A 115343-nucleotide genomic window follows, 5' to 3' on the forward strand; every position below is an offset into this window, starting at 1 on the left:
CGCAGACGAGTGCGACCGAGCGGATCGAGAATCGCGAAACGGAACTGGCCCGGGCCGCCGGGTAGAAAACAGCCGCGTCACTGTGCCGCGACCTCGGTCCCGACGGTAGCGCCGAGGACGCGGCGCTTCCTGGGAAGCCCGTCGCAGCCGTCACACGTGCGCGGCGATCCGCCGATCGATCACCGACAGCGCGAACTCCGCCCAGCGAATGTTCTCCTGCTCGAAGGAGATTCCGCGTAGCAGCGTGAGGTAAGGGCCGACTCGCTCGGCCTCGGCCAGGTACGCCTGCTCACTGCGGCCGTCCAGCAACCGGGAACGCAGGCGTTCGTAGCGGGCCAGCTTCGACCTGGACCACTCCAGCTTGTCGGCCACCGCGGCGCGCACGGCAGGGGCGTCCTCGGCGTCCATGCCCTGTACCTTCACCATCATCTCGTCGCGGATGGCGGTCGGTTTGGCCGGCTTCTCGACGAATTCGTGCAACGCCGCCCGCCCGGCGGGGGTGATGGCGTGCAGGCGCTTGTTGGGCCTGCGCTCCTGCTGTACGACCCGGGTCTCGATGAGGCCATCGGCCGCCATGCGCTCCAGTTCCTTGTACAACTGCTGGGGCGTGGCCATCCAGAAGTTGGCCACCGAGGCGTCGAAGCTCTTGGCCAGGTCGTAGCCGGACGCCTCGCCTTCCAGCAGGGCGGCCAGCACCGCGTTGCGTAGCGCCATCTGCCCAGGCTACCACTCAAGAAGACTATTCAAATAGATGTCCTAAGATCTCTGGACACGGTCTAACTACCTCGATAATGTGCAAGTCACCTATTAAATTTTTTTAGTAGAAGAGGTGGGATATGCACCCATTCCGGGCAGCCGTGGAAGCTCGCGACGAGGCCGCCATCGAGGCGCTGCTGGCCGACAGCGTGGTGTTCACCAGTCCGGTGGCGTTCCAGCCGTACCCGGGCAAGGCCATCACCGCGGCCATCCTGCGCGCGGTGATCCGCGTGTTCGAGGACTTTCGCTATGTGCGCGAGATCGCCGATGTCAACGGTCGTGATCACGCGTTGGTGTTCGAGGCCACGGTCGACGGGAAGCGGCTGACCGGCTGCGACTTCCTGCACGTCGACGAGGACGGCAAGATCGATGACTTCATGGTCATGGTGCGTCCGCTGTCGGCGGCACAGGCACTCGCGGCGCGCATGGGCGACCAGTTCGAGCGCATCAAAGCCGAAGCCGCCGCGCAGCTCGCGCGGGAGGCGGGCGGGGCGTGAGCGACTACGACGTCATCGTCATCGGCGCGGGCAATGCCGGACTGACCGCCGCGGCGACTCTGCAACGCGCGGGCGCGCGAACCCTCCTGCTGGAGCGGCACAATATCCCCGGCGGCTGCGCGACCTCCTTCCGTCGCGGACGTTTCGAGTTCGAGGTCGCGCTGCACCAGCTGTCCGGCGTCGGCGTCGAGGGTCAGCCGATGTCGTTGCGGGAAGGGCTTTTCCAACAGCTCGGTATCGCCGACAAGCTGGAGTTCGTGCAGGAGCACGACATCTATCGTGCCGTGATCCCCGGTCGGCTGGATCTCACCCTGCCCGCGGACTGGGACGGTGCCGTCGACGCCATCGAGGCCGAGTTCCCCGGAAACCGCGACCGGGCCGCGAAATTCTTCGACCTGCTCCGGCAGGTGACCTTCTGGCAGATCGCCGCCATGCGGGGAATGCCGGTCGAGCAGATCGACCCGGTGCTGTTCGAGTACGGCTTGCGGCCGCTGAAGGACGTGCTCGACGAGTTCTTCGACGATGACCGCATCAAGGTCGCGCTGGGCATGTACTGGACCTATCTCGGGCAGCCGCCGTCGAAACTGCGGTTCCAGGATCTGGCGCTGACCTTGTTCGCCTACTTCGAGTTCAAGCCCTGGCATGTGCGCGGCGGGTCGCAGGCCATGTCCACCGCCGTTCTCGACGCCTTCCTCGCCGCCGGCGGCGACGTGCGGTTCAACACCGGCGTCGAAGCCGTTCTCACCGAGTCCGGGCGCGTCCTGGGTGTTCGGCTGGAAGACGGGTCGGAGATCACCGCTGCCGACGTGGTCTCCAACGCGTCGCTGCCGAGCACCTACGGCATGCTCGAAGGCATCGACGTCCCTGCCGCGGTCCGAAACGATCTGGCCACCAGGCGAATCGGTGTCTCCGGCTTCGTGCTGCACATGGGGCTGGACGCCACCCCCGCCGAACTCGGGTTCACCACCAGCACGACGTTCGTCAACATCGACGCCGACGACGACCGCACCTACCGTGCGTGGAAGTCGTTCGAGCCCGCACGGGGCATCTGCGTCAGCTCCTACGATGTCGCGCCGATCGGATTCGCGCCCGCCGGCGCCACGCACGTCAGCCTGATGACGTTGCAGTACGCCGACATCTGGAAGAACGTCGCTGCCTCCGAGTACGCGCGCACCAAGTTCGCCTACGCCGAAACCCTGCTCGACCTGTGCGAAACCATCACACCCGGCATCCGCGACGCCATCGAAGAGGTCGATGTCGCGACACCGTTGACGATGATGCGCTACCTCGGGCACCCGGGCGGCGCGATCTACGGCTATGACCAGGACGCCACCGAGGGCTGGCTGTTCCGCGACAGCGAACGCCGAACCCACGTCCCCGGGCTGCATCTGGCCGGTTCCTGGTCCGGCATCGGCGGATTCCAGCCCACCCTGGAGGCCGGTGCGCGCGTCGCCCGCCGCCTCCTGCGCTCCAAAGCCGCCTGACCGGAGGACAGACGTGAAACACCCACTCGCAGAGCGATTCGACGGGGCGGCGGAGATCCTCGCCGAGATCGATGCCCGTATCGCCGATACGCGCGACCACCTCTCCGAAACACGCGCCACCATCGACGCCTACCACCCCAAGCGACTGCGACTGGTGGTCACCGCGATCGTCGAGGAGACCGCCACCACCAAGACCCTCCGGCTCGAGCGTGCCGACCAGTCGGAGTTGCCGCCCTTCCTGGCGGGCCAGTACGTCAACGTCTTCGTCGACGGCACCAGCCGCCCGTACGCCATCTCCTCCAGCCCCGCCCGACTGACCCACTACGACCTCACCGTCCGCCGCGTCCCCGGCGGACGAGTCAGCAACCTGCTCATCGATACCGTCCGGATCGGGCAGGTGCTCACCACCACCGGCCCGATGGGCACTTTCCACCACAACCCGCTCTTCCACGGCGACGATGTGGTGTTCCTCGCGGGCGGTTCGGGCGTGGCCCCGGCCATGAGCATGATCCGGGAGATCGCCGACCGGGGCCTCGGCCGCACCTTCCACCTGATCTACGGCTCCCGTGACGACTCCGACATCATCTTCGGCGCGGAACTGGACGAGCTCGCCGCCGCGCACCCCGGCATCGACGTGGACCACGTCATCGCCGAACCCGCCGCAGGCTGGACCGGTGCCACCGGCTTCCTGACCGCGGGCACCATCGACCGGCTGGCGGGCGAACTCGGCGGCCGTATGGTCTACGTGTGCGGTCCGCAGGCGTTGTATCCCTACGCCCTCGAGCAACTCACGGCACTGGGCTACCCACGCAAACGTATTCGTTTCGAAGCCAACGGGGCGCCGAGTGACCCCACCGCCCAGTCACACTGGCCCGCCGGTGTCGATCCGGCGGAGGAGGTCACCGTCACCGTCGGCGCAACCACCTTCCGCACCCCGCGCAATCGGCCGCTACTGGACGCACTGGAGGACAACGGTATTCGTCCCGAGGCCGCCTGTCGTTCCGGCGAATGCAGCCTGTGCCGGGTGCGGATTCTGAAGGGCGAGGTGCACAACGCCGAAGAAGCGAAGCTACGGCTCTCCGACGCTCGATTCGATTACACCCATTCCTGCGTCGCCTACCCGATCACCGATGTGGAGCTGAGCCTGTGACCTACCGGACCTATGTCGCGCTCGGCGACAGTCAGACCGAAGGCGTCGGCGACGGCGACGATCGGACCGGCTTGCGCGGTTTGGCCGACCGGCTCGCCGGACGTCTCGCGCAAGCCGATCCCGACCTGCTCTATGCCAACCTCGCGGTTCGAGGCAAGCTCGCCCGGCAGATCCGGGCCGAACAACTCGATGCCGCCTTGGCGCTGCGCCCGGATCTCGCGACCGTGGTCGCCGGAGTCAACGACCTGCTGCGACCGGGATTCGACGCCGACGAGGTCGCCGGCCACTTGGACGCGATATTCGCCGCCCTCACCGCACAGGGCGCGGTCGTGGCGACGCTGACCTTCCCCGACCTCGCGCGCATCACCCCGCTCGCGCGCCCGCTCGGCGGTCGGGTCACCGCGCTCAACCAGCGCATCCGTGCGGCGGCGGCACGGTACGGCGTCGTCGTCGCCGAAACCGCTCACCACGCCGCCGTCACCGATCCCCGCCTGTGGAGTCTCGACCGGCTCCATGCCAACCCGCTGGGACATCAGCGCATCGCCGACGCCCTCGCGCACGCCCTGGGCCTGCCCGGCGCCGACGAGAGCTGGGCCGAACCCTTGTCGCCGCCGCTCCCCGCCCGCCCACCGCTGGCGGCGGTGATGACCGAACTGCGCTGGGCGACAACGTTTCTCGGGCCGTGGCTCGGTAGGAGACTCACCGGCCGCTCATCCGGTGACGGACGCACCGCAAAACGCCCGCACCTACTCCCGGTGCACAGCCGCACGGCGACCGCCGCGTCCACGGACCGGTCCCAGCCGTGATCACGGTCCCGTGGCGCGCTGTGCGCTCCGGTGGCCCCGCATCCGTATCGGCGCTCGCCGGTCGCCCAGCTCACCGCCGCGAGACGAGTGACGCTTACCTGGCAGGTAATCGATCCTGGTCGATCCACATGTCACGATCGGATCATGACCGCCTACGCCATAGCCCACCTGCAAGACGCCGCTCCGCACCCGGAGATCGCGGACTACATGGAGCGCCTTTCGGAGACCCTCGAACCCTACGGTGGCCACTACCTCGTGCACGCGACACCGCACGAGGTGAAGGAAGGCAGCTGGCCCGGCGCCGTGGTGATGCTCGGCTTCCCGGGGATCGCCGAGGCGCGGGCGTGGTGGGACTCGCCCGCATACCGGGAGATCGCGCCGCTGCGCACGCGGCACATCGAGGGTGACCTCATCCTGGTCGAAGGCGTTCCCCCTGGCTACGCCCCGACCGCAGCGGTAGAAGCGATCCGGGAGGCAGCGCTCGTCGCCGACCAGCTGTGACGTCCAGGGAGGTCGTCCCGCCTCCGCGCAACTAGCCGGTTCCCGCGCCGGGCAGACGCACGGTGAACGCGGTGCGGCCGGGTTCGCTGGCCACCGAGATGTCACCGCCGTGCGCCTTGACGACCGCCGCGACGATCGCCAGACCGAGACCGGTGCTGCCCGCCCGCCGCGAGCGCGACGAGTCGCCCCGTGCGAAACGCTGGAACACCGTCGGCTGCAAGGCTTCCGGGATTCCGGGGCCGTCGTCGGTCACCTGCAGCACGGCTCCTCCGTCGCCGTGGAATTCCAGCGAGGTCAGCACCGTTGTGCCGGGTCCGGTGTGGACCCGCGCGTTGGTCAGCAGGTTCGCCAGCACCTGATGCAGCCGGGCCGCGTCCCCGGTCGTCACCACCGGTTCGTCGGGCAGCTCCAGATCCCAGTGATGTTCCGGGCCCGCGATATGCGCGTCGCTCACCGCGTCCACCGTGAGCTGGGTCAGATCCACCGGCTCGTGCTCGAGCCCGCGTCCGGAATCCAACCGGGCGAGCAGCAGCATGTCCTCGACCAAACCCGTCATCCGCCGGGACTCGGACTCCACCCGGGCCATCGCATTGGCCACCTCGCCGGGCACCTCGGCTCGTTTGCGTTGCGCGAGTTCGGCATAGCCGCGAATGGCGGCCAGCGGGGTGCGCAGTTCGTGGCTGGCGTCGGCGAGGAATTGCCGGACGCGGGTCTCGCTGTCGTGGCGTGCCGACAACGCGCCCGTGATGTGATCGAGCATCCGGTTGACCGCCGCGCCGAGCTGTCCGACCTCGGTGCGCGGATCGGCGTCCGCGACCGGAACCCGCACCGGCAGCACGACCTCGCCGCGACGCAGTTCGAGTCCGGCCACCCGCGCGGCCGTCGCCGCGACCCGATCCAGCGGCGCGAGGGCGTGCCGGATCAGCCAGATACCGACCAGTGTCGCGACGATCGAGACGACCGCCGTGACGATCGCCAAGATCAACAGAACGCGCAACAGCGTCGCGTCGACGGCGGTCAACGGCAGACCGGTGACAACGACGTCGCCCGACCAAGTGATGTCCGCGACCACCCGATACCGGCCGTGCCCGCCGAGATCGACATCGACCGGCTTCCCGGTGGCCGCCACCGCGGCGAGTTGCTCCTGCGCGGCCCGCGACAACGATTCCTGCGTGCCGTCGGCCGCGTTGCGGCCCGCCTTGGTGACGCTTCCTCCGTGGACGATGGCGCCGATCATGTCGGGCTGGATGCCGCGCCGGTTGAGGAAGTCGGGTCCGGGCCCGGTGTTCGGCGGCGGTGGCGGGGGTGGAGGCAGCGGCGGCGCCTGCTCGCCGCTGGGGCGGGGTCCCAGGCTCGGGCCGCCGCCGACCTCGCCGAGCGAACGCTTCTGCACATCGATCAGTTCGGTGTCCAGTTGATGGACCAGGAACTGGCGCAGCGCGAATTCGGTCGCGGCGCCGATGCCCACGACCACGATCACCAGTAACAAGACCTGCCCGACCAGCAGGCGGGCCCGCAGCGACCAGCGCCGTGGCATCAGCACCCGGCGCGCCGCCTCAGCCTGCGGGCTTGAGGACATACCCGGCACCGCGCAGGGTGTGGATCATCGGCGCGCGTCCATTGTCGATCTTCTTGCGCAAGTAGGAGACATACAGCTCGACGATGTTGGACCGTCCGCCGAAGTCGTAACTCCACACCCGATCCAGAATCTGCGCTTTGCTCAATACCCGCTTCGGATTGCGCATGAAGAACCGGAGCAATTCGAACTCGGTGGAGGTCAGGACGATCATCTCGCCCGCACGGGTGACCTCGTGGCTGTCCTCGTCGAGCACGAGATCACCGACCACCAACTGCGCGTCGCTGTTCTCGGTGGCCACGCCGGTCCGGCGCAGGAGCGAGCGCAGCCGCAGCACCACCTCTTCGATGCTGAAGGGCTTGGTGACGTAGTCGTCGCCGCCCGCGGTCAGCCCGGCGATGCGGTCCTCGACCGAGTCCTTGGCGGTCAGCAGGAGCACCGGCAGGTCCGGGTGTTGCGCGCGCAGTTTGCCGAGTACCTCGAGCCCGGTCATGTCCGGCAGCATGACGTCGAGCACGACCACATCGGGGCGGGCCTCACGCGTCTTCCCGACGGCGGTCCGGCCGTCACCGGCGGTCGTGACCTCCCACCCCTCGTAGCGCAGCGCCATCGACATCATCTCGGCCAGAACTGGCTCGTCGTCGACCACCAGCACGGTGATGGGACTGCCGTCGGCGCGGCGCATGACAACTCGTTCGGCCGGCCCGTTCCCGGTGGTCGTCGCGGACATCGTTACACCTTGGCGACGAACGCTTGGGGTCCGCTGTGGCTCGGCTATGTGTTTGCTGTGAGGGCACGACCAGCGGAAACAGGCCCGTACGGCGGAGGCCCCGGTACCCGGTCCGGTCGGTTCACAGCCGGCGCACAGCTTCCGCCAACGAGGGACAAATGTTGAGGCTCAACGATTCTGGCGTCGGCCTCAGAGCAGTGGCCGATGGTTTCGGACCTGATCCGACAACAGGAGGAACGCAGATGAGTTTCCCATCGAAGCTGGCAATGAGCGCCGTGGCCGGTGCGCTCGCGCTCGGCGCCCTCGGCATAGGAGCCGGTGTGGCCAGCGCTGACGCGCCCCAGGGACAGGGACCGGTGCCCGGTCAGCAGTGCCCGCCTCCCGGTGACCACCAGGGTCCGCCGCCCGGTGACCACCAGGGTCCGCCGCCCGGTGACCACCAGGGTCCGCCGCCCGGCGACCGTCAGGGTCCGCCGCCCGGCGACCACCCGGACGGCCCGCCCCCGCAGTGCCAGCCCGGACAGTGACCCCTGCACCCGCAACACCTGAGCTGAACAACTGAACAAATCGAGCGCGGCGGTGGACCCGATGTCCACCGCCGCGCTTTCGCGTGCTACTGCGCAGCCCGTTTTTCACATTGGCCGCCAGAGCATCTCGATTCGGCGGATAATCCTGGTGTTGGTTCGCATTGGGGGGTCGATGACCGCAAGCAGAGACGATAGGTCCGGTCGCGAGTTGGGTGGGACTCGGTCGGATCTGTCGGGCAGCGCCGGAGATGTGGTGCAGGCCAGAGACATCGCCGGGGGAGTTCACTTCTACACTCCCGGCCGGGAGAGCGTCGGTAGTGAGGCCGTCCCCGTTCCGGCTCAGTTGCCCGCCGATGTTCGTGGGTTCGTCAACCGCGTCAGGGACATCGAGCAGATGGACGGCCTGCTCGAGCTCGGGGCGGGAAGGCCGGGATCGGCGCAGGTCTGCGTGCTGACCGGTACAGCGGGGGTCGGGAAGACCTCGCTTGCCGTGCATTGGGGGCATCGAGTCCGTACCCGGTTTCCCGACGGCCAGCTGTATGTCAACCTCCGCGGATACGATCCTGGTGAGCCGGTCACCGCCGGCCAAGCTTTGGAACGATTTCTGACCGCGTTAGGAGTCAGCCCGGCTGCGTTGCCACCGGATCAGGAGACGCGCAGCGCATTGTTTCGCTCGCTGCTGGCGCAGCGCAGAGCGCTGATCGTGCTCGACAACGCGGCTACGGTCAAACAGGTGCGTCCCTTGCTCCCCGGCGCTGGCCACTGCCTGACCTTGGTCACCAGCCGATCGCGGCTGTCGGGTCTGGTCGCCCGCGACGGCGCCCATCGACTCACCCTCGAACTCTTCGACAAACCCGCCGCTATCGAACTCCTCTACACAACTGTCGACGGATACCGTTCCGGTGACAGCGAACAAGACATCGCCGAACTCGCCCAACTGTGTGCCCGGCTCCCGCTCGCCCTGCGGATTGCCGCCGAACGCGCCGCGGTGCGGCCGCATATGCCGATGGGTGAGCTGATCGGCAACCTGCGAGACGAGTCGCACCTGTGGTCCGCGCTGTCGGCGGAGGACGACGAGGAGGCCGATGCGGTACGCACTGTCTTCGCCTGGTCGTACCGAGCATTACCGGCTGAGGTCGCCCGCATGTTCCGGTTGCTCGGATTGCATCCCGGCCCGGAGTTCTCGATTCATGCCGCCGCGGTCATAGCCGCTCTACCTGTCATCGAGGCGAGCCGACTATTGGACGCACTTGTCGGGGCGCATCTACTCGACCAAATCGGCCACGACCGCTACCAGTTCCATGATCTGTTACGTGCTTATGCGATGGACCAGGTCCGCCACGAGGACACGGCCGACGAGCGAGACGCCGCCATCGGGCGCGTCCTGGCATGGTATGTACACGCGATCGACAACTGCTTGAACAACCTAGCGATCCCCCTCGTCGAACCGGTCGAGGACATCCAGCTCGACGAGCCGCCGACCGGCGTCCCACAGCTGATATTCACCGACGCCGACGCAGCGTCGGCCTGGTTCGATGCCGAACGCGCGAATTTCGTAGCATGCGTGCGTTTGGCCGTCCGGACCGGGAACGACCAGGCGGCCTGGCAGATCCCGGCCTTGCTCAATGGACTGTTCCCGCTGATAAACGCCTTCGATGACTGGTTCCTCATCACGGAACTCGGGCTCGAAGCCGCGCGACGACTGAACGACACCGCAGCAGAAGCACTCCTCATGCAGTCGTTGACCATGGCATACCGGCAGATTCATCAGTTGGACAAGGCTGAAGCGACGGGCCGAGCGACGCTCGAATTGTTTCGGAGTGTCGGTCACCATCGGGGCGAAGCGCTCAGCTTGAACCTGCTCTCACTCATCAATGTCAACGCTCGGCGCCCGCATCTCGCGCACACCTATCTCAGCCAAGCGGAAATGCTGGCCAAACAGCACAACCACTCGGACATTATCGTTCTGGCGATGGCGAACCGACCGTGGATCTACATGAATTCGGGCCAACATCAGGAAGCGTACGATAGCGCGAGTTCCGTGCTCGAGCCAGTGCGCATATCGGGTCGAGCTACACATGAACTCGACGTGCTGATCATCCTCATGCGCGCCGCTCACAAATTGGGTCGATATGATGAGTCTGCTCGCTGGGCTGAGATAGTGCTCAGGAAGTCGCCAGCGAAAGTCGGTGAAGTGGTCGTCCTTATTTATTACGGCGATATGCAGAGGGATAGAGGTGACCTCGACGCGGCGCTGCTTACGTATCACCGTGCGGCGGTCCTCAGTCGGCAACTCGGCGACCGCAATCGAGAAGCGGAGGCGCTCGACGCTACCGGCACCGCCTACAGACTGCTCGGCCGGTGGGACGAAGCGGCGAGCTTCCATCTCGAGGCGATCGCGCTCTACCGCGGCATCCACAGCAAGTGGGGTACCGCGGTAGCGCTCGACCACCTCGCTCACGTGTCGGTCGACCTCGGCAAACCGGATGACGCGACGCGCTACTGGATCGAGGCATCGTCCCTGCTCGACGAATACGACGATTCCGCTGCGACGACCTTGCGTGACTCGATCGAATCATCTCTTCGGCGGTTCTCGCCACCTGATCAGGACTCAGGCGGGCCAGCCGACACATAGATCCCGGAACACGCAGCCGGATGCGCTACATCACTTAGCCTTGAAAGATGCAGGAGCGATAGATGGATCCGATTTCCTTGAGCGTTTTGCTCGCCTTGATCACACAAGCGGCGGCCGGCGAGGCCGGTAAGAGCGCCTGGAACGGGCTGGCGCGCTTGACCCGTCGTGCGTTCGGTGACGAACCCCGTGCGGATCGCGCACTACGGCGAGCGCAAGACGATCGCGACGGCGCGGTCGACCTGGCGGGGCATTTGATGAACAGTGCTGCTGCCGACCCGGTCCTCGCAGATCTCATTCGTACCTGGATCGATCACACTCAGCAAGCCGCTGCCGACGAGGCCGTGATCAACACGATCAGCGGGCAAGCCCAGATCCACGGCCACTCCGTACAAGCGCGCGATATCGGAAGCGTCCAGCTCGGCGGGCGTGACAACCCCTCTGTGTAGATCCTCACTTCGGTGCGGTCGGTAGCCGCTCGCATGTCGAACATCACGCGGCCGGGCGCTTTGTCGGCTGCCGCTCGTAGCTCGCTACCCGGGCGGGTATCAGTTGCTATCGGCAACTCCACCGGCCGGGCGTATCGGTCGATGATCTCGGCGTGGTCATGGAGCGGGCGGCACTCGCGCAACCGTCTGCGGCGTAGGTGGGTTCCCGCGTCCCCCTAGGGTTGTCACCGACGGCCCGGTCCGCTGAGAGGAGTTGCCGATGGACCCCGAACACTTCCTGCCGTTCCGCAAGAGCGCGGTGATCTCGCTGTGTGCCGAGGAACTCCCCGAGACCGAACGCGAGTCGTTCGTGGAGTTCGCGCGTCTGCTTTCGGCGTTGGTGCACAACGAGTTCCATGTGCGGGGTGAAGCGGTGCTCGATGCCTACCAGTTGGTCGATCCCGCCGAGGACGAACGGGCGATCCGTGTCGCTACACCCGAGGACCGGGACGCGGCGCGGGCTCGGGTGGAGGGTGAGCTGGTCGCGCTGGCCGAGTCGGCGGATTTCACGCGCATCGATGGCGCTGAGATCGAGCGCGCGTTCGCCGAGCATTCTTTGGTGAAGGTGCGGTTGGAGGTCGACGCGGAGGACATCGATACGGCGATGTTCTTCCGCCGCGGTGTCTCGCGGCGCACCGAACAGGTGCGGTGGCTGTTCGGTCTGCGGCGGCGCAGCGTCGAATTCACCAATTACGGGAAGGTTCTGGTGTACATCGCGTTCACCGAGCGCGCGGATGCGGTCGGAGATCGGCCCAACGGCGGTGTGCTGTTGAAATTGTTCCAGAACGTCCCGAGAAACGACCTGGAGATGCTGTATCCGAGCGTTCGCGTGCGGATGCGGCCGCTGGACAAGCTGCTGATCGGGGTGCCCGCGGTGGTTTCGGGAATCGTCGTCGTCGTCACCAAGCTGGTCGCCTCGCTGGGGCCGCTGCTGCTTCTGCTGGCGTTCTGGGTGGGGTTGCGTGAGGAATCCGTGCGGCTGGATCAGGCCACGCTGGTCACCCTCGGCGCCGGATCGGCGGCCTTCGGCGGTTATCTGGTGCGGCAGTTCTCCAAGTTCAAGAACCGCAAGATCAAGTTGATGAAGACGCTGTCGGAGCACCTCTATTTCCGCAATCTCGACAACGACGCCGGGGTGTTCCATCACCTGCTCGGCGCGACCGAGGAATCGGAGGTGAAGGAAGCCGTCCTGGCCTACCACTTCCTGCGCACCGCCGACCGGCCGCTCACCGCCACGGAACTCGATCGGCAGGTGGAGAACTGGTTCCGCGCACGGTGGGGGACGACCTTCGACTTCAAGATCCGCGACGGACTTCGCAGACTCCGGGAATGGGAACTGCTCATCGAGGACGAGCAGGGCACACTGGGCGCGGTCCCGCTGACCGAGGCGAAACAGCGTTTGGATCGCTATTGGGACAACCTTTTCCGTGGCGGACGACCGGCAGACAGCGGAGCGCACCAGGCAGCGATCGCACTCGGCTGAAGCGGGTGCCCCGGCCCCGACTTGCCGGCCCAGCGACCCGGTGCGACGCCCGCGGAATCGACGCCGAGCAGGCCGCTCGTCGAACCCGACGCAACCAAGGGCACGAGCCTGTGCGACTCGATGAGCAGAAGGCGTCGGCGGCGAGTGCGGTGACCTTCTTCGAATGTTCCGTGAACTGCGGCTGACGCGCACACGGGCCGATTCAGGAAACCGGTGGCCAACCGACCTGCACCGCTCAACCGTTGTTCACGGGCCGGCACGGTTGCCTGGATAACGTCGAGTCCGTCGACGCATCGGCGAAACCTACGGCAGGGGTTGCGATGGGCCACCACGGACTCTCGCGCAGGACCGCACTCTCCGCACTCACCGCACTGGCCGTACTCCCGGTAGACGGATTCGCGTTGCTCGCGACCGAGTCTCCGGGGATGACAGCTCGGGACCTCGAACTGATCACGGTGAGCGACCGGTCGGTGGCGGTCACCTGGACGACCGCCGCGATCGACCGGATCGGACGCAAGCGGCCGGTCGCTGCGGATACCGAACTCGCGCTCGGACCGGCGGATTCGTCCAAGCCGCTGCCGATCGTGTACTCCGACCCCACGCCTACCGCCTTCCATTACGTCGAAGTCACCGGGCTCGAACCCGGCAGGCTCTATCGCATGGAGGCCCGTTCCCCGGGGCGTGCGTGCGACATCGGGTTCGGCCGCGCGCTGGTGGTGGAACGACGACTACGGACACGAATTCCGCACTCTCACGCCGCCACCGGGACGGTTGCTGCGCACCATCGCGCTGGCCAACGACCTGCACTTCGGTGAGGAGGTGAGCGGTGAGATCGTGCCCGCGCTGCCCACCGGCGTCCGGCAGGAGCCCGGGATGGCCCCGTATCCGGCGCTGATGCTGGAGGCGCTGCTGAGCGATGTGCGCGAGCCGGATCGCGACGTCGACCACCTGGTGCTGGCGGGCGACCTCACCAACCGCGGCACCCCCACCGAATCGCGCGACCTGCGGCGCCGGCTCGACAAGTGGGGCGAACTCGGCCGAGACGTACTGGTGTGCCGGGGGAATCACGACCGGCCGAGGGTCGGGGCGGTCTGGCAGTCGGGGCTGCGCCTGCAGGGAACCGGGCATCACGACTGCTGGGGTCCGCAATTCCTGCCACGACAGCGGTTGTTCAGCTACGACCTCGACGGGCTACGAGTGATCGCACTGGACACCACGGATCTCGACGGCTCGGGTGGCCGCATCGACGCCGAGCAGATAGCGCGACTGCGCGGCGTGCTGCGCGACGAACCCGACCAGCCCACGCTGGTTTTCGGCCACCACCCGGTGACCAGGGAGTCGGGGATGACCAACCTCGGCGGCCCCGGGTTCGTGCTGAACCGGCACGACGCGGCTACCGTGCACCAGCTCTACGCGCGCTCTCCCGGCGTGTTCCTGCACCACAGCGGGCACACGCACCGCAATCGGCGCACCCGCCCGGACGCCGCGGTGCCGGTGGAGTTCCTGGAGGTGGCCTCGATCAAGGAGTACCCCGCCGGGTACTCGTTGCTGCGACTGTACGAGGGCGGGTACATGGTCACCTTCCACACCACCCGCACGGCTGCCGCCCGCCGGTGGAGCGCTCGCACCCGCGCACAACTGTTCGGCCTGCAGTCACGCTACAGTCTGGGCTCGCTCGCCGACCGGAACCATGTCGTGCGCCGCGACCTGTCCGGGATCACGCCGATACCTCGCCTCAGCACTGCGGCCGCTGGACGTCGGCATCGTGAATTGCGCAGCGCCGCACAGCGGTAAGCGCTCGACCGCAGGTGTTCGGAGGCTACCCGTCGGTCACCGCTTCTGCTCCGCCGCTCGGCGATCTACTGTCGATCGACCCGAGCCGGTGCGGTGGTGAGCCGCTTGCCGGTGCCGAGATCGAGACCGGTCCGTCACACCGACAAGCTGCGCCCCGGCCTCGCTGTCGTCGCTGGACAGCGGCACCCGCATCGATCGCCGCACCTGGCGCGAACTACTGGACTCGACGCTGCACACATCGCGACTTTCTCGAGCGCGTCTCCACGATGCGGGAGAGGACGACGACACCCAGTCGAGCGGAGTCAGGGCGGGCTGAGCTGCCTGCTCCGGTGCGCAGGCGAATCCCAAGGCTTCGACAGCGGCAGCCGAGCCGGGCAGCCCGCCGTATCGGCCGGACAGAACGGATCAATCCGGGCGTGGAGGGGGCTGCCCCGGCCCACAGCAGCGACGTGTTTCGGCCGAGGGCTTGACCTTGCCCCTGGGGCGGGGTTCGAGCATGGTGGCATGAACGAGATGACACAGAATTTGGCGGGATTCGTTGCGGCGTCGGCGGAGGAGTTGGGCGTACCCGGTGTGGCGGTCGGGGTGTCGACGGGCGGCCGAACAGACTTCGCGTGCCACGGGGTGACCAGCGTGGACAATCCGCTTGCGGTCGACCGGGACACGATGTTCGTGGTCGGATCGGTCAGCAAGACGTTCACGGCGACCGCGCTGCTGCGGCTGGTCGCCGATGGTCGGGTGGAGCTGGATGCGCCGGTGCGGCGATATGTCCCCGAATTCACCCCTACCGCCGCGGCCGCGGACGAGATCACCGTGTTGCGGCTGCTCAACCATACGGCCGGGCTGGAGTGGCGGATCGGTGCCGACACCGGTGAAGGAGACGACGCTCTGGCGCGGCACGCGGTGGAACTGGCCGAATCGCGGCTGATCGCGGAGCCGGGAGCGCGGCCGTCCTACAGCCAGGCGGGGTTCAACCTGGCCGGCCGGATCATCGAGAACGTCACCGGCTCCACCTTCGAACGGGCGGTCGCGTCGCTGTTGTTCGAACCGCTCGGGCTGACCCACAGCTGTTACGCGGTCAACGACGTCATGACCCGGCGGTTCGCGGTGGGGCACAACATCGACCTCAACGGTGTGCTCGCCGTCGCCGGACAGTGGAAGGACCAGCGCGCCGACAATCCCGGCGGAGGCGTGGCGACGTCTGTCCGCGATCTGCTGCGGTGGGCCCGGTTCCATCTCGGCGACGGCCGAACCGAGGGCGGCGAGCGCATCCTGCCCACCGAACTACTGCACCGGATGCGGGAGCAGACCGTGGAACTGCGCGGAAGCACACTGGGTGACGCGTTCGGCATCTGCTGGTTGCTGCGCGAGGTGGACGGTGTCGCGACCATCGGGCACGGCGGGTCGGGCAATGGTCAGTTCGCCGACCTGCTCATCGTGCCGGAGCGGGACTTCGCCGTGGCCGTGATGTCGAACGCGGGCCCGGACGCGGGGCTGGCGTTGAACCGAACCGTGGTGAAGTGGGTGCTCGAACACTACCTCGGCGTGGTCGAACGCGACCCGGAACCGCTGCCCTACGACGCGGCGCGAGCAGGGGACATCGTTGGGCGTTACGAGAACGAGATGATGCGGCTGACCCTCGACACCGACGGGGCAGCGTTGACGATCGAATGCGCCATCAAACCGGAGATCCGTGCCGCCGCGCACACCGACCTGCCGCCCGATCTGCCACCCGCTACCCTCGGCCTGCTGCCCGGCGACGCGGACGAGTACATCGTCACCGAAGGCGGGCTGCGAGGACAACGCGGGTACTTCACCAGGGACGACTCCGCCGCCGTGAGCGGAATCGATCTCGCCGGTCGATTGTTCGCCCGGGTGCGATGACGGCGACCTGCGCCACCGAAGGGAGACACGGATGATCACGATCGGGCAGCTCGCGCGGTATGCGGGCGTGACCATCAAGGCCGTGCGGGTCTATCACGAGCGCGGCCTGCTGCCCGAGCCGCCGCGCGACTCCTCCGGCTACCGCCGCTACCGCGCCGAGGACGCCATCGATCTGGTCAAGATCAGGACGCTGGTGCGATCGGGCGTGCCGCTGGCGCGGGTCAAGGAACTGCTGACCGCCAACTCCGACGAGTTCACGGCTGCCATCGCCGAGATCGACCGCATGCTCGCCGAACGCGCCGAGGAGATCCGCCGCACCCGTGAGCAGATCGCCGAGTTGGGTTCCGGCGATCGGCTGTTCGTGTCCACCGACGTCGCCGAGTATCTCGCGCGCCTGCGCGAACTCGGGGTGAGCGACCGGGCGGTCCGGATGGAGCGTGACATCTGGATCCTGCTGCAATCGGTCGCCCCGGAACAGGCGTCGGACTGGGCCGCCGACAAGCTCGACGCCATCGGCGATCCGCGATTCCGGGCCATCTACCTCGACTACGACGCGGCATTCGACTGGTCCCCCGACGACCCGCGCCTGGCGGACCTGGCCGACCGCACCCGACGGTGGATCACCGGCAGACGCACCGGTGCGGGCCGGACCACCCCGGCACTGGATCCGAAACTGATCCGCCTGGTGAACGAATCGGTCGGAATCACCTCGCCCGCTTGGGAACGGCTCACCCGGATCGCGCAGAAGGCCACCACTGATCGACAGTCGCGTTCATCGGCGGCCCCATAGGGACAGCGCCGAACAGGCAGTGCACAACTACTCGGCCGCCACTGGCGGGCAGTGAGCCGAGAGCCGTTGGCAATAGCATTGCGCTACAGCCAATTCCGGAGTGCGTTACTGTCCTGCGGACCCGTGCGCCGGCGATCCGGCTGCTCGGGCGGTCATGTCGTACTCCGGAATCGAGGCAAGCGAATGAACCACAAGCTCTGGTTGCTCGGACGGTCCGTCACTGTCGGTGCTCACATCATCGGCGAAAAAGTGTTCCGGCCGAAAGCCCGGAACGTCGAGGACGTCCCGGTGTCGGGGGAGACGCTGACCACACAGTGGCTGACGGCCGTCCTGTGCCGCGATGTCCCCGATGCCGAGGTGCTCTCGTTCGAAACCTCGAACGGCAGCCGCGGGACATCCACCCGCATCGCGATTCGCGTCGACTACAACGACGCGGGCGAGCAGGCCGGCTTGCCGACAGACCTCTTCGCGAAGACCACGACGGCCTTCTCCCAGCGCATCCTCCTCGGGGGAGGAAAGATGATCGACGGCGAAACCCGCTTCTTCCGCGACTTCCGCCCCCGGGTCGACATCGAGGCGCCGTTCGGTTACTGGGGCGCGGCCGATCCGGCGTCCTGGCGATCGATCGCCCTGATGGAAGACATCGCCTCGACCCGCGGTGCCCAGTTCGTCGAGCCGAACGCCCCGGTCGCCCGTGACCAGATGGAAGATCTGGTGCGCAATCTCGCTCGGCTGCACCGCACCTTCTGGAACCACCCGTCGATCTCCGACCTCAAGACCACGACCGAGGCGCTCGCGGCCTACCTCGCCGCCATCGACATGAAGAAGCGCTGCGAGGTCGGCCTGCGCCGCGCCGCGGAGGTGGTTCCGGAGGCGTTGCACGGCCGAGCGGACCGGCTGTGGGCCGGTGTCGAGCGGGCGATCGACAACGCGACGAACGAGCTTCCCCAGACCCTGCTGCACGGTGACCCGCACATCGGGCAGACCTATCGAACCTCCTCGGGGCGAATGGGGTTCGTCGACTGGCAAGTGGTGATGCGGGGCGGCTGGGCACACGACTTCGCCTATACCGTCAATTCGGGATGCGAACCCGAGGATCGGCGTGCTTGGGACCGCGAACTGTTGGCGGCGTATCTGGACGAACTCGGCGCTCTCGGGGGCCAGGCGCCGTCGTTCGACGACGCGTGGCTGGCCTACCGGCAACAGTCCATGTTCGCGTACGCGGCGTGGGCGTTCACCATCGGCAGGGCCGCGTATCAACCCAAGATGCAGCCGGTGGAAACATGCTTGACGTTGTTGAAGCGGATCACCACGGCGATCGACGATCATGATTCACTGCAGGCCCTCGGCGTCTGACACCGAGTTCGTCCACTGCCGGAAGTGGCGTCGCGGCCGGATCGATTCCGGCCGCGCAGCGAATCGGAAGACATTCTGCGAAGCTTGTTCTCGTCCGCGGTGAGGAGCACGGGCCACGCGCGCTATACCATCAACCGGTCCCGGCGCAGTCCCGGTGAGGTCGCTCCAGCGCAGTGTCGCGGTGTGGAGCGGTAGTTCAGCAGTTACGCAGTGCAACACCAACAGTTCGGAGTTCGCTCTTTGAGTACGCCGCAATCCCAGGCCCCGGTCCGGGCGTGCCCGGTCGCCCACGGCTCGCCGACCGATTCCGATGACCAGCGGGTGCCCATGTACTCGCCCGAGTTCGCCGCGGATCCACACCGCGTCTATCGCGAGATGCGCAGGCGCTACGGCTCTTTGGCACCGGTGGAGTTGGCGCCCGGTGTCCCGGCGACTTTGGTGGTCGGCTACAGCACCGCGGTGCGGATTCTCAATGACCCCGAGCACTTCCCCGCCGACCCGCGCGCCTGGCAGAAGAACATCCCCGCGGACTGCCCCATCCTTCCCCTGCTGGAGTGGCGGCCGATGGCCAGCCGAAGCGCCGGAACCGACTTCACCCGCTACCGAGGGGCGATCACCGCCAGTATCGATGAGGTCGACCTGTATGCCCTCCACACGGTGGTGGAGGGACTCGCCATCCCGCTGATCAACTCCTTCTGCGAAGACGGATCCGCCGAACTGATCCGCCAGTACGTGTTCCCGCTCGTCTTCCAAGCGGTGAACTATATGCTCGGCTGCCCGCCGGAGATCGGGGCGCAGGTCGCCGCCGGCACGGCCGCTCTCCTCGAGGGTGTCGACGCCGAGAAGGGCAATCAGATGCTCGGCGAGGCGCTGATGAGCCTGGTGACACTGAAACGTGCCGACCCCCAGCGCGACATCACCTCGGCGCTGCTGCGGCATTCCGCCCGGCTCGATGACGTGGAGGCGTCGCATCATGTGTCCCAGGTCTACGGCAGCGGGATCGAGTTCGAGCTGAACCTGATCACCAACACCCTGTTGCTGATCCTCACCGACGAGCGCTTCGGCGACAGCATCCTCGGCGGGAACCTGTCCTCCCGCGATGCCATCGACGAGGTCTTGTTCAACGACCCGCCACTGGCGAACCTGCTGATCACCTACCCGCGCCACCCGATCCTCATCGATGACGTCTGGCTGCCGGCGCACCAGCCCGTCGTCATCAGCATGGCCGCGTGCAACAACGACCCCGCGATCCGCACCGGCGACTTGACCGGCAACCGCTCCCACCTGGCCTGGGGCCTCGGCCCGCACGCCTGCCCCGCGCGCCCGCTGGCCTACCTGATCGCGCAAGAGGCCATCGACCAACTCCTCGACGCGCTGCCGGAGATCGAACTGAACCTGCCGAACCGAACACCCGACTGGCGACCAGGGCCCTTCCACCGGGCCCTGACCGAATTGCCGGTCACCTTCCCACCGACCTCCCCGCTGAACATCTGACAAGAACTCGCCGAGTTCCACCGCGGCCCCGCCGAGTGGTGGGGCCGCACGTCGGCGCCGTGATCATGAGCCGGAGCCGCCCTTCGATCAGGCGAAGTGAGACGGCCGGTGGGCAGCGCCCGGGGTGCGGTCGGCGGGGATGCCGGGGGAGACGTTGGGCACGGTGCCAGGAGTGAGGTTGGTCTGGCCGCTCGGAGTCGGAGTGGTCTGCGGGCCGCACATCACGTTGGAGCAGGTCGGTAGGTTGGGGTCCGGACCGGCCTGGGCCACGCCCGCCGTCAAGAGGCCCATGCCCAGCAGGGCGGGCGCCGCGGCGATCGCCAGAGCGCGGGCCGAGCGGCGGGTCGATCGGTGGTTCGTGGTCATACAGGGTGCTCCTTCGGGGCGGTGTCGCGGGGCGGTCCCGCTGTCGTTGTGACGCTGTCCAGCCTCATCGACACCGGACCGAGCCGAAAGGACACCCAGGGTGCACGGCAACGCACCCTCCACATGGTTCGAACCCACCAAGGTGAGGTTCGGCTCCGGCGGATTCGTCCGGACCGCCCGCCGGTCGTGCCCCTACGCCGGGCGTCGAGTCGGCGACCGACGCAAGGCCGTCGCCGACTTCCGCACGGATCAGATGCTGGACAGTTGCTCGCGCAGCACCGTGCGCAGTGCGACGGGCTCGCGTCCGAGCAAGGTGGCCAGTGTCGGGTCGACGGTGGCGAACTCGCCGACGCGGCTGGCGGCGAAGATGCCGACCAGCTGTTCCGCCGTCCGCGCGGGAACGCCTCGGCCCACCAACTGTTCCCGGAACTGGTCGTCGGATGTGGTGGTCCTCGTGATAGCGCTGCCCGTGATCTCGGTGGCGATACCGGCGATATCGTCGAAGGCGAGCGCTCGCGCCCCGGTGAGCGGCGGGGTGGGACCGTCGAAGCAGCCTTCGTCGGCCAGGATCGCGGCGGCGGCGTCGGCGAGGTCGGCGTGCGCGGTCCAGCTGACCGGCCCGTCCGCGGGGAGCGCCAGCAGGCCGGACTCGTCCGCGTGGCCGAGGAAGTGGGCCGCGCTGGCGGCGTAGAAGCCATTGCGGAGTGAGGTGAACGGCACGCCGCAGGCGCGCAGCGCGTCCTCGGTGGCGGCGTGATCGCGGCACGCCTGGAAGTGTGACGAGGGGCTGGCTCCCATCTGGCTGGTGTAGAGGATGCGACGGGCGCCGGCCGTGACGGCCGCTTCGATGGCGGCGCGATGCTGTTCGACGCATTCGTCGCCCATTTTGTCGACGGAGACGATGAGCACCTGAGTGGCGCCTTCGAAAGCCTCTGCGAGACCGGCGATATCGGTGAAGCTTCCCTGCCGGACCCGAACCCCTCGCTCGGCGAACGCCTGCGCCTTTCGCGGATCACGGACGCTGACGCCGACTCGGTTCGCCGGCACGCGCGTGAGCAGCCTCTCGACGATTTGACGCCCCAGCTGTCCGGTCGCTCCGGTCACGATGATCATGATGCACTCCCGTGGCTCGATCTGTTGTTTCCAATGGAATCAATCGAACGTTATCATCGATACTAACGATGGAACCAACGAAGCGGTATCGTTGATATATGACATCGCGCGCAGGCGGCAGTGACGACGCCACTACCGGCGATTCCGGCACCTCGATCCCGGGCCGTGAGCAGACCCGGCAGCGGGTCGTCGAGGCCGCCATCGACCTGCTGACGCGCGGGGGCCGCGACGCGGTCACCACTCGCGCGGTCGCTGATGCGGCGGGCTTGCAGCCGCCGGCCATCTACCGGCTGTTCGGCGACAAGGACGGGCTGCTCGACGCGGTGGCCGAGCACGGTTTCGCCGCGTTTCTCGCCACCAAGCATGTCGACCCCGACCCGCGCGACCCCATCGAGGACCTCAGAGCGGGCTGGGACGTCGCGGTCGAGTTCGGATTGGCCAATCCCGCGCTGTACACCTTGATGTACACCGAACCTGTCGGAAAGACCTCGGCCGCGTTCAAGGCCGGCATGGAGATCCTGATGGGCCGAATCCGGCGCCTGGCCGCCGGCGGCTGGCTGCGCGTCGACGAGGAACTCGCGGCCCAGATCATCCATGCCACGGCGCGCGGCGCAGTGCTCACCTGGTTGTCGCTGCCCGAAGAGCGGCGTAAGCCGGCCTTGTTGACCACATTGCGGGAGTCCATGGTGGCTGCCGTCACCAATCAGCAGCCGGCCGTGCAGGACGCGGGCCCGGCAGGCGCCGCCCGTGCGTTACGCGCCGTGTTGCCCGAGCAGACGACTCTCAGCAGCGCGGAGCAACAGCTACTGCGGGAGTGGCTGAACCGCCTTGCCGTCGACGGCTGACTGCTGCCCGCCGACGCCGTCGGAGGCAGCGGCACCGGGGTGGCGAGCCGCGGTCAGCCGCGCGAGCGCGGCCTCGGTGAAGACCGACAATCCGAGGTCGGGGTTGTATCCGTGTATTTCCTTGACGTCGAGGTCGGCCAGGAAATACAAGATCTCCCTCGAAACCACTTGCCCCGGGACCAGTATCGGGAAACCGGGCGGATATGGGACGACGAAGGTGGCGGATACCAGGGGTCTCCCCTTGGCGAGCCTGCGCCCGGCGTCGCCGAGCAGGACGTGTTCACGGTCGGACTCCGCGTACCCGGCGTAGAAGGCCGAGCGCATGTCACCGAAGGAAACGGCGCCGTCGGGACGGAAAGCGCTGTCGAACTCGCTGAAGTCGGGCAGGGCGGGCAGATCCTTGGTGATCTCGTCGATCCGGCGCTGTTGCAGCGCGCGATCGGCCTTGCCTGCCGCGCTCCGGTTGTTCTCGAAGTCGGCGGCCACCCGGCGCAGCACCTCGAGCAGGTGGTGCACGCTCGACCACGTGACGCCGATCGTGAAGATCAACAGCACACTGTTGATCGAGGTCTTGTTGATCTGGATGCCGAACCGATCCATCAGGATCTTCTCGCGGAAGTCGTACCCGTTCATGCCGGTCTTGCCAAGGAACAGGGTGACCCGCGTCGGGTCGAGCACGAACTGATCGGACCGCCACGCCTCGTTCCACTGGGCCAGGCCACCCAGTCTGACCTGTCGGTACGAGGTCACCTCGGAGGTGCGGAACTCGTCGGGCACCAGGTCGTCCTCGTCGAGAATGCGGAACCACTTGCCGATCAGCCGGTCCTTGCGGACGCGGTGCCGGAACACCAGCGCCATGTCGTAGACGTTGCGAACCAGCTGGAAGCCCTCGATGTCGACCTGCCTGCGCGCCAGATCCAACGACGCCAGGAGTTGCTGGTTCGGCGATGTCGAGGTGTGGGTCAGAAACGCCTCGGCGAACGTCTCGCGGGCGAGAGCTTTGAAATCCTGGTCCCGGATATGGATCATCGACGCCTGCCGGAGAGCGGACAGCGACTTGTGGGTGGAATGCGTCGCGTACACGCGTACCCGCGCGCGTTCGGGGTCGGGAAGCAGGCGGCGGTTGCTCCACTCGGCGCGGTCGACTCCCTGCATCGACGCGCGCCACTTGCGGTACTCCTCGGCATATCCGGGCGACGACAACATCGATTCGAGTTGCTCGGCGGCGACCATCGCGGTCCGCTGTCGCGCCCACGGTACCGCGGTCGCGAACGCGTACCACGCCTCGTCCCACAGGAAGCAGATGTCCGGCTTGATCGCGAGGACCTCTTCCATCACGCGCTGGGGGTTGTAGACGATGCCGTCGAACGTGCAGTTGGTCAGCAGCAGCATCCGCACCCGGTCCAGTTGTCCGGCCGCCTCGAGATCCAGCAGCGCCTTCTTGATGGTGTGCAGGGACACGGCTCCGTAGATCGCGTAGGGCTCGAGCGGGTAGGCGTCCAGGTACATCGGGTACGCCCCGGCCAGCACCAAGCCGTAATGGTGCGATTTATGGCAGTTGCGGTCGATCAGCACGATATCGCCCGGCCGGGTGAGGGCCTGCATGACGATCTTGTTCGCGGTGGATGTTCCGTTGGTGACGAAGTACGTCTGATCGGCACACCACGTCTCGGCGGCTTTGTCCATCGCCGCCCGGATCGTGCCGTGTGGATCCAGGAGTGAGTCCAGCCCGCCGGAGGTGGACGACGTCTCGGCCATGAAGATGTTGCGGCCGTAGAACTCGCCCATGTCCTGCAGCGACTTGGAGTTGAAGATGCTGGCGCCGCGCGCGACCGGAAGCGCGTGGAACTGGCCGACCGGCGCGGCCGCATAGGCACGCAGGGCGTCGAAGAACGGTGTGGCGAACCGGCTGCGGACGCCGGCGAGCACCGTGCTGTACAAGTCGGTGACGTCGTTGAGCCGATAGAACGTCCGATCGTAGACGTCCGACTCGTCCTCGGTCTCCGCGGCGATCGATTCGTCGGTCAGCAGGTACAGGTCGATGTGCGGCCGCAGTTTCCTGATCCACTCACCGCATTCGACCCAGTCGCGGGTGCGGTCGGTCACGACCACATCGTCGTTGGCGCCGAGCAACGCGGTCATCAACGGGACGCGGTCGGGAGAACGAAGCGGGAGGTCGTGCCGGATGATCGCCGCCTGGATCTCGCCGTTCAACGCGACGGCGGTGATCGCGTCCTCGATGCTCGTCACGACGAGCAACTCGAACCGCACATCCTCCGACGGGTCGCGCAACGCCCGGAGGCTCTCCGCCAGGCCTTCGGGAGCTTCGGGCGGGGAATCGTCGCCGAGCAGGACGGTGTAGAACTGCTGCTGCTTGGCTCGCGCCACGAGTTCCTGATCGGCCAACGGCGTCGATGCGTCGAACACGGCCGCGCGGTCGCCGTACTCGGAGAGCAGGCGCACGGCCAGCGACACTTCCTCGGTGAGCCGCATCGTTGCGAGATCGGCGAGATATTCGCGAAACGCCGCCAGTCTGGCCGGGCCCGGGTACAGCCAGTACCGCTCATAGGTGCCGAGGCGATCGAGGAGGCGCCGCACCCGGGCGGCTTCGTGGGTGGTGTCCAACCCGGCGCGATCGACATCGGCGAGCCGGCGGCACGCGTCGTCGAGCAGGTTCCAGGTGTCGATGCGCGAGTACGACGGGTTCGCTACCGCCGCCAGCGCGGAAACCGAAAGCCCTTTCGGGCGCTCGCCGTTTCGGTGCATGTCGTCAGTTCCGCCCCTCGATCGGTGGGCGAAGTGGTCTGCCGAACCCGGCAGATCATCCTGGAACATCCCTGCAAACATTGTGCCCCGCCGTAGATCGAATTCCTAGGTGGGTTCGAGAAGCCGTCGCGTCGGAACAAATGCCGCTCGCGATACTCCCGCGTCGGCGGAGCAGGTACCTACAATGACCGTGTGACGACTTTTCGTCGCGATAGCGAAGTCCAGCTCGGCCGGCACATCGGACGGATCGCCGCCCGGATGAACGAGCGAGTGACGGAAATCGGCACGATCATCCGGCGCAAACTCGAGGAAGAAATAGCCGAACTGCGCGAGGACACGCATTCCCGGGAACTTCTCGGCGCCAGCGTGGAAGCCAATGTCGAAACACTGTTGCAGGCCCTACGCCACGATATTCCCGTCGCGCGCGTCCAGGCGCCGACGGCGGCCACCGAATACGCCAAACGTCTGGCGCAGCACGGAGTTTCGCTCAATGCGCTGATTCGCGCCTACTGGGTGGGGCAGCGAAGGATGAGCGAACTGGTCTTCGCGGAAGTGCGCGCCGCCGACATCACGCCGCAGCAACGCGTCGACGTCCTGCAAACCATCACCACGACGCTTTTCAACTACATCGACTCGATCACCCGGCAGGTCGTCGCCGCCTACCAAGGTGAACGGGAGCAGTGGTTGGAGAATCAGAACAGCATCCGCGCACTCCAGGTCGGCGAAGTGCTGACCGAGACGAGCACCGTGGACATCGACGCGGCGACCGAGTCGATCCGCTACCCGCTGCGCTGGCAGCACCTCGCGCTGGTGCTGTGGTACCCGGAGCTGAGCGCCGACGGTGACGAACTGCCCCGGATGCAGCGGTTCGTGCGGGAGCTGGCTCGCGCGGCGGACACGTCGGCGCTGCCGCTGTTCGCCGCCGTGGATCGGGTCAGCGCTTGGGCCTGGTTGCCCTACCGATCGCTGCCCGCCGACCCGGTCGGCGCCGTTCGCAGGTTCGTCCGTGACCGCGCCGACGCCCCCTGCTTCGCGATCGGCACACCCGGCACCGGAGTCGAGGGTTTCCGCAGATCACACCGGCACGCCCAGGCCGCGCGCGCCGTCGCCCGCGCCCGTGGCGCGGAGGATCCGATGGTCTATTCGGCGACCGATCCGGGGCTGTCGGCCGCCGCGCTGCTGGGTGGTGACATGGCCGAAGCGCGGGACTGGGTGAGCGAGGTACTCGGCGATCTGGCCACCGACAACGACAACGACGAGCGGCTGCGGGAGACATTGCGGATCTTCCTGCGCACCGGATCGAGCTACAAGGCCGCGGCCGCGGAAATGAACCTGCACTTCAATTCCGTGAAGTACCGGGTAGCGCGAGCGATCGAGCGGCGGGGTCGACCGATAGACGACGACCGGCTCGAGGTCGAGATGGCGTTGCTGGTGTGCCAGTGGTACGGCGGCGCAGCGTTGCGCCGGGACCCGGCGTAACTCCTGTTGTAACCCCTGAAGCGAAGGAGCAAACAATGTCCACCATGCACTTCAAGGAGACGACGAACTCGACTCCGGAGCAGTTCGTCGCCGCGCTCACCGATTTCGGGCCCGGCCGTTCGCAGGTATTCGGCAACAGCGCCGACAAGTACCTCGAAGTGCACAACCAGGGCCGCCGTGAGGCCGACGTCACGGAAGGTTCGCACGGCATCTGGGAACGTCTGCACTACGACTGGTCGAACCCCGAGCGCGTCGTCATGACGACCACCGACTCGAACGTATGGGGCGGCCACTCCGGTCACACCTACACCTTCGAGCGCAGGCCAGACGGCAAGACCGATGTGGATGTCGTCATCGTGCGTGAGGGCAAGAACCTCAAGGGACGGGTCCTCGAAGTCGTGGTCGGGACCGTCGGCAAACGCGTCCTGCGACAGGCCCTCGACAAGACCGTCAAGGCCATCGAAACCCGCGACAACGGCGGGGGAACGGCGCAGCGCCCGTAACGGTGTGCCTGTCGCTCGGGTGGCGGAGCGCCTGCGGCTGCGCGATCCAGTCGAAAAATAGGTATACCCGTGGGTAGTTTGACCGTCGCCCGACGCGGCTTCTCGGGACAGGCTGGAGCACGACTTGCCAGCACCATCTCGGGGAGGCTCGTATGCACACGAACCAGGTGAAACGCATCTCGAATGTCGTCGGAGACGGCAGCGAACTGTGCGCGGACGACATGTTGATGATCTACCGCTGCGTGCGGTGCGCCAAGCTGCTCGCGCCGATCACGTCCGGGTGTTCGTCCTGCGGATCCGACGAGCTCGAGAGTGTGCCGTCGTCGGGTGCGGGTTCGGTCGTGTCGTGGCGGGTGGTGGATCGTGCCCCGACCGACCGGCGAGGCGGGTTGGTGCCGCTGACGATCGCCATCGTGGAACTCGACGAAGGCCCGTGGGTCTACACCTGCCTGGAAGGGGAGATCCCCGCGTCTGCGGACCGCTCGGTGCGCGTGCAATTCCAGCCCCATCCCAGGGAAGGCAGGTTCCCGGTCTTCGCGGTCAGCACCGATCCGCGAAATCCGTCGTGCCGATCCGTGCCCCATCTCTCCGCGCGGGAGTGATCGCGACGACATCGCGCGACAGCCCGTGCCCACGGCGGTAGGAGAGGCCTGCTGCGCGACCCGCCGTAGCCCTCCCGGCGATATCCTGGGGATACGTCATCGAGAGGTGTGCAGTGGTGTTGGCCACGGGGTTGGATGGGGTGAATCGGTGTAGTCGATGACCGATGCCGATCCATTCGCGACGCAACGCGATGCGTCCGGTTCGGTCGCGGCGGAGCTGGCGGCGGCCGGGTTCTCCGACGCCGTGGAGATCGGCCGGGGTGGGTTCGGCGCTGTGTATCGCTGCAGGCAGGCCTCGCTCGACCGGGTGGTGGCGGTCAAGGTGCTCACCGCCGATCTGGACGAGGACAACCGGGCACGGTTCTTCCGCGAGCAGCGGGCCGCGGGGAGGCTGACCGGGCATCCCAATATCGTGAACGTCCTGCACGCCGACGTCACCGACGCCGGTCGCCCTTACATCGTCATGCCGTACTATCCGCACGGCTCTCTGGACGCACGGATCCGCGGCGACGGGCCGCTGGGCCCCGAGGAAGTGCTGCGGCTCGGGGTGAAAATGGCCGGGGCGCTCGAGACGGCGCATCGCTTCGGGGTCCTGCATCGTGACGTCAAGCCCGGAAATGTTCTCTACACCGACTACGACGAGCCCACGCTGGCGGATTTCGGTATCGCTCATATCGGGGGCGGGTTCGTCACCGGTTCCGGCATCGTGACCGGAACGCCCGCGTTCACGGCTCCGGAAGTGATCGCCGGCGAGGCGGCCGGCCCTGCCGCGGACGTCTACGGCCTCGGCGCCACCTTGTTCGCCGCGATCACCGGCCATGCCGCTTTCGAACGCCGCGACGGCGAGCAGTTGGTGGCACAGTTCCTTCGCATCACCTCCGAACCGGTACCGAACCTGCGCGCGCACGGAATCCCCGACGACGTCAGCGCCGTCATCGAACACGCCATGGCCGCTGCCCCGGGCAACCGCCCTTCCGCCGCGGACTTGGGTGAGCAACTTCGCGCAGCTCAAACCCGGCACGGTTTCCCCGTCGATGTGATGGCCTTGTACACCCCGCTCTCAGGCGAGCCCGCGGCCGAGTCCGATCAGAAGTTTCCTTCGGCGGGGTCTCAGCAGCTTCGACTTGCGGGAGCCTCCTCGGGTTCTGGAAGACTTCCGCTGGAACTGACCAGCTTCATCGATCGACGAACCGAGCTGACGCGAGCGACGAACTCGTTGTCTACTTCGCGGTTGGTGACCCTGACCGGTATCGGAGGAGTGGGCAAGACGCGCCTGGCGGTGCAAGTCGCCACCACTACGCAACGCGATTTCGCCGACGGTGTCGTGTTCGTGGAGCTGGGGGAGCTGCGTGACGAATCGCTGCTGGTGAGCGTCGTCGCGAGCGCGCTGGAGTTGCAGGATCGGTCGGTGCGTCCGTTACGCGAGGTACTCGCCGAATTCCTCGCCGATCGGACACTGCTGCTCGTGCTGGACAATTGCGAGCAGCTGCTCGACGCGGTGGCCGAACTGGCCGAGTCGCTGCTTCGCGCGTGTCCTGGTTTGCGGATTCTCGCGACAAGCCGCGAGCCGATCGGCCTCGCGGGGGAAGCGGTCTTGCCGATCCATCCGCTGGAGGTCCCCGACCCGGATCGGCTGCCGAGGAACCCGACCCGCAACGACGCGATGAAGTTGTTCGGCGACCGGGCTGCCACCGCGGTGCCGGGGTTCGAGCTCACCGAGGGCAACCAACGAACCATCGCCCGGATCTGCCGGCAGCTGGACGGGCTGCCGTTGCCGATCGAGCTCGCGACGGCCTGGTTGCGCGTGATGTCGCCGGAGCAGATACTGCGACGCTTGACCGATCGGTTCGCCTTGCTCACCCGCGGCAGCAGGACCGCCCCGCCGCGGCAACAGACGTTGCGCATGTGCATCGACTGGAGCTACGACCTGTGTACACCGGTGCAGCAAGGAGTGTGGGCCCAGTTGTCGGTATTCGCAGGCAGCTTCGACCTCGAGGCCGCCCAATACGTCTGCGGAGATGATCTGGCAGCCGAGGACCTTTTGAATACTGTGGCGTTCCTCGTCGACAAGTCGATCCTCACCCGCGAAGAGTCGGGGAGCGTGGTGCGGTTTCGAATGCTGGACACCGTGCGCGACTACGGCCACGAAAAGGCGCAGCGAACCAGCGGATACCTCGAACTCTGCCGCCGCCACCGCGACTGGTGCCAACAGCTGGCGCTCGATGCGAATGCCGACTTGTTCAGTCCGCGAGATTTCGAGTGGGTCGGCCGATTGCGTCGGGAGGAGCGGAACATGCGGCAAGCGCTCGAATTCTGCGTATCCGACAGCCCCGAAGCCGGCATCCGGATCGCGAGCGCTCTGTTGCCCTTCAGGTTCTCCCACGGCTCTCTCGCCGAGGAGCGTCACTGGCTGGAGCGCCTGCTGGCCCGCCGCACCGGCCGAGCCACCGTCGACCAAGCCGCAGCGTTCTACGCCGCCTGCCTCATTGCCGCGATACAGGGCGACATCGCGGGGGTGACCGATCTGGTACGCGAAGGACACGCGCTGGTCGAGCAGACGACCGACCCGCTGATCCGCGCACACATCGACTTCACCGATGGACTTCTCGCACTGTTCAGTGGGAACCCTTCCGAAGCCCGCCCGTATGTCGAGAAAGCCCTTCAGGTGTATACCGAAAGAGGTGGTCCGCTCCTCTTCCGCGTCGACGCGTTGACCTTTCTCGGTCTCACACACGGACTGTGCGATGACACCGCGCGGGCCATCGAATATTACGAGCGCGCCCTCGCCATCACCGAAAAGTACGGAGGGACGATCTATCCCGCCTACGCGCTGTGGGCGCTGGGTGTCGCGTGGTGGCGCCGAGGCGAACCCGTGCGGGCGACTCGACTCGTCACGCAGGCATTGCGAGTGAGCTGGAGAGTCGACGACCGTACGAACATCAGCATGTGCCTGCAAGCCCTGGCGTGGATCGCCGCCGATCACGGGGATGCCGAGCGTGTGGTGGTACTGACCGCGGCCGCCGAAAAGATCGGCCGGTCCGTGGGCACTGCGCCGACACAGTTTTCACAGCTGCTCGCTTTTCAGGAAGAGTGCGAGCGCCGAACGCGAGCGGCTATCAGCGAGCAGGCCTACGCCGCTGCCCATCGGGAGGGCGCCGCGCTCGATTTCGATGCCGCGATCGCCTACGCCCTTGGCGAACAGTCCTCGCCCGCATCGAGGGACACCACTGGTCGCAAATTGACCAGACGCGAGCGTGAGGTCGCCGAACTGGTCGCCGAAGGTTTGACCAACCGGGAGATCGCCGCTCGCCTGGTGATCTCACCACGCACCGCACAGGGACATGTCGAGCACGTGCTGACCAAACTGGGTTTCACCTCGCGGACACAGGTCGCGGCCTGGATAGCGGCCTCACGCAACAGTTCGGAGGCATGAGCGACCGTGCGCCGTCGGCGGCTACGCTCGTCGCAATATCGGCATTGGAGGGAAGGCGTAATGGAGGATCTCGCCGCGCGATTCGAGGAGCTGGGTCGCCTGGTACCGATCCCCCACCCGTGGGACATAACGGAATACATCGCTCGGGTGGCAGAGTACCGAGGGCGCCCGATCACGTTGTGCCCCATCGATGTCGGGGCACTCTCGGGGAGCGGATGCGGCACCGGAAGTGGCCTGTGGATCGCACGGGAAGGTGACGACGTGATCATGTACGGGGCCGACACCGAATGGCATGCCGATCACATCATCGCCCACGAGGTCGGTCACATGCTGCTCGGCCACGGAGGGATCACGAGCGGCCCCGATGCTGCCGCGGCCGACCTGCCGTTGCGGGAATTGATGCCCTCGCTGTCGCTGGAAACCATCCGCAGCGTACTGCGCCGCCAGGACTACGGCAGCGAGCGCGAGCGCGCCGCCGAAACCTTCGCCGACCTGCTGCTGGTCGAAGCGATGCTGCCGAAACGGTCGGCGAGCCGATTCCGCTCGACGTTCTTCCGAAGCCGGCATCGATGAGATGACCTCCCCGATCCCGGGTCTGATCACCTGGCCCGTGCTGACAGTTCTCACGTCGGTGCTCGCCGGTCGGTGGTGGCTGTTGCGGGACAGCCTCGTCGACCGGCTCATCAACCGCGCGCTCGCCGCGGCTCTCGTCGAGCACCTGTTGCGTGAGGCATGGTTCGAACGGTCACTGGCCTGGCTGCTGCCCGGCGACGACAGCGACGTGGTGAACCTCGCTCGGCAGCTCTCCTTGGGAGCAACCGTGTTGGCCGTCTCGTACATCTACGGCATCGCCACGTTGTGGGCGGGCGCCGATCCCGCCCACACGTGGCGCAGGCAGCGGCGATATCACTTCGTCACGATCACCGTCACCACCGTCGTCCTGATCGCGGGGACGCCCGCGCGCCGCGCCGGCCAGTTGATCGACCAGGCCCTCGGCTGGCCAGCTGTCGTGGTCTGGATCGCGTTCTCCCTGCCGCTCGGCGCGACGGCCCTGCTCGTCGGCCGGGCGAGTGTGCGCGAGATGCGCGCCGCAGGCGAGGCCACCTGGCAGGAACGCGCGCTGTACGCAGTGGTGCTCTGTACCGCGCTGGGCATGGCGCTCGTAGCGGTCGTATACCCGGCCGAGGCCATCAGCGATGTCGTGACAGGCCGGCCGTCCTTCGATCCCGGGATGCACTGGAAAGCATGGAGCGGCTTCCTTCTCTCGGCCGTCGGCGCTCCCGCCGTGGTCACGGTGCCACTGATCAGCACCCTGCTCACCCGCTATGGATGGGACCGCACCGGCCGATACTGCCGCCGCCTGCAGCCGATGTGGGCCGACCTCACCGCAGCCGTACCCGAGATCGTCCTGGAGATGCGGGGCCGAACGGACCCGGCCATCCGTCTGCACCGCATGACGGTCGAGATCCGCGACAGCCTGCTCCATCTCGAGCGCTACAGCGCCGGCCCCGACGATCCCGCCGCCACCGGCGCTGACCCACATATCCATGCCCGCCGCCTCGCCGAGGCCATTGCCACCAAAGCCGCCGGGCACCCCCCGAAGGCGAGCCGATCCACGCCCCGGCGCCGAGTCCAACCGGGGGCACGGGACCTCACCGCGGAGCTGCGCCGGCTACTCGTACTCGCCGAGGCATGGTCAGACGTTCGCAGCCCGACGAAGTCGCGCCGCAATCGGCCGCGGCGCGCAACCTCGCACGAGCCTGACCGCGGACGGCTCGTCCGGTGGCGCGTGCTCCCAATTCGCCGTGCGTCCGATCACTGATCGACGTATGCGGCCATCCGTGCTCGAAATGCCGGTGGTGCGAACGTTTCCGCGTGGGCGCGGACGATGTGCGGGTCGTAGCGGGCGGTGTCGAAGTCGGCCATTGCCGCGGCCAGGCGGGTGACGACGTCCGGATCGGCGCCAGGAGCGATGTGTTCGCCGGTCGTGCCCGGTCGTACCGTGTCGAGCGCGCCGCCGGCGCCGATGGCGAGTACCGGGGTACCGCAGGCCATGGCTTCGACCGGGACGATGCCGAAGTCTTCCACGCCGGGCATGAGCAGGGCTCGGCAGCGTTGGTACATGTCCCGCAGGATGTCGGTAGAGGTGGCGCCCAGAAAAGTGGTCTCGGGTCCGGCGAGGGCTTCGAGCTGAGGCCGGAAGCGTCCGCCGCCCAGCACGACCAGCCGTACGCCGGCGAGTTGCGCGGCGCGTATGGCGAGATCGGCGCGTTTGTAGGGAACGAGGCGACCGGCGCAGAGAAAGAAGTCCTCCCGGGCACGTGTGGGATCGGGAGTGAAACGGTCGACATCAACGGGGGGATTGATCACGGTGGCGGTCAGGCCCCACCAGTCGTGGATCCGGTCGGCGACGGCGGTCGAGTTGGCGATCACCCGGGTCAGGCGCGGCGCCGCTCGCAGTTCGGTGCGGCGGGCCAGTGCGCCCAGGGCGCCGAGGGCGAACTGGCCGGCCCGTCCGCCGGTTTCACGAATGCGGAACTCTCGATCCCAAGCCCATCGCGCGGGGCTGTGTACATAGGCGATCACGGGCGCGTCGGTGGCCAATGCGGCCTGAGTGGCGAACGAGTGGTGGCTGACGACCACGGCGTCATAGCCCCGCAACGGCATACGACGCAGGGACCGGGGGACGAACGGCAGCAGGGGGGCGTGCCGGCCGCGGGTCATTGTGTGGGCGCGGGAAAGCCAGGTGTCGTGGACATGCCGGACGGGCGGGCGGATTCCGTCCGGCGTGACGATCGGGGCGTAGATGTCCGCGCCGGGCCAGGTGCGGGCGAACTCGCCCACGACGGCTTCGGATCCGCCGAATTCGGTGAACCGCTCGTGGACGATGGCGATGCGGGGTGTGGTCATCGAGATGTGCTCGTTTCGATCTGCCGCGGTGCGGCGGTGCGGCGAATCGCGGGAGCGACCGGTCGTCCGCGCAGCAGTCCGTCGACGGTGCCGCGTTCGAGGGCGGTCCGGTATACCTGGGCCGCGGCCGCGCAAGCCGACAGGGTGGCGGCGATCGCGTCGTGGTCGTGTGCCGCCGAGGTGACGAAGGATTGCCCGAGTACTCCGCGTTGGAGCAGTTCTTGCAGGAACAATGTGCGGAATGCCTGGCATGGGTTCCCGTGGGAATCAAGGGTTTCGAAGATCAGGCAGGAGGAGCGTCCGCGGACCCTGAGGTGGTCGCCGATGCCGAGTTCGGTTGCCAGCGCGGTGAAGCCGGTCGCCAGTGCGGCGCCGGCCGCTTCCATTCGGACGATCGGATCGCCGGTCCGGTAGGCCGCGGCGACCGCGCGGAAGGCCGCCAGCCCGCTGGTTTCCGGCCCGTGCGTGGTGGACAGCAGAAACACGCGGTCGGCAGCGGTGCGCAGGCCGCCACGTTCCAGGTACTCGCGTCGTCCGGCGAGCGCCGATATGGGGAATCCGTTACCCATGGCCTTGCCCCAGCAGGACAGGTCGGGAGTCACGCCGTAGACGGACTGTGCGCCGCCCGCGGCCCAGCGAAATCCGGTGATCATCTCGTCGAACACCAGCAGGGTGCCGTGCCGATCGCACAGGGCGCGTACCGCTTGGAGATAGCCGGGCTCGGGTTCCGCGGTCGCGGTGGCCGCCTCCATGACGACCGCTGCCACGGTGTCGCCCGCCAGGACCGCGGCGAGGGCGTCGACGTCGTTGTAGGGAAATCGGACGGTTTCGGCACCGACATGAGCGGAGATGCCTGCCGACATCGGTGTGGTCGCGATGAACCAGTCGTCGACCGAGAAGAACGGCTGCTCGCAGACGGCGATCCGCTCGCGACCGGTCACGGCCCGGGCCAGCCGGACCGCGGCGGTGGTGGCATCGGAGCCGTTCTTGGCGAACTTGACCATGTCCGCACCGGGAACCAGGTCCAGGAAGTCCTCGGCCGCAAGCAGTTCCAGCTCGGTCGGCCTGCTGAAGTTCACTCCGTCGGCGATCGTGGCGGTCACGGCATCCAGAACCGGTGCACAGGCATGGCCGAGGGTGACCGAACGCAGTCCCATCCCGTATTCGACGTACTGGTTGCCGTCGGCATCCCAGACTCGGCATCCGTTGCCGCGCACCAATATCGGCGCCATCTGCTCGGGGTATTGATCCGCTCCGCGGGCGTAGGTGTGCGCGCCGCCCGGCACCAGCTCGTGCAGCCGACGCTGCAGCGCGTTGCTGCGGGCGAACCCGTGGTGCGGTGGGAGGTCGGGGTGCAGAGTCATCTGGTGCTCCGTGTGCGGTGCGGGCAGGATACCGGCGGGAAGCCGGGATAGCAGAGCGGTGCCGGCGAAGTGCCGGACGGGGATACGCTCCGGCGTCGAGGGGGTCGCGCGACCGGCCTGAGGTGTCGGGATGCGTCGGGGCGCGCCCGGTCGCCGAACTCACGGGACCGGCGCGTCATCCTGGGGCAGCCGTTCCGGCCGGATGACTGTAGGCCCAGAGGTCGTGATCGCCGCGAGGTCCGAAGACATCGAGGTGCCCGCGCATCCGCCCCTCCTCGGCGAACCCGGCCGCGGCGGCCGCAGCCGCGGCGGCGACGTCGGATACGGGGATCGCGGTGGCAATGCGCAGGATTCCGAGCCGTTCGGTCGCATGGCGCACCAGCAGGCGGAGCACGCTTGCGCGGGTTTCCGGGCGGGCCGACGCGTCGGTCCAGACGCTGAGCCGGATGTTGCGATCGAACATGTCCAGCCCGTGCAGCCGGGCTTCCCCGACGAAGCGGCCGTCGTCGAGGATCGTCAGCGTCAGTCCTCGCCGGGAACGCAGGCCGGTCCTGGCTTCCGCGAGTTCGGCCAGCCAGTGGCGCAGGGAGTGCCGGCGCAGCCAGGCGGCCGGTGACATGTCCGGATCATGTGCCAGCGTCGCGCGGTTGCGGATACGTGCCGCGCGGCGCTGCCGGAAGTCGGAGACACGGCGTGACCGCACCAGCACCCCGCCGCGGTCATCGGAGTCGAAGAGGGCGATGGCGGCGCTGCCCTGCAACCACCTGAACGCCCGGCGAATTCGGGAGAGCTGGTACCGCAGACGCGCGGCTGCGATGCTCACGCGGGGCGGCCCGTGCGGGACGGCAGGGGCGGCGGGCAGTCGCGTCGTCATCGGGTGGAGGCGTTGCCGAGCCAGGTAGCTGGCGGTGAATCCGCGGTCGGGCCGATCGGCGCGGGTCACCGCCCACAGCTCGTGGTCGCGGCGTTCGCCACCGGCGTCGAAATAGGTGGTCATCCGGGCTTCGTACCGCAGGCCCGCCGTTGCCGCGGTCTTGGCCGCGGCGATGTTGCCGGGTGCGATCGGTGCGGTGATTCGCATGAGGCCGAGACTGTCGAAACCGAAGTCCGTCATCATGGTCAGGGCAAGGGCGCCGATACCGCCGCGCGCGACGGCGGAGCCGATCCAGATGCCGAGCTCGGCGCTGCTCGCCGCCGCGTCGATCGAGGCCAGTTCGACCTGTCCGGCGAACCGGCCGGCCACCTCGATGACCATGCTCACCCGCCGCCCTGCCTGTGCCCCGGCCCAGTTGTCGAGGCATTCGCGCACCCAGTGGCGGGCGGTGTGGCGGTCGGGCCAGTCCTGCTCCGAGCTGACCCAGTAGGGCTCCATGATCGCGCGGTCACGCAGGCGGATCCGCCGCCATTCGGTGAAGTCGTCGAAGCGCGGCGGCCGCAACCGCACCGCCGTCCCGAGAGGACCGGTGACGGTCGGCGGCGCTTCGATGCGGCGGTGCCAGGGTCGGGTCATCCGCCGGGACGCTTCCTGCCGAGCGCTACCGTGCCCAGCTTCCCGTCGTCGGAGACGGTGAGCCGCCAGTAGCCGCCGTCGGGCGCCTTGAGCACTGGACCGTTGTCGGCGTGCTCGCAGACCCAGGTTCCATCGGCGGTCACCGCGGCGCGGACGGCGCCGTCGCTGCTCTGTGCCTGGAACACGTCCGCGCCGTGCGGCCCCGCTTGGGACACCACGGTGCCGGTGAACCGCGGAGTGCGCATGCCCTTGCGGCCGATGACGGTCCAGCCCGCCGGAAACGTTTGGGCGGGAATGTCGTCGGTGATCCCCGAGATCAATCCGACCGCGGTGCCTTCCGGACAGCCGGCCGGATCCACGCGCACCGGGATGCCCGGCGGCTGCGACTCCGCGTCGAAGATCACGTTCGCCAGATACGGCTGTCGGCAGTAGTTCAGTTCGAGCCCGACCGAACGGGCCGCGACCTTGGCGTTGACCATGCCGAACTGCGCGGGCCCGCCGCGCCCGTTTTCGCCGACCGACACGGCGACGTCGGCTCCTTCGAACCACACGTTGGTCAGCCACCAGTCGTTGGCGGCGCCGTCGATCCGCAGGTGCCGATCGGTGGTGAGCGGGTTCTGGTCGGAGACGAATTCGACGTTGGTGAGTGCCAGCCCGGCGTTGTGGTCGTTGCCGGTGCCGAGGACGCCGGTGTGATTACTGGTGAACTTCGAGGAGGTGACGTAGTTCTGGATACAGGATGTGGTCAGTCCGATCCCGAAATTGTTGATGTCGCAGTTGATGAAGGCGGTGCCGCCGGTGTTGTCGCGCAACACGACCCCGCGCTGGTTCAGGTACCGCGGATGGTTGTCGCTGAGGTGGTTGCCGCGCAGTACCACCGCGTCGAAGGAGCAGCGGAAGCATTCCGACAGGTCGACCGCCGTCGAGCCGGGACCGGTGGTGTAGATGCCCAGCCTGGCGAAACGGACTCGGCTGCGCTTGCGCAGCCGCACCAGAGTGCCCTCGCCCGCGTAGACGATCGTGGTGACGTCGGCGCCGTCGCCGAGAATCGTGGCGTAGTCCGGCAGATCGGGCATCGACTCGACCCGGTAGTGCCCGGCGGGCAGGTAGAGCACCAGCGGCCCGTCCGGGTCCTTGGCCACGGCTGCGGCCAAAGCCTTGGTGTCGTCGGCGATACCGTCTCCCACGGCCCCGAAGTCCCGGACGTTGCGCGCCGCAGGCGCATCGGTGGTGGGGGACCGGAACTGCGGGTCCTCCGGCTCGGCGGTGGCGCAGGCGGCTGCGATCGGAAGTACCGCCGCCGCACCCAGAGTCGCGGCGAGCAAGCGGCGCCGCCGGAGAATGTCGTCGCTCATACCCTCAACCATCCCACCAGTCGGTCTGCCGTCGATCCGGGCGTGTGGTAGCCGACCACGCCGGTCGGCCCGGACGCGCCGAACGCGGTCAGGGCGGTACGCAGCTGCGGTTCGGTGAGTCTGCCGAGATCGGCGACGCCGAGGATGGCATCGGACAACGGCGCCACGGCGACCGCGTCGGCGGCATGGCCGACCGGTGCGGTCTCGATGACCACGCGGTAGTAGCGCTCGCGCAGATCGGCGATGAGATGGGCGAAGTGTTCCGAGGCGATCAGGTCGGAGGTGTCCGGCTCGATGTGCCCGATCGGCAGCACCGCGACCCCGGTCCCGCCCCAGTCCTCGGTGATCGCCCGGTCCAGCGGTACACCGCCGCGCAGCAGCGTCGTGAGGCCCGGACCGGGCACCGTGCCCGAGCTTCCGTCGCCGGTGGTGTCGGCGTCGACGAGGATCACCGGATGACCGGCATCGGCGAAGGCCAGCGCCAGGGTGTTCGCCACCTTCGAGTGTGATCGGTCGGTGAGGCTGGTGCATTCGATGATCTGGGCGCCCCGCAGGTGATTACGCAGTCGCCGGGCCGCCTCGGAGCTGGATTCTCCGTGGTCGAAGGCGGCGACCACCGGGACCGGCGCGACCTCGGCGAGGTCGCTACTGGTGCGAATACGCCGGTCGGTGCGTTCACGCAGAAACGCGGCCGCGAAGCCGAGCAGCAGTCCACCGAACAAGCCCATGGCGACGAACCGGCTCGTGCCGGGGCCGGACGGAGCGGCCGGTAACCGGGCACGGTCGACGACCGAGACGCGGGCGGCGGGAGCAGCGCCGGATTCGATGGACTCGAGACTGTCGACCAGAGCACGGAATTGGGCGACCGTGGCGTCGGTGAGATCACGCGCCCGCTGCGCGGTGGGCGCGGAGACCGCGATCTCCAGGATCGTGCTGGCGGGCGGCGACGAGGCGGTGATCCGGCCGCGGAACTCGTCCGGCGATTCCGTCAGCCCTTGGTCGTGGACGACCCGCTCGGCGACGGCGGCGCTGGTAGCCAGTTCGAGGTAGGACCGCACGCGCTGCTGGGCCGCCAAGCCGCCCTGGTAGGAGTCGTTGACCGAGGTGCCGGTGGCCATCGAGACGTACATGGTGCTGCTGGCCACGTATGTCACGGCGCGGGACGAGGCGTACCAGACGCCGGCCACCGTGACGGTCAGCGCGATGGCGGCGATCAGCACCCACCGCCGCCGGACGATGTGCCAGATATCGATCAAACCCATGAACTGCGACCTCATGTCCTCGTAACTGCTGAAGCGTGCGCCGGTGCCGGGAGCGGCGTCGGTCGGCGGCGGAATTCCGTGACGATCAGATGGACGAACCAGGCGAGCACGGCCGATTGGGCGAATTTGCCGAGATTCTCGAAGCTGCCGAGAATCCCGCGTTCGAACAGGGTGGAGGCGCCGGTGATCGCGAGCCCCAGCACCAGGACCGGGAAGAACCGCGAATACAGCGAGCGCTCCCACGCCAGCAGCAGCCCGAAGGTGAACACGACGGCGACGAGCACGCCGACCTGGCCGCCGAGCAGATAGCCTTCGTTCACGTTGCCCTCCGCGAGCGACACCGACACGGTGCTCATATCCACCGACGCGCCACGCACGTCGTTCGCCCAGGCCGTACCGGATTGGAGCTTCTCGATACCGAGTACCTGCGCCGGGATCAGGCTCAGGCTCGCGTGGTGGAGAACCTCGGCGGGCGACAGCCAGCCCCCCGGGCCGACGAAGTAGGCGTCGGTGGCGGCTTCGAGCAGGTCGAAGCGCCGCAGGATACTCAGGAACGGCCGGACGTTCTCCGGGTAGCGGGAGTCGACGACGGTGGCGTCGAGCGCGGCCGTGCCGGAGTTCTTGAACGACTGCAGCCAGCCGAATCCGGCGACGCCGAGCACGCCGATCAGCGCCACACCGATCGTGGTGCGCCGGTTCCAGCCGAGCATCGAGAACCGCACGGCCAGCGCGAGTGCGGCGGCGAGGATCGGTGTCTTGGACTGCACGGCCGACGACCAGTACAGCTCGCCCGCGAACAGCGCGCCGAGCACCAGCGTCGTGGTCTGCGGCCGGGCAGGCCGGAGGAAGACGATCATCCCGAGCGCCGAGATCCCTGCGAACGTGGCGACGAAGCTGAGCAGGGGGTTGCCGCTGCTGACCTCACCCGGCCGCGCCAAGCGATCCGGTGGCCACCGACGCCGCCCGACCCAACAGCCCGAGCGCGTAGAGCACGATCAGCGTCGGCATCACGCCGGGGTCTGCGATCGCGGCCGGGACGGTGCTCGGGGGGTGCCGCCGCCGCCAGAGCGCGTAACCGATCACCAGTAGCGCGTAACACCACAAGCCGAACACCACGTGGTCGAGCACCAGACCGATCCCGCGGTCGTATCCCAGTCCGGCCAGCCGGGGGTCGGAGACGTTGTCGCCGTAGTGCGGGTCGGGCCGCACCGCGAGCAGCACCAGCGGCCGCGCCACGTAGGACAGCGACCAGAACAGGGCTTGCGCGATGAAGAACACGCGGGCGATGCCGGGAACCCACAGCGCGGCCGCCGCAACCGTGACCAGTGCAGCCGCGACGGCGGCTATATCGGTGTAGGCGTTCAGTTCCCGGCCTCCGCGGCGAGGCCGACGATCTGCCGGGCGCGATCCACGTAACGATGCCCTGCGGCGGTGATCCGCCGGTGCCCGGCCGCCGCGACCTCGGCCGCCCGCTCCGGGTGGGCGGCCACCCAATCGAGAATCGAGACCAGTTCGTCGGTGCCGTCGAACAGGAAGCACTCGACGGTGTCGCGCAACAGTTCGGCGTGTTCGCCGGTGCGTTCACCCACGAACAATCCACCGGCCGCGGGCACCTCGAAGGTACGGCAGGTGTGGGTGTCGCGGTTGCCGGAGTTCAGCAGCACCAGATTGGCTGTCACCTCGGCGACCGCCGCCGAGTATCCGGAACCGTATACCGCGCCGCCGACGACGGCGCGGGTGGCGCGCAACTCGGGAACCCGGCGCCAGCCGGGGCCGCGGACCAGTAGGCGCGGTCCGTAGCGGCGTGCCAGCGACACCAGTTCGGCGCGTCGGTCGGGTCGGCACACTCCGATGAAACCGACCAGATAGTCACCAGCGCCTCGGCGCGCCGCCGGATGATGCCAGGCCGGGTCGTAAGCGCTGAGCACGAAGCCCGCGGCACGGGCGCCACGCGCCAGCAACTCCGGCACGTTGTGCTGTTTGGTGGTGACGATGAGGTCCCAGCCGGATTCGGCGGCCAGATAGGCATCGGTCAGGTTCTCGGGATTGGACACGTCGTCCGGGCTGTAGTGCACATGCGATGCGGCGGGCACGTCGAGCAGTCGCTGCTGGTCCAGATGGATTCCCTTGAACACGAACAGCATGTCGGGCCGGAACGTGGCAGCGTTTCGTTCGATCCTGGCGTGCACCCGTTCGACAGTGCGCGGGTCGCGTCGACCGGTCGCCTTCGCGTACACCCACGGCGGCGACAGCCTGGCCGGGAGGGTCACCGGTGTGGAGTCGATCACCAGCACGTCGTGGCCGGCCTGACGAAAGCCGTCGGCCAGCGAACGCGCGTTGCTGCCGAGCCAGTCGTCGCCGACGAACAGAATTCTCATGGTCGGATTTCCTTCCTGGGCACGATCGGCAGCGGCACGGTGTCGGCTTCGGCCCGGTCGCGGCGGGTCAGGAAGCGCACCCGCAGCAGATGCCAGGTGGCGACAGTGATTTCGGCCACCAGCAGGCCGTAGACCAGGGTGTGCACCGAGCGGGTCCGGATGGTCAGCACCAGGGCGCCTGCGGCGACGAGCGTCCCCAGCAGAGCGCCGATCAGGACACCGGTGGTGTCCTGGCGCACCGGCAGGATGGCCGTGGTGATGAAGGAGGTGACCGTCGTGGCGGGCAGAATCAGCACCTCGATCCGCAACAGGCCGGTGGACGCGGCGAATTCGGTACCGAAGACCAGCCGGATCAGCAGTGGCGCGGCCAGCCAGATGCCGACCGAAGCGAGTGCGGCGACGGCGACGGTCACGGCCAGCGCTTGCAGGCTGTGCCGCCAGAACCCGTGATCGTCGCCGCGCCGGGCCATCCGTGGCAGCAGCGCGAAGCCGATGGCGTCGAGCAGGGATTGGACCGCGCGCACCAGGCGGTCGCCTGCCGAGTACAGCCCGAGCGAGATGGCGTCGAGCACGGTCGAATACAGCGTCGCCGCGCCCTGACCGTAGCCGGTGACCAGCAACCGGGAGACGAACACCGGCACGCTGCGGCGCAGCACGACGCCGTAGTAGCGAGGACGAGCAGGCGACCCGTACCGGCGCCAGGCGTCCCACCATGTCAACGCCACGGTCGGCACGGAGGACAACAGTAGGCACAGCAGGGCGATGTGCGAGTTCGGCAGCTGCGGAAGCAAACCGACCAGCAGCCCGAGATAGCACAACCGGCCGATGGACTGATACGCGGTGGAGGTGCCGAATCGCCCCTCACCGATCAGCAGCCAGTCCTCCGACAGCGACCAGAAGCCACCGGCGAACAGCCCGAGCAGCACCATCAGCGCGGCTTCCGGCACGCGCACGGCCGCGGCCACGGCGAGCGCGACACCGAACAGCGTCGCCGTGGTGAGCCGGATGGCCAGATAGTCGCCGCGCAGCTGGTTGATCTCCCGCAACCGGGTGTCCTTGCGTGCGTTGATCTCCGGCACGCGGGCGGACAGGAACTGCGTGACGCCCAGATCCACGACGAGCGAGCCGATGAAGTAGGCCGACATGCCGATGGCGAGCAGACCGAGGCCGTGGGCGCCGAGCACCCGGGCGATCAGCGGCACGGTCACGACCGTGACGATGTACTGACCGTATCTGCCGAAACTCACCAGGGCGATGTCGCCGAGCACCTCGAACCGGCTCGGCTTGCTGTGCGCGCCACCGCCTCCCGGCCCGCGCGCCCCGTCGGCGCGCCGGTGCACCCCGCCCGGGGGCCGGGGCAGTTCGACCCGGGGGAAGACGTCGGTGGTCAGCGTGGCCAGGTAATCGGGTTCGGTCACGGCGGCGCCACCTCGTCGAGGAAGCGGGTGACCACCTGCGCCGTGGCGCGGATGTCGAAGTCGCGCGCGCGGTCGGCGCCCGCGGCGGCGATCCGGGCGCGTGCGGCCGGATCGCCGAGCAGTTCGGCGAGAGCCGTGGTGAGGGCGGCTTCGTCACCGGCGGGCACCAATCGGCCGGTACGTCCGTCGTCGATGATCTCGGCCGGCCCTCCGGGCACCGCCGCGATCACCGCGCAGCCCGCGGCCATACCCTCCACGACCACCTGCCCGAACGGCTCGGGAAGTACCGAGCAGTGGACGAGCACGTCGGCCTCGGCGAGGTACCGGTCGGGGTCGTCGACGTGACCGGTGAAGGTCACGGCCAGGCCGAGTTCGTCGGCGAGTCGTTCCAGGTACTGCCGGAACGGCTGTTCGTCGAAGAACGTCCCGCCGACGAGATACACCGCAGCAGGCCGGGTCGGCACCGCCGCCAAAGCTCGCAGGAACACGTCCTGGCCTTTCCAGGGGCTCAGCCGTCCCACGACGACCACCACCGCCTCGGCGGCCGCACGGCCGCGCGGCGGCGGCGGTACGGCGGGCAGGGCGACACCCGGATAGGCGACGGCCACCGGGATACGCGCGGGCAGCGTGGCACGGGTGCCGTGACTGTTGGCGAGCAGTCCCCGGCAGACCAGGGCGGCAAGCAGCCGGATGGTGATCGCCGGGAGCAAGCCGAAGTAGTCCCGGGAAACTCGGTCGTGGACCTGCCAGACGAGCGGCACCCGCGCGCGGCGGGCCGCCACCGCCCCCAGCACGAGCGCTTTGCTGCTCTCCGCGACCAATACCCGAGCGCCCAGCTCGCGGACCGCGCCTCCGACCGACCAGCCCAGCCGCAGCAGCGCGAGAAACCCGGTGACCAGCCGCAACGGACCGGATCCCGTGGTCATCGCCCGGCTGTCGAATCGGCCAGTCACGACGCGGGTTTCGATCCCAGCGTCGCGCGCGCGGGCCGGCACCGGGCCGTCCTCGGTGCACACCAGCGCCACTTCGGTGCCCTGCGTCCGCAGCGTGCGCAGCAGCCGCAGGGTGGCCAATTCGGCCCCGGAGGGCGCGGCGGTGTGGCCGAGGAAGACCGCGGGTCCGCTCATGCGAGCTCCCGGTACAGCGCCGCGTGGCGCCGCGCGGCGACCTGCCAGCTGAAAGTTTCCGCGTGGGCGCGGCATTGCGCCGGTGTGGGCCGACCGCCCGCGATCGCCGCGCTGATCCGAGCCGCGAGCGCGGTGGGGTCGTCGGGCGGCACGATCAGCGACGGATCCAGGCCCTGCACGGCGTCGGGCAAACCGCCGCACCGGGTGACCACCGGCGCTCGGCCCGCGGCGAGGGACTCGAGGGCGATCAGGCCGAATCCCTCCAGGGCTATGGTCGGCACCACGGTGAGCGCGGCGGAGGTGTAGCGGGCGGCCAGCTCATGGTCGGGAATCCGGCCGGTGAACTCGACGCTGCCGTCGAGCCCACCCTCGGTGGCTCCGCGCCGGAGATCCGCCTCGGCGCTGCCGGTTCCGACGATGACCAGACGAGCCTCCGGGTGCTCGGCGAGCACCCCGGGCCAGGCGCGCAGCAACACATCGATCCCCATCCGGCGCTCCAGCCGCCGCACGCAGAGCACGACCGGCGCAGATGCGGGGACCGGGGCGGCACGGAACCGGGTGAGATCGACCCCGGGCGCGATCACCTCGATGCGACCGGGCGCGATGCGATAGTCGTCGCACAGCACGTTGCGGAAGTGTTCGGAGAGCACAACGAAACGATCCGCGCAAACGTATCGCAAACGTTCTATGAGGTATTTGGCGAAGGCCGCGACGGGATGCTGTCCGTGCATTCGGCTTTCCGCCGCCCACGGGCCGTGGAAATGCACGACGAGTGGTAGCCGGCGACCACGCCGGTCCCGGGCGGCCGGGCCGTAGAGGCAGAAGTGGCGATCCACGACGGTGCCGCGGTCCAACGCGTCGCGAGCGCAGAACGCGGTGCGGGCGCGGCGCAGTGTCGAGCCGCCGACCGGCCCCCACGACCGGGTCCCGCCATGCGTCCGGTCGGGCGGGCCGAACGCGGCGGCCGACATCGAAACCCCTGGAATATCCAGTAAAGCGCCGTGCAAGTCCGTGAAATATCGGCCCAGGCCGCCGGGCGCGGCGCCGAACCATTCCGATCCGGTCATGTGCACCTTCACCGCGCGGGAAGCGCCAGTCATGACCCGATCCCCTCGTCCCGTACGCCGCACCGCGGAGTCGTCTGCCGAACTCCTTCACGGCCGGAAAGTATAAGGCTGCCCACCGGATTCATCCTGGTCGCGCAGATGTGCGGTAACCGATATCCAGCACTGGGAATTCCGCATCCAGATGCCAACTCGCGGCGAAATGTGGCATAGTTTCGGCAATTACGAGGCAATGTCCGATCGCGATTCTGACAAAGGGGCAGCTTGGGATGCGGAAACTGTCGGTGTGCGTGCCGGCCTACAACGCGGAAAGGACTCTGTCCGCGACGCTGGACTCGGTGCTGGCCCAAGATCTCGATTTCGAAGTCGTGATCCTCGACAACGCGAGCACCGACCGCACCGGTGACATCGCGCGAGCGCGGCGCGATCCGCGCGTGCGTGTGCTGCGCAACGATCGGGTACTGCCGATCGGCGCCAATTGGGACCGGGCGATCCGGGAATCCACGGGGGACCTCGTGAAGGTGGTCTGCGCCGACGACATCCTGCGTCCCGGCGCCCTCGCCGCGCAGTCGGCTGAATTCGACGACAACGCGGTCGCGTTGTGCGCGGGCAGGTTCGACGTGATCGACGAGTCCGGCGACATCCTCGAAACGGGACTGGGGCTGCCGCAGCTGGTCGGCAGGCACGGCAGCCGCCAACTGGCCCGGGTGATCGTGCGTCGCGGGCCGGCCGACTTCGGCCCCACCGCGGCCGCCATGTTCCGGCGCACCGACTACGACGCCGTCGGCGGACTGCGCGGCGACTTGGTGTTTCCGATGGATGTGGACCTGTTCGCCCGCGTCGGCAGCCGCGGCGCTTTCGTCGGGCTCGGCGACATCGTGGCCGCGTGGCGGAACTCCTCGTTCAACCTGTGCAGTCGTACCTCTACCCGTAGCAAGCTCACCGAGCAGCTGCGATTCCATCATCGCCTGGGCGCCGATCACCCGGACCTCGTGCGTCCGGCCGATGTGCTGGCTGGTGACCTGCGTCTGGTCCGGGCGTTGGGGACGCGGCTGCGGGTGCGCGCGCGGGCCACGGTCGGCCGCTGAGCACGATCGCGGTTGCTTCTGCCGGGTAGCGTCCACCGTCGAACTCGTGCCGTCGACATCCGCGGTGCCGCCGCGTACCGGCAGGACAGCCACGACCATCGGCGCGGTGGCCGGTTCGACCGAGTCGGCCGGCGAGTGCGGCCGGAGTCGGCGCGTCCGAGGGGCGGTATTCATGGGTACGGCTGTCCTTCGCGTGTGAGCTGCTAGCCGGGGCGGACCGGGGGTGTGGTTGTCGGGATGAAGTCACTGGATCGGGGTTCCGTCGTCCACTCCTCCTTTTCTGGGTCCGCGGGGATCGTCGAGGAACCAGCGACCGTCGAGTTCCGGCAGTCCGGACGACACTTCACCCAGCAGGTCGGGCAGCGTCAACAGCACCCGGTCGGGTGCCGCCGCGATCAGGTCCCGCGGGCTGATGATCGGGATGTCGGTGCCGGGCATTCGGCGTCCCTGCTTGGCGGGCGCGGCGTCGGCCACTCCGGCGACGAGCCCCTGGTGCGCGCCGGCCAGCGACAGCAGGGCAACCGCCCGGGACGCGGCGCCGTAGGCGTAGACGCGCTGCTCTGCCGCGGCCGCATCGATCAGCCATTTCCGCAGCGCGCGCACGTGATCGTCCACGAACCGCTGTAGCAGGCGCAGCGATTCCGGGGTGATGAGCTCACGTTCGCGGGAAAGGATCTCGCGCACGGTGTGGTCGGGCGCCGCGGGGCCGCGCCGAGCTGCCACCAGCACCGTCCCGCCGTAGAGGTCGAACTCCCACGCGGTGGTCACGCCCATGCCCGCCTCGGCGAGCGCCCGGCTCAGCGCATGCAGGGAGTAGTACGCGAAATGCCCGTGGCGCAACGCGTTCCACTGCCGCTGTGCCACGATGGCGGCGAGCGAGTGATACTGCAGCAGCAGCAGCCCGTCCGGGGCGACGGCCGCGGCGCGCGCGGCGAAGGCGGCCCGCTGGTCGGGTTCGTGCATGATGCCGAAACAGTCGAGGACCAACTCCGCCTGCGCCGCGTCGGCTTCTGTGCGACCACGCTCGGCCAGCAGCGGCAGCCACGAACCACCGTGCGGACTGCCGAATTCGATGACCGTGTCGCCGCGCAGCAGGCCGGCCGCGTCGACCCGCCCGATCGCGTCGGCGGCCTGATCCCGGAGGGCCTGCGGCTCCACTCCACGGGGTTCGGACGCCACGGTGTCGTCTTCGGCGAGCTGCGCCAGCTCGCATCGCGCACACCGCACCATCCGCAGGGGATGTGTGGTCTCCGCCGGCGTCACCGGCCGAGCCGCGGGCGGGAACTCATCGGCCGCCGGCACCGTCCCGAGATCGAGGACGGTGTGCAGAACGGCGCCGGAGCAGGCGCGGCAGCGGCCGGTCATGACACGATGCCGGTGTGCGTATCGAGCAAACCGACCTGGCCGACGTGGTGGTGCTGGTCCCAGCGCCCGTCCGGGACGACCGGGGCCTTTTCACCCGGACCTTCGATGCCGCCGAATTCGACTCGCACCTGGGAATTCCGGGAATTTCCGCCAGTTTCGTGCAGGACTCGCAGTCCCGGTCGCGCCGGGGGTGGTGCGCGGCATGCACGGCCGATCCGGGCGCGGGGAGGCCAAGCTGGTCCGCTGCGCACACGGCGCGGTGCACGACGTGCTGGTCGATATCCGGCCGTCGTCGCCGACGTTCGGCCGGACGCAGGCGTTCCGGCTCGACGACGAGGAGTTCCGGCACCTGTACGTGCCGCCGGGATTCCTGCACGGGTTCCAAGCACTCACCGACACCGCCGACGTGTGCTACCGCATCGATCGGCCGCACGATCCTGCCGAGGATCTCGGCGTCGCCTTCGATGATCCGGACTTGGCGATCGCCTGGCCGCTGCCGGTGACGGTGGTGTCGGATCGCGACGCGAACGCCGGACGATGGAGCCATCTGCGGGCTACCCTGTCGCCGGCGCGGTGACCGCACGCAGCCGCGGGTCCAGTGCGCCGGAAGCGCGCAGCCGCTGGAGCCACGTGAGTCGCGTGAATCGCTGGAAGAAGGCGTCCTGGGTGAGGCCGCGTTCGGTGTACTCGCGGTAGAGCTCGGCGGCGCCGTCGGGGACCGACCACTGCGCCTGGAACCCGAGCACCGCGCGAGCGGCGGAGAAGTCGACCCGGTAGGAACGTGGGTCGGCCCCGGTCTCACCGGTGATCAGCAGCCGCGACCCCGGCACGGTGGCCACCACCGACTCGGCGATCTCGGCCACGGTGAGGTTGTTTCGCTCGGTGCCGATGTTGAACGCCCGGCCCGCGACGGCCGATGCCGGTGCGGTGAGGCAGCGTTCGAAGGCTGCCGCGATGTCGCGGGCGTGGACCAGCGGCCGCCAGGGCGTGCCGTCGGAGAGCACCTTGACCACACCGGTGAGGACAGCGTGACCGACGAGATTGTTGAGCACGATGTCAGCGCGGGGACGAGGCGAGAATCCGAACGCGGTGGCGTTGCGCAGGAACACCGGAACGAAGTGGTCGTCGGCCAGCGCCGCGACGTCGTCTTCGACCCGCACCTTCGACTCGGCGTACGGGGTGATCGGCCGCAGCGGCGCCGACTCGGTCACCAACTCGTCTCCGGCCGCGCCGTACACCGAGCAGGTGGAGGCGTACAGGAACCGTGAGACACCGGCTTCCTTCGCGAGCCGAGCCAGACGCACCGAGGCGCGATGGTTGATCTCGTGGGTGACTTCCGGCGCGAGCGCGCCCAGAGGATCGTTGGACAGCGCGGCGAGATGGACGACCGCGTCGATACCGCGAAGGTCTTCGACCTCGACCGATCTCAGATCGAGGCGCAGGCCCACCGGATCGCCGGAGAACTCGCCGAGCAGGCAGTCGGCGAACCAGCCGGTGTCGAGGCCGATGACCTCGTGCCCGGCGGCCCGCAGTATCGGGACCATGACGGTGCCCAGGTATCCCTGATGACCGGTGACCAGGACTCGCATCGTTGTCACTGCTTCTCCCATCGAATGACGGCCTTGTCCACCACGAAGGCTTCGGCGTACTCGGTACGGCACTGCACGCCCCGAATCCGCGCGGACGCCAGGAACGCGGTTTCGTCGAACCAGTCGCGACCGGTCTGGGACGGGTAATACCGGTGCAGCAGTTGCGATTTCCGCTGGACCAGCTCCGCGTCGACCGGGTGGAACACGGTGGGCGCCGGTGTGTCGACCTCCGCCTTGAGGATCTCGTAGCCGAGGATCAGGTGGTCGCGGAACTCGGTCGGCACCAGCTCCGCGAGCGTGCGGTGATCTTGGTGCGCGTCGCCCGGTTGCGGGGCGAACACCAGGTCCGGTTCCCCCGCCCGGCGAAACGCCGCTACGGCCGTCTTGATCCGATCCCAGTGCGCCGGTGCTCGTCCGTCCGGGACGTCCAGCACCGTCAACTCCGGTGTCCGTCCCCCGCAGAAGGCGGTGAGCGCTGCCCGTTCCTCCTCTTCGCGCTCGGTGCCTGCACCGGAGAGGACCAGCGCGCGCACCCGCATACCCGGATGGGCGCGGGTCAGCGACAACAGCGTGGCGCCCATGCCGATCGGGATGTCATCGCAATGCGCGCCGAGCAGGGCGATCTCGGCGGGCCGCGGGCAGAGCAGCGCGATCACGGCTCCCACACCATCCATGGCCGGTTTCCGCTGTGGTAGGCCGCGTCGAGTTCGGCGCGCTCCTTGAAAGTATCCGCGGGCTTCCAGAATCCGTCGTGGCGGTAACCGAACAACCGGCCCTGGCCTGCGAGCGCTCCGCAGGCGTCCTCCACCAGATCGCCACCGGGTGGCAGCAGATCGAAGATCTCCCGGCCGAGCACGAAATAGCCGCCGTTTTCCCACAATGGCATATTCGCCACGGGAACGATGTCCTTGACCTCGCCGGTGGGGCTCAGGTCCACGCAGTGGAACGATGATTGCGGTGGCACCACCATGAGAGATGCCGCCGCCCCCGAAGCATGGAACTGGGTGATCATCTCGTCCAGGGGAGCGTCGGTGAGGACGTCGGCGTAGTTGGCCAGGAAGTGCTCGTCGTCGCCGAGGTGCTCGCGCACCCGGCGCAGGCGCTCTCCGATGGCCGACTCCACGCCGGTATCGACCAAGGTGATCGTCCAGTCATCGATATCGCTGCCGAGCAATTCGACCCGGCCGTTGCGGATCACGAAGTCGTTGGACGCCGACTCTCGGTAGGTGAGGAAGAAATTCTTGATGTGCTCGGCGCCGTATCCGAGGCACAAGATGAATTCGGTGTGACCGTAGTGCGCGTAGTACCGCATCACGTGCCAGAGCAAGGGGCGGGGGCCGACGAGTTGCATCGGCTTGGGCACCATGTCATCGCTGCCGCCGCGCATGCGCATGCCGTAGCCACCGCAGAACAGGACGACTTTCATCGGCGCCGGTTTCCTTTCGACTCGGCTCCGGCCTGCACGGTCGGGGCCGGGGACGCCGGGTCGACCACGCGCAGCTCGGGCAAGGGATAGGCGAGCCGACCGCCCCACTCGGCGACATGCCCCAGCTGTGCGGTGATCTCGTGCTCGAGATTCCAGGGCAGCACCACGACCACGTCCGGACGATCGGCGTCGAGCCGGGACGGCGGGTAGATCGGGATTCGCGTTCCTGGCGTGAATCGACCGTGTTTGTAGGGATTGCGGTCGACGGTGTACTCGAGTAGGTCGGGCCGGATCCCGCAATAGTTGAGCAGTGTGTTGCCTTTGCCCGGCGCACCGTATCCGACGACGCGTTCGCGCCGGCGTCGGCAGTCGAGCAGGAACCCGAGCAGCTCGTGCCGCACGGACTCGGCACGCCGCCGCAGCGATGTGTAGCCGTCCGCCGAGTGCAGTCCCGCGGACCGCTCGAGGTCGAGCACTTCCCGCACCCGGTCGCTCACCGCCGCCGCGGCGGCTTCGGGGCGCACCCACAGCCGGATCGATCCGCCGTGTGTCGGCAGCTGATCGACATCCACCACGGCCAATCCCGCTACAGCGAGCGCACGTTGCGCCGAAAGCACGGTGTAGTACTGGAAATGCTCGTGATAGATGGTGTCGAACTGGCCGAGCCCGACCAAGTTCAGCGCATGGTGCACCTCGATGGTCAGCATGCCGTCGTCCGCCAGCAGGATGCGTAGCGCACGGGTGAAGCCGCGCAGATCCGGGATATGCGCATAGACGTTGTTGGCGATCACGAGATCCGCGGGGCCGTGTTCGGCACGGATCCGGCGAGCCGAATCCTCGTCGAGGAAGGTGGTTTCGGTGGGTACGCCCGACTCGCGAGCCGCTGTTCCGACGTTGACCGATGGCTCGATGCCCAGGCATCGGATGTCGCGGTCGACGACGTGGCGGAGCAGGTAGCCGTCATTGCTGGCGACTTCCACCACGAAGGAGTCCCTGCCCAGCCCCAGCCGGGCGGCCGCGGTGTCGACGAACTCGCCCGCGTGGCGGACCCAACTGTCGGAGTAGGAGGAGAAGTAGGCGTATTCGGTGAAGGTCTCCTCCGGTGTGATCAGCGCCGGAATCTGCAGCAGCAGGCAGTCGACGCACACCCGCAAGTGCAAAGGGTAGGTCGGCTCGGGCAGGTCGAGTCGGTCGGCGGTGAGGAACGATTCGCACGGCGGCGTCGCCCCGAGATCCAGAACGCTGGACAGCCTGCCGGAGTCACAGAGTCGACAGCGCACAGATCCGATCCTTTGCTCGAAACGTCCCGGCCCCGTCGGAACGCCTGTCGCGGCGCACGGAAGCATGAGCTGCCCGGCGGATCACGAGATGCGCGCGACGAGAACGTCATTCGTGGTACGGGCCGCACTGTCGCGACCGTCAGCGTACCGACGGCAATATCGGCTGGATGACAGATCAGTGTTACAAACTGTGATATAGAGCACATTACATATTCACCTTCATGGTGTTATTCCCGATGCGTATCGAGATCGGTCGCCGGGGGGATTCGAATCAGTTAACATCCCGATCACGCTGCTTCGCGCATACCTCTGATCGGCGAGAGACGTTGTGACACTTGCCGATCAAGTGCCGATGAAGCGCTCGGTAGAGGCGGTCGGGACGCTGCCGGGAAAGACGATCTCCGGATCAGGTAGCAATTCCACCGTTGCCCCAGGAGGGGTGTTCTCTTGATGAAATCGAAGGCTGTCCCGGAATTGACTGGGGCCGCCGAAATCCCACGATCCTTCGCGGTCCCCCTGGTTACCGTCTCGACCCGCAAGGCCTGGCGATCGGAGTACGCACGCCGTCTCGCCATCACCGATTTCGCCGCCGTATCCATCGCTGTGGGGAGTGCGCAGCTGATCCGTTTCAATGGGGGCGGCGCTCCGCCGCTGGCCTGGGAGGGGCCGTACCGGATCGGTTACACGATGGTATCCGGGGCGCTGGTCGTGGGCTGGTTCGCGATCCTGGGTAGTGCGGGCAGCCGTGCGCCGCAATTGATCGGCAGCGGTGTCGAGGAATTCCGGCGGCTGATGTCGGCGACGATGCACCTGTTCGGCGTACTGGCATTCACGTCGCTGGCACTCGAAATCAAGTTCGCCCGAGGGTATCTCGCGATCGCCTTTCCGGCGGGCGTACTGGCAGTGGTCGGTGGACGACTGTGGTGGCGTCACCAGCTTGCCAGGGCACGCCGCCGGGGACGCCATCGTTCGGCCGTACTCGTGGTCGGTACGGCCGAAGCGGCCGCGGCTATGTCCGCGGCGTTCGCCGCAGACCCGGGTGCCGGGTACAACGTGGTGGGCGCCTGCGTGCCGGGTGGGCAATCAGGTGATGTGCCGCTGGCGTTCGCCGGCGGCACGGTCGCTGTCGTCGGTGACGACAGCGCCGTGCTGCGGGCGGTCCTGCACACGCACGCCGACACCGTCGCCATCGGTCCCACCCGGCATCTCGGCCCGACCGAGTTGCGCAGACTCGCCTGGGAACTGGATGCGCTGGGAGTCGAATTCATGCTGGCGCCAGGGGCGATCGACATCGCCATATCCCGGCTCACCAATCGGCAGGTCGCGGGAATGCCGATGATGCACATCGCCGAACCGCAGTACGAGCGGGCTCGGTCGGTCAGCAAAACGGCCTTCGACATCGTCTTCGCGACGGTGTGCCTGCTGCTACTGCTGCCGGTGTTCCTCGCGATCGCGATCGCGGTGAAGACCACCAGCCGCGGCCCGGTTTTCTACCTGTCGGAACGCATCGGCCGATACGGCCTGCCCTTCCGCATGATCAAGTTTCGCAGTATGTACGACGATGCCGACCGATATGCCGAAGCTTTGATCGCACAGCAGGGTGGAAACCCGGTCTTCTTCAAGATGAAGGTCGACCCCCGGGTCACGCCGGTCGGGCGATTCCTGCGCAAGTACAGTCTCGACGAGCTGCCGCAGTTCCTCAACGTGCTGCGTGGCGACATGAGCGTGGTCGGGCCGCGACCGCAGGTTCGGCGGGAAGTCGACACCTACGACCACATGATGCGCCGACGCCTGCTGGTGAAGCCGGGGCTGACCGGCTTGTGGCAGGTCAGCGGCCGGTCGGACCTTCCGCTCGAAGACGCGGTCCGACTCGATCTGTCCTACGTGGAGAACGTGTCCATGCGGATGGACCTGCGGCTGATCGCGCGCACGGTCGGTGTGGTGGCCCGGGGGGACGGAGCTTATTGAAGACCCGCGGGCGGCGGTAGCCGAATGTTCGGACGGTCGCTCATGTCAGACCGTCGAGAACGCGCCCGAACTGGGCTGAGCAGCAGTCGCCTCCGCGGCAGACATGGCGGGCCCAGGCGGGAGGTCGTGTCGAGCCGGCGCGGCCTCACATGGGTGGTCGACCAATGAGAAAAGCCCCTCCGCCGCTTGTCAGAGGGGCTTTCTCCCCTTCTGTTGGGCTGGCAGGATTTGAACCTGCGACCACTTGATGTCGGGGACTGTCGGAACCGACAGTCCCGAAAAGTGATGCGTCACCGCCTGCTGGGGCGATCACCTTGGCGTGCTATTGACCGCAGTGGCGGGTTGGAACAGTTCAATCAGGTTGCCGGTGGGGTCGGCGAGCAGAATTTGGCGGCCGCCCGGGCCGCTGACCAGGTCGCTGCGGAATTCGACGTCGGTGGCGCGGAGCCGTTCGATCTCGGCGTCGAGGTCGGCGACGACGAGGTGGATGCGATTGGCGCCTGGTCCGGCAGTGTCGGCGGGGGTGGCACGTGCGCCAGAACTGGCTGGGCCCGAAAGCAATAGGCGCAGTGGGCCGCGGACGACGTCGGCGAAAGCGGGGATGGCGTTGGTGTGCAAGGTGAAACCGAGGTGGTCGGTGTAGAAGTCGGCCGCTGCCTGGACGTCATCGACGAGGTAGCGGACGCTGGCGTACTCGGTGGTGGATGTTGTCATCGGGCAGTCCTTTTTGTGAGAGTCGGCAGCAGATAGCGGATGCGGGTGTCGATTTCGGCGGCCGTGGCTCGAAACCTCGGGTAAATGTCCTCGTCGCTGCCGTGTGCGGCCGCCGGGTCGGGGATGCTCCAGTGGATCCATCGAGGATCGTCACCGAACTCCGGACAGACCTCACGTGCCTTGTCGCACAGGGTGATCACCGCATCGAAGCGATGATCGGCGAGGGTGTCGAGGTGGCGGGGGAGGCGGCCGGACAGGTCGATGCCGTATTCCTCCCGCAGCACACGCATAGTGTCGGCGTGCATGGCCGGCTTCGGATTACTTCCGGCGCTGAGCACCTCGATTCGGCCGCCGGTGCGCAAGCGCAGCAGCTCTTCGGCGATCGCGGAGCGGGCGCTGTTGCCGGTGCAGACGAACAGCACCGCGAGCGGTGCCGAGGGTTCGAATGCGGTAGGCGCGGGCGTCATTCGTAAGGCCGGGTGCAGTACCGTCCCGGCTCCGGCGAGCATCTCGGCGCTGCGGTCCAGGTCCAGGTGGTAGTAGCTGTCTCGGCCGTCGTGACTGCTGCGCGTGGCGGTGACGAGGCCACCGTCCCGCAGTAGTCGCAGATGGTAGGAGACCAGATTCTGGGGCTCGCCCACGCGGGCCACCAGTTCGCGCACGCGGTAGTCGCTGTCCGACAGCGCGGTCAGCAGCTGCCAGCGCAAAGGGTGCGCGGCGAGATGAACAAATGGTGGGACGGCTTGACGAGTCGACGTCATGAGCCGAGGATAGCAGATAATGCATCAATTGCATTTGATGTATTCACCGAATCGGTCTGCGTCAGGAGCATGGTGTCCAGGAAATCGATGTCGGTCGCGACGGACGAGCTGCGGCGGAGCTGGGGACTGAGCGATGCTGTCATGATCGGACTCGGCTCCATGCTCGGGGCGGGGATCTTCGCTGCCCAGGCTCCGGCGGCGCGGGCGGCGGGTTCGGGACTGTTGCTCGGGCTCGCGGTGGCGGCGGTGGTGGCCTACTGCAATGCGACCTCCTCGGCGCGGTTGGCCGCACGCTATCCGGCCTCGGGCGGCACGTATGTGTATGGGCGCGAACGGCTCGGCGTGTTCTGGGGATATCTGGCCGGATGGTGTTTCGTGGTCGGCAAGACCGCGTCCTGCGCGGCAATGGCATTGACCGTCGGCGCGTACGCGTGGCCGGAGCAGGCCCACGCGGTCGCCGCCGCTGCGGTCATCACGCTGACCGCGGTGAACTATCGCGGCGTACAGAAGTCGGTCCTGCTGACCCGGGTGATCGTGTCGATCGTGCTGGCCGTGCTCGCCGCGGTGGTGGTCGCGGCCTTCACCTCCGGCGCCGCCGACGTCGCACGGCTGGAATGGGGTTCGGACATCACCGTTGTCGGGGTGCTACAGGCAGCTGGACTGCTGTTCTTCGCCTTCGCCGGATACGCGCGGATCGCGACGCTCGGCGAGGAAGTCCGCGATCCCGCCCGCACGATTCCCCGCGCGATTCCGCTCGCATTGGGAATCACCTTGCTCGTGTACGGGATTGTGCTGATCGCGGCGCTGAGTGTGCTCGGGCCACAAGGATTGTCCGAAAAGACCGCTTCGCTGTCGAGCGTGGTGGGTGCCGCCGGTGCCGACTGGCTCGAGCCGGTGGTGCGCACCGGAGCTGTGATCGCCGCGCTCGGTTCGCTGCTCGCCCTGATCCTTGGAGTCTCCCGCACGACGCTGGCGATGGCCCGCGACCGGCATCTGCCGCATGCCTTGGCGGCGGTGCATCCCCGATTCGCCGTGCCGCATCGCGCCGAACTCGTGGTCGGCGCGATTGTCGCCATCGCCGCCGCGACCACCGATGTCCGTGCCGCGATCGGGTTCTCGTCCTTCGGCGTACTGCTCTACTACGCGATCGCCAACGCGGCCGCGTGGACACTGACCCCGGCCGAGGGCCGACCGGCGCGGCTGATCCCCGTGATCGGGTTGCTCGGCTGCCTGCTCCTGGCGTGCACGCTGCCAGCGCTGTCGGTGCTGACCGGCAGCGCGGTCGTGGTTCTCGGTGCCGCGATCTACCTTGTCCGCCGCAGGTCCACCGCGACCGCGTGATTGCGATGAAGCCCGCCGCACGCACGGCACGCGCCCTCCGCGCCCATCTCTCCGAATACCTGCTGGGTTCGGCCCACTAGTACCGATCCTCAGCTGCCATCGCTTTCTCATCGAGGCGGGATCGGTCATGATCCAAGCGGCGACGCGGCGGGTGGCCAGCGGTTTCGGTGGCGGTGCCGGAATGTGGGCGGTGGCCCGGAACTGCTGGAGGTACGCGCGAACCATGCTCGCTTGGCCGCGGTAGCCGTGGTCCCGGATCTCCTCGAACAGCCTGGCGGCGTCGGTGTGGCCCTGGTTCCATCGGTCGTGCAGACAGGGCTTGAACTCGTCGAGCAGGCCCGCGCGGTACCCGGTGCCGTTGTTGACCAACAGTTCCTCCGGGGACAGAGCGCGTGCGAACCGGCGGGCGGTGTTGCGTGCCGAACCCAGGCGGGTCCCGATGGCCCGGATGGTTTCGCCTTCGGCCAGTAGCGCGTGGACTTGGACGTAGCGTTCCCGGGTGCGGACCGCGACCCGGTCGCGGCGTTGCGACGGCTCGATCGGCCCGCCGCCCAGACCAGCAGCGACCTCGCGGAGGTCGGGCAGTCGCGGCTCACTGGGACGCTCGACACCAGAGCTGAGACAGGATCGATGCCGGCGACGGTGCGCTCGACGGCCTCGGCGAGGTTGTGCCAGAGGTGCCAGCGGTCGGCGACCTGGATCGCATTCGGTGCGCCTTTCGTGGCTGCTTCGGCGTAGGCGCCGGCACGGTTGCGACAGACGATCTCGATTCCCGGATGCTCCTGCAGCCAGGCCGTCAGTGTTTCGGCGGTCCGATCGGTCAGGACGTCCACCGGTCGGCGGGTGTTCATGTCGATCGGGATCGTTCCGTAGCGGTGCCCGCGGCGCAGGGCGAAATCATCGACCCCGAGAACCACCGGAGTTGTTCGTCGCGGGTCCGGTAGGGCGCGGATCCTGCGTAGCAGAGTCATCCGACCGACCTGGGCCGCAAGGTGACCGGTCAACCGGGCGTGGGCGCGACCGCCGAGCGCCACGTGACCGGCCGCAGCACTCGTTCCAGCGAACGTGTCCGCCGCGGGTAACGGGCGGCGAGCTGTGGGAACTGCTCAGCGAAAGTTCCTCTCCCGCAGTCAGTGTTGTCGCAGAAGCCAACGAATTGATCAAAACGGACATCCCTGAAGCAGCAGCACCCGCAAATCAGCGGATCTGAACCACCACTTTGCCGAGGGCGCGTCCCGTACCTACGTGGGACAGCGCTTTCGCGGTCTCGTCGAGCGGGAAGGTGTGGTCGATGTGGATTCCGATCCGTCCTGCGACACATGCCTCCGCGAGGGGTGTGAAGTGCGCGGGCCCTTCCTTCACCGCGAGGACTCCGAGAGAACGCCCGGTCACCGATCCGGCGAGCACGCCGACCGTCGTCATCCGCAGCAACGCGCTCGTGGTGCCGCCGACGCAGCGGTACCGGCCGCCGCGGGCGACCGACCTGCGGTAGGCGAAGACCGACCGGTGGGCGACCAGGTCGAGTACTCGGTCGTATGGTCCGGTTCGGGTGAAGTTCTCGACGCGATAGTCGATAACCTCGTCTGCGCCGAGCGTGCGCATGAACGCCAGCTTGTCGGCGTTGTCGACCGCGGTCACGTGCGCCCCGGCGTTCTTGGCCAACTGGATCGCGAACGCTCCGGACCCGCCGCCCGCTCCGTTGATCAACACCGACATTCCGGCAGCCATATCGGCCGTGCCCTGTAGGGCGATCGCCCCGGCTTGGGGCAGGGTCGACGCTTCGGCGAAGCTCAGCGACGCCGGTTTGTGGGCCAGCGCCGATTCAGGAGCCACGGCATATTCAGCGAATCCGCCCTTGAGCATCAGATTGTCGCCGTAGACCTCGTCACCGGGTGCGAACAGGGTGACCTCGGAGCCGACGGCTTCGACCCGTCCGGCGATATCGGATCCGAGAACCGGGCGACCGGGAGCCCGGAGCCCGCCGATGCGCGAATACAGCGGCGTCCCCCGCAGCGTCTCCCAGTCGGAGAGGTTGATCGACGTCGCGTGCACCTGGACCAGCACCTGTTTCGGCGCCGGAGACGGCGTTGGGGTATCCGCGATCGACAGCACCTCGGGGCCGCCGTAGCGGTCGTACACGACGGCCCTCATGCGATACCGGCGCGGAGGATCGAGCGACAGCTTGACACGTGACAAACTCTAGTCGGCGGGCCTCGCCGCGGCCGGCGAACTGTGCGCCGGCCTTCTGTGCGAGTTTGCGACATAACGCATCTCATGTTCTCGGCGCAGGGTGTGGCCTAGGAAGCCGAGCGTGTCGACCGGCCCGACGGCACCGTTGTTCCGGCTCGGCGTGCAGCCCTCGGTCATCCCGGAGATACCGGGCCCCAGGAGACGACCGGCCAGCCACCTTCCGGCGGCTTCCCCTCAGGCACGCAGACCATGCCCCCGCTGATTACCGGCTCTTCGCTCTGCCCGGTCGTGCGATAGACGAGCCGAAAATCGCTGCCCGTGTGCGGAATCAACTCGGAAGAGCGCACAGTCGACCACGGTTCCCGGCGCCATCAGATCGCGCAGGCTGTCACCCTCGCCCAACGCACTCACATGCCGCTGGGCGCTCGTTGGTCGCCTGTCCGAAATCTGGCTCGGATCGATTGGGCGGCACGAACCTTCGCTCGCAGCCATGGGGTTGCGGCGGGATAAACGCACGGGGCCGTGGCTCCAGACCTGATCATAGGACTCGTGCATAACTGCTGTGTGGCGTGGTCTAGGCTGCTGTCCGCTCGACGGATCTTTTCCACCACCTACCGACACCGAAAGGCGCACATAGTGGTTCGTGGAAGACTTTTCGCTTCGATACTCGCGTTGACCGCCACTGTACTGGTCAATGTGGCCGGGCCGGCCAGCGCAACGACCAGCATATGGATCGGGAGAGCGTTCCCAGACGCACACGGCGACTACAGCTGGTGGGTCGTCGCCGAGATCACCTACGTCTGCGAACCCGGCCAGGCCAACGCCCTGTGGGTCAAGGTCGAGTCCGAACGGTTCAAAAGCCCGGAAGGCCAACCCGTCCGTATGAAAGACGAGGCGCTGGATCGGGTGACCTGTGACGGCGAATCTCGGCAGACGAAGGTCAGGGTGCCATTGGGCTACGACTACGGCGAGGGCCCGAATCGCGCAGATGCTCACGACGGCGACGGCATTGAACTCATGACGTATTACTACGATGGCCGTGCGGTCGAGATCACCGCCGCGTTCGCGTACCTGCCGCCTGACGCCGAGGACATGAGCCAGGTCGAGATCCATAAGGACACCACCGAGAACCGGACCCTGACTCTGACTCAGGAATAGTCCTCGGCCCGCAGCGGTCCGCTGCGCAGCGTGCGAGCTTGGAACGTGAGAACCGGCCAGATACTCTGGCCGGTTCTCGTTGTGTTCGGGAGCCTCAGGCGTTGAGCTCCCAGAACCAGGGTGCGTCTTCGTGCCAGAGTGCGTCGCGCGGTCGCCCGCTGTCCACCAGGATGCCGTCGACCCGGCGACTCACGTCGAGGTTATCCGGTTCGGACCACATGGCGAGCGGTTCGACCGTGAACCGGCTATCGAGTGCGAACCACAGGCACACATCCATGTACGGGTGCAGGCCTCGTGCGTCCAGGAGCCGGTACGCGGCGGCGACACCGTCACCGCCGGTTACCGGTAACCACCCGGTATTCGTTGTTGCGCAGAAAGACGACTCCCAGATCGACGCGCTCACCGCCGCCGGGTGCGAAAAGATCTGGGCCGACAAGGCAGGGCTGCCACCGAGTTCCGCGTTGTGGGTGGTGCGGGCGTTTGTTGTCAGTGTCGATGAGTGGGTGGTCGCGATCCCAGGGCTGCGGCGATGCCGGGGCTGTCGAAGCTGATGGGCAGTCCGTGCCCTGGAACCAAGGTGTGGGCGTGCACTCTTGCGAGGTTCGTAGCGGTGTCGTAGGTCAGCGCTTTGTCGTGGTTGAACACCGCCGGTAGTAGCTGGGGACCGGCGTGACGCCGCAGTGGATGCCCGGTGACGAGTGCGTCCCCGGAGAACAACACGCTTTCGGCGGGCATGAGGTAGGCGGTGTGGCCGCTGGTGTGCCCGGGGGTGGGGATCGCGACGAGCCCGCCGGGCAGCGCCGCCAGGGTGGCGGGCTCGACCGCCTGGGCTTGTGGGATGGCCATGCCGATGTGGCCGTGGACCGCGCGCAGGGTGTGGGCGACCCAGCGGCGGCCGCGGCCGGTGGCGAGTTGTTTGAGCATTCCGACTGGTGTGATCTGTTGCAGGTATTCACGTTTGGCGTGGCGCACTTCTTCGGCGCCGGTGTAGACGGGCATACCGACGTGTTCGATGAGCGTCGGGATCGCGCCGATGTGGTCGAGGTGGGCGTGGGTGATCAGCACGGCCCGCACGTCGGCGAGTCGGCGGCCGATCTGGCGGATCGAGTCGAGCACGTCGGCGGTGTCGGCGGGGTATCCGGCGTCTATCACGGTGACCCCGGAACCGTCGTCGATCAATGCCCAGTTGACGTTGGTGCCGGCTACGGCGTAGACGGAGTGGGAAACCTGATCGATTTTCATGTCGGGCCTACTTCTGGATGTCGTGTTCGATGAACCCGATGCCGTCGATTTCCAGGCGCAGATGGTCGCCGGGGGCGAGCCAGCGGCCCAGTTCCATCCCACTTCCACCGGGCAAGGTGCCGGTCGAGAGCAGTTCGCCGGGGTAGAGCTGTTCGCCGTGGGACACGTGCGCGATGGCTTGGGCCATCGAGTACCGGGCATCGTGTGTTCCGGTGCGAGCCACGGTCTGTCCATTGATCGTGACCGTGGCGGTCAATCGGTCGAGGCGGTCGGCGAGCGCGGGCCCGGCGGCCGCGGTCGCCGACATCGAGGTGAGGAAGTGCTTGGCTCGTTGCGGACCGAAACCCGAACGCATCTCCGCCAATTGGACATCGCGGGCGGAGAAGTCGTTGATCACCACCACCGCGGCGATCGCGGCCGCCGCCTGTTCGACGGTGGCGTCGCGCAGCGGAGCACCGAGCACGACGCCGAGTTCGAGTTCGAAATCCAGTGCCCGCGTGTAGGTCGGGGCACTGACCGGCACCCCGGAAGGGACGATGGTCAAGGCGTTGGACATGTAGTAGATCGGCTGCCGATACCACAGCGCGTGTGGCCGGAACGGCGGGAACGTGTGCCGGGTCAGCGTCTCGTAGGTGGTGGCGACACGGGAGGCCGCGGGCAGGAAGCGGCGGGCCAGGCCTCGTGCGGCGTCGACGGCATGCTTTTCGAAGATCATGAAGTCGCGGAACGAGACCGGGCATACCGGCAGGACGACGGTCCCGTCGCCCAGCCCCAGCGCGTCGTAGCGCGATATCTCGAAATCGACGGTGAATGCGGGCTCGATCCTCGGGAACTCCTGGCTGCGGTCGGTTTCGGTGTCGGTGCGCCAGCCCGTGCCGGTGTCGATCTGGGAGTCGATGCGGTGTGCGCTGCGATCGAGGATGCGCCGCATCCGTGGGATCGCGTGGGTGGCGGGGTCGTGGGGGTGGGTCATGCGGTGACCTCGGCGCGTACACCCAGGTGATCGCTAAGGAATTTCGTCGACAGAGCCGTCCACTGCTCGGCATGTCCCATGGCACAGTGGTCGTCCTCGGCATAGAGCACCAGTTGGGCATGCGGTGCGTCGATGGCGATGTCGATCGAGTCCCGGGTGTCGGCGAGGGTGTCGCGGGCGCCGTTGATCACCAGCAGCGGGATGTCGATGTGGCGATAGTGTTGGGCGAGTGAGAATTTCGCCAGCTTGCTCGACAGATCGGCGGGGCCGCTGGCACCGAGGGTCGAGGCCAGCGTCGAGACCATGATCTCGGGCATTCCGATCGCGTTGAGCAGCCCGAAGCTGCGGTCGGCGAGCGGACCGTTGGAGACCGCTACCGTCAGCCTCGGGTCGACGGCGGCCATACGCGTCGACCAGTAGGCGCCGAAACTGAAGCCCAGCATGCCGATCCGTCGCGGATCGATACGCGAGTCAGCGCACAGGTGATCGATGACGGCCGAGTAGATGGTCTCGGCGTCGATGGTCAGCGGCTCGGTGTAGGAGTAGGTGCCGGGCATCTCCATCACGAACACGCCCATGCCGGCGTCGCGTCGGGACAACAGCGGCAGCAGCGCTTCGGCGATGGTGCCTTCCAGACCGTTGGTGACCAGGATCGTCGGTACCGACACAGCACCGGCCGGGAGCATCAGCATGCCGCGGACGGTCTGCGTGCCGACCGGGATTCGCACCACTTCGACGCTCACTCCCATCGCGGCGTCGAGCGAGCACAGCAGCACTTCGCACAGCCGGTTGGAGCGCTCGTAGGCGGCCAGCCTGGCCGGGCTCCACCCCGGCCAGGCGGCGATGAACTCATACACCAGCGCCTTGATCAGCCCATCGATCGCGATCGCGGCATCGGCGGCGTCGGGATGGGCCGCACCGAACCGGTCGACCGCCTCGGGATCGGCCACGGGCCCGCGGTCGGCCAGGATCGTCACCGCGGGCGCGAGCAGCCCGCCCAAGGCGTGCGGATCACGCGGCGCGGCGGGGTCGAGCAATTGGTCGGTCGACGGTCCGCCCAGCCGCAGCAACGCCGTGTCGGCCCGCGCGAGGTGCTGGCGGGCGAAGTCCTCCCAGTACCCGGTCCAGCGGGTGTCGTCGAAGGACCGGCAGCCGTGCAGCTGGCGCTGGAATTCCTCTGGGTCGATCCCGCCGAGGTGGGTGAACCGGTCGGCGAACAGCCTGGGTAGGAACGCTGCCACACCGACGCGCCGGGCCGCACGCTCGGTGGTGTGTGTCATCGCGCGAGCGCTGATGAGCACTCGTTTACCGATCTCCCGCACTGACGCCATTGTTGTGCCTCTCGAACTCGAAATAGCAGAATCTTCTGCTTTTATGAGCGTAGGCACAGGTGATAGCCAAAAGCAAGATGTTCTGCTTTAGTATCGGGCTATGTCCGAAGCCGAGAACGTCGAGCCGCTGCGCCGGCCCGGAGGCCGCGCGGCGAAGGTCCGCGAAGCCGTGCATCGCGCCGTGCTCGAAGCTGTCGAGGAACACGGCGTGGACAAGGTCGGCATCCCCGACATCAGCCGCCGCGCCGGGGTCCGCGACAGTTCCATCTACCGGCGGTGGGGAACAAGAGAGAATCTGGTGCTCGATGTGATGCTCAGCGCGAGCGAGCGCACTCTGCCGCTACCGGACACCGGGTCGCTACGCGGAGACCTGACCAGCTTCGCCACCGCACTCATCGCCTACCTGCAAACCCCTCTGGGCACCGGACTTGCGCGCGCTCTGGCATTCATCACCGACTCCGAACAGATCGCAGAAGCACGAAAGACCTTCTGGCAAACCCGCTACGAAGCCAACCAGGCCATGGTCACCCGGGCGGTCGAACGCGGCGAACTACCCGTCGGCACCGACACCGGGACCGTTATCGAAACCCTCATCGCGCCGATACACTTCCGCCACTTCCTCACCCACGAACCGATGGACGACCGATTCGTCGACCAGCACGTCACCCGCGTGATCCGCGCACTGCAATCCGATCCGGCCGCACAAGCGACGGCCCACGACCCGTCCGGTACCCGTCGACGAACAGGAACGTGAATGACCGGCTCCGAACCCCCACAGTCTTCTGCCTATACCAACGGCCTGCGCACCCGCAAGGAAGTCATCGGCCAAGAGATGAGTCGAATCCCGGCACCTCTCCGATGAACGAGAAACCCCTTCCGACGCTGGTCGGAAGAGGTTTCCTGGGTCGGGCTGACAGGATTTGAACCTGCGACCACTTGACCCCCAGCTCTGGGCCAATGTCATTTGCACACGTCAAACCCGGTATTCGAGCATGCGGCAACATTCCATACGTGCTGGTCGTTCTCGGCCGCGCATAGCGTGTGGCCCCAGATTGGCCCCAGCTTTCGACGGCCAGCCGAATGTCGGCCGGCAGGTTTCTGGTTCGAGTCCAGATGGGGGAGCAGAAACACCAGTTCAAGCCCGCGAATCGGGCTTGATCTGCTTCTTTTCTTGGTCGCTGCTGTTGCGCGCTGGAGGGTGGAGTCGATCTGGGCGAGTTCGTCCTTGACGCCGGTGTGGCTGATTTGGACTTGACCCATAGGGCCAGATCACCGTGACCTGGTAGTAACGACCACCCTTGGATCGGCATCCGTTTCCGGCCGTTGTGGCCGTCGCGACCGGATCGCAGTCCCGCAAACCCAACCAATACGCTGCGGGCGCCGCAGGGCTGTCTCCGCATCGGGTCTTCGGTCTATGCGCCGACCGGTCCTCGAGGTGTCCTCAGATGGCCAAACGCGCCGCGATGCCATCGAGGACGGAGTCCAGACCGATCTGGAACTGCCACTGCAGGTCGTCCTTGCGGGCGGCGTCGTGGATATAGCGTGCGTACATCGGGTAACGGCCCGTGTTCAGCAGCCAGGTCATCTGGGTGGCCAGTCCGGCGCGCGCCTCCTCGCGGGTGGACCAGCCGCGCACGTGGAGCATCTGACTCAGCCTGACCTCCGAGTCGACCGCGCCGTGCACATAGGCGGTGACGGTGTTGTAGACCGCCATGGCGGTGTCCACGTCGAGCCCGAGGCCGTCGAGTGCGACGAGGACCGCTTCCGTCACGGCCAACTGGTTCGGGGTCGGCGCGCCGCACGGCACCCGCGTCGCCCACGAGTGCGCCACCAGGACATCCCGTATGCGCAGGGCGACCGACCGCAGGGTCGCGCGCCAGCCGTCCTCGCCGTCGGGTAGATCCAGCTCTCCGTAGACGAAGTCGACCATCAGCTCGAGTAGCTCGTCCTTGCCGGTGACGTAGCGGTAGGCGGCCATGGGGGCGACACCGAGTTCGGTGGCCAGGCGGCGCATGGTGACCGCATCGAGTCCCTCGGCGTCGGCGACAGCGACAGCGACCGCGGCGATCCGCCGGGGAGTGAGGGTGGTGCGGGGGGCCGGCGCCGGCCGTTCGATGCGCTCCCACACCGAGACGTGGTCCTTGTCCTCGCTCGCCGGCTGTCGCTCCTGGGAGGCCACCGCTGGGATCCTTCCGTCGAATAATGTCGTGTACATCGTACCTGAAGTGGACGTCGTACACGTCCGTGTGTACGTTGTATTTCATGGATACAACGTACACACGATCGAGGGCTTTCCGTGGCTGACGCGACTACCGACACCCTGCGCACCGCAGTGATCATCGGCAGCACCCGGGACGGACGGTTCGGTCCGGTCGCCGCCGACTGGATCGCCGGCCACATCGCACAGCGCGAGGACATGACGGCCGACCTGATCGACCTCGTGGAGACGCCCCTGCCGACCGTTTTCCCGGCGTTCGGGCAGGCTCCTTCCGACGATGCCACGGCACAGCTGGGCGCAGTGTCGCCGCGGCTGGCCCACGCTGATGCCTTCGTGATCGTCACCCCCGAGTACAACCACAGCTTCCCCGCGTCGTTGAAGAACGCGCTCGACTGGCACAACGAGCAGTGGCACGCCAAGCCGGTCGGCTTCGTCTCCTACGGCGGCCTAGCCGGCGGGCTGCGCGCCGTTGAGCATCTTCGTGTCGTGCTCGCCGAACTCCACGCGGTCACGATCCGCAACACAGTCAGCTTCCACAACTACGGTGAGGTCTTCGGTGTCGACGGCAAGCCGTCCGACCCCCGGTGCGACGTCGCCGCCAAAGCTCTGCTCGATCAGCTCAGCTGGTGGGGGCAGTCCCTGCGCGAGGCCAGACGCGTCCGCCCGTACGCCGTCTGACGTCGAAGGACGCCGACCGACATTCTCGCGCTTCTTCTTCGTGGCGCTCGCCGGACGGCGGATCCGCACAGCAGGCGTCCCCGGCCGGCCGGGGCGACCTCGAGCACTACTGCCCCGGATTCCTCTCAGCGACCGAGGCGGACCCCCAGCCCATACGCGCAAGCCGACCGCATGGCCTGAATCCCTCGTCGCAGCAGGTCGGCCTCTACCGAAAGCGAACACCGATGCCTACGAATCCCCTCGAACGTGCCAGGGACATCCTGGTCCGCCCTTTCTCCCTCGGCAGCCTCACGCTGCCCAACCGCGTGGTGATGGCGCCGATGACGCGCGAATTTTCCCCTGGAGGTGTGCCGGGCCACGACGTGGCGCAGTATTACGCCCGACGGGCGGCCGCCGGGATCGGTCTGATCATCACCGAGGGAACCTATATCGGCCATGACTCGGCGGGCAGCAGCGCCCGGGTCCCGCACTTCTACGGCGACGAGGCTCTGGCGGGCTGGTCGGCTGTGGCCGAGGCGGTCCATCAGGCGGGAGGCCGGATCATGCCGCAGTTGTGGCATGTCGGAATGGATCGCACCGTCGGCAATCCGCCGGTCCCCGACGCCCCGCGGATCGGCCCTTCCGGCATCGCCCTGGACGGCACGAACTCGGGGCGAGAGATGACCCGGGCGGACATCGACGATGTGGTCGCCGCGTACGCCTCGGCGGCGGCGACTGCCGAGGCACTGGGCTTCGACGGCGTCGAGATCCACGGTGGCCACGGCTATCTGATCGACCAGTTCCTGTGGGCCCACACCAACCGGCGCATCGACGCCTTCGGAGGCGACATCGTGGGCCGTACCCGTTTCGCCGCCCAGATCGTGGCCGCCTGCCGGGACAGCGTCTCCGGCGACTTCCCGATCTCCTTCCGGTTGTCGCAATGGAAGGTGAACCACTACCAGGCGCGGATCGCCGACACGCCGCAGGAGCTGGAGACCATACTCGGCCTGCTGGTCGACGCCGGCGCCGACGCTTTCCACTGCTCAACCCGGCGGTTGCAACTCCCCGAGTTCGAGGGCTCCGACCTGAACCTGGCGGGCTGGGCCAAGAAGCTTTCCGGGAAACCCGCCATCACCGTCGGCTCGGTGGGCCTCAGCAACGAGTTCTCCCAAATGTCACCAGCCGAAGTCACGGACATCGGCGAACTGCTCGACCGCATGGAGCGCGACGAGTTCGACCTCGTGGCGGTCGGCAGAGCCCTCCTGGGAGATCCCGAGTGGCTGGCGAAGGTCCTCGCCGGCCGCATCGACGAACTCACTCCCTTCCACGGGGGCCTCCTCGGCAGTCTCCGCTGAGCGCGGATCCACCGACCTGTTGGTGACAGATAATCGAAGGATTGGAGCAAGGCACAATGCACACCCGACCTACTCTCGGTGATCCCTCGCGTGCTACCACTGCCTACGAGGTAGCCTCACGGTTCGCCGAAGGGCTGCAACGGTCAGGCGCGGCACGCGACGCGTATGGCTACGACGCCGCTTTCGCGGCAGATGTATTGTGGGGCAGTCCATATGGCGCTTCGGTAACTGGCTACACCGAATTGAACGCCATCCACCGCCGCTTGATGAACGCACAGGTCGCGCCACCGTCACACTTCGAAGTCGTCGGCGCGACCTCGCCCGCGCCAGGGGTCGTGCTGACCCAGATCCGCAGGCTCGCCGCCGAAGCGGGCGGATTCTCCGAGATCGCCATGTACGTACTGATCGAGAAGGATGGCCGATGGTGGCTCGCGGGGGCGCAGAACACGCCGATCACGGATCCACCCCAACGAACCGAGTCCAGTTCATGACCTACTCGCGTAGGAATGTCTCACGCGCGGTGGTCGATGTCACGAGCTATCGAACATACGTGCGAAGTAATTGCATACCGGATGGCCGTCCGTCGAGACGGGCACGCTGATCGGTAACTGACGGCGGTTGAACTCTCCAGGCATTGCGCTATCGGACGCCAGCGCGGTGTTGTCGGTGCGCCGGTACACAATCGGGACGTCCTGGAAACGCTGCGCTCGCGGCGGCACGGCGAAAGTATGAGATTTTGACTGGCTCGGGTCGAATCCGGCCCCTCGCCGATGAACGAGAAAACCCCTTCCGATGCTGTTCGGAAGGGGTTTCTTCTGTCGGGCTGACAGGATTTGAACCTGCGACCACTTGACCCCCAGTCAAGTGCGCTACCAAACTGCGCCACAGCCCGTTGCGTCCGCTGTGCGGGCGCTCGAAGAGATTACCGCACGAGGCTGGAGGGGTGCTAATCGCCTGGTCAGAGTGGGTTGAAGTGTTGGGCTGACCGGGGGTGGATCGCCGGTCGGGGAGGGGTGGGCGGTCAGCGGTAGTCGTCCACGTGGTCTACGGCCCATTGGGCGAAGGTGCGGGCGGGTATGCCGGTGACCGACTCGGAAGTGGGGCCGACCGGGCTCGGTTCCGAGCCGGCCTTCGCCCACATGTCGAGGACGGGGCGGTAGTAGACGTCGGCTGCTTCCTCATAGGTCAGTTCGATCAGTTGGACCGGCTCGCCCAGGGCGGCGGCGATGGCGGCGACCTGCTGGTGGTGCGACAGGGATTCAGGGCCGGTGAGCGGGTAGGTCTTGCCCGCGTGGGAGGAGTCGTCGAGCGCCGCGATGGCCGCGTCGGCGATATCGGCTTCGTGGATGGGGGTCAGGTGCAGGTCGGGGAAGGGGACGCGGACGACGCGCTCGGCCTTGATGGTGGGAAACCAGGTGCGGGCGTTGGCGGCGAAGGCTCCCGGCCGCAGGACGGTCAGCGGCAGGCCGGATGCTCGCAGCGGGTTCTCGACCGCGAGATGCCTTGCGCCGATGGGGTTCTGGTCGTTGTCCGCCGCGATGGACGACAGCAGCACGACGTGAGCGACACCAGCGGCCTCGGCGGCGTCGATGAAGTTGCCGATGCCTTCCTCGGCGGCGTAGCAGAAGACCTTGTCCACACCCGCGAGCGCGGCGGTGACCGATTCCGGGTCGGTCAGGTCGAGTCCGACGAGTTCGACATCGTCCGGCACGGTGGTCTCGGCGGGGCGAGAGCTGGCCGCGCGCACCGGTTTTCCGGCCGCGCGCAGCTGGTCGACGACAGTCCGGCCGACGATGCCGCGAACGCCGGTGACGAGGTAGGTCATGAAATATCTCCTTCGGAAAGGGAATCGGTGAGATGGGCGAGAATGCGGCGCAACTGTTCGCCGTAGCGCTGCTCGAATTCGGCGGTCTGGGCCTCCACGCCGAACAGTTCGCGAACCTGGACCGGCAGCAGCAGTGGGGCGATGACCATCCCCATCACCGCGAGCTGAAACGCGGCCGGGTCGAGGTCGGCGGCGACCTCGCCGCGCTCTTGACGGCGCCTGGTCTCGGCGATGTCGGTCTCGGAGATCGGGTGCGTACCGGTCGGCGCGGCATCGGACAATCCCCGCCACATGAGCAAGCGGATGCCGCGGGGGTCGCGCAGACCGTCGCGGAGATAGTTCGTGACCACCTCCGCCAACGGCAGCGCCGGATCGCTGAAGGCGGCCTCACGCTCCAGCCAGTTCTGCTGGAGCGCCTGGTAGAGACCTTCCTTGCCGCCGAAGTAGTAGGTGATCAACTGCTTGTTGACACCGGCCCGCTCGGCGATGTCACCCACCCGGGCACCGGCGTAGCCCTTGGCGGCGAACTCCTCCAAAGCGGCCTCGAGCAGGCAGCGTCTGGTGCGTTCGGCGTCGCGGACGCGGTGAGCGGGATCAGGTGTGCGGTGTGGCGCCACAGACCCAGATTAGGTCATTATTTTACAAATGGCTAATTGTTTTAGACGCTCGGTGGATAGTCGAGGTGTGTTGCCTCGCACCGCAACCGCCCCATCGCTGTCAGACGAACGTCAGGGGCGGAGACGCCGGAAAGGTCACCGGAACGGCCGCCGGTGCGCGGTGGAAGGAGCTCGGCAGCCACTCCAGTTCGTCGGCGGGCACCGACAGCCGGATCTCTGGAAGGGCGTCCAGCAGTTGGTCGAGCGCTTCCTGGACGATGACCATGGCGACCGACTGGGCAGGACAGGTGTGTGGCCCGGCGCCCCAGGCCAGGTGCGAACGGTTGCCCTGGCGTTCGCCTGCCACCGCCGCGGGATCGTTGTTGCACGCCGCCAGACCGATCAACACCGGTTGGTGCTGGGGCAGCCACACATTCCCGACGATCTGCGGCTGGTTCGGGTATCGCACGCAGGAAATCGCAGTGGGAGGATCGGTGAACAGCACCTCGTCGATGGCGTCCCGGGTGGACAGCGCTCCGCCGAGCAGTTCGCCGCCGAATCGTTCATCGGTCAGCAGCAACAGCACGGTGACCGCGATGAGGTTCCACGTCGGTTCGGCGCCCGTGGTGTACAACGAGGCCATCTGCTGCACGAGTTCGGTTTCGCTCAACCGAGCCGGATGCTGTACCAGCCAGGACGCCACATCCGCCGCGGGCGCCGCGCGTTTGGCCGAGATCACCTCGAGCATCGCCGCGGCGAGCGTTCGATGGCCCGCCTCCGCCGAGGCCGCGTCGGCGGCGTCGCGCAGGCTCATCATCGCCGTGTAGGCGTTCTGCCGGACCTCCGGCGGGAATCCCAATACCTCTTCCAGCACCCTGACGGTGAGCGGGATCGCATACTGGCTGAGCAGATCCGCCGAACCGGCCGCGCAGAAACCGTTGATCAGGGACAGCGCGGTGTGTTCCACGGTGTCGCGCAGCGCGTGCAGGTCGATGCGATCGAGGCTGCCGGTGACGGCGTTCCGGTAGCGAGCATGCTCCTCTCCCGCCGTCCGCGACGCGTCCGGCCGCCAGCGCATCGCCCACGGCACCGGACATCCTTCCGGCACGTTCTGTTCCCATTCGCTGGGATCGGCCGAGAAATGCACGGCGTCGGTGAGCACGTCCAATGCCGTGCGGTAATCGATGATCAACGTCGCGGGCACCTCCGGCGCTACTTCGACCGGGACGAGCGGACCGTGATCGCCGCGCATCCGCCGGTATGCGGCGTGCGGGTCGGCCGCGAACTCGTTCGAATACAGCTTCACCCGCGTGCACCGTGGCGATCGAATGGCAGCGCAAGAGACGAGGGATCAGTCAAGACAGGCTCCTGGAAAGGAAATGCACGATCGAGAGCGGAATCCGCACGACTTCTCTGGCGTACGCGAATCCGGCCCTGCGCGGAATAGCCGGGTCGGCTACCGAGGGAAAGCGTGTGTGAGAGACCGACGACACGCAGCGGGTGAAAATAGTCGCAGGCCTGCCGATCGGATCGTGAATCCTGGCGATCCGTGTACCCGGTGCCACCTCGACACTTCTGAACTCCCCTGCTTACGCCGCCGGCATTCGGCGCCACGGCCGAACCCGGCAGTTATACCGACCGGTCTGCCAAAAGTGTTCGACCACAGCGTAATTCGACCAACGAGGGGAGCATACCCAGGTCTGTCGTCCTTCGCAGCGCGAGCAATTCGAGACAGCCATGCCCCGGCGAGCCATTCGCATCCGCGACGTTCTGCCCGGGCATGAATATCTGTGAACGCATCTCTGACAACGCGTGAACTGATCACCTCCGACGTGGTGCGTCAAACCATGACACTCGTGGGCGACGACTGCGCAGGGGCCTGCACGACAGTCAATTTCGAACGTTTGCGCAGCGTGAATCCCAGCGTCTCGTACAAATGGATCGCCGACGTATTGCCGGCGGAAGCGTGCAGAAACGGTGTCTCACCCCGCGCGCGGATGCCCGCGCCGACCGCGCGGACCAGGCGCGTGGCGAAGCCGCGGCCACGGAATCCGCCGTCGGTGCACACGGCGCTGATCTCGGTCCAGCCCGGCGGGTGCATGCGCTCTCCGGCCATCGCCACCAGTCTGCCGTCGACCCGCAGACCCAGATAGGTGCCCATCTCGATGGTCCGCGGAGCGAATGGGCCGGGTTGGGTGCGAGCGATCAGCTCGAGGATCTCGGGCACGTCCGCCGCGGTCAGCAGTTCCAGTTCCGGGTCGTGGGCGACGCGCAGGGCGGTGCCGTCCATCTGCACCGAGTCCATTTGGTTCAGGACCGTCCAGCCGTCGGGCGGCACGTGGCCGTAGCCGCGCAACGCGGTGCTGCCGCCCGGTCCGAGAAGTGTGGCCAGGTCGGCCCAGTCTCGTTCGTCCAGCACCGGCGGGTGGCCGACGAACCTGGCGACCTCCGGGTCGTAGCGGCCGATCCGGCCCACCCAGCCGGCGAACCGGCGGTGTTCGCCACGCAGCGACGCCCGCACCGGGTCGTCGAGCGGGTGTAGCGAGGTATCGACGTCGACAATCGAATCAGTGGTCACCGCGCACTCCTCCACAACAGCGTCCGACGAGAGAACGTTAGCGAGGCGCACGATCACCCGACACGGGTTGCGCTCACCGCGATTCCGATGCGTCGACCCGCGTGGAGGAACGGGCGGGTCATCGCGCGTGTGTCGAAACCATCGGTGTCTGCGGCGTATTCGCGCCGGTGCGGAAGTCGGGCGCGAACGCCGCCGCCGTCGCCAGGGCCGAGGCCGCGAAGCACAGCAGCACCGCCCAGCCCAGTGACGCCGCCGACGCGGTTCCACCGAACGCCAGTAGTACGCCGGTGGTGAGGGCGATGCAGAACGTGGCCGACAGCCGCTGCGTCAACTGTAGGAAGGACGCGGCCACCCCGTGCAACGACGAGGGCGAGAACGCCAGCGTCACCGCCCGCAGCGGCGGCTCCACCACACCGCTGGTGAGACCGCAGGCGACTTGGATCGCGGCCAGCACGAGGAACAGAATCCACCCGTCCAGGAACAGTGTCGTGGCGGCGGTCGCCGCCATGCAGGCGGTTTGGACGACGAGCCCGTAGGCGACGACCACGGACCCGTGCACCGCGAAAAGACGTTGCCCCCAACCCGCCGCGAAGATCCGGGCCAGCGCGGAGGGAATCAGTGCCAGCGCGACCACCAGCGCGGGGATCTTGTGGACCTGGAGGAAGTACACCGTCTTCACCGTGGTGAACGCGAGCATCGATCCGAACCACAGCAGCGCCACCACATTTCCCGCGACATAGCCCCGGGAACGCATCAAGGGCGGCGCGAACAGCGGCAGACGGCCGCGGCGGGCGTATGCGCGCTCCCAGATGGCCAGTCCGGTGACGAGAAGCCCGCTCGCGCCGACGATGGCGGCGACCGCTGGGGCGGGGAGACCTGGATCGATGACGGGGACCGTCACGATGACGACGAGCAGCCCGAGCGCCGCGATCCCTGGGAGGTCCAGATCGGTCGAGCGGCGCCCACGGACGTCCCGAGGGAGCCCGCGGAGGCCCAGCGCGACCGTGGCGAGCGTGAACGGCACGGGTAGCACCAGCACGGCGCGCCAGCCCAGATCCGGCGGCAGCACCCAGAGTGCCGTCCCGGCGAGGACCGGCCCGGCGATCGCGGCCAGCGCGCCCGCGGTGGTGTATGCCGCGAGAGCGCGCAGGCGGGCGGCTCCGGTGAAGACGTCCTGGATGACGCCGAGCACCTGCGCGCTGATCACCCCCGCGCCGAAGCCCTGCACCAACCGGCCCGCGATCAGCGGCCACGCGCCGGGGGCGAACGCGGAGACGACGGCGCCCACGAGGAACAGCCCGAGTCCGGCGACGAACAGGTTGCGGCGGCCGTACGCGTCGCCGAGCCGCCCGGCGGGGGCGAGCCCGAGGCCGAAGGTCAGCGAGTACGACGCCAGGTACCACTGCACGTCCGAGTTCGCCAGACCGAGCGTCGACCGCACGTCCGGCGCCGTGAAAGCGACCGCCGCGGAGTCGAGCAGCGTCGCGAAGCCCGCCCCCAGGCAGCACCAGAGAGCGGCAGCCCGATCACGGATGACCGGTGGGCGGGTGACCGAGGATTGCGGTGAGTGCCTCAATTCGGCACCTGTCCCGCACCGCCGTGCGGCCTGATCCGGCCGCCGGTGGTCGTCGCATGCATGCCGGAAGTATCGAGCCGCGACGAATCGATCGGAAGCTTTAGGATCGCCCCGATCTCATGGCCGATCGCGCGGCAGGCGGGCCGGAGAGGCGCCGAATCCCACGCTTTCTTGACCTGCCGGTCGAAAACTATTACGGTTCGGATCATGGGCAGACCGCGCAACTTCGACCCGGACACGGTGGTGGAACGGGCCATGGAGGCGTTCTGGACCCATGGGTACGCCAACACCTCGCCCGCGCAGCTGGCCGAGGCCACCGGGGTCGGCAAGGGGAGTCTCTACCACGCTTTCGGTAGCAAACGCGCGTTGTTCGACCAGGCTTTGGATCGCTACGACCGGCTCGGTGCCGAGCTGGCCGCCGAGATTCTGTCCCGCCCGGGTTCCACTCGCGACTGTCTGGCCACGTTCCTGTGCGGTCTGGTGGATTCCGACCTGGCCCAGCCGGTTCGGCGCGGCTGCTTGGCGGTGAACACCGCCATGGAACTGGGTGGACGCGACCCGGAGATCACCCGGGCGGTCCGCGCCATGCAGGACCGTGTGATCGGAGCGTTGGAGACTCGCATCGATCAGGGGCGGCGCGACGGTGACGTGCGCGCCGAGGCCGACCCTCGGGCGGCGGCCGAATTCTTGATGAACACCATCGTCGGCCTGCGAGTGATGGCCAAGACCTACGATGCGCCCACGTTGCATCGCGTCATCGATACCGCTTTGACCAGCCTCTGAATTCCGATGCCCGACCGTCGGCCGCTTGCTGCCCACATTATTGACCTGTAGTTCAAGAAAGAAAGGTTCCCTCATGGATCTCGAACTGTCCGGCAAGACCGCCGTCGTCACCGGCGCAAGTCGCGGCATCGGCCTCGCGGTGGCGGAGGCGTTGACCGCCGAAGGTGTCCGGGTGGTCGGCGCCGCGCGCACCATCACCCCCGAGCTCGAAAAGGCCAGTGTCGCGGCCGTTCCCGTCGACCTCTCCACTTCCGAGGGGGCAACTCGGTTGATCGATGCCGCCCTCGAAGAACTGGGCGGCGTCGATATCGTGATCAACAACGTCGGCGCGGTGAACGCCGCGCGCCTGGAGTTGGGCGGATTCCTCGAGGTCGAGGACGCGCAGTGGCGCGAGCTGTTCGACCTGAATCTGTTCAGCGCGATCTGGGTGACCCGTGCGGCCCTGCCCAGCCTGCTGGAGCGGCGCGGCTCGATCATCACCATCTCGTCGATCAACAAGCACATTCCCGCCGCGGGCCCGGTCGGTTACAGCGAGGCCAAGGCCGCGTTGACCGCGCTCACCAAGCGGCTCAGCGAGGAATTCGGGCCGCGCGGAGTGCGGGTCAACACCGTCTCTCCCGGCGTGGTCGGCACGCCGCTGTGGCGTGGACCCGATGGCGTCGGTGCCAAGTTCGCTGCCGCGCAGGGCGTTTCGCAGGAGGAACTGCTCGCGGCCGTGCCCGAGCAGTTCGGCATCGCCTCCGGCCGGATCAGCGAGCCGGAGGAGGTCGCCGCTCTCGTCGCCTTCCTCGCGTCACCGAAAGCCGCCAATATCGTCGGTGCGGACTACGTCATCGACGGAGGCACCTTGAAGATCGCCTGACCGAGCCCGCGGCGGGAGTGCTCACCGCTCCCGCCGCATCGGCTTCCGACTTGAATGCGTTCGCGCACTTCATATTCCGGATCAGACCGCGACTGTCGCGTCCGGCAGCGTAGGCGTGTAGCGTGGCTGGCCGAGCAGCGCGGATAGGAGCGGACCGGTGCGTGTCCATCATCTGGATGCCGGGGGAACTCGTCCCTTCGGAGGCCGTTTGTTCGACGGCAGGCCGGGGTTTCGGCGTGCGGCCGCCGGGGCGTGTCATTGCCTGGTGATCGAGCACTCCGCCGGGCTGGCCTTGGTCGACACGGGTTACGGCGAGCAGGCGCTGACCCGGCCGGATGCCTGGGTGGGTCGTCAACTCATCCGGCAATCGAATCCGGTACTCGATCAGCCGATCGCCCGCCAGATCGAGGCGCTCGGTTTCTCCCGCGACGACGTCCGGGACATCATCGTCACGCATCTCGATCTCGATCACGCCGGTGGCCTCGCCGATTTCCCGCGGGCCACCGTGCATGTACACCGAGCGGAACTGGACGCCGTCGCGGGGCCGTTCGGCCGGCGCGAGAAGTTGCGGTATCGGCCGGTGCAATTCGAGCACGGACCCGCGTGGTCGGTGTACGACGAAACCGACAGCGACGCGGAGCGCTGGTTCGGGTTCCGAGCGGTGCGAGAACTGCGGGGACTGCCCCCGGAAATACTCCTGGTTCCGCTGGCCGGACACACGCTTGGTCACGTCGGTGTCGCGGTCGACACCGGAAACGGCTGGCTGTTGCACGCCGGTGACGCATACACCTACCACGGGCAGATGAGTGCGAAGCCGTCGATGCCGTTGGGTGCGCGAATCTTCCAGTGGTACGTGGACACTCGGCGACAGTCCCGCATCGAGAATCAGCAGCGGCTACGGGAACTCGTCCGCGACAACGGCGACGCGGTGACGGTTTTCTCCGCCCACTGTGCGACGGAGTTCGAACGACTCCGCGGTTGACACCCGACGTCCGGAGCGGCACGCGCCTTCCGTGATCCGATGCCGAGGGATCAGTGCGACGGCCGGCGCCGAAGGCCGGGTTCAGCGTCGGGTGAGCGCCCGCGCCACGCCGCGGAAAAGTTTGCGCCGAAGGCTCGCTCGCGCCCTGGCGAGCAGCGGTGGTTCCGGCTTCGGTGCGGTCGCGCCGAAGCGGGGGAAGAGCGCGAGCGCGTTGTCGCGCTGGATGTTTCGCCGCGTGGTGTCGTCACATCCGGGAAAGGTGTCGAGCCCGGCGTTGAAATAGTGCACGGCGGGTTCGGGCGCGAAGGGCCAGTCGCTGCCGTAGAGCACGTGCCCGGGTTCGGCGAACGCGAGCAGGGACGGCAGTGCCGCTGCGCTCGCTGACAACGCGGTATCGAAATAGAACCCGGCGAAGTCGTCCAGGATGTCCAGCGGGCTGCGCCCGGTGTCGTTGAAGATGGCCAGTGCCATGCGGTGTGCGGCGTAGGGGACGAACCCGCCGGCGTGGGCGAGGACGAAGCGGATGTTGGGATACCGCCGCCGAATGCCATTGCGTACGAGCAGGTACGCCGCGCGGGTGGTGTCGAGCAGGAAATCCGCGGCGAATGGCGCGACGCCCGGCACGGCGGGCGCGGGCAGGTCCGCGGGGTGGACGAACGCGACGGCCGATCGCCGGTCCAGCACCCGGAAGAGTTCGTCCTGCCCGTCCTCGCCCAGATAGGTACCCGCCGCGTTGCCGAGCAGCACGACGCCGTCGGCGTGCAGGTCGTCGAGGGCGCGTCGCGCCTCGGCGGCGGCCGCGGCGACGTCGGGCATGGCCAGGGTGGCGAAGAACCCGAACCGGCCGGGTTCGGCGTGTACCAGCGCGGCGGTGTAGTCGTTGACCGAGCGGGCGAGTTGGGCCGCCTCGGCCGGATCGGCCAGGAAGGTGGTGCCCGGCGTCGACACCGACAGCACCGCCGAGGCGATCCCGGCGCGCGTCATCGACGCACCCGCCGCCTCCGGGCTCCACTCGGGCAATGCGCGCCCGCCCGGGGCGGTGACACCGTGCGCACGCAGCGCTCCGGCGTAGTCCGGCGGGATCAGGTGCTGATGCACGTCGATGCGATTCATGGGTTCGAGCACTCCTTTCTCCGGGCGCGCCGGGGCTCGGAGAGGTCCGACCCCTCACTCTGGCGTACCCCTGGGCCGTCAGGCAACCAGTTCTGATGATTTCATCATTTTTGCTTGACAGACTATTTCCGCATAACTGATGATTGCATCAGATCAGCGATCTGGGAGGTAGTGGTGACAACCGACAGTGCCGCCGAGACCGGGCGGATGGTCCGGGTCGGCAATCGAGACATCTTCTGCGGCGAAGCCGGTGCGGGCGCCGCCGTGGTGCTCCTGCACGGGGGCGGGCCGGGCGCCAGCGGCAGGTCGAACTACTCCCGCAATATCGAGGCGCTGGCTCGGCGTTTCCGGGTGATCGTCCCGGACATGCCCGGCTACGGGCGCTCCACCAAGCACATCGACCATTCCGACCCGTTCGGCGACTTGGCCGCGGCGATCGGCGGCCTGCTGGACGCCCTCGATATCGACTCGGCCCACCTGATCGGAAACTCCTATGGGGGAGCGGCGGCGTTGCGGCTTGCGATGGACCGGCCCGAAAAGGTGCGCAAGCTGATCCTCATGGGACCCGGCGGTGTGGGCACAACGCGCGCGTTGCCGACCAAAGGCTTGCAGTCGCTGCTGTCCTATTACGGTGGTGACGGTCCCAGCCGGGCCAAGCTGGCCGAGTTCATCCGGGATTATCTGGTTCACGACGCCGGCGGCGTCACCGAGGAGATCATCGACGACCGTTACCGGGCCAGTCTCGATCCCGACGTGCTCGCCGACCCACCCTTGCGGCGTCCTTCCGGCCCGGGGGCATTGCGGACGCTGTGGCGCATGGATTTCACCCGCGACTCCCGGCTGTCGGGCGTGCGCAACCCCACGCTGGTGATCTGGGGCGCGGAGGACAAGGTGAACCGGCCCGCCGGTGGACGAATGCTCGCCGAGCGGATGCCGAACTGCGACCTGTACCTGGCGGCCGAGACCGGTCACTGGGTGCAGTGGGAGCGCGCGGAGCTGTTCAACGAGCTGGCCTGCGCGTTCCTCGGAGCGGCGGGATGAGCGAGCGCACGGGCCGCGGAGCAGGCGGGTCGGTGTTCGGTGCGGTGCATCTGGGCTATGTGGTGGTGCATTCGCGGCGGCTGTCCGACTGGCGCCGGTTCGGCGCGCTGGCCATCGGGGTGCACGTCGACGAACTGGACACCGACGCGCTGCGCTTCCGTTTGGACGACCATGCCTGCCGATTCCTCATCCGGCACGGCGCGGCCGAGGACGTCACCGCGCTGGGCTGGCAGGTGGACGATCACGCGACCTTCGACCGGATCCTCGCGCGGGTCAGCGACCGCGGCGTGCCGATCGAAGAAGGCACCGCCGAGCAGGCGGCGGCGCGCGGAGTGCAGCGGCTGTGGCGCTTCCCCGGCCCGAAGGGCATCGCCACCGAGATCTTCACAACTCCGGTGACCAGTCCGGAACCGCTGCGGATGCTCAGTTCCGGCTGGGTCACCGGAGAGGCGGGAATGGGTCACGTGGCGATCGTCTCCCGCGAGCCGGAGTCGATGCGCGGCTACTACGACACGGTGTTCGATGCGCGCCTGACGGACTACATCGACGAGAACATCTCCGGCTTGACGATGAAGATCCGGTTCTTGCGGGTCAACGAGCGTCATCACTCGATCGCGATCGCGAACCTGCGCGGGGTGAAGCTCGATCCGCTGCGAACACGGGTGCAGCACATCAATATTCAGTCCGCGAGCCTGGAGGACATGCTGGCCGCGTTCGGACGGGTCACCGAGCTGGGCTTCCGGATGGCGTGGTCGGTCGGCCAGCACACCAACGATCGCGAGTTGTCGTTCTATTGCGTGACGCCGTCCGGCTTCGAGCTGGAGGTCGGGTGGAATCCGGTGGTGATCGGCCCGGAACTGGAATCGACATGGGAGCCGAGCACCTATCAGGGCATCAGCATCTGGGGTCACACCACGGTGGGGGAGACGGTGCTGGGCAAGTTCGCTCAGTTCCGCCAAGCCCTGCGGAGCATGCGGACTCCCGAAACCACGGTCGCCGAACTCACGGGAGGACTGTCGCGATGAGCGCATTCGATGTCGATGTCGTGGTGGTCGGCCTCGGCCCGACCGGTCTGACCCTGGCCAACCTGTTGGGACGGCGGGGTGCGCGCGTGTTGGTGCTGGAACGGGAGCCGGAGTACTACGGGTTGGCCCGCGCGGTCTACACCGACGACGAAGGCATGCGGGTCTTCCAGACCGCAGGCGCGGCGGACGAATTGGCGGCGGACATGAACGTCGACTCGACCGTGCAATGGGTGCGCGGGGACGGTTCGGTGCTGGCCCAGTTCCACTCGACCGATCGACCGCTGGGCTGGCCGGTGGTCAACTTCCTGTACCAGCCGTATCTGGAGAACACCCTCGAACGGGCGCTCGACCGCTATCCGCACGTCACGGTGCGGCGCGGTCGCGAAGTGGTCGACTTCGACCAGGACGCCGACGGCGTGGGCGTCGAGCACGCCGAATGCCGGGGCACCGGCTACGGCAAGTACCCGGCGGACACCGATCCGCGCACGGCCGATCGGGTGCGGGCGAAATTCCTGGTCGGCTGCGACGGCGGACGAAGCGTGGTGCGCACCAAGCTCGGCATCGAGATGGCCGGCACCAGTTTTCCGGAACGGTGGCTGGTGGTCGATCTGAAAGCCCGCGACGGTGTCGACGCGTTCCGGCATCTGCCGTATTTCAATTTCGTGTGCGACCCCGAACTGCCGATCGTGTCCTGCCCGCAGCCGGACCGGCATCACCGGTTCGAGTTCATGCTGTCGCAGTCTCAGACCAAGGAGGAGATGGAGGACCCGGAGACGGTACGCCGTCACATCGCCCGTTTCGTCGACCCGGACGAAGTCGAGGTGCTGCGCAAACTGGTCTACACCTTCAACGCGGTCGTCGCGGATCGCTGGCGCGACGGGCGGATCCTCGTCGCGGGCGACGCCGCGCACATGACCCCGCAGTTCATCGGTCAAGGCATGAACTCCGGAGTGCGCGATGCGGACAACCTGTCCTGGAAGCTGACCGCCATCCTCGAACACGGCGCCGCACTGGAGATCCTGGACAGCTACGAGTCCGAGCGCAGGCCGCATGCCGAGGCGATGATCGATCTGTCGGTGCTCAACAAGAAGATCGTCTCGCTCGACAACAGGCTGGTCGCGGCGGCTCGGGACATCGGGCTCACCACCGCGCTGCGGGTGCCTGGGCTCGGCGGCTGGATCCGCGGCGCGAAAATGAAACCGCGGCCGCGTTTCCGTCGCGGCGCCTACCTCGGTCTGCCGCGGCGCGGGTTGCGCGGTGTCGAGGGAACCCTGGCGCCGCAGCCGGATGTCCGCGACTACGACGGACGTCACCGGCGCTTCGACGAGGCATTGGGCATCGGGTTCGCGGTCCTGGGCTACGGCACCGATCCGCGCCGGGCCTTCGGGCCGGAGGAATCGGCCTTCCTGCGTGATTTCGACGCCGCTTTCGTCACCGTGTATCCGCTCGGCGGACGCCCGCAGGGAAAACCGGGTGACGGCCGGGACGACGTCACCGATATCGAAGACCACACCGGCACACTCACCCGATGGTTCGGCAAGGCCGGACTGCGCCCCGGCGGCGTCCTCGTGCTGCGCCCCGACCGCTTCGTCTTCGGCACTGCCGCAGCGGGGCAGGGCGCGTCGCTGGTCGCCGAATTGGCTCGGCAACTGGGCGTTTCCGCGCGTCCGTCGACGCTTCCGGTGGATCAGCCCGTTACCGCCATCGGTGGAGGCGCCTAGTACGAGGTCACAACTGCGGCTGGGGCGGAAGCGGCCCGGACACCAGTTTGCGGGCCGTTCGCTTCGGCATGCCGAACATGCGCAGGACGTGGAAGGTCATTTCGTCCGACAGCGCCCCGGCGTCGGCGTCGGGGCGCTGCTCGAGCAGTTGCAGCAATCCCAGCAGCGCGCCACCCGCGGCCATCATCGCCATCTCCACGTCCATCTCCTCGAATCGGCCCGCCTCCTGGGCGGCGAGGATGTCGCGTCGCGCCCGAGGGGCCAACCCCTCGTCCCGCGAGAGCACCGACAGCCCCGAATGCAAGATCACCCGCACCATCTCGGGCACTTGGCGCTGCAACCGGCCGGTCATCCGGAAACTCACCGCGAAGACTTCGGCCGGGTCGTCGTAGAGCCGGACGATCTCGTCGCGCATCTGGGCGTAGAGCTCCAGCGTCGAGCTCACCGCCTCGTCGAACAGTTGCTCCTTGGTCTGGAAGTGGTTGTAGAAGGAGCCGAAACCGACGTCGGCGGCATCGGTGATCTCCTGGATGCTCACCGCCGACCTGCCTTCCGACAGGAACTTGCGCGCCGCGGCCAGCAAGGCGTTGCGGGTGCGTTCCCGGCGTCGATCGGTCCGAGTACGCACCACCGGTTCCGCAGTCATCGACCTCTCCACCTTCCCGATCAATACGGGAATCATAACTGATCAAACGATCAGCTGTGCTGCGTGCCGACGGCGCGGGCAGGACAGGGTCCGCACGAGGCCGGTTTCGAGTTCGCCGAGATGGTCCGTTCTAGGACTTGTTCTGGTGGGGCGAGGTAGCGTGAAGGGTGTCGGCCGAGGTCGGCCACGGTGAAACGGCGTGGCCATCCGCGTCGGCAGCCTGTGGTCGGTGCGTCCCCATCGTGTTCGTATCCGGCCGGAAGCCGCTTGGCGGCTTCCGCTGAACAGCAGTGCTGGTTCGTGCGAAAGATCCGCCATCATGAGTGTTCACGCCCCTCTCTACCACGAAGTGCTCTCCCGGGAAGAGCTGCCGGACGAGTTCTTCGGCCTTTTCCTCGACCCGACCCGCACCTACAGTTGCGCCTTCTGGTCCCACCCCGACGACACCCTGGAGAAAGCCCAGACGGCGAAGATCGACCTGGCCTTGGCCAAGTGCGATCTCGCGCCGGGGATGGCCCTGTTGGACGTCGGTTGTGGCTGGGGCTCCACCATGCTGCGCGCCATGGACACCTACGGGGTGAACACGATCGGCTTGACCCGGAGCCGTAACCAGTACCGGTACGTGCGGGACATGCTCGTCGACCGGCTGATCCGCGGCCGCCCGTACGGCGGCGTGCGTGTGCAGGGCTGGGAGGATTTCGACCGCCGCGCCGACCGTATCGTCTGCATCGGAGCGCTGGAACACCTTCCGGTGGACCGCTACGGGGAGTTCTTCGATTTCGCCTACGGGATCATGCCCTCCGACGGCGTGCTGCTGTTGCAAACCGTGGTCAGCCACAGCCGCGAACATCTGCGGGCGCACGGTACCCCGATCACCAGCGAAGACTTCGCATTCTTGCGATTCCTGCGCGAGACCATCTTCCCCGGGGGCCAGCTTCCGCTGCCGACCGGTCACCATCCCAAAGGGGTCACCGAATACGCCGAGGACGCCGGTTTCACCGTCGCAGACGTCCAGGCACTGGGTCCGCACTACACCACGACGCTGGACTGCTGGGCCGACGCGCTGCACGAAAACCGGGACCGGGCGATCGAGCTCGCCGGGCGGGACACCTACAACGCCTACATCCGGTACCTGACCGGCTCCGCCGATTACTTCCGCCGCGGGCACACCGACGTCATGCAGTTCACCTGTCTCAAGCCCGACGCTCGGCATCCATCCCCGCTGCGCTGAACCCGCACCGCCGTTCGCCGGACGGCCGCGTCAGCGCGTCGCCTCGGTGGAGAACAGGTCGTCGTCGCCGGTCGACGGGCTCATGCCGTCCGTGGCGGGGTCCACGGCCCATCGCACGTCCTCGCGCGGACGCCGGATGGGCAACGCCAGGCGTCGTCTGCGGAGCTTGAGGTTGATGAGCGACATGTCGCCGTTGTAATGGGCGAGGACGCGGCGGTCCATGACCGCATGCCACAGCGGCGGGATCGCAGCGAGCACCACCATGGTTGCGTAGCCGGCGGGCAGCTGGGGCGCCACGTCACAGCTGCGCAGGGTCTGGTACCGGCGGCCGGGATTGGCGTGGTGGTCGCTGTGGCGCTGGAGGTGGAACAGGAAGATGTTGGTGACCAGGCGGTCGCTGTTCCAGCTGTCGCGGGGCGAACAGCGAGCGTAACGGCCGTCCGGGCGGCGGACGCGCAGCAGTCCGTAGTGCTCGACGTAGTTGACGGTTTCCAGCAGGCCCGCGCCGATCAGGGCTTGCAGAGCGAGGTATGGCGTGATCACGGGACCGAAGATCGCGATCAAGCCGCCGAACAGCACCGCGCTCATCGTCCAGGCCTGCAGGAGATGGTTGCCGGGGCTGAACCAGCGTTTCCCGCTACGGGCCAGGCGCGTGCGTTCCAGCTCCAGCGCCGACCGGAATCCGCCCACCATGGTGCGCGGCAGGAATTGCCACAGCGATTCACCGAAGCGGGCGCTGGCCGGGTCCTCGGGCGTGGCCACGCGAACGTGGTGGCCGCGGTTGTGCTCGACGAAGAAGTGCCCGTACCCGGACTGCGCGAGCGCGATCTTGGCCAGCCACCGTTCGAGATGTTCGACGCGGTGGCCGAGTTCGTGGGCGGCGTTGATGCCGATACCCGAGACGAAGCCGAGGGTGACCGCCAAGCCGAGCTTGTCGGCCGAGCTCAGCTCGTGGCTGGACCACATGTAGCCGGCGATGAGCAGGCCGATGAATTGCATCGGCAGGAACAGGAAGGTGCACCACCGGTAGTAGCGATCGTTGGACAGCGCCTCGTAATCCTCGTCGCGAGGGTTGCTTCCGTCGTCGCCGATGACCCAATCCAGCAGGGGAATCACCACCAGCACGATGATCGGGCCGATCCACCAGAACACTTCCAGTCCGGTGTGCGCCACCAACGTGGAGGGCAGTAGCGCGCAACCCGGGGCGATCAAACCCAGAATCCACAGGTACCGCTTGGGGTCGCGGGCTCGCGTGTGCTCGAAGATCGTCATAGTCATCTCGCCGATCCGTGAGGACGACACTCAACCGACAGTTCCGACTGCGGACAACACTTGAACCATGCGCGCCAATCAAGGATAACTGTAAGTTCGCTGGACGGTAGTGAACTCTGGAAACCGCTGTCTGAGCGGGCAATCCGCGTCGCGGGAACATCGTCCGACGACCGATTGCGACGCGACATTCGACCGTCGGCCGGTCGGAGTCGCCAGGCCGGGTGCGGATCGATTCCTGCTGGATGTCCGAGTGTCACCGGTGTCGACACCCGAGTGGCTCAGGCAAGCGGGGGTGAGCCAACTCCGACATTCGAACCTTTCTGTCCCGAATTCGACCCAGCTGACTAGCGATGAAACGGCAAACTTCCTGCAAATAACGCACCGACTGCCAGATCCGGGGCGGCGGGAGACCGTGCGGGGTGAAGCTCGCCTGCTTGCGCGGACGTCCGTGCTTCTCCGGGCAGGCAGGTCGGCCGCGGTCCGGTCGGGAAACCGGGCCGCGGCCGACCATCGTTCATGAAGCTCGCGGCACTACGAGCGCGACCGCTGCGCGCGGCGCTGTGCCGACTCTTCGAGTCGGATACCGACGGTATCCGAGGGGGTCTCGCTTTCGCAAATCAGGGCAGTGCCCCGCAGTTGGACGGAGCGGGCTGGCCCGCCAGCCGTTCGGTCATCCAGTCCTGTGAGGCGCCCAGGGACGGGAAGAACGCCAGCACGTGGGTGACCCGCAACCCGGTGATGACGCTGGGTAGCTCGGCATTCGCGTTCAGTTGGACAGGCGCGCCGCCGCCGCACCAGCTGCTGGCCACTTCCCGGACGGGCACGTACGGTGCGCCCTCGTCGGCCTGGTTCGAGGCGATGAGGACGGGCACTCCCGGGGTCAGCGTGCCGACCCGCTGGTCGTTGAACGCCGCCTTCAGCACCGGGGACTGATCGATCACCGCGGTCAGTGGTTGCCCGCTGGTGGTCCACTGCGAGGTGTTCGGGAACTGCTGGGCCAGTCCGAGCGGCACGGCGCACTTGTCCACCGACTCGCGCATGATCGCCTTACCGGTGTCGTTGAGTTCGGCGTCGAGCACCGGCTGGGTCTCGGGGTAATTGGCGGCGATGCCGTTGAGGATCCACGCGAAGGCGGGCCCGAGCGGGGCTCGTCCGTCGTTGAAGGCGATGAAGTACTCGTCGTCCACGACCGGTCCGCCGACGTAGGCGCCCCGCACGTTCAGATCGGGGGCATAGCTCGGCTGCAGTTCGGCCGCGCCCGCGGACGCCATGCCGCCCTGGGAGTATCCGTACAGAATGACGGGCGAGCCGGGGTGCACGCTGGTGCCCGGCAATTGCAGCGCCGCGCGCGCGGCGTCGAGGACCGCGTAGGCCTGAGATTTCCGGTTGAGATAGTCGTGCACATCCGGTGTACCCAGACCGTGGTAGTCGGTCACCATCACCGACATGCCGCGGGCCAGCAACGTGTAGATCGCCAGTACGTCGTATTCGACGATCACGTCGAACGGGGGCTGGTATTGGATGAATTGCGCCAGCAATTTCGACGGCGCGCACTGATCGCCCTGTCCCTTCGTGCCGACCGCGTAGGAGACCAGCGGTCGTTCGCCCGGACCGGTCCACGGCTGGGACGGTTCCAGATAGGTTCCCGTCACCGCGGTGCGGGCACCGTGGGTATCGCTGCTGGTGTACATGATGCGCGTCGATGTCGCCGGTACCTGCCCCGGTTGCCCGGGGACCGAGATCGCCAGCCGCGACCCTTCGGCGCGGATGATGGAGCCCGGTGCGCCCGCCGGTGCCGCGGGCGGGACGTAGAAATCGTCGCCGGCCACCGATTCCGCGGCCGGTTCCGTCCATGCGTGTGGGGCGGCGACCGCCCCACCCCCGACCACGAGGAGGGTTCCCGACAAAGCTGTGGCCAATCTGAGTATTCGGCTCCTCACGATGCGATCCTTCCTGCGATTGGGATACCCCTGGCATCTAGAATCGGATACTGAGAGTATCTGTAAGGGGTCGAAATTGTCCGGGAATGGCGATGAGTGTCGGCGGCTCGCGGGGGCGGGGCGTTCCCGGCCGACACGAGCGCAGAGTCAGGCGCGGACACGCGCCGTTTTGATCGCAACCGCCAAGCGGCTTTTTCTCCAGGACGGTTATCAGGCCACGACTCTGGACAAGGTCGCGAAAGCCGCTGGTTTCACCAAAGGTGCGGTGTATTCCAACTTCGGCACCAAAGACGACTTGTGTCTGGCGGTGCTGGACGAAATTCACGGTGAGCGAGCGGCGGAGATCGCCGAGATCATCGCCGCGCCGACGGCCGCGCAGCGGGTGAAGCGGATGACCGAATGGGCCGAACGGGTGGTCGGCGAGCCCGACTGGACGCATCTGGAACTGGAGTTCAGCGTGCACGCGCGGCGCGACGAGCACCTGCGCGCCGAGCTGGCGACCCGGCTCGACAACATCGTGGGCCTGGTCGGCGCCGCACTGCGGGCGACGGACGATCTCGACACCCCGATGCCCCGTGCCGACGCCGCCGTCGCCGTGCTCGCCCTCGGGGTCGGGCTGGGTCTGTTCCGGTCGATCGATCCCGGCATACCGGTCACGGGAATGATCTCCGCGCTGCGCGCCATCGCGGGGTTGTCCCAGGACGGCTGATCGAGCGGCGCGTCCGCGCGGCGGCGCTGGGTCGGTCTTGCGGTCACGCCACCCTGCGATAATATAAGTAAAAACTTATTCATGGAGGTTGTCATGGTGTTGCTGACCGATCCCGCGGCCATCGCCGGGCTCGTCACCCGCGAAGTCCGCACCGGATCCCGCGACGGCGTACCCACCCGTATCGCTGTCGCCCGGCGGGACTATCCGACCGATCGAGCGGATCTCTGGGACGCGCTCACCGATAGCGAGCGGATCCCGCGCTGGTTTCTGCCGATCAGCGGCGATCTGCGGGTCGGCGGCCGCTATCAACTCGAGGGCAACGCCAACGGTGTCGTCGAACAGTGCGACGCGCCGGAGCGGTTCGCCGTGACCTGGGAGATGGGACCGCAGGTCTCGTGGCTCACGGTCCTTCTCAGGCCGACCGCGGACGGCACCGAATTGGAGTTGCTGCACGAGGCGCCGGTCGCGCCCGAGTTCTGGGAGCAGTACGGGCCGGGGGCGGTGGGCGTCGGCTGGGATCTGGCCCTGATGGGTCTCGGGCTGCACTTGTCCAGCGGCGAGCCGGTGGACCCGGCCGAGGGTCTCGCCTTCCCGACTACGCCAGAGGGCCTGACGTTCGTCCGGACGGCGGCTCTCGACTGGGCGGAGGCAGCCGTCGGTGACGGGGACGACCCGGCGGCCGCGCACTCGGCGGCGCTGCGGACCATCGACTTCTACACGGTCGTTCCCGAGGGCGGCTCCGAGGCCTGATGGATCGGTCCCCAGCGAAGATCTTCGAGGCGCTCGGCGATCCGGTCCGCCGGTTCATCCTCGAACTGGTGGCGGCCGAGGAGCAGCCCGCGGGCGCGCTGGTCGCCGCCGTCCAACAGCGCGCGCCGATCTCTCAGCCCGGCGTCTCCCAGCACCTGAAGGTGCTTCGCGACGCCGGGCTGGTACTGGTCCGCGCCGAGGGCACGCGGCGGATATACGCCCTCGACCCCACCGGTGTCGACGCCGCTCGGGCCTGGCTGACCGGGTTGGCGGACCCGATGCGCCAGTTCGCGCAACCGCTCGACGCGCTCGCGACGGAGATCGCCCGCGGAAAACGAGCGCGCCGTGGTACGGCGAGCGGCCGAACCGGCGGAGCGGATGCAGGCAGCCAGGCTCGCCACGCATAGTGCGGAGGCGCACGCTCAGCAGCGGCCGAACACGACGGCCGCGTTGTGGCCGCCGAATCCGTACGAGTTGTTCAGCGCGTATTCGATGTGCTGGGTGCGGGCGCTGCCGTGCACGATATCGAGACCGATCTCGGGGTCCTGGTTGTCGAGGTTCAGCGTGGGCGGCACCACCCCGTCGCGCACGCTGAGCACGGTCAGGGCGGCTTCCACCGCGCCGACCGCGCCCACGGAATGCCCCAGCGCGGATTTGGGGGCGTAGACCGAAGGGTGGTCGCCCACCGCCGCCCGGATCCCTCTGGCTTCGGCCAGGTCGCCGAACGAGGTGCCCGTGGCGTGGGCGTTGACGTGGTCGATGTCCTTGCCGCGCACGCCTGCCGTCTCGAGTGCGCGGCGCATCGCGCGAATGTTTCCCGCGCCGTCGGGATCCGGCAGAACCATGTGGTAGCCGTCGGCGGTCAGGCCCGCGCCCAGCAGGCGAGCCAGGGGCTTCGCGCCCCGCGCGCGTGCGTGCTCTTCCGACTCCAGCACGAACAGCGCGGCGGCTTCGCCGAAGACGAAACCGTCGCGGTCCCGGTCGAACGGGCGTGACGCGCGCTCGGGCTCGTCGATCCGTGTGCTCAACGCCCGCATCATCGCGAATCCGGCCACCGCAAGCGCGTTGATATGGCCTTCCACACCGCCGGCGACGACCATGTCGGCTTCCCCGAGGATGATCGAACGCCACGCGTGTACCAGTGCCTCGCATCCGGAAGCGCAGGCCGAGACGGGCGTCATCACGCAGGCTCGCGCACCGAGCTCCAACCCGACCACCGCGGCGGCGCCGTTCGGCATGGCCATGGGCACCGCGAAGGGAGACACCTTGCGATAGCCCGATTCCCGCATCAGGTCGTTGGACTCGATGATCGTGTCGGCGCCGCCGAGACCGGTGCCGATGCAGACGCCGAGCCGATCGGGATCGACCTCCGGCCTGCCCGCGGTGTCCCAGATCCGGTTGCCCATGACATAGGCCACCTGCTGGACGTAGGACATGCGGCGCTTCTGCACGCGGCTGAGCTCATCCGTCGGATCGAGCTCGAACTGACCACCGATGTCGACGGGGACCTCGAAGCGCTCGTAGTCGGGATCGCGCACCTTGGCGATCCCGGTCTCCCCGGCGAGCAGTCCCTTCCACGTCGTCTCGGTGTCGGCGCCGACCGCGGTCGACATCTCGACAGCGGTGACGACCACACTCCGGAACCCCCCGTTGCTGGTGGAGAAGCCCGCGAAATCGGACATCGAACTCCTTCTTTCGGCTCGTCGGCTCGGATGCGTGGTTCGGGATGCGGCGATCCCGATCGACGTGCTCGGATCCGACCCCGACTACCGCCTCGAGGTGTGCGCTGTCTCGCCGACGGCGCCGACGTCGGTTCCAGGGTTGTCGTGTGTCGCTGTGGCCGGGCTGGAGATTCTGCGTAATGCGGCGACTGTGGTGATGCCCGGGTACGCGTCGGACGAAACACCATCGCCGCAACCGGCTCCGAGCGCTTCGCGAGGAATCCGGCCGACATCCGGGCGCTGTTCGAGCGCCATCTCGGTGTCAGCCCGGCGCAGTACCGGCGGATGTTCGAATCATGAGGTCGCGGTCTCGGTCTGTGCGGCGGAATCGGTGCGCCGCCCGTTCTCCTCCGGTCCCCCGGGGCTGGTCGCCGACGTGCAGCGCGCGCGGGACACCGAAGAGTTTCAGCAACGGCGCCGTCATCGCCGTGGTGATCAACGCCATCATGACCAGTAGCGAGTACAGCCGCTCGTTGATGACGCCGATCGTGAGCCCCACGTTCAGGATCACCAGTTCCGTCAGACCTCGGGTGTTCATCAGCGCCGCGAGCGCCGCGGATTCGGTGCGACCGGCCCGGCTGAAGCGAGCCGCCACATAGGTGCCGCCGAGCTTGCCCGCGAGCGCGGCGAACATGATCGCGGCGAACTCCGCGATACCGGCCCGATCGATGCTGCCCAGGTCCACCTGGAGACCGGCCACCACGAAGAACGCGGGCAGGAAGATGCTGCTCAGGAGCTGGGCGCCGCTGTCGACGGCCGCGCGCAACCGCCGGGGGAAGACGACCCCGAACAGGAACGCGCCGAAGATCAGATGCAACCCGATCCATTCGGTGGTCGCACCCAGCAGTAGAGCGCCGGCGACGCCGATGAAGACCATGTTGGACGGATTCTTCTCGGATCCGGCGCCCGCGAGGCGGTCCAGCGCGGGGCGCACCCCCCACCACAGCACCACGACCAGCGGAACGAACAACAGCAACCGCCAGTGGTGACCGAGGCCGGGCCGGGCGATGCCGATGACCACCGCCAGCACACACCAGGCGAGAACGTCGTCCAGTGCGGCGCACGTCATGGCCGACTGGCCGAGCCGAGTGCCGAGCAGCTTGCGGTCGTGCAGGATTCGGGCGAGTACCGGGAACGCCGTGACGGCCAGTGCGCAACCGATGAAGAGTGCGAAGTTCAACCGGTTGCCGCCGTCGTGCCGGGCCAGCGCCCACACCGCGACGGCGGAACCGAGCGCGAACGGCGTGAGGTAGGCCGACAGCGCGATCGCCGTGACCGACCGCCGCCGCCCGGCGACGGACCGGAGATCCATCTCGAGGCCCGCCGAGAACATGAAGATCATCACGCCGACGTTCGCGAAGGCGGTGAGATACGAGCGGATGTCGTGCGGGAAAAGGGTTTCGGACAGGTGCGCCCCGAGTACGGTGGGGCCCGCGAGTATGCCTGCCAGGATCTCGCCGATCACCGGAGGCTGGCCCAGCCTCGCCGCCAGCCATCCCAGCAGGCGCGCCGCGGCCACGATCACTACGAGATCCAATAACAAGAAGATCATCTGGTCGCTCGGCAACGCCTCGACTCCGTTCGACGCCGAGGACATCGCGGGAGCGAATTCGACACGGGCACGGGGATTCTCCGTAGCGCATCGACCGCCCGCGGAACCCCCGGAATATGGACTGCCCTGCGCTGAGACGATATCGCACCGGCCCGGTGCGCGAGGGCGGAGAGTGATCCACCCCACGCTCACGCCTGTTCGGGCACCGACCGGCCCGAGGTGTGCATTCCGTGGGTTTGCCGAAGCGGGTACCGCCGACACGAGAGTGTTGCGCTTCCCGGTATTTCCGTGGTTGCCGGGGTGTGGTTCATAGTTGGTGCTCCGGTCCCACGACGAAGGAGATCATGGTGCCCATCGCGAATTTCGGTACGAAGGACGATCCTGGTTTCGAGCTGGCGCAGAGTCCCGATCTGATCGTGGTGCGCACACACAGCGGTCGCGGGATCCGGCGGCAATCGGGGTCGGTGCGCACCCCGCTCGGTGCCGAACTCGACGACGCGACACTGGTACAGGCCTACCCGGAGGCGGGGGTGGAGGTCTACCGGCTGCCCGCGGGATCGAGGTCGGTGCAGCAGCGCAAGCCGGTGCTCGACGCCGCGCCGGAGGTGCGGTTCGCCGGCCACGTCCTGGTGGATCCCGCCACCGGGGAACCGGTGCTCTATACCGAGAACATCTTCGTGAAGTTCGTCGACCGCGTCGACCACGAGCATTGTCTCGCCGTGCTGGGTGCGGCGAATCTGACTGTGAAGCACACTGTTTCGTACGCCACCAATGCGTATTTCACGGCGGCGCCGGAGGGTACCGGCCAGCAGGTCTTCGACATCGCCAACGCGCTGCTGAATCGCGACGACGTCGAGTACTGCCATCCCGAGCTGATCCGCAGCCGCGCCAAGAAGACGATCTTTCCCCAGCAGTGGCATCTGAAGAAGACCACCATCGGCGGTGTCACGATCGACGCGCATGCCGGAGTGGAAGCCGCCCATGCGATCACCCGCGGGGCCGGGGTGACGATCGCGATCATCGACGACGGCGTCGACATCGACCACGCCGAATTCGCCGGTGCCGCCAAGATCGTCGCGCCACGGGATGTCACGGCGAAGACCGGCGATCCACGCCCGAAGGACACCTTCGGCACCGGACCCGACAACGGTGACAATCACGGCACCGCCTGCGCGGGCGTGGCGTGCGCCAACGGCACGGCCGGAGCGTCCGGAGTGGCGCCGGAAGCCGCGCTGATGCCCATCCGGCTCGCCTCCGGGCTCGGTTCGCAAGCCGAGGCGGACGCTTTCCAGTGGGCCGCCGATCACGGCGCGGACGTCATCTCGTGCAGTTGGGGCCCGGCCGACGGCGCATGGTTCCAGCCGGGCGATCCGGTGCACAACCGGGTCGTGGCGCTGCCCGCGAGCACCAGGTTGGCGATCGAACACGCCGTCACCAGCGGACGCGGCGGCAAGGGTTGCGTGGTGCTGTTCGCGGCGGGCAACGGCAACGAGTCGGTCGACAACGACGGCTACGCGAGCTTCGCGAAGGTCATCGCGGTCGCGGCCTGCAACGACACCGGTAAGCGCAGTGTCTACAGCGATTTCGGCAAAGCCGTGTGGTGCGCGTTCCCCAGCAGCGACATCGGGCACCGCCCCTTCGGGCATCCCGACCCGCTCACGCCCGGGATCTGGACCGTGGATCGGCACGGTGCGGACGGCTACAACCCCGGCGCGGCGGCCTCGGGCGACGCGGCGGGCGACTACACCAACGACTTCGGCGGCACGTCCAGCGCTTGTCCGGGCGCCGCCGGGACCGTGGCCCTGATGCTGTCGGTGAACCCCGATCTGACCTGGGACAAGGTGAAGAACCTGCTGAAAGGCGCCTGCGACAGGATCGATCCGCAGGGCGGCGGCTACGGGGCCGACGGGCACAGCGACAAATACGGGTACGGCAGGATCAACGCCCTCGCCGCCGTGCGAGCGGCGCGGCCCGCGGAGGCCGAGTCGGCCGCCGGTGCGGTGCTCGGCGTGGGAGGAGACTGAGGGGGTGGCGGCGGAGGATGCTCGGCTGATCGTGGTGGACGCGGCGAATGTCATCGGTTCGCGGCCCGACGGGTGGTGGCGCGACCGCTCCGGCGCCGCTCGGCGCTTGCTCGAGCGGATGACCGGCCTGCCGGAGCGTCTGGCGGAATCCGCCGAACTGATCGTGGTGCTCGAGGGAGCGGCGAAGGCGGCGGTCGATGCGGCGCATCAGGAAGTCGGCGGCGTGCGGGTGATGCGAGCCGACGGTTCGGGGGACGACGCCATCGTCGGTGTGGTGGCCGCGGCTCACGCGGAGGACGGCAGCCGTCCGATCACGGTGGTGACGGCGGACCGGGAGCTGCGTGACCGCGTGGCGGCCTTCGGGGCGGAGACGGTGGGTCCGAGCTGGCTGCTCGATCGCATCGGCTCGTGACGCGGTCAGCGCCGGGCCGTCGATATCGCATTGATGACGCCCGGCGTTTCACCCATCCGTCCAGTCCGTTTTGCGGCACTCTGAGCGGTATGACCGCCTCCGACGTCGTGGGGATGCCGTTGCTCTACCTGGTCGAGATCTCCGAGCCAGGTTACTTCAATCGGCCGTGGTGGAAGATCGCCAGCACCGGCGCGCCGAGCCAGGTGCGCGCGGCGCTCGCCGAGCTGGCCGTCCGGGTCGAGCGGGACGTCCAGCGCGCGGGCGGCGCCGGTCGGTGCTGGTACCGCTACGACGTGCGGTGGTCCGACGGCGCGGTGCTCGAATGTTTCCAGGGTGCGATCCGATCGATTCTGATTCCCGGCGAGTTGCGCTGCCTGGCCGTCGCCCTGACCTCGGCGACGACCGTCGATCTGCGTTCTGCCGAGCGTCCCTCGTACTGACCGCGCTCCCGGCGGACGCGTAGGGACCCGATGGGCTTCGGGGCTCTACGCGTTTCGGTGGCTCAGTCGAGCAGAGCCGGTTGTCTGGCGCCGTCCTCCTGTACGGCACTCGCCTGACCGCGCAAGGATTCGCCGAACTGGGATCCACCCCAGCACCTCCGGCGGGAGCAACCTCAACCTGAACGCCCTGCCGCACCCATCGCCACCATCGTGTGCGCCTCCTACGGCGACGGTCAGCACACCCGCGACGGTCGGTGAGTAGCCGCGTGCGGTTCGGAAGCGGCCGTCGGTTGTCGGCCCGGTCCTGGAGCTGTGCCCTCAGCAGATCGACAGCTATCTACACCGCGGCGCGGAAGGCCAGCACCCCAGGGGTGCTCCGATGCCACCCCTGGGTTTGCTGGGTGCTCCCTGAGGTCCCTGGTTCTGCGGTTATGCCCAGCGCACAGTAGTAGCCGAACTCCGATGCCGATCGCTACGAAGGAAGCACGAGATGCAGCCGACTTTCGTTCACCACATGAGGCAACAGGTTGCCGAATATGGCGATACCAGGTCATACACCTATCTTCGTGAAGCCGGGCTGGAACTCGGTGAGGAGATCCGCACCTACCGGGAACTCGACCGTGACGCGAGAGCGTTCGCGGCTTGGCTGGCGGGCCGTCCGGAGTCGGTCGAGCCGGTCGTGCTGCTGTATCTCGACGGGATGGCCTTCTTGCGGGCGTTTCTCGGGTGCCTGTACGCCGGGGTGGTGGCAGTTCCCGCGCCCGTGCCGCACGATGCGGGCAGCACGCAGCGAGTAGCGAGCGTGATCGCGGATTCCGGCGCCCGATTGGTACTCACCACCGCGCACGTCCAGCCGCTGGTCGAGGCGCCCGTGGCCGTAGTCGCGACCGACGGTCCGCTCGGTGCGCCCGACGCGTGGCGGATGCCCGTCATCGACGCCGGGACGATCGCCTTCCTGCAATATACGTCCGGATCGACCGGCACTCCCAAGGGCGTTGTCGTGACCCACGGCAACCTCATGCACAACGAGGCCGCCATCGTCGCGGGCGGGATGAACGATGCGGGCACCGGCGTCGGTTGGCTTCCGCACTTTCACGACATGGGCCTGATCGGGCTGTTGCTCGGAGCGGTATACGCCGGCGCGAACCTGGTGTTCATGGCGCCGACAACGTTCCTCAAGCGCCCGGTGCGCTGGCTTCACGCCATCGACAGGTACCGCGGGACCTTCACCGCCGCACCGAATTTCGCCTACGACCTGATCGCGCGCCGGGTGACCGACGAACAGTTGGCCGATCTCGATCTCAGCACGCTGGAGATCGCGCTCAGCGGCGCCGAACCGATCCGTGAGCGGACCGTGGCGGCGGTGCTCGAACGATTCGCACCCGCGGGTTGGGGGCCGACGACATTCCGGCCGGCCTACGGCCTGGCCGAGGTGACGCTACTCGCCAGCGCCCGAACCGCCCCTTCGGCGCCGGTCTACCTCGACGTCGGCCACGAGACTCGGCTCGTCGGCTGCGGTTACGCAGCCCGCGGTCTGGACATCCGGATCGTCGACCCGCACCGGCGGCAACAGCTGCCGGAGAACACCGTCGGAGAAATCTGGATACGCGGCGGCAGTGTCGCCGTCGGCTACTGGAACCGCCCCGACGAGACCCGCGAAACCTTCGAAGCCTACCTCGGTACCGAGGGGCCGTTTCTGCGCACCGGTGATCTCGGTCTGCTGAGCGAGAACGAATTGTTCGTCGCGGGACGCCTCGGGGACCTGTTGATCGTCAACGGACGCAACGTCTACCCCCAGGACATCGAGGGGCTGGTCCGCGAGTTGCATCCGGCGCTGGCCGACAGTGCCGGCGTCGCCGTATCCGTCGACGCGAGCGGCCGGGAAAGGCTTGTCGTGCTCCAAGGTGTCAAGACGGCGCGGCAAGGCGCCACCACGTTCGCCGAACTCACCTCGTTGATCAAGTCGGCGATTGCTCGCAGGTTCGGCGTGCCCGCACCGAATGTCGTTCTCGTCGCGCCCCGATCGGTGCACCGCACTACGAGTGGGAAGGTCCGGCGCAGTTCGATGCGGCAGGCGTTCCTCCGAGGCCGCGTCGCCAATGTGCTGCACGAGGATCTCGAACCGGCGCTGAGCCGAGCCATGACCGCCTGATCGACCGGAATCCGCCGAGGAGCCGAAACATGTTCAGCAGCACCATCGTTCGTTCGACCACGATTCGGGATTGGCTGGTGGAGCGCGTGGCCGACCACACCGACCGCGCACCCCACGAAGTGGATCCTGTCGTCCCGCTCGCCGAGCTGGGCCTGGACTCCGTCTCGGCGGTGAGCCTGTGCGGCGAAATCGAGGAGCGCTGGTCAGTGGAGGCCGACCCGGTGCTGGTCTTCGAGTACCCCACCATCGCCGACATCGCCGTATACCTCGCCGCCGAACTCACCCTTGCCGCATGACCGACATCGCCGTCGTCGGCCTCGACTGCCGATTCCCCCAAGCACCCGATCCGGCCGCACTGTGGCGGTTGCTGATCGGTGGACGCGACGCGATCTCCGAGGTTCCGGCGAGCCGCTGGAACGCCGCCGACTTCCACGACCCGGACGGCGCGCCCGGCACGGTCAATACTCGAAGCGGCGGCTTCCTCGACGACGCGGACGCGTTCGACGCCGAGTTCTTCGGCATCGCCCCGCGTGAAGCCGAGGCGATGGATCCGCAACAGCGATTGCTGCTGCAAGCCACCTGGCGTGCTTTCGAGGACGCCACGCTCGATCCGCGCGGCGAGGCGGGTTCGCGAACCGGGGTCTTCGTCGGGGTGATGGCCAACGAATGGGCCAACCTGCAGATGAGCGACTACGCCGCGATCACGCCGCAGCACGGCTCCGGCAACGGCTACTTCATGACCGCCAACCGGCTGTCCTACCAGTTCGACCTGAGAGGACCCAGTGTCGCGGTCGACACGGCGTGCTCGTCGTCGCTGGTCGCGATCCATCTCGCGTGCCGCGCACTGGCTTCCGGCGAGTGCGATCAGGCGGTCGCCGGTGGCGTCAATCTCGTGCTCACCCCCGCCGTCGGAGTCTTCTACACCCAGGCCGGTCTCTCCGCACCCGACGCCAGGTGCAAGCCCTTCAGCGGCAGCGCCGACGGGATCGTGCGCGGCGAGGGCGTCGCGGTGCTGGTGCTGCGGCGGCTCGCCGACGCACAGGCGGCGGGCCTGCCGATCTACGCGGTGATCAAGGGCAGCGCGGTCAATTCCGACGGGCGCAGCAACGGCATCACGGCGCCGAACCGGTGGGCCCAGCAGCAGGTGATCGCAGAGGCGTGCGAGCGCGCCGGGGTACGCCCCGAGCAGGTGGATTTCCTCGAAGCGCACGGCACCGGAACGGTGCTCGGCGACATGATCGAGGTCAAGGCGCTGGGTGGACTGCACGGGCACAACCGGCCGCGGCCATGTGGAATCGGTTCGATCAAAGGCAATCTCGGCCACACCGAGGGCGCGGCAGGCGTCGCGGGCTTGATCAAGGCGGCGCTGAGCCTGTGGCACGGTGTCGTTCCGCCGTCGCGGTTCGCCGATCAGGAGAATCCGCGGCTGCGGATGACCCAGCAGGGTCTGCGTCTGCTCACCGACCCGATGCCGCTGGACGGTCCCGGCTACGGCGGAGTCAGCAGTTTCGGCCTCGGTGGCACGAACGCCCATGTCGTGCTGGGCAGCGCCCCCGCCGCCGACACGTCCGGGAGTCCCGGTGGGGGAGTGCTCACGGTGTCGGCGAACGACGCGGAAGGCTTGCGGCGCAACGCCTGTCGCCTGGCCGATGCTCTGGCGGCCTGCCCGCCCGAGCAGTTCGCGCAGGTCTGCTGGACGAGCAACCAGGTCAAGGCCTCCGGACGCACCCGGTTCGCCATCGCCGCGGACGACCGTGACGCCGCGGTCGCGCGGCTGCGCGACGGTGTGGAAACCGGGGTGGCGGGACCGGTCGGCGTCGGCTGGATGTGCACCGGCCAAGGCTCGCAATTCGCGGGCATGGCACGCGCGCTGGACGCGGCGAGCCCGCTGTTCCGACGCTCGCTGGAGCGGGTCGACCAGGTCATGGCGGCCCATCTCGGCCGGTCGGTGCGCGAGCTGATGCTCGAGGAGCACATCGGCATCGACCGCACCGACTTGGCGCAACCGGCGATCTTCGCGATGGAGTACGCCTTGGCCGAGTCGCTCGCGCGCGCCGGTGTCCGTCCGGATTGGGTGATCGGGCACAGCATCGGCGAGTTCGCGGCGGCGGCGGTGGCAGGCGTGTTCGACCTGGACGACGCGTGCCGTCTCGTTGTCGCACGAGGCGAGTTGATGCGACAGTTGCCGGAGGGCGGTGCGATGCTCGCGGTGCGGGCGGGTGCGGCCGAAGTCGCCGGAATGATCGTCGGCCGGACGAATGTCGCCATCGCCGCCGTCAACGGCCCGGAAGAGATCGTGCTGTCCGGGGCCGCCCGGACGATCGGCCGGATCCGGGAGGCGCTGGCGGCGCGTGGGATCGAAACTAAACCGCTCACCGTGTCGCACGCTTTCCACAGCCCGCTGATGGAACCCATGGTGGAGCAATTCGGCGCGGTCGCCCGCGCATGCGCGTACCGCACGCCGGTTCTGCCGCTCTACTCGACCGTGCGTGGCCGCCTGCTCGAAGCGAACGAGACGATGGACGCCGCCTACTGGACCGAACACCTTCGCGCGACGGTCCGCTTCGGCGAGGCGGCCGAGGCCGCACTCGGCACCGAGCCGAGCCATGTGATCGAGATCGGGCCGCGCCGCGTCCTCGCCGCACTCGTGGGCCGCATCCGCCCGGATCTGGCGCCGCGCTGCCTGACGCCCAGTCCGGGTCCCGGCGCGACCGGCGGTGAATTGGCGGGCGTCGTCGCCGCGCTCTACCGCGACGGACTCGACCCCGACTGGGACCGGCTCTACGAACCCGGGCAGCGCGTCCGCCGCAGGCTGCCCGGCTACGAATTCCGCACCGACCAGCGGTTCTGGGTCGAACCGTGCACCACTCCCACGCAGTCCACGCAAGCCGAGGAAACCTCCATGGACCAGGTGATCGCACTCTTCCGGGAACAGAACGCCGTACTGGCGAGTCTGGTCGGTGCGCAGCGGGCGGGCGCCGCATCCGTGGCGGAGCCGACGGTGACGCCGCTGCGGATCCCGGTGCCGAACACCACTGGGAACCCGCCGCCCGCACCGGAAGCGGTGGCGGCCGTCGTTCGCACGGAATTCGCCAGAGTCAGCGGATTCCCGGCCGATCGGCTCCGCGATGCGCAAACCATCGGTGCCGACCTCGGATTCGACTCCCTGATGCTGACCGACCTGATCGCCGCGCTGGTTCGCAAGCTGCCCGCAGCGACCATCGACCCGGCCCGATTCACGCCCACGACGACGCTCGGTGACGTCGTCACGCATATCGCGACATCGACGGCTGAGCCCATCCCGCCGCGGGATGCGGCAGCCGTGTCCGCCGAGCCACCCGAACCCCCGCACACGGTCGTCGAACCGGAGTACCGGATCTCCGACTTCGCCGAGGTCAAGGCGATCGCCGACCAGGTCTCCCGCGTCGAAGCGCTCGGCCTGTCCAATCCCTATTTCTTGATCAACGACGGCATCACCCGCGACACCTCCGTCGTCGACGGCGCGCCGGTGCTCAACTTCTCCAGCTACAACTACCTGGGGATGTCCGGTCATCCGGCGGTCGTCGCCGCCGTGCAGGACGCCGTGGCCCGCTACGGCAGCTCGTGTTCGGCCAGCCGGATCCTCTCCGGCGAGAAACCGGTGCACCGCGAACTCGAAGCAGAACTCGCGGGCCTGCTCGGTACCGAGGACGCCATCGCGCTGGTCGGCGGCCACTCCACGAACGTCACGATCATCGGACACCTGGCCGGACCGGAGGACCTGGTGATCCACGACAGCCTCGCGCACGACAGCATCGTGCAGGGCTGCAAGCTGTCGGGCGCGACCCGACGCCCGTTCCCGCACAACGACCACGCCGCACTCGACGACCTGCTCACCGCGATGCGTCACCGGTACCGGCGGGTACTGATCCTGATCGAAGGCGTCTACAGCCAGGACGGCGACATCCCCGACCTGCCTGCGATCATCGCGGTCAAGAAGAAGCACAACGCGCTGTTGATGATCGACGAGGCGCACAGCATCGGGGTGCTCGGCGCGGGCGGCGGGGGCATCGGCGAACACTTCGGCGTCGATCGCGACGACGTCGAATTGTGGTCCGGAACGATGTCGAAGGCGCTCGCCGGATGCGGCGGGTATGTCGCGGGCAGCGCGGAGCTGATCCGATTCCTGAAATACACCGCTCCGGGATTCGTCTACAGCGTCGGCATGACGCCGATGAACGCCGCCGCCTCGGTCGCGGCGATCCGGCAGTTGCGATCCGACGGCGAACCGCTGGAACGCCTGCGCCGCAACTCCCGGCTGTTCCTGTGCCTGGCCCGGGAGGCGGGAATCGACACCGGCGACAGTCACGAGTCACCGATCGTCCCGTGCATCGTCGGCGACTCGCTGAAGACGCTGAAACTGTCGAACGCGCTGCTGCGCCGCGGCGTGAACGTCAACCCGATCCTGTACCCGGCGGTGCCGGAGAATCTGGCGCGCCTGCGGTTCTTCGTCACCGCCTGCCACACCGAAGACCAGATCCGCGACACGATCAAAATCCTCGCCGAGGAGCTGGCCTTGCTCGCCGAGAATTGACGCGCGACTCACCCTGTCGGTCTGCCCCGATGGCGGCCACGAGTGCACGGCGTCCAGCGACGTCTGCGTCGTGCACCGCGATGCGCACCGGACCGCTGTAGCATCAGCCGAGGTGCGATCGCCCAGCTCGAGTCGGTAGCGGCGACATTGTGGGGCGGGCGGACGATGAGGGCCGGGCACGGTGTCCGCTACCGAGGTGCGGGTTCGAGCACAGTCTGCCGAGAGGGCAACGGCGCCGTTGGGCGTGTGACTGCCAGGTGAAGGTTTCAGCGTGATTCGGCTCTTGCCGCGTGCGACCGGTCGGTTCCGATCCCGGAGTGCACGGTGCCCCCGAGCCGATCGATGCCGGCTACCGCGGTGCACGAGGCCGCCTGCCTCGCCGCCGACCGCAGCGCTCGCATCGGAGGTAGTGGACCGCCATGATTCGCTCGATCGTGCGAACCGCGACCGCGCTGACGGTCGCCGCAGGCATGTGGTTCGCGGGCACTCCGGCGCCCGTGGTCGCGGCGCCGCTGGAGGTGTTCGTGACCGGCGGCGAGATCTCCGGCCGCGCCGTCGACGGGATCGTCGAATACCTGGGCATCCCGTTCGCCGCGCCCACCGGAGGCGAAGCGCGGTTCGCGCCGCCGCGCCCCGTATCGCCGTGGCCCGGTGTGCGCCCTGCGCGCGACCACGGACCGCAGTGTCCGCAGGCGGGATACCTGCCCGGCATACCGCCGCTCGGCCCCACCGGCGAAGACTGCCTGACCATCGACATATACGCGCCGGACGGCGCCCGCGACCGCGCGCGGCCCATCATGGTGTTCTTCCACGGCGGCGGCTATCTCGACGGCTCCAACAGCGAATACGACGGGCCCACCCGGATGGTCGCCGACGGCGACGTCATCGTGGCCATCCCCAATTACCGCCTCGGTCCGTTCGGCTTCATGGCGCTACCGGAACTGACCGCCGAATCCGGCGGCGCCACCGGAACGGTCGCCATCATGGACCAGCAAGCCGCACTGCGGTGGGTGCGCGACAACGCGCAGGTCTTCGGTGGCGATCCGGGCAATGTCACGATCTTCGGCGAGTCGGCGGGCGCCGTGAGCGTCTGCACACACTTCGCCGCACCCGGTTCCGATGCCCTGTTCGCCAAGGCGATCATCCAAAGCGGTCCCTGCGCACAAGCGCCGCTTGCCCCCAGCGATCCGCAGGACGCTTTCGCGCGCTCGGCGCGCTACGCGGACAGCGTCGGATGCCGCGATGCCGCAACCCGTCTGGCCTGCCTGCGCGCGCTGCCGGTAACGACACTCCTGGACGCGCCGAGCGCCCGATCCGAAGGACAGAATCCCATCTGGTTTCCCAGCATCGACGGCGTCGTCATCACTCGAACGCTCGACGCAGGCTTGGTGGGGGACGCCAGGAAGGCGCCGGTCATGATCGGGACCACCAGCGCGGAAGGCGGGCTGATCATCGCCGAAACCGACTATGCCCGCGGCCACATCCCGGACGCGGCGAGCTACGAACATTTCGTGCGCCAGTCCTTCGGCGCCGACGCCGACCGCGTCCTGGCCCGATATCCGCTGGACCGATTCCCCTCCCCGGCAGCTGCCCAGAGCGCGGTGATCACCGACAGCGAGCTCGCCTGTCCGACGTTGTCCACCAGCCGAACGGCGCGCGATGCCGGGCATCCGCTGTGGCAGTACGAATTCGATCAGGCGCCGCTCGGAAACGCCGCTCCGGTTCTGCCCGGCGCGTTCCACTCCGCCGAGCTCTACTATCTGCTCACCAGATTCATGGGCTTGCCGATTCCCTGGACCGGTGCGTCCGCCGTCTTCGCCGCGCAGATGCAACGATGGTGGACCGCGTTCGCCCACACCGGTGACCCGAACGCGCCTGGTTCGCCCGAATGGCAGCCATGGCCGGAGTCGACCGAGCTCGATGGAGCCGCTCTGCTCATGCGGGCGACCGGCAGTTTCATGACGGAGGATTTCCCGGCCAGGCACGATTGCGCGTTCTGGGAGGAGATCAACCGCTGATCGCCTCGCCCGCGCCGGTGATCACGCTTCGGACCGCCTTCTTCACGAATCCCATGTCACTACAGGGACGTCGGAAGGAGGTGAATACATGTCCCATTCGGAATCACCGCAGCGCGGATGGCCGGAATTCGTCGCAGCCCACAATCGGGGCGGGGTTCTCGAGGCCACCGTCGTGCAGATCGTGCCGTTCGGCGCGTTCTTGGAGGTCGCTCCGGGCATCCACGGATTGCTGCACCGAACCGAGTGGTCCACCGAACCGCAGGTCGGTGCCACTCTGACGGTGCGCGTTCTCGATATCGATACCGAGAAGCAGCGGGTCGCCTTGGCGCACGCTGAATAGCGCTCGGCACGGGCGTGCCGGGGCAGACTCCACCTGCCCCGGCACGATCCCAAGACTATCCGGCCGGCGAAGCGCTCGCGGTGGATCGGCCCCGCGGTCCCGTCGGTCGCGATCGGGTCCACGATGCCGCGTGGGTCCGCATCCGGCTGTCCAGTTCGCCGAGGGCTGGTTCGAGCGATTCGCGGCCTCGATCGCCGTCCCGCGACATCCGGCACAGCCTGCACCGGATCGGTGGGGCGAGACAGCCGGGAACCGGCTCCGGCGGGAATAGGATGATGTTGTCACCGTGCGGTCGGGATGTCCGCTTCGATCGCCGAGATCACGGTGAGACGCTGCAGGTAGGAGCATACTGACGCGATGGAAGGACCCGGCGACCGAATCGTGGACACGGCCGAAGGCGCGGTAGCCAGGGTGGTCGGCGCCGGGGCCCCGCAGGCCACCGGAAGCTTCCGGTTCTGGTTCGCCGATCAGCGGTGGGAGTGGTCGGACGAGGTCGCGGCGATGCACGGCTACGAGCCCGACGCGGTGACTCCGACGACCGAGTTGCTGCTCGCGCACAAGCACCCCGAGGACCGGGATCATGTCGCCGAGGCGATCGAGAAGTCGGTGCGCAACGCCGAACCGTTCTGCAGCCGTCATCGCATCATCGACACCGCCGGAGTGCCGCACCACGTGCTGGTGCTGGGCGACACCATGACCGACAAGAACGGCACCGTGGTCGGCACCGCGGGCTACTACGTCGACCTGACGGCAACCATCGCCGAGGAACGCCAGGACCTGCTCGACGACACGCTGCCGCGGCTCGTCGAATCACGCGCGGTGATCGAGCAGGCCAAAGGCGTGCTGATGCGGGTCTACCGGATCAACGCCGACCAGGCGTTCCACGTGTTGCAGTGGCGTTCCCAGGAGACCAACGTCAAATTGCGCGACCTGGCCGCACAGCTGATCGCCGAGATCGACCGCTTGCCCCCGGCTCCGCCCGCGGTGCAGACCTCCTTCGACCACATGCTGCTCACGTTGCACGAGCGTGTGCCGAAGTCGTGAGGCCCTACGGCGCCGATCGGCCCTCTGCGCCGCGCAGCACGGCGCCGACCCCGTCGCGCAGGCCTGCCGCCGCGTCGACCAGGACGATCTCGGCCCCGATCGCCACGGCGGCCACCGGAAGGGCCTCGTCGGCGCGGCGCATCTCACCGGCCGAGCCGTTCGTGGCCGGGCCGATCAGGGGGTTCGGAGCGGATCCCGCCAGCACCGAACGGTCGCCCAGTGCCGCGCGGTCGAGCAGCAGCCGCTCCACGGTGGCGGCGCGCAACGCGCTCGTGGTCGCGGCCAGCCCGGCCACCGCCAGGCCGTCCGGACGCTCGATCTCGGCGGCGAAGCGGTCGAGGAGCCTGCGGCGCCGCTGCGCCGCCACCCGGTGCAGGATCGCGCGGACTTCCGCGTCGAGCGCCTCGGGGTCCGAACCCGGTGTCAGCGTGCCGGATTCGGCGTCGACGACGTCCCTGCCCTTCGCTTCGAACACCGCCCGCAGCTCCGCACGAGCCCGGGCTTCTCCGGCGAGCACGACGACCTCCGCGTGCACGGTCTCGGCCAGCCGGTCCAGCTCGCCGGCGAACTCGAGGACGTTGCGTCGCGTCGTGTCCTCGATCCGCTGCCGGATCGTGCGGTGCGACCAGTCGTCGCGCCGAGGCTGTAGCACCGGATGGCCGGCGCTGGGGAGGGTTTGCGTCGCTTCGCTGCTGTGGCCGTCGAGTGAGTACAGCTCCGAGCCCACCCGGCCGACAAGGGCGACGACATGGGGTACTTTCTCCGCTTGCGCTTCGATCAGGGGCAGCAGGTAGGGCAAGGGCGACACCCGGACGGTCTCGGTGTCGGGCGGGCTCGGCAGGCGTTCGTCGGCGAGCACCTCGGTCTCGTCGGCGATGAGCAGCCTGCCGCACCGCCCTGGCGCCGGCGGATGCAGTTCGATCGCCTGCGCGAGCAACCGCCGGATGCGCGGCCGGGCTCCGCTGCGGTCCAGTTCGGCGTCGATCGAGCGCCAGTGCAGCTCGGTGTCGCGGGCCGCGTCTTCGGTGTCGTGGGAACTGTCGAAGCAGACCGAGGCGAAAGGCCCGCGCTTCCGAATTATCCGGCGTAGGTCGGCCATCATTCACCTGGATCTCCCTGGCCACGAACGCCCGCGCCGGGGGTGTCGCCACCATCGGCGCCCACCCGCGCCGCGGGCCTCGGCGCCTGGGTGACTTCGTCGTGTGTGCCGACGGCTTCGGTTCGGTGAACCACAGTCGGCGGGTACCCGGGCGTGTCGAGGCGAATCAGCGGACGCAGGTGCGCCGGCGCGGCGTGTTCCGCGTGCGTGCGGACTGTCGCACGAGTTGTGGAACCGCGCTCCGCGGCGGTGCGCCCGCGCGTCCGAGGCCGCTCGGGCGGGTGAGGGCGAGAAGCGGGCTGCGTGTGTTTCACCACCCGGCGCTTTTTCGGTTTCGTGTAAGAAAGCCGGTCGATCCGCTATTTCCACTGTTCAGCGCCGTAAAAATATAAACAAGCGACCGCTTGGTGTCCGGATCGTAAACCGAAAAGAGCGGTTTGTTCCAGGTTTCCTGTGGTAAGTGTTGGATGTATCGGATCGACAGCGCGGTCATCCGATAAAAGGGGCGAGGAACCCGCGCTGCTCGATGTTCAGCCGATTCGACGCGCTTTGCCGCGAAACCACCGGCGCGCACGAACACGAGGGCTCTCCGCAAGTATGTGCACGGCGACGTGCACCAGCGCAGAGGAACGTCATCGTGATCGAGAAACCCGAAGCGCCCGTCGCGGACGATGAAGAACGAGATCGGATCGTATGGCCCGACCCCAGCCCGCTGAGCAGTTGGTGGGCCGAAGTCATGGCGCATCGCCGGATCACCCGGCCGCACGCCTCGACCGCCGATCCGCGGCACAACTGACGAGCCGCAGGATCGCGGATCCGCAAGGCGCGGAAGGCCGGCCGCCGCGGGCCGGCCCTCCACGGTATCGCCGACGGTGCGTAATTACGGGCGGTGAGCGGTTTTACACGCTGCGCGCGATAAGGGTTGCGCAGATGTTTCCGCGCCATAGCCGAACACACGTGGTGATGACGAATCCAGTTCGTGCCGTGAACAGCGGCCGCGCCGAGTTCACCGAAAACTCCGGGCATTTACGCAACATTCACATATTGCGGCATGCGAAATCGAAGACTCGTTTCGAGTTCCGCTCGACTTCCCGAGAAGGTTGCGACTCGTCTCGCCCATGATCGCCCCGCGAATTCCGGGGCAGGTCCGTCCTGCGATTCGCATGGTTGCCGCACGGTTCCCGCCGCCGCGTAGCGCTGGCCCCGGCCGTCTCCGGCGTGTGGACCGAGCCGATTCCGATCAGCGCGGCGACGGTGTGGGCCGCGCTGCGTGACCTGCCCCGGCAGCCGGTGATCGAATCCAGCAGTGGCGTGCTGGACTTCTCGGTCAGTGAGGGCGCCCACGTGGGCCGGGTGGCGCACGAGAAGTGGGTGGGCTTGCTGAGTGTGGACCAGATCTGGGATCCCTCGACCAACACCGAACCCGTGATGATCTACGGGTGCGGCCGGGCCACCGCGAACGACGATCCGCGGTGTCGTCCCTATCCGCTCGGTGGCGGCTGACCGGCTTCGACGCGCGCCCGCTCGGGTGTCGCGCTGAGTGGCTCGGCCAATTCCTCCAGCGAGCGCCCTTCGGCCCGCACCCCATAGGCCAGTTCCACCAGGCCGGCCGCGAACATGGCGAGCGCGCCGATGGTGAACGCCAGGGCTGTCTTGCCCGGCTCGCCGTCCGCGGTCAGCCCGGCGAACACCAACGGTCCCGCGACGCCGCCCGCGACGGTCCCGATCGCGTAGAAGAACGCGATGGCCATGGCGCGGGTCTCCATCGGAAAGATCTCGCTGACGGTCAGATACGCCGCGCTGGCGCCGCACGATGCGACGAACAGCACCGCGGTCCAGCAGGCGGTGAGCGTCGTCGCGGTCAGGTGGCCCGCCGCGAAAAGCCATGCGGTGGCGAGCAACAGCACGGCCGAACCGAGGTAACTGCCCGCGATCATCGGCTTGCGCCCGATCGTGTCGAACAGCCTGCCCAGCAGTAGCGGGCCGAGGAAGTTGCCGAAACAGAGGATCGCGAAGTAATAGCCGACCCGGTCGTCCTGGATGCCGAACGATCTGGACAGGATGAGCGCGTAGTTGAACGTGATGGCGTTGTAGAGGAACGCCTGCCCGATGAACAGCGCCAACCCGAGCACGCTGCGCCGGGGATAGTGCCGCACCATCACCGCCGCGATCTCCCGGAAGGAGATGCTCCGCCGCTGCCGGATCCGGATCCGATGCTCGGAGACGTCGGCGAGCGCGGCGCCCGTGTCGTCCCGCACGCGCGCCTCGATCGCGGTGACCGACCGCTGCGCGTCGTCCTCGTGACCATGGATGAACTGCCAGCGCGGACTCTCCGGCACATGCCTGCGCACCAGCAGGATGATCACGCCGAACACGGCACCGAGCGCGAAGGTCAAGCGCCAGCCCACGTTCGGCGGGAACAGATCCGTGTTCAGCGCGACGATGGACAGTAACGCGCCGCCGACCGCGCCGAGCCAATAGGTGCCGTTGATGACGATGTCGATGCGTCCGCGGTACTGCTTGGGGATCAGCTCGTCGATCGCGGAGTTGATCGCCGCGTATTCGCCGCCGATGCCGAAGCCGGTGAGGAAGCGGAACAAGACGAACCACCACATCGAGAACGACAACGCCGTCATGGCGGTCGCGAAAAGGTAGACCGCCAGCGTGACCAAGAAGAGTTTCTTGCGGCCGAACCTGTCGGTCAGCCAACCGAAGAAGAGGGCGCCCGAGCCCGCGCCCGCCACGTACATCGCCGCCGCGACACCGGACACCTGTGCGGCCGTGATGGCCAGGCCGCTGCCCGGTTGCGACAGCCGGGCGGCCACGCTGCCGACGACGGTCACTTCCAGCCCGTCGAGGATCCACACCGACCCCAGTCCGATCACGATCATCCAATGCCACCGCGACCAGGGCAGGCGATCCAGCCTGGCCGGGATGTCGGTCGATATGGTCCGCACGGGTCACCACCTTCGCAAGCTGACGGTCGGATACCCCGGGCCGCGGCGGCCAACCGTGCCGGTGGGCTAGGCTCGGACGCGAGTGAAACGTGTTCTAGAAAGTGGCCTGCCGATGAAGAGCATTTTTGCGCTGTGGGGCGTTGGTGACCTGCTCGCGGCGGACTTCGCGCCACGCTTGGCCGGGGCCGCCGCGGTGCAGGCGAACATTTCCGACGCGGCGGTCGAGACGGCGATGCTCCGCCTCACGACGTTCGACACGCCGGTGCAGGCCGTCGTCGGCATCTGGTGGACCGACGGGCCGCGCGTGGAGGATGCCGAACGGGTGCTGAGCGCGGTGGCCGAGCGGGTGGAAGGCTGGCATGTCGAGGAGGCGACGCCGATCCCGCCGCCGGTCACCGCCGTGCTCGAGCGTGCGCCGGGCCTGTCGAACGTCGCTTTCCTGCGCAAGCCGGCCGATCTGTCGCATGCCGCGTGGCTGGATCGCTGGCGCAACCACCACACCGCCGTCGCCATCGAGACCCAGGCGACCTTCGGCTACGTGCAGAACGTCGTGACCGGGCCGGCCACGGCCGGTGCGCCGGACATCGCCGGGATCGTGGAGGAGCTGTTCCCCATCGAGGCGCTGACCGATCCGCACGCGTTCTACGGCAGCGGTGGTGACGGGGCGGAACTGGCGCGCCGCATCGACCGTCTGATGGGCAGCGTCGCGACGTTCGGCGGCGACCGGAACCTGGATGTCGTTCCCACCAGCCGGTATCGGTTGCGCTGAGCGGGTCAGTGGCCGGAGCGGCCCGCCGATTCGCGCAGCGCGACGCGCGCGGCGCGGACGGCGGGATGCTCGCCCGCGCCGCGCCGATAGGCGAGGTGCGTGCGCCGTCGCATCGGCAGGGCACCGAGAGTGACGCCCGGTGGGCAATCCCGCGTCCCGAATTCCGGGACCAAGGCGACGCCTTGACCCGCGGCCACGAGCGCGAGGACCGTGCCGAAGTCGTCGGCGTGATGCCGGATCCGGGGCGTGAAGCCAGCCGCCTCACAAGCGCGCACCGTCATCGTGTGGCACAGCGTACCGGGAGTGCCTGCGATCCAAGGGCTTTCACGGTGCGCGGCGAGCGGTTCGGCGGTGCGCGCGGCGAGATGGACGATCTCCTCGAACAGCGGCTCGCTCCGCAAGGCGGGATCCGCGGGCACCGGCGCGTAGTCGTACTCCTGGATCAGCGCGACATCCAGGGTCTCGGCGCGCAACGCGTCGGGCGCAAGCGCCGGATCCAGTTCGGTCACGCGCAACTCCAGCCGGGGATGCGCACGGCTCAGTGCGACGAGCGCGGGGGAGAGGATGGTCCGCACCGCGGTGGGAAACGCCCCGATGCGCAGGGTTCCGGTGAGTTCGGTGCGGATCGCGGCGAGCTCGGCGGTCGCCTGCTCCAGCACCGCGAGAACCCGCTCGGTGTGTTCGACGAGGGCCACGGCCGCCGGAGTCAGCGTCACTCGTCGGCCGGTGCGCGTCAGCAGTGGCACGCCCGCTTCCCGCTCCAGTGCGGCGAGTTGCTGGGAGACCGCCGAGGGGGTGTAGGCGAGGGCCTCCGCGACCGCCGCGATGGTTTCGCGGTGCGCCAGTTCCCGCAGCAGGCGGAGTTTGCGGACGTCGAGCATAAGTTGACCTTATGGTCAGCGGCAGAAATGTGAACTGGATCTGATGATTTCGAGGGGCCAGGCTGATCGTCATGACACTCGCCGGTCTTTTCGTCCCTCTGGTAACCCCGTTCACGGCCGACGGCGCGCTCGCCGCCGACGCGCTGGAGCGGCTGGCCCGCGAGGTGCTCGACGACGGCGCGACGGGCATCGTCGCGCTCGGCACCACCGGGGAACCCGCGACCCTGACCGCCGCCGAGCGGGCGGAAGTGATCGCCGTCTGCGCGCGCGTCTGCCGGGAACGCGACGCGCCGCTGATCGTCGGCGCCGGATCGAACTCGACGGCGGCTTCCGTCGAAGCCCTCGCCGGTCTCGATCCACGCGGCGCGGCGGCGCTGACCGTGGTCCCGTACTACACGCGACCTTCCGAGGCGGGCGTGCTCGCCCATTTCCGCGAACTCGCGGCCGCCTCTCCCGTGCCGCTGATCATCTACCACATCCCCTATCGGACCGGACTTTCCCTCGGAACCGCGACCCTGCTGGCGCTGGCCGGCCTGCCCAATGTCGTGGGTCTGAAGCACGCCGTCGGCGCCGTCGACGAGGCCACCGTCGCGCTGATGGCCGCGCGGCCCGCGGAGTTCGCCGTGCTGGCGGGTGACGATGTGTTCGCCGCGCCGCTGCTGGCTCTCGGCGCTTCGGGCGCGATCGCGGCCTCGGCCGCCGTGCACACGTCGTCGTTCGCGCGGATGGTCGGCGCGTGGCGCACCGGTCCGGTCGATGTGGCCCGGTCACTCGGTCACCGGCTCGCGGTTTTGTCGGCCGCGCTGTTCGCCGAACCCAATCCCGCGGTGATCAAGGCGGTGCTCGCGGCGCAGGGCCGCATCCCGAGTCCTGCGGTACGGTTGCCGTTGCTGCCCGCGAGCGAGACCGCCACCCGGGCGGCGTTGTCCGCGCTGGCGGAATTTTCCGGCGTGGGGAATCGGCAATGACTGGTATTGCGGCCGGGAAGGTGCCACGCTTAAGCGGTGACACAACCTCCGGATACCCAGGCGGCTGGGCCCGACCCGACGACCGACAAACTCGACGCGGCCGTCTTCAGGGTCGCCGGCGTCGTGGTGCTCGGCGCGATCATGTCGATTCTCGACATCACCGTCGTCAGCGTCGCGATCCCGACCTTCCAGCGCGAGTTCGACACGAGCTACGCCATCGCGGCGTGGACCATGACCGGGTACACGCTGGCGCTGGCCACCGTGATCCCGCTGACCGGATGGGCGGCCGACCGCTTCGGCACCAAGCGGCTGTACATCATGGCCCTGACGTTCTTCGTGCTCGGCTCCTTGCTGTGCAGCACGGCCTGGAACATCGAATCGCTGATCGCGTTCCGCGTGATCCAGGGCCTCGGCGGCGGCATGCTGATGCCGCTGGGCATGACGATCATGACCCACGCGGCCGGCCCGCAGCGGGTCGGACGGGTCATGGCGGTGCTCGGCGTACCGATGCTGCTCGGCCCGATCGGCGGGCCGATCCTGGGTGGCTGGCTGATCGAGAACTTCAGCTGGCACTGGATCTTCTTGATCAACCTGCCGATCGGCGTGATCGCCTTGACGCTGGCGTTCATCGTGCTGCCCAGCGACAAGCCGGAGCCGTCCGAGTCGTTCGACTTCATCGGCATGCTGCTGGCCTCACCCGGCCTGGCGCTGTTCCTGTTCGGCGTCTCCTCCATCCCGGAGCAGGGGACCGTGCTCGCGGCGCGGGTGCTGATCCCGGCCGCCATCGGCGCGCTGCTGATGGTCGCGTTCGTGTTCCACGCGCTGCGCACCGAGCACCCGCTGATCGATCTGCACCTGTTCCGCAACCGCGCGCTCACCTTCGCGGTGCTCACGATGGTGCTGTTCGCCATCGCGTTCTTCGGAGCGGGCCTGCTGCTGCCGACCTACTTGCAACAGGTGCGCGGTGAGTCGGCGCTGCAAGCCGGTCTGCTGATCGCGCCGCAGGGCATCGGCGCGATGCTCAGCATGCCGATCGCGGGCCGTTTCGTGGACAAGATCGGCCCTGGCAAGATCGTGCTGGTCGGTATCACACTGATCTCGATCGGGACGGCCTACTTCGTCCAGCTCGACGCGGACAGCTCGTATCTCCCCATGATCGGCGCGCTGTTCGTGATGGGCCTCGGCATGGGCTGCACCATGATGCCGATCATGACCGCGGCGATCCAGACCCTGACCCACCAGCAGGTGGCGCGCGGGTCGACGCTGATGAACATCGTCAACCAGACCGCGGGCTCCATCGGCACGGCGACGATGTCGGTGGTGCTGACCAACCTGCTGAACAACCAGCCGCTGGCGCGTCCGGCCATCGCGGCGAACTTCGATCCCAGCCTGGCGGGCCAGCTTCCGCCGGGGGCCGTCGAAACCGGTTTGCAGCAGGCCGCGGAAGCGTTCAGTCACACCTACGTGGTGGCGCTGGTGCTGATCGTGCTCACCTTGATCCCGGCGTCCTTCCTGCCGCGCACGAAGCCGAAGAACCCGGAGGCGGCCGACGCGGCGACGGTCGTGCACGCCTAGCGGTACTCGTCCCGGGATCGCCTGCCGATCCCGGGACCTACCGCTGTAGGGGTCGGGCGGATGCCGCCGCGGCCCCTATTTGTTGCCGTGGGCAAGGCCTGCGGTGGGCCGAGGCCGCGCCTCGTCGAGGAACGCCAGGACGGCCGGGCTCGCCACCGAGCGGAACTCGTCGAAGTACGCGTGCCGTGCGCCCTCGATCAGATGCAGTCGCGCGTCGGGGATGCGCTCGACCAGCAGGGGAGCGTTGGCGGCGGGATTGAAGCGGTCCTCCGTGCCGTGCACCACCAGAGTGGGAACCCGGATGTCCGGCAGCGCATCCCAGGCGTCGTGCTTGTTGCTCGCGTACAGATGCCTGCGCTTCGCATAGGCGGGCATGGCCGGGTCGCCGAGCGTGTTGTACGGGCCGGAGGTGCTCGCCAGCCGAGCTGGGGTGTACATCAATTCCAGCAGAGCCTGTCGTGCGGCCGCTGGGTCCCGCTGCGCGAGCGCCCTCCTGACTTCCGGACCCCGTTCGAAAGCGTGCTTCCCGCCGGGGGACGTGCAGCCGAGCACCAGGGTGTGCACCCGATCCGGATGGCGCGCGGCCAGCCACTGGGCCACCCGCCCGCCCATCGACGTGCCGTAGACGGCGGCCCGCCGTACGCCCGAGTCGTCGAGGACGGCGACCACGTCGTCGGCGAAACCCTCGGTGCTGTAGACCTCGTCGGGTTTGTCGCTGTCGCCGGTACCGCGCCAGTCGAGCGTGATGGTGCGATACCCGGTCTCGAAGTCCGCGCGGATGCCGTCCCACCAGTGATGGCTGTTGGCCTGCCCGGCGAGCAGTACCAGCGGGCTGCCCGTGCCCGTCACTTGATAGGCGAGGCGAACGCCGTCGGCCGCCGTTGCGTAGGGCACCTGTGCGAAATCCTTCCGTTCAGCGATCGCTGCGAAGCCCGTCGAAGACGATCTCCATGCCGCGCCGCCACGACGGCGAGCCGGTGGTCTCGCCGAGTAGCGACAGGGCCCACACCAAGTTGACGACATCCTCGTCGGTCGCGTCGGCGCGCAACGCGCCGGTATCCCGGACCCGCGTGAGCACCGCCGACAGGTGCGACATCCCACGATGGCAGGCCTGCGCCAGCTGAGCCGCCGCTGGATGATCCCCGGTGAACGCCTCGAGCAGTCCGCGGTCGGCGGTGAGCCTGCCGAGCAGGTCTTCCACGAATCCGGTGAATGCCGTCCACGCGTCGGGTTCGGCCGCCGCGCGGGCGGCGATCTCGTCCACCGCGGCCAGCCGGGGCGGCAGGAGGGCATCGATCAGGGTGTCGCGGGTGGGGAAGTGGTTGTACAGCGTCCCGATGCTGACGCAGGCGCGCCGCGCGATCTCCTCCAGCGAGCCGTCGAGGCCCTGTTCGGTGAACACCTCGGCCGCTGCCCGCAGCAAATTTTCGCGATTGCGAGCGGCGTCCCGGCGCAGCGGTTTGGTCACGCGATCATCCTACCGAATCTGAGGCAGGCCTCGACTTCGTGGTACGGTAATAAATCGAGGGGGGCCTCAAATTAAGGAGAACGCATGGCAGATCGGGGAACAGCAGTAATCGTCGGTGTCGGGCCCGGCCTGGGGATGTCGATGGCCCGGCGCTTCGGACGGGAAGGGTTCCGCGTCGCGCTGATCTCGCGCAGCGATGCACGGCACGCCGGATACCTCGCGGACCTGGCGGAGCGCGGGGTGGACGCGACCGCTCACGTCGCGGACGTCACCGACCGGTCGCGGCTCGGCGCGATACTCGGCGACATCCGCAGGGAGGGTCCGATCGGAATGGTCTATTACGGACCGGGCCCGACGCAGCAGCCCGTGCCGATCACCGACATCGACGCGGCGACGGCGCGATCGGCGTTCGAGTGGGTGTGGCCCGCGGTCGACGTGGTGAGCGACGTGTTGCCGGGCATGCTCGAGCGTGGGAAAGGCGCATTGCTCTTCGCCGGCGGGCTCTCCAGCGTCCGCCCGATGCCCATGCTCGGCCACCTCGCCCTCGCCGCCGCCGCACTGCGCAACTACGCGCTCACCCTGAACGCGGCATTGGCCGAGC

General features: G+C 67.9%; 103 protein-coding genes, 1 tRNA gene and 1 pseudogene (1 of these 105 running past the window's edge). 56 read left to right on the top strand and 49 right to left on the bottom strand.

The features are described from left to right. Positions 1–150: 150 nt before the first annotated feature. Positions 151–714, bottom strand: coding sequence for a PadR family transcriptional regulator (locus ON21_RS34840; protein ID WP_039805288.1), 564 nt, complete (start codon positions 712–714; stop codon positions 151–153). A 122-nt stretch (positions 715–836) separates the two neighbouring features. On the opposite strand from ON21_RS34840, the gene ON21_RS34845 reads away from it, so the two are divergent. From ON21_RS34845 to ON21_RS34865, 5 genes are all read left to right on the top strand, one after another. Then, on the top strand, positions 837–1253 hold the full coding sequence (locus tag ON21_RS34845; RefSeq protein WP_039805290.1) for a nuclear transport factor 2 family protein: 417 nt from the start codon (positions 837–839) through the stop codon (positions 1251–1253). Beyond that, entirely contained in the window at positions 1250–2737 is a 1488-nt protein-coding gene (locus ON21_RS34850) for a phytoene desaturase family protein (protein WP_039805292.1), read from the top strand. The genes ON21_RS34845 and ON21_RS34850 overlap by 4 nt, the downstream gene beginning before the upstream one ends. A gap of 13 nt (positions 2738–2750) precedes the next feature. Next, a complete protein-coding gene (locus ON21_RS34855; RefSeq protein WP_039805294.1) occupies positions 2751–3887 on the top strand; it encodes a 2Fe-2S iron-sulfur cluster-binding protein in 1137 nt (378 codons plus the stop codon). Beyond that, positions 3884–4693 carry an SGNH/GDSL hydrolase family protein gene (locus ON21_RS34860; protein WP_039805296.1) on the top strand — a complete coding sequence of 270 codons (810 nt, stop codon included), beginning with the start codon at positions 3884–3886 and terminating at the stop codon, positions 4691–4693. The genes ON21_RS34855 and ON21_RS34860 overlap by 4 nt, the downstream gene beginning before the upstream one ends. 144 nt (positions 4694–4837) lie before the next feature. Further along, entirely contained in the window at positions 4838–5194 is a 357-nt protein-coding gene (locus tag ON21_RS34865; RefSeq protein WP_039805297.1) for a DUF1330 domain-containing protein, read from the top strand. Between the two features lie 31 nt (positions 5195–5225). On the opposite strand, the gene ON21_RS34870 is transcribed toward ON21_RS34865, so the two are convergent. Continuing rightward, a complete protein-coding gene (locus ON21_RS34870; RefSeq protein WP_039805446.1) occupies positions 5226–6773 on the bottom strand; it encodes a sensor histidine kinase in 1548 nt (515 codons plus the stop codon). Next, a complete protein-coding gene (locus ON21_RS34875) occupies positions 6751–7455 on the bottom strand; it encodes a response regulator transcription factor (RefSeq protein WP_086006536.1) in 705 nt (234 codons plus the stop codon). Before ON21_RS34875 ends, ON21_RS34870 begins: the two co-directional genes overlap by 23 nt. 287 nt (positions 7456–7742) lie before the next feature. On the opposite strand from ON21_RS34875, the gene ON21_RS39560 reads away from it, so the two are divergent. From ON21_RS39560 to ON21_RS34915, 10 genes are all read left to right on the top strand, one after another. Further along, positions 7743–8027: a hypothetical protein gene (locus ON21_RS39560; RefSeq protein ID WP_176569404.1), complete on the top strand. Its 285-nt coding sequence runs from the start codon at positions 7743–7745 to the stop codon at positions 8025–8027. Between the two features lie 61 nt (positions 8028–8088). Then, a complete protein-coding gene (locus ON21_RS34880; protein ID WP_083881094.1) occupies positions 8089–10662 on the top strand; it encodes an ATP-binding protein in 2574 nt (857 codons plus the stop codon). A 62-nt stretch (positions 10663–10724) separates the two neighbouring features. Further along, the gene (locus ON21_RS34885) at positions 10725–11108 is read left to right on the top strand and encodes a hypothetical protein (RefSeq protein WP_039805300.1); all 384 of its coding nucleotides are present in this window, start codon (positions 10725–10727) and stop codon (positions 11106–11108) included. A 259-nt stretch (positions 11109–11367) separates the two neighbouring features. Then, entirely contained in the window at positions 11368–12630 is a 1263-nt protein-coding gene (locus ON21_RS34890) for a TMEM143 family protein (protein WP_051021797.1), read from the top strand. A 425-nt stretch (positions 12631–13055) separates the two neighbouring features. After that, a complete protein-coding gene (locus tag ON21_RS40520) occupies positions 13056–13445 on the top strand; it encodes a hypothetical protein (protein WP_245562862.1) in 390 nt (129 codons plus the stop codon). Continuing rightward, positions 13402–14424, top strand: a complete 1023-nt coding sequence (locus ON21_RS34895) for a metallophosphoesterase family protein (RefSeq protein WP_063821191.1) — start codon at positions 13402–13404, stop codon at positions 14422–14424. The genes ON21_RS40520 and ON21_RS34895 overlap by 44 nt, the downstream gene beginning before the upstream one ends. A gap of 504 nt (positions 14425–14928) precedes the next feature. Further along, positions 14929–16308 (top strand): serine hydrolase domain-containing protein, encoded by a 1380-nt coding sequence (locus ON21_RS34900; protein ID WP_218004213.1) that lies wholly within the window; start codon positions 14929–14931, stop codon positions 16306–16308. 31 nt (positions 16309–16339) lie between these two features. Further along, positions 16340–17098 carry a MerR family transcriptional regulator gene (locus ON21_RS34905; protein WP_051021798.1) on the top strand — a complete coding sequence of 253 codons (759 nt, stop codon included), beginning with the start codon at positions 16340–16342 and terminating at the stop codon, positions 17096–17098. Between the two features lie 183 nt (positions 17099–17281). Beyond that, the gene (locus ON21_RS34910) at positions 17282–18454 is read left to right on the top strand and encodes an aminoglycoside phosphotransferase family protein (RefSeq protein WP_039805302.1); all 1173 of its coding nucleotides are present in this window, start codon (positions 17282–17284) and stop codon (positions 18452–18454) included. A gap of 240 nt (positions 18455–18694) precedes the next feature. After that, positions 18695–19948 (top strand): cytochrome P450 family protein, encoded by a 1254-nt coding sequence (locus ON21_RS34915; RefSeq protein ID WP_039805304.1) that lies wholly within the window; start codon positions 18695–18697, stop codon positions 19946–19948. Positions 19949–20035: 87 nt separating this feature from the next. Here the strand turns inward: ON21_RS34915 and ON21_RS34920 are convergent, their stop codons facing one another. Further along, positions 20036–20314: a hypothetical protein gene (locus ON21_RS34920; protein ID WP_039805305.1), complete on the bottom strand. Its 279-nt coding sequence runs from the start codon at positions 20312–20314 to the stop codon at positions 20036–20038. 249 nt (positions 20315–20563) lie between these two features. Then, complete coding sequence (locus ON21_RS34925; protein ID WP_039805307.1) at positions 20564–21427, bottom strand: NmrA family NAD(P)-binding protein; 864 nt, start codon at positions 21425–21427, stop codon at positions 20564–20566. Positions 21428–21525: 98 nt separating this feature from the next. Here ON21_RS34925 and ON21_RS34930 point away from each other — a divergent pair, with 98 nt between their 5' ends. Beyond that, positions 21526–22272, top strand: coding sequence for a TetR/AcrR family transcriptional regulator (locus ON21_RS34930; protein WP_083881095.1), 747 nt, complete (start codon positions 21526–21528; stop codon positions 22270–22272). Here the strand turns inward: ON21_RS34930 and ON21_RS34935 are convergent. Continuing rightward, positions 22231–25038: an aminotransferase class I/II-fold pyridoxal phosphate-dependent enzyme gene (locus tag ON21_RS34935; protein ID WP_051021817.1), complete on the bottom strand. Its 2808-nt coding sequence runs from the start codon at positions 25036–25038 to the stop codon at positions 22231–22233. The genes ON21_RS34930 and ON21_RS34935 overlap by 42 nt on opposite strands. A gap of 192 nt (positions 25039–25230) precedes the next feature. Between ON21_RS34935 and ON21_RS34940 the strand changes: the two genes are divergently transcribed. The 6 genes from ON21_RS34940 to ON21_RS34965 all read left to right on the top strand — a co-directional run bounded on the left by ON21_RS34940 (position 25231) and on the right by ON21_RS34965 (position 32877). Further along, positions 25231–26517 carry a PucR family transcriptional regulator gene (locus tag ON21_RS34940; protein WP_039805309.1) on the top strand — a complete coding sequence of 429 codons (1287 nt, stop codon included), beginning with the start codon at positions 25231–25233 and terminating at the stop codon, positions 26515–26517. Positions 26518–26552: 35 nt separating this feature from the next. After that, positions 26553–27020 carry a hypothetical protein gene (locus tag ON21_RS34945; protein ID WP_039805311.1) on the top strand — a complete coding sequence of 156 codons (468 nt, stop codon included), beginning with the start codon at positions 26553–26555 and terminating at the stop codon, positions 27018–27020. A 152-nt stretch (positions 27021–27172) separates the two neighbouring features. Next, entirely contained in the window at positions 27173–27622 is a 450-nt protein-coding gene (locus ON21_RS34950; RefSeq protein WP_083881097.1) for a Zn-ribbon domain-containing OB-fold protein, read from the top strand. A 157-nt stretch (positions 27623–27779) separates the two neighbouring features. Next, the gene (locus tag ON21_RS34955; RefSeq protein ID WP_039805313.1) at positions 27780–31055 is read left to right on the top strand and encodes a protein kinase domain-containing protein; all 3276 of its coding nucleotides are present in this window, start codon (positions 27780–27782) and stop codon (positions 31053–31055) included. Positions 31056–31316: 261 nt separating this feature from the next. After that, entirely contained in the window at positions 31317–31628 is a 312-nt protein-coding gene (locus ON21_RS40525; RefSeq protein ID WP_245562863.1) for a hypothetical protein, read from the top strand. A gap of 1 nt (position 31629) precedes the next feature. After that, positions 31630–32877, top strand: a complete 1248-nt coding sequence (locus ON21_RS34965; RefSeq protein WP_039805317.1) for an MAB_1171c family putative transporter — start codon at positions 31630–31632, stop codon at positions 32875–32877. On the opposite strand, the gene ON21_RS34970 is transcribed toward ON21_RS34965, so the two are convergent. The 11 genes from ON21_RS34970 to ON21_RS35015 all read right to left on the bottom strand — a co-directional run bounded on the left by ON21_RS34970 (position 32871) and on the right by ON21_RS35015 (position 45452). Further along, entirely contained in the window at positions 32871–33965 is a 1095-nt protein-coding gene (locus ON21_RS34970) for a glycosyltransferase (protein WP_039805319.1), read from the bottom strand. The two genes, ON21_RS34965 and ON21_RS34970, sit on opposite strands and share 7 nt — an antisense overlap. After that, positions 33962–35329, bottom strand: coding sequence for a glutamate-1-semialdehyde 2,1-aminomutase (locus ON21_RS34975; protein WP_051021799.1), 1368 nt, complete (start codon positions 35327–35329; stop codon positions 33962–33964). Before ON21_RS34975 ends, ON21_RS34970 begins: the two co-directional genes overlap by 4 nt. A gap of 175 nt (positions 35330–35504) precedes the next feature. Continuing rightward, positions 35505–36839: a GNAT family N-acetyltransferase gene (locus tag ON21_RS36430; RefSeq protein ID WP_051021800.1), complete on the bottom strand. Its 1335-nt coding sequence runs from the start codon at positions 36837–36839 to the stop codon at positions 35505–35507. Further along, on the bottom strand, positions 36836–38194 hold the full coding sequence (locus ON21_RS34985; protein WP_039805320.1) for a glycosyl hydrolase family 28-related protein: 1359 nt from the start codon (positions 38192–38194) through the stop codon (positions 36836–36838). Before ON21_RS34985 ends, ON21_RS36430 begins: the two co-directional genes overlap by 4 nt. Beyond that, complete coding sequence (locus ON21_RS34990; protein WP_039805463.1) at positions 38191–39456, bottom strand: Wzz/FepE/Etk N-terminal domain-containing protein; 1266 nt, start codon at positions 39454–39456, stop codon at positions 38191–38193. Before ON21_RS34990 ends, ON21_RS34985 begins: the two co-directional genes overlap by 4 nt. Before the next feature lie 11 nt (positions 39457–39467). Continuing rightward, positions 39468–40394 carry a hypothetical protein gene (locus ON21_RS34995; RefSeq protein ID WP_051021801.1) on the bottom strand — a complete coding sequence of 309 codons (927 nt, stop codon included), beginning with the start codon at positions 40392–40394 and terminating at the stop codon, positions 39468–39470. Then, the gene (locus ON21_RS40530) at positions 40378–40734 is read right to left on the bottom strand and encodes a hypothetical protein (protein ID WP_051021802.1); all 357 of its coding nucleotides are present in this window, start codon (positions 40732–40734) and stop codon (positions 40378–40380) included. Before ON21_RS40530 ends, ON21_RS34995 begins: the two co-directional genes overlap by 17 nt. 83 nt (positions 40735–40817) lie before the next feature. Further along, the gene (locus tag ON21_RS35000) at positions 40818–41834 is read right to left on the bottom strand and encodes a CgeB family protein (protein ID WP_039805322.1); all 1017 of its coding nucleotides are present in this window, start codon (positions 41832–41834) and stop codon (positions 40818–40820) included. Then, the gene (locus tag ON21_RS35005; protein WP_051021819.1) at positions 41831–43102 is read right to left on the bottom strand and encodes a lipopolysaccharide biosynthesis protein; all 1272 of its coding nucleotides are present in this window, start codon (positions 43100–43102) and stop codon (positions 41831–41833) included. Before ON21_RS35005 ends, ON21_RS35000 begins: the two co-directional genes overlap by 4 nt. Before the next feature lie 146 nt (positions 43103–43248). Then, the gene (locus ON21_RS35010; protein ID WP_039805324.1) at positions 43249–44379 is read right to left on the bottom strand and encodes a glycosyltransferase family 4 protein; all 1131 of its coding nucleotides are present in this window, start codon (positions 44377–44379) and stop codon (positions 43249–43251) included. Continuing rightward, the gene (locus ON21_RS35015; protein ID WP_245562873.1) at positions 44376–45452 is read right to left on the bottom strand and encodes a glycosyltransferase family 4 protein; all 1077 of its coding nucleotides are present in this window, start codon (positions 45450–45452) and stop codon (positions 44376–44378) included. Before ON21_RS35015 ends, ON21_RS35010 begins: the two co-directional genes overlap by 4 nt. Positions 45453–45712: 260 nt before the next feature. Here ON21_RS35015 and ON21_RS35020 point away from each other — a divergent pair, with 260 nt between their 5' ends. Then, positions 45713–46531 carry a glycosyltransferase family 2 protein gene (locus ON21_RS35020; protein ID WP_039805325.1) on the top strand — a complete coding sequence of 273 codons (819 nt, stop codon included), beginning with the start codon at positions 45713–45715 and terminating at the stop codon, positions 46529–46531. A gap of 243 nt (positions 46532–46774) precedes the next feature. Here the strand turns inward: ON21_RS35020 and ON21_RS35025 are convergent, their stop codons facing one another. Then, positions 46775–47896: a class I SAM-dependent methyltransferase gene (locus ON21_RS35025; RefSeq protein WP_039805327.1), complete on the bottom strand. Its 1122-nt coding sequence runs from the start codon at positions 47894–47896 to the stop codon at positions 46775–46777. Between the two features lie 14 nt (positions 47897–47910). On the opposite strand from ON21_RS35025, the pseudogene ON21_RS35030 reads away from it, so the two are divergent. Continuing rightward, positions 47911–48473: pseudogene (locus ON21_RS35030) on the top strand (dTDP-4-dehydrorhamnose 3,5-epimerase family protein). Here the strand turns inward: ON21_RS35030 and ON21_RS35035 are convergent. Genes ON21_RS35035 through ON21_RS35050 form a run of 4 tightly spaced genes read right to left on the bottom strand, consistent with a single transcriptional unit; the run spans position 48451 to position 52191 of the window. Then, positions 48451–49485 carry an NAD-dependent epimerase/dehydratase family protein gene (locus tag ON21_RS35035; RefSeq protein WP_039805329.1) on the bottom strand — a complete coding sequence of 345 codons (1035 nt, stop codon included), beginning with the start codon at positions 49483–49485 and terminating at the stop codon, positions 48451–48453. The pseudogene ON21_RS35030 and the gene ON21_RS35035 sit on opposite strands and share 23 nt — an antisense overlap. A 5-nt stretch (positions 49486–49490) precedes the next feature. Continuing rightward, positions 49491–50159 (bottom strand): PIG-L deacetylase family protein, encoded by a 669-nt coding sequence (locus tag ON21_RS35040; RefSeq protein WP_051021803.1) that lies wholly within the window; start codon positions 50157–50159, stop codon positions 49491–49493. Further along, on the bottom strand, positions 50138–50911 hold the full coding sequence (locus ON21_RS35045) for a glycosyltransferase family protein (RefSeq protein ID WP_039805331.1): 774 nt from the start codon (positions 50909–50911) through the stop codon (positions 50138–50140). Before ON21_RS35045 ends, ON21_RS35040 begins: the two co-directional genes overlap by 22 nt. After that, positions 50908–52191, bottom strand: coding sequence for a class I SAM-dependent methyltransferase (locus tag ON21_RS35050; RefSeq protein ID WP_039805332.1), 1284 nt, complete (start codon positions 52189–52191; stop codon positions 50908–50910). Before ON21_RS35050 ends, ON21_RS35045 begins: the two co-directional genes overlap by 4 nt. 450 nt (positions 52192–52641) lie before the next feature. Between ON21_RS35050 and ON21_RS35055 the strand changes: the two genes are divergently transcribed. Beyond that, positions 52642–54159 (top strand): sugar transferase, encoded by a 1518-nt coding sequence (locus tag ON21_RS35055; protein WP_051021804.1) that lies wholly within the window; start codon positions 52642–52644, stop codon positions 54157–54159. Positions 54160–54468: 309 nt separating this feature from the next. Here ON21_RS35055 and ON21_RS35060 read toward each other — a convergent pair whose 3' ends face one another. Together ON21_RS35060 and ON21_RS35065 are read right to left on the bottom strand one after the other, a co-directional pair. Further along, positions 54469–54873: a VOC family protein gene (locus ON21_RS35060; protein ID WP_039805336.1), complete on the bottom strand. Its 405-nt coding sequence runs from the start codon at positions 54871–54873 to the stop codon at positions 54469–54471. After that, the gene (locus ON21_RS35065; protein WP_039805337.1) at positions 54870–55634 is read right to left on the bottom strand and encodes an arsenate reductase/protein-tyrosine-phosphatase family protein; all 765 of its coding nucleotides are present in this window, start codon (positions 55632–55634) and stop codon (positions 54870–54872) included. Before ON21_RS35065 ends, ON21_RS35060 begins: the two co-directional genes overlap by 4 nt. A gap of 87 nt (positions 55635–55721) precedes the next feature. Here ON21_RS35065 and ON21_RS35070 point away from each other — a divergent pair, with 87 nt between their 5' ends. Beyond that, positions 55722–56975, top strand: coding sequence for an APC family permease (locus tag ON21_RS35070; protein ID WP_218004215.1), 1254 nt, complete (start codon positions 55722–55724; stop codon positions 56973–56975). A gap of 125 nt (positions 56976–57100) precedes the next feature. Here ON21_RS35070 and ON21_RS37790 read toward each other — a convergent pair whose 3' ends face one another. Further along, positions 57101–57946, bottom strand: a complete 846-nt coding sequence (locus tag ON21_RS37790) for a transposase (protein ID WP_157171175.1) — start codon at positions 57944–57946, stop codon at positions 57101–57103. A gap of 226 nt (positions 57947–58172) precedes the next feature. Beyond that, the gene (locus ON21_RS35080) at positions 58173–59126 is read right to left on the bottom strand and encodes an NAD(P)-dependent alcohol dehydrogenase (protein ID WP_039805343.1); all 954 of its coding nucleotides are present in this window, start codon (positions 59124–59126) and stop codon (positions 58173–58175) included. 711 nt (positions 59127–59837) lie between these two features. On the opposite strand from ON21_RS35080, the gene ON21_RS35085 reads away from it, so the two are divergent. Next, entirely contained in the window at positions 59838–60323 is a 486-nt protein-coding gene (locus tag ON21_RS35085; RefSeq protein WP_039805344.1) for a hypothetical protein, read from the top strand. Between the two features lie 94 nt (positions 60324–60417). On the opposite strand, the gene ON21_RS39165 is transcribed toward ON21_RS35085, so the two are convergent. Genes ON21_RS39165 through ON21_RS35105 form a run of 4 tightly spaced genes read right to left on the bottom strand, consistent with a single transcriptional unit; the run spans position 60418 to position 63869 of the window. Further along, positions 60418–60759, bottom strand: coding sequence for a hypothetical protein (locus ON21_RS39165; RefSeq protein ID WP_218004216.1), 342 nt, complete (start codon positions 60757–60759; stop codon positions 60418–60420). Positions 60760–60809: 50 nt separating this feature from the next. Continuing rightward, positions 60810–61565 (bottom strand): MBL fold metallo-hydrolase, encoded by a 756-nt coding sequence (locus ON21_RS35095; protein ID WP_039805348.1) that lies wholly within the window; start codon positions 61563–61565, stop codon positions 60810–60812. 7 nt (positions 61566–61572) lie between these two features. After that, positions 61573–62538: a fumarylacetoacetate hydrolase family protein gene (locus ON21_RS35100; RefSeq protein WP_039805350.1), complete on the bottom strand. Its 966-nt coding sequence runs from the start codon at positions 62536–62538 to the stop codon at positions 61573–61575. Continuing rightward, positions 62535–63869: an alpha/beta hydrolase family protein gene (locus ON21_RS35105; RefSeq protein WP_039805351.1), complete on the bottom strand. Its 1335-nt coding sequence runs from the start codon at positions 63867–63869 to the stop codon at positions 62535–62537. Before ON21_RS35105 ends, ON21_RS35100 begins: the two co-directional genes overlap by 4 nt. A gap of 100 nt (positions 63870–63969) precedes the next feature. Here ON21_RS35105 and ON21_RS35110 point away from each other — a divergent pair, with 100 nt between their 5' ends. Continuing rightward, the gene (locus ON21_RS35110) at positions 63970–64623 is read left to right on the top strand and encodes a TetR/AcrR family transcriptional regulator (protein ID WP_063821192.1); all 654 of its coding nucleotides are present in this window, start codon (positions 63970–63972) and stop codon (positions 64621–64623) included. A gap of 687 nt (positions 64624–65310) precedes the next feature. On the opposite strand, the gene ON21_RS35115 is transcribed toward ON21_RS35110, so the two are convergent. Beyond that, positions 65311–66048 carry a TetR/AcrR family transcriptional regulator gene (locus tag ON21_RS35115; protein WP_039805353.1) on the bottom strand — a complete coding sequence of 246 codons (738 nt, stop codon included), beginning with the start codon at positions 66046–66048 and terminating at the stop codon, positions 65311–65313. Positions 66049–66165: 117 nt separating this feature from the next. Between ON21_RS35115 and ON21_RS35120 the strand changes: the two genes are divergently transcribed. From ON21_RS35120 to ON21_RS40535, 3 genes are all read left to right on the top strand, one after another. Beyond that, the gene (locus tag ON21_RS35120) at positions 66166–66765 is read left to right on the top strand and encodes an NADPH-dependent FMN reductase (protein ID WP_039805355.1); all 600 of its coding nucleotides are present in this window, start codon (positions 66166–66168) and stop codon (positions 66763–66765) included. A 224-nt stretch (positions 66766–66989) separates the two neighbouring features. Further along, positions 66990–68099 (top strand): NADH:flavin oxidoreductase, encoded by a 1110-nt coding sequence (locus tag ON21_RS35125; RefSeq protein WP_039805356.1) that lies wholly within the window; start codon positions 66990–66992, stop codon positions 68097–68099. 266 nt (positions 68100–68365) lie between these two features. Then, on the top strand, positions 68366–68590 hold the full coding sequence (locus ON21_RS40535) for a hypothetical protein (RefSeq protein ID WP_245562864.1): 225 nt from the start codon (positions 68366–68368) through the stop codon (positions 68588–68590). A gap of 327 nt (positions 68591–68917) precedes the next feature. Here the strand turns inward: ON21_RS40535 and ON21_RS35135 are convergent. The 6 genes from ON21_RS35135 to ON21_RS35160 all read right to left on the bottom strand — a co-directional run bounded on the left by ON21_RS35135 (position 68918) and on the right by ON21_RS35160 (position 74674). After that, positions 68918–68991: transfer RNA gene (locus ON21_RS35135), tRNA-Pro, on the bottom strand. 129 nt (positions 68992–69120) lie between these two features. Continuing rightward, on the bottom strand, positions 69121–69924 hold the full coding sequence (locus tag ON21_RS35140) for an SDR family oxidoreductase (protein ID WP_039805360.1): 804 nt from the start codon (positions 69922–69924) through the stop codon (positions 69121–69123). Then, a complete protein-coding gene (locus tag ON21_RS35145) occupies positions 69921–70541 on the bottom strand; it encodes a TetR/AcrR family transcriptional regulator (protein ID WP_039805362.1) in 621 nt (206 codons plus the stop codon). The genes ON21_RS35140 and ON21_RS35145 overlap by 4 nt, the downstream gene beginning before the upstream one ends. Before the next feature lie 100 nt (positions 70542–70641). Beyond that, positions 70642–71826, bottom strand: a complete 1185-nt coding sequence (locus ON21_RS35150; protein WP_245562865.1) for a cytochrome P450 family protein — start codon at positions 71824–71826, stop codon at positions 70642–70644. Positions 71827–72360: 534 nt separating this feature from the next. After that, a complete protein-coding gene (locus tag ON21_RS35155; RefSeq protein ID WP_039805472.1) occupies positions 72361–73098 on the bottom strand; it encodes a GNAT family N-acetyltransferase in 738 nt (245 codons plus the stop codon). A gap of 118 nt (positions 73099–73216) precedes the next feature. After that, entirely contained in the window at positions 73217–74674 is a 1458-nt protein-coding gene (locus tag ON21_RS35160) for an MFS transporter (protein WP_051021805.1), read from the bottom strand. Positions 74675–74881: 207 nt separating this feature from the next. Between ON21_RS35160 and ON21_RS35170 the strand changes: the two genes are divergently transcribed. The 3 genes from ON21_RS35170 to ON21_RS35180 all read left to right on the top strand — a co-directional run bounded on the left by ON21_RS35170 (position 74882) and on the right by ON21_RS35180 (position 77301). Further along, positions 74882–75457, top strand: a complete 576-nt coding sequence (locus ON21_RS35170; protein WP_039805368.1) for a TetR/AcrR family transcriptional regulator — start codon at positions 74882–74884, stop codon at positions 75455–75457. A 73-nt stretch (positions 75458–75530) separates the two neighbouring features. Continuing rightward, positions 75531–76319, top strand: a complete 789-nt coding sequence (locus ON21_RS35175; RefSeq protein ID WP_039805369.1) for an oxidoreductase — start codon at positions 75531–75533, stop codon at positions 76317–76319. Positions 76320–76476: 157 nt separating this feature from the next. Next, entirely contained in the window at positions 76477–77301 is an 825-nt protein-coding gene (locus ON21_RS35180) for an MBL fold metallo-hydrolase (protein ID WP_039805370.1), read from the top strand. Positions 77302–77382: 81 nt separating this feature from the next. Here the strand turns inward: ON21_RS35180 and ON21_RS35185 are convergent, their stop codons facing one another. Continuing rightward, positions 77383–78414 carry an amidohydrolase family protein gene (locus ON21_RS35185; protein WP_039805476.1) on the bottom strand — a complete coding sequence of 344 codons (1032 nt, stop codon included), beginning with the start codon at positions 78412–78414 and terminating at the stop codon, positions 77383–77385. A gap of 174 nt (positions 78415–78588) precedes the next feature. Here ON21_RS35185 and ON21_RS35190 point away from each other — a divergent pair, with 174 nt between their 5' ends. From ON21_RS35190 to mhpA, 3 genes are read left to right on the top strand one after another with little or no spacing between them, the layout of a single operon-like run. Continuing rightward, positions 78589–79455, top strand: coding sequence for an alpha/beta hydrolase (locus tag ON21_RS35190; protein ID WP_373281177.1), 867 nt, complete (start codon positions 78589–78591; stop codon positions 79453–79455). Further along, the gene (locus ON21_RS35195) at positions 79452–80480 is read left to right on the top strand and encodes a VOC family protein (protein WP_039805371.1); all 1029 of its coding nucleotides are present in this window, start codon (positions 79452–79454) and stop codon (positions 80478–80480) included. Before ON21_RS35190 ends, ON21_RS35195 begins: the two co-directional genes overlap by 4 nt. After that, positions 80477–82201: a bifunctional 3-(3-hydroxy-phenyl)propionate/3-hydroxycinnamic acid hydroxylase MhpA gene (mhpA, locus tag ON21_RS35200; RefSeq protein ID WP_039805372.1), complete on the top strand. Its 1725-nt coding sequence runs from the start codon at positions 80477–80479 to the stop codon at positions 82199–82201. Before ON21_RS35195 ends, mhpA begins: the two co-directional genes overlap by 4 nt. Before the next feature lie 7 nt (positions 82202–82208). On the opposite strand, the gene ON21_RS35205 is transcribed toward mhpA, so the two are convergent. Next, positions 82209–82847 (bottom strand): TetR/AcrR family transcriptional regulator, encoded by a 639-nt coding sequence (locus ON21_RS35205; RefSeq protein ID WP_039805478.1) that lies wholly within the window; start codon positions 82845–82847, stop codon positions 82209–82211. Between the two features lie 319 nt (positions 82848–83166). Between ON21_RS35205 and ON21_RS35210 the strand changes: the two genes are divergently transcribed. Continuing rightward, complete coding sequence (locus tag ON21_RS35210) at positions 83167–84078, top strand: class I SAM-dependent methyltransferase (protein ID WP_039805373.1); 912 nt, start codon at positions 83167–83169, stop codon at positions 84076–84078. Positions 84079–84108: 30 nt separating this feature from the next. Here ON21_RS35210 and ON21_RS35215 read toward each other — a convergent pair whose 3' ends face one another. Then, on the bottom strand, positions 84109–85356 hold the full coding sequence (locus ON21_RS35215; RefSeq protein WP_086006534.1) for an alkane 1-monooxygenase: 1248 nt from the start codon (positions 85354–85356) through the stop codon (positions 84109–84111). A gap of 611 nt (positions 85357–85967) precedes the next feature. Further along, positions 85968–87290, bottom strand: coding sequence for a lipase family protein (locus tag ON21_RS35220; protein WP_039805374.1), 1323 nt, complete (start codon positions 87288–87290; stop codon positions 85968–85970). A gap of 169 nt (positions 87291–87459) precedes the next feature. Between ON21_RS35220 and ON21_RS35225 the strand changes: the two genes are divergently transcribed. The 3 genes from ON21_RS35225 to ON21_RS35235 all read left to right on the top strand — a co-directional run bounded on the left by ON21_RS35225 (position 87460) and on the right by ON21_RS35235 (position 89156). Next, positions 87460–87999, top strand: coding sequence for a TetR/AcrR family transcriptional regulator (locus ON21_RS35225; protein WP_245562867.1), 540 nt, complete (start codon positions 87460–87462; stop codon positions 87997–87999). 93 nt (positions 88000–88092) lie between these two features. After that, positions 88093–88749, top strand: a complete 657-nt coding sequence (locus tag ON21_RS35230; RefSeq protein WP_039805375.1) for an SRPBCC family protein — start codon at positions 88093–88095, stop codon at positions 88747–88749. Next, the gene (locus ON21_RS35235; protein WP_039805376.1) at positions 88749–89156 is read left to right on the top strand and encodes an ArsR/SmtB family transcription factor; all 408 of its coding nucleotides are present in this window, start codon (positions 88749–88751) and stop codon (positions 89154–89156) included. Before ON21_RS35230 ends, ON21_RS35235 begins: the two co-directional genes overlap by 1 nt. 15 nt (positions 89157–89171) lie before the next feature. Here the strand turns inward: ON21_RS35235 and ON21_RS35240 are convergent, their stop codons facing one another. Next, positions 89172–90431, bottom strand: coding sequence for a KasA/KasB family beta-ketoacyl-ACP synthase (locus tag ON21_RS35240; protein WP_039805377.1), 1260 nt, complete (start codon positions 90429–90431; stop codon positions 89172–89174). A gap of 301 nt (positions 90432–90732) precedes the next feature. Next, positions 90733–92067, bottom strand: a complete 1335-nt coding sequence (locus ON21_RS35250) for a cation:proton antiporter (RefSeq protein WP_063821193.1) — start codon at positions 92065–92067, stop codon at positions 90733–90735. Positions 92068–92366: 299 nt separating this feature from the next. On the opposite strand from ON21_RS35250, the gene ON21_RS35255 reads away from it, so the two are divergent. From ON21_RS35255 to ON21_RS35295, 9 genes are all read left to right on the top strand, one after another. Beyond that, the gene (locus ON21_RS35255) at positions 92367–94046 is read left to right on the top strand and encodes a S8 family peptidase (protein ID WP_051021808.1); all 1680 of its coding nucleotides are present in this window, start codon (positions 92367–92369) and stop codon (positions 94044–94046) included. A gap of 4 nt (positions 94047–94050) precedes the next feature. Beyond that, positions 94051–94458 (top strand): PIN domain-containing protein, encoded by a 408-nt coding sequence (locus ON21_RS35260; RefSeq protein ID WP_039805482.1) that lies wholly within the window; start codon positions 94051–94053, stop codon positions 94456–94458. Between the two features lie 89 nt (positions 94459–94547). Beyond that, complete coding sequence (locus ON21_RS35265) at positions 94548–94898, top strand: hypothetical protein (protein WP_039805379.1); 351 nt, start codon at positions 94548–94550, stop codon at positions 94896–94898. Positions 94899–95412: 514 nt separating this feature from the next. Further along, positions 95413–97050, top strand: a complete 1638-nt coding sequence (locus ON21_RS35270) for a fatty acyl-AMP ligase (RefSeq protein WP_245562868.1) — start codon at positions 95413–95415, stop codon at positions 97048–97050. A gap of 29 nt (positions 97051–97079) precedes the next feature. Next, entirely contained in the window at positions 97080–97346 is a 267-nt protein-coding gene (locus tag ON21_RS35275; protein WP_039805381.1) for an acyl carrier protein, read from the top strand. Then, positions 97343–101623: a type I polyketide synthase gene (locus ON21_RS35280; RefSeq protein WP_039805382.1), complete on the top strand. Its 4281-nt coding sequence runs from the start codon at positions 97343–97345 to the stop codon at positions 101621–101623. Before ON21_RS35275 ends, ON21_RS35280 begins: the two co-directional genes overlap by 4 nt. A gap of 434 nt (positions 101624–102057) precedes the next feature. Next, a complete protein-coding gene (locus ON21_RS35285; protein WP_157171177.1) occupies positions 102058–103641 on the top strand; it encodes a carboxylesterase/lipase family protein in 1584 nt (527 codons plus the stop codon). An 88-nt stretch (positions 103642–103729) separates the two neighbouring features. Then, positions 103730–103981, top strand: a complete 252-nt coding sequence (locus ON21_RS35290) for a S1 RNA-binding domain-containing protein (protein ID WP_039805383.1) — start codon at positions 103730–103732, stop codon at positions 103979–103981. A gap of 357 nt (positions 103982–104338) precedes the next feature. Beyond that, entirely contained in the window at positions 104339–105025 is a 687-nt protein-coding gene (locus tag ON21_RS35295; RefSeq protein WP_051021810.1) for a PAS and ANTAR domain-containing protein, read from the top strand. Between the two features lie 4 nt (positions 105026–105029). Here ON21_RS35295 and ON21_RS36440 read toward each other — a convergent pair whose 3' ends face one another. Further along, positions 105030–106127, bottom strand: a complete 1098-nt coding sequence (locus tag ON21_RS36440) for an Rv2629 family ribosome hibernation factor (protein WP_051021811.1) — start codon at positions 106125–106127, stop codon at positions 105030–105032. 307 nt (positions 106128–106434) lie between these two features. Continuing rightward, positions 106435–106704 (bottom strand): hypothetical protein, encoded by a 270-nt coding sequence (locus tag ON21_RS39170; RefSeq protein ID WP_157171178.1) that lies wholly within the window; start codon positions 106702–106704, stop codon positions 106435–106437. 57 nt (positions 106705–106761) lie between these two features. On the opposite strand from ON21_RS39170, the gene ON21_RS39175 reads away from it, so the two are divergent. Next, on the top strand, positions 106762–106920 hold the full coding sequence (locus ON21_RS39175) for a hypothetical protein (protein WP_157171179.1): 159 nt from the start codon (positions 106762–106764) through the stop codon (positions 106918–106920). A 371-nt stretch (positions 106921–107291) separates the two neighbouring features. Next, on the top strand, positions 107292–107627 hold the full coding sequence (locus ON21_RS35310) for a hypothetical protein (protein WP_039805385.1): 336 nt from the start codon (positions 107292–107294) through the stop codon (positions 107625–107627). Here the strand turns inward: ON21_RS35310 and ON21_RS35315 are convergent. Further along, complete coding sequence (locus ON21_RS35315) at positions 107606–109081, bottom strand: MFS transporter (protein ID WP_051021812.1); 1476 nt, start codon at positions 109079–109081, stop codon at positions 107606–107608. The two genes, ON21_RS35310 and ON21_RS35315, sit on opposite strands and share 22 nt — an antisense overlap. Before the next feature lie 112 nt (positions 109082–109193). Here ON21_RS35315 and ON21_RS35320 point away from each other — a divergent pair, with 112 nt between their 5' ends. Beyond that, positions 109194–109850 (top strand): EthD domain-containing protein, encoded by a 657-nt coding sequence (locus tag ON21_RS35320; RefSeq protein WP_039805386.1) that lies wholly within the window; start codon positions 109194–109196, stop codon positions 109848–109850. A gap of 5 nt (positions 109851–109855) precedes the next feature. On the opposite strand, the gene ON21_RS35325 is transcribed toward ON21_RS35320, so the two are convergent. Further along, positions 109856–110731: a LysR family transcriptional regulator gene (locus ON21_RS35325; protein WP_039805387.1), complete on the bottom strand. Its 876-nt coding sequence runs from the start codon at positions 110729–110731 to the stop codon at positions 109856–109858. A gap of 71 nt (positions 110732–110802) precedes the next feature. On the opposite strand from ON21_RS35325, the gene dapA reads away from it, so the two are divergent. Then, complete coding sequence (gene dapA, locus ON21_RS35330; protein WP_039805388.1) at positions 110803–111699, top strand: 4-hydroxy-tetrahydrodipicolinate synthase; 897 nt, start codon at positions 110803–110805, stop codon at positions 111697–111699. A gap of 36 nt (positions 111700–111735) precedes the next feature. Then, entirely contained in the window at positions 111736–113274 is a 1539-nt protein-coding gene (locus ON21_RS35335; RefSeq protein WP_039805389.1) for a DHA2 family efflux MFS transporter permease subunit, read from the top strand. A gap of 75 nt (positions 113275–113349) precedes the next feature. Here ON21_RS35335 and ON21_RS35340 read toward each other — a convergent pair whose 3' ends face one another. Both ON21_RS35340 and ON21_RS35345 read right to left on the bottom strand, forming a co-directional pair. Next, a complete protein-coding gene (locus ON21_RS35340; RefSeq protein ID WP_039805390.1) occupies positions 113350–114168 on the bottom strand; it encodes an alpha/beta fold hydrolase in 819 nt (272 codons plus the stop codon). A gap of 19 nt (positions 114169–114187) precedes the next feature. Next, the gene (locus ON21_RS35345) at positions 114188–114742 is read right to left on the bottom strand and encodes a TetR/AcrR family transcriptional regulator (RefSeq protein WP_039805391.1); all 555 of its coding nucleotides are present in this window, start codon (positions 114740–114742) and stop codon (positions 114188–114190) included. Positions 114743–114826: 84 nt separating this feature from the next. On the opposite strand from ON21_RS35345, the gene ON21_RS35350 reads away from it, so the two are divergent. Beyond that, positions 114827–115343 carry the 5' portion of an SDR family NAD(P)-dependent oxidoreductase gene (locus tag ON21_RS35350; protein ID WP_039805392.1) on the top strand. 200 nt of this gene lie beyond the right edge of the window, so the window shows 517 of its 717 coding nt (coding positions 1–517); its start codon is at positions 114827–114829; the stop codon falls past the right edge of the window.

Source organism: Nocardia araoensis NBRC 100135, from assembly GCF_000308435.1.
In the GTDB taxonomy this organism is placed as follows: Bacteria; Actinomycetota; Actinomycetes; order Mycobacteriales; family Mycobacteriaceae; genus Nocardia; species Nocardia araoensis.

What these genes read in the sequence shown, in the direction of transcription:
- ON21_RS34840 (WP_039805288.1), bottom strand. Translation starts at nt 714, where the DNA reads ATGGCGCTACGCAACGCGGTGCTGGCCGCCCTGCTGGAAGGCGAGGCG.
- ON21_RS34845 (WP_039805290.1), top strand. Translation starts at nt 837, where the DNA reads ATGCACCCATTCCGGGCAGCCGTGGAAGCTCGCGACGAGGCCGCCATC.
- ON21_RS34865 (WP_039805297.1), top strand. Translation starts at nt 4,838, where the DNA reads ATGACCGCCTACGCCATAGCCCACCTGCAAGACGCCGCTCCGCACCCG.
- ON21_RS34870 (WP_039805446.1), bottom strand. Translation starts at nt 6,773, where the DNA reads ATGTCCTCAAGCCCGCAGGCTGAGGCGGCGCGCCGGGTGCTGATGCCA.
- ON21_RS34875 (WP_086006536.1), bottom strand. Translation starts at nt 7,455, where the DNA reads ATGCGCCGCGCCGACGGCAGTCCCATCACCGTGCTGGTGGTCGACGAC.
- ON21_RS39560 (WP_176569404.1), top strand. Translation starts at nt 7,743, where the DNA reads ATGAGTTTCCCATCGAAGCTGGCAATGAGCGCCGTGGCCGGTGCGCTC.
- ON21_RS34880 (WP_083881094.1), top strand. Translation starts at nt 8,089, where the DNA reads ATGTCCACCGCCGCGCTTTCGCGTGCTACTGCGCAGCCCGTTTTTCAC.
- ON21_RS34885 (WP_039805300.1), top strand. Translation starts at nt 10,725, where the DNA reads ATGGATCCGATTTCCTTGAGCGTTTTGCTCGCCTTGATCACACAAGCG.
- ON21_RS34890 (WP_051021797.1), top strand. Translation starts at nt 11,368, where the DNA reads ATGGACCCCGAACACTTCCTGCCGTTCCGCAAGAGCGCGGTGATCTCG.
- ON21_RS40520 (WP_245562862.1), top strand. Translation starts at nt 13,056, where the DNA reads ATGACAGCTCGGGACCTCGAACTGATCACGGTGAGCGACCGGTCGGTG.
- ON21_RS34900 (WP_218004213.1), top strand. Translation starts at nt 14,929, where the DNA reads ATGAACGAGATGACACAGAATTTGGCGGGATTCGTTGCGGCGTCGGCG.
- ON21_RS34905 (WP_051021798.1), top strand. Translation starts at nt 16,340, where the DNA reads ATGATCACGATCGGGCAGCTCGCGCGGTATGCGGGCGTGACCATCAAG.
- ON21_RS34910 (WP_039805302.1), top strand. Translation starts at nt 17,282, where the DNA reads ATGAACCACAAGCTCTGGTTGCTCGGACGGTCCGTCACTGTCGGTGCT.
- ON21_RS34920 (WP_039805305.1), bottom strand. Translation starts at nt 20,314, where the DNA reads ATGACCACGAACCACCGATCGACCCGCCGCTCGGCCCGCGCTCTGGCG.
- ON21_RS34925 (WP_039805307.1), bottom strand. Translation starts at nt 21,427, where the DNA reads ATGATCATCGTGACCGGAGCGACCGGACAGCTGGGGCGTCAAATCGTC.
- ON21_RS34930 (WP_083881095.1), top strand. Translation starts at nt 21,526, where the DNA reads ATGACATCGCGCGCAGGCGGCAGTGACGACGCCACTACCGGCGATTCC.
- ON21_RS34935 (WP_051021817.1), bottom strand. Translation starts at nt 25,038, where the DNA reads ATGCACCGAAACGGCGAGCGCCCGAAAGGGCTTTCGGTTTCCGCGCTG.
- ON21_RS34945 (WP_039805311.1), top strand. Translation starts at nt 26,553, where the DNA reads ATGTCCACCATGCACTTCAAGGAGACGACGAACTCGACTCCGGAGCAG.
- ON21_RS34950 (WP_083881097.1), top strand. Translation starts at nt 27,173, where the DNA reads ATGCACACGAACCAGGTGAAACGCATCTCGAATGTCGTCGGAGACGGC.
- ON21_RS34955 (WP_039805313.1), top strand. Translation starts at nt 27,780, where the DNA reads ATGACCGATGCCGATCCATTCGCGACGCAACGCGATGCGTCCGGTTCG.
- ON21_RS34965 (WP_039805317.1), top strand. Translation starts at nt 31,630, where the DNA reads ATGACCTCCCCGATCCCGGGTCTGATCACCTGGCCCGTGCTGACAGTT.
- ON21_RS34970 (WP_039805319.1), bottom strand. Translation starts at nt 33,965, where the DNA reads ATGACCACACCCCGCATCGCCATCGTCCACGAGCGGTTCACCGAATTC.
- ON21_RS34975 (WP_051021799.1), bottom strand. Translation starts at nt 35,329, where the DNA reads ATGACTCTGCACCCCGACCTCCCACCGCACCACGGGTTCGCCCGCAGC.
- ON21_RS36430 (WP_051021800.1), bottom strand. Translation starts at nt 36,839, where the DNA reads ATGACCCGACCCTGGCACCGCCGCATCGAAGCGCCGCCGACCGTCACC.
- ON21_RS34985 (WP_039805320.1), bottom strand. Translation starts at nt 38,194, where the DNA reads ATGAGCGACGACATTCTCCGGCGGCGCCGCTTGCTCGCCGCGACTCTG.
- ON21_RS34990 (WP_039805463.1), bottom strand. Translation starts at nt 39,456, where the DNA reads ATGGGTTTGATCGATATCTGGCACATCGTCCGGCGGCGGTGGGTGCTG.
- ON21_RS35000 (WP_039805322.1), bottom strand. Translation starts at nt 41,834, where the DNA reads ATGAGAATTCTGTTCGTCGGCGACGACTGGCTCGGCAGCAACGCGCGT.
- ON21_RS35010 (WP_039805324.1), bottom strand. Translation starts at nt 44,379, where the DNA reads ATGAGCGGACCCGCGGTCTTCCTCGGCCACACCGCCGCGCCCTCCGGG.
- ON21_RS35020 (WP_039805325.1), top strand. Translation starts at nt 45,713, where the DNA reads ATGCGGAAACTGTCGGTGTGCGTGCCGGCCTACAACGCGGAAAGGACT.
- ON21_RS35025 (WP_039805327.1), bottom strand. Translation starts at nt 47,896, where the DNA reads ATGACCGGCCGCTGCCGCGCCTGCTCCGGCGCCGTTCTGCACACCGTC.
- ON21_RS35035 (WP_039805329.1), bottom strand. Translation starts at nt 49,485, where the DNA reads ATGCGAGTCCTGGTCACCGGTCATCAGGGATACCTGGGCACCGTCATG.
- ON21_RS35040 (WP_051021803.1), bottom strand. Translation starts at nt 50,159, where the DNA reads ATGGATGGTGTGGGAGCCGTGATCGCGCTGCTCTGCCCGCGGCCCGCC.
- ON21_RS35045 (WP_039805331.1), bottom strand. Translation starts at nt 50,911, where the DNA reads ATGAAAGTCGTCCTGTTCTGCGGTGGCTACGGCATGCGCATGCGCGGC.
- ON21_RS35055 (WP_051021804.1), top strand. Translation starts at nt 52,642, where the DNA reads ATGAAATCGAAGGCTGTCCCGGAATTGACTGGGGCCGCCGAAATCCCA.
- ON21_RS35060 (WP_039805336.1), bottom strand. Translation starts at nt 54,873, where the DNA reads ATGACAACATCCACCACCGAGTACGCCAGCGTCCGCTACCTCGTCGAT.
- ON21_RS35065 (WP_039805337.1), bottom strand. Translation starts at nt 55,634, where the DNA reads ATGACGTCGACTCGTCAAGCCGTCCCACCATTTGTTCATCTCGCCGCG.
- ON21_RS35070 (WP_218004215.1), top strand. Translation starts at nt 55,722, where the DNA reads ATGTCGGTCGCGACGGACGAGCTGCGGCGGAGCTGGGGACTGAGCGAT.
- ON21_RS37790 (WP_157171175.1), bottom strand. Translation starts at nt 57,946, where the DNA reads ATGACTCTGCTACGCAGGATCCGCGCCCTACCGGACCCGCGACGAACA.
- ON21_RS35080 (WP_039805343.1), bottom strand. Translation starts at nt 59,126, where the DNA reads ATGAGGGCCGTCGTGTACGACCGCTACGGCGGCCCCGAGGTGCTGTCG.
- ON21_RS35095 (WP_039805348.1), bottom strand. Translation starts at nt 61,565, where the DNA reads ATGAAAATCGATCAGGTTTCCCACTCCGTCTACGCCGTAGCCGGCACC.
- ON21_RS35100 (WP_039805350.1), bottom strand. Translation starts at nt 62,538, where the DNA reads ATGACCCACCCCCACGACCCCGCCACCCACGCGATCCCACGGATGCGG.
- ON21_RS35105 (WP_039805351.1), bottom strand. Translation starts at nt 63,869, where the DNA reads ATGGCGTCAGTGCGGGAGATCGGTAAACGAGTGCTCATCAGCGCTCGC.
- ON21_RS35110 (WP_063821192.1), top strand. Translation starts at nt 63,970, where the DNA reads ATGTCCGAAGCCGAGAACGTCGAGCCGCTGCGCCGGCCCGGAGGCCGC.
- ON21_RS35125 (WP_039805356.1), top strand. Translation starts at nt 66,990, where the DNA reads ATGCCTACGAATCCCCTCGAACGTGCCAGGGACATCCTGGTCCGCCCT.
- ON21_RS40535 (WP_245562864.1), top strand. Translation starts at nt 68,366, where the DNA reads ATGAACGCACAGGTCGCGCCACCGTCACACTTCGAAGTCGTCGGCGCG.
- ON21_RS35140 (WP_039805360.1), bottom strand. Translation starts at nt 69,924, where the DNA reads ATGACCTACCTCGTCACCGGCGTTCGCGGCATCGTCGGCCGGACTGTC.
- ON21_RS35170 (WP_039805368.1), top strand. Translation starts at nt 74,882, where the DNA reads ATGGGCAGACCGCGCAACTTCGACCCGGACACGGTGGTGGAACGGGCC.
- ON21_RS35175 (WP_039805369.1), top strand. Translation starts at nt 75,531, where the DNA reads ATGGATCTCGAACTGTCCGGCAAGACCGCCGTCGTCACCGGCGCAAGT.
- ON21_RS35185 (WP_039805476.1), bottom strand. Translation starts at nt 78,414, where the DNA reads ATGAATCGCATCGACGTGCATCAGCACCTGATCCCGCCGGACTACGCC.
- ON21_RS35195 (WP_039805371.1), top strand. Translation starts at nt 79,452, where the DNA reads ATGAGCGAGCGCACGGGCCGCGGAGCAGGCGGGTCGGTGTTCGGTGCG.
- mhpA (WP_039805372.1), top strand. Translation starts at nt 80,477, where the DNA reads ATGAGCGCATTCGATGTCGATGTCGTGGTGGTCGGCCTCGGCCCGACC.
- ON21_RS35205 (WP_039805478.1), bottom strand. Translation starts at nt 82,847, where the DNA reads ATGACTGCGGAACCGGTGGTGCGTACTCGGACCGATCGACGCCGGGAA.
- ON21_RS35210 (WP_039805373.1), top strand. Translation starts at nt 83,167, where the DNA reads ATGAGTGTTCACGCCCCTCTCTACCACGAAGTGCTCTCCCGGGAAGAG.
- ON21_RS35215 (WP_086006534.1), bottom strand. Translation starts at nt 85,356, where the DNA reads ATGACTATGACGATCTTCGAGCACACGCGAGCCCGCGACCCCAAGCGG.
- ON21_RS35230 (WP_039805375.1), top strand. Translation starts at nt 88,093, where the DNA reads ATGGTGTTGCTGACCGATCCCGCGGCCATCGCCGGGCTCGTCACCCGC.
- ON21_RS35235 (WP_039805376.1), top strand. Translation starts at nt 88,749, where the DNA reads ATGGATCGGTCCCCAGCGAAGATCTTCGAGGCGCTCGGCGATCCGGTC.
- ON21_RS35240 (WP_039805377.1), bottom strand. Translation starts at nt 90,431, where the DNA reads ATGTCCGATTTCGCGGGCTTCTCCACCAGCAACGGGGGGTTCCGGAGT.
- ON21_RS35250 (WP_063821193.1), bottom strand. Translation starts at nt 92,067, where the DNA reads ATGTCCTCGGCGTCGAACGGAGTCGAGGCGTTGCCGAGCGACCAGATG.
- ON21_RS35255 (WP_051021808.1), top strand. Translation starts at nt 92,367, where the DNA reads ATGGTGCCCATCGCGAATTTCGGTACGAAGGACGATCCTGGTTTCGAG.
- ON21_RS35265 (WP_039805379.1), top strand. Translation starts at nt 94,548, where the DNA reads ATGACCGCCTCCGACGTCGTGGGGATGCCGTTGCTCTACCTGGTCGAG.
- ON21_RS35270 (WP_245562868.1), top strand. Translation starts at nt 95,413, where the DNA reads ATGAGGCAACAGGTTGCCGAATATGGCGATACCAGGTCATACACCTAT.
- ON21_RS35275 (WP_039805381.1), top strand. Translation starts at nt 97,080, where the DNA reads ATGTTCAGCAGCACCATCGTTCGTTCGACCACGATTCGGGATTGGCTG.
- ON21_RS35280 (WP_039805382.1), top strand. Translation starts at nt 97,343, where the DNA reads ATGACCGACATCGCCGTCGTCGGCCTCGACTGCCGATTCCCCCAAGCA.
- ON21_RS35290 (WP_039805383.1), top strand. Translation starts at nt 103,730, where the DNA reads ATGTCCCATTCGGAATCACCGCAGCGCGGATGGCCGGAATTCGTCGCA.
- ON21_RS35295 (WP_051021810.1), top strand. Translation starts at nt 104,339, where the DNA reads ATGGAAGGACCCGGCGACCGAATCGTGGACACGGCCGAAGGCGCGGTA.
- ON21_RS36440 (WP_051021811.1), bottom strand. Translation starts at nt 106,127, where the DNA reads ATGATGGCCGACCTACGCCGGATAATTCGGAAGCGCGGGCCTTTCGCC.
- ON21_RS35320 (WP_039805386.1), top strand. Translation starts at nt 109,194, where the DNA reads ATGAAGAGCATTTTTGCGCTGTGGGGCGTTGGTGACCTGCTCGCGGCG.
- ON21_RS35325 (WP_039805387.1), bottom strand. Translation starts at nt 110,731, where the DNA reads ATGCTCGACGTCCGCAAACTCCGCCTGCTGCGGGAACTGGCGCACCGC.
- dapA (WP_039805388.1), top strand. Translation starts at nt 110,803, where the DNA reads ATGACACTCGCCGGTCTTTTCGTCCCTCTGGTAACCCCGTTCACGGCC.